The following is a 115,343-nucleotide window of genomic DNA, read 5'->3' as shown; positions in this document are numbered from 1 at the left end:
GATGCGGTAATATGGGCAGTGCCATCGCCAGGGGAATGGTCGAAGGTGATGATCTGACCCCGGATTCTATCTCATTATATGATAAGGACATAGAAAAAGCCGAAAAGCTCGCCAAGGCGATCGGCGCCTCGGTACGGGAAACTCAATCACTCGTAACAGGGTCGGATGTTGTCATTCTATCGATAAAACCGCAGGATGCTGATGAGCTTCTCACGCAGATAGCCGGCTACCTGAACGGCCAGCTGATATTGTCCGTAATGGCGGGGGTGACCATTAAGTCCATAACCGAGAAGCTCGGCAGGGAGGTTCCCGTGGCCAGGGCCATGCCTAACATGGCGGCGTTCGTTTCACAGAGTACGACCTCGGTCGCGTTCAATGAACTTGTGACCAATGCTCCGCAGATCAAAAGTATTTTTACCGGTATAGGAGATGTCGTTGAGATAGAGGAGACCCTTATGGACGCGGTGACCGCGCTCTCGGGCAGCGGACCGGCATATTTGTTTTATCTGGCTGGAGCCATGATAGAGGCCGCAGTGGAGATGGGGATCGATGGTGCGGCGGCAGAGAAGATGGTGGGCCAGACCCTCTTCGGAGCTTCTTCTCTTTTACGCACCTGCCAACAGTCGCCTCAAGAGCTTACCGAAAAAGTCGCTTCCAAGGGAGGCACTACTGAAGCGGCGCTCAAGGTTTTTGAGGCAAAACACCTGAAAAGCATAATAAAGACCGCTATCAAGCGAGCAAAAAAGCGGTCTGAGGAACTTTCAAAGGGGTAGAGATGTTCGTTTTATCAGAGATTATCAGAAGCCTGGCTTTGCTTATATCTTTGCTGTTTAACGTTGTATATTTCATCCTGATAATAAGGATCATTCTTTCGTGGGTTAATCCTGATCCCTACAACGAGATCGTTCAGATAATATACAGGATCAGCGAGCCCATACTTGCGCCTTTCCGGAGGTTGCCGCTTCAAATGGGGGCCATAGATTTTTCGCCCATACTGGCGTTCATAGTCCTCAGCGTGCTGAGGAACTTTATAGTGAACCTACTTTACAGCATAGCATACAGAATGGGGTGATCGCTTGCGGCTCGAGGTAAAGGTTTTTCCGAAGTCACAAAGGGAAGAACTTGTTGAAAAGGACGGAATGCTCAAAGCTTATGTAAAGGCCGCTCCGGACAAGGGTAAGGCCAATAAAGCTCTGGTGAACCTTGTAGCTAGGGAGTACAAGGTCAAAAAAAGTGATGTTACCATAGTTGCGGGGCAGACCAGCCGTAAAAAAATACTGGAGGTATCGGGATCATGAATAGGATCGGGATAATCGGTGGCAGTTCCCTCTATCAGATCGAAGGTCTTGACGTTAAAGAAAGGAAGACCCTCTCCACCCCTTTCGGGGAGCCATCCGATGAGTTCGTTGTAGGAAACTTGGCCGGCCGTGAGGTTGTGTTCCTGCCGAGGCACCAGAGGACCCACAGCCTTTTGCCCACCGAGATCAATTACAGGGCTAACATTTTCGCCATGAAGATGCTGGGTGTGGACAGGATAATATCCGTTTCAGCTGTGGGCAGCCTACAGGAAGAGGTCAAGCCTCTGGACATACTTCTGGTCGACCAGTTCATAGACAGGACCAACCAGGGAAGGTCCACTACTTTCTTTGGTGATGGGATAGTGGCTCATGTTGCTTTCGCTCAGCCTGTCTGCATGGAGCTCAAGGACCTGATCTATGAAGCCAACAAGTCCCTTGATGTCAAGATACATGACGGGGGCACCTACATAAACATGGAAGGGCCGGCTTTTTCCACCAAGGCCGAGTCGTATCTGTATAAAAGCTGGGGAGCCGATGTCATAGGCATGACCAACATTCAGGAAGCCAGGCTGGCGAGGGAAGCGGGCATATGCTATTCGACCATAGCGATGGTCACCGACTATGACTGTTGGCACCTGAGCCCGGAGGTAGAGACCGTATCGGTGGACGTGATACTCGAGAACCTGAGCAAGAACGCTGCTAATTCCAAGAAGATGCTGCTTGAGACCATCAAAAAGATGCCGGTGGAGAGAACATGCACCTGCGGGGAGGCTTTGCGCAAAGCTATAGTTACTGCAAGGGACGCCGTGCCGGCCGGCACCCTGGAAAAACTCAAACCCATACTTGAAGGTTTTATATAAAGATGAGCAAGGAAAAGACCAAGAATTACAAGGAAACGCTGAATCTTCCCAAGACCTCCTTTCCGATGAAGGCGAGTCTGCCCACGAGGGAACCGGAGATCCTGAAAAAATGGCAGGAATCGGCGATATACAGCAGGATATTGGATAGCCGCAGTGATGCGGCCAGGTCATTCATCCTTCATGACGGTCCTCCCTATGCCAACGGGCACATACACATGGGCCATGTTCTTAACAAGATGCTCAAGGACATATGCGTTAAGTATTACACCATGCAGGGCTTCAGGGCCCCGTATATCCCGGGGTGGGATTGTCACGGTCTGCCTGTTGAACACCAGCTTTTCAAGGAACTGAACATCTCGAAGCATGATATCGATCAGGTTAAATTCCGCAAGAAAGCTTATAAGTATGCTATGAAGTTCGTTTCCATTCAGTCCAAGGAGTTTGAAAGGCTAGGTGTTTTCGGTGACTGGCAGAACCCGTATCTTACCCTGACGAAGGACTACGAAGCCGACATATTGGCCAGTCTGGCCGAACTCTACCGAAAAGGTTACATCTACAAGGACCTTAAACCAGTTAACTGGTGCAAGGAATGTGAAACAGCCCTGGCTGAAGCTGAGGTCGAATACGAAGAGAAGACCTCACCTTCGATATACGTTAAGTTCAAGGCGGCTGAAGAGATCGCCGGCAGACCGGTTTACTTTGTCATATGGACAACCACGCCCTGGACACTGCTGGCGAACGTGGCAGTGGCCTTGCACCCCGATTTCACCTATGCTTTCGTGCAAGTTGCAGGGCAGGTATGGGTCATGGACGAGGACAGGGCCGAACACCTGATGAAAAAGGCCGGCGTGGGATCATACAGGATAATTGACAGGCAAAAGGGCCGTGAGGTCATCCAGAACTTCGAGCCTCTTGAGCATCCTTTCATGGAGAGGGAGTCCGTTCTGGTTCCTGCCGATTATGTCACCAAGGAGGATGGTACAGGATGCGTCCATACCGCTCCCGGTCACGGGCAGGAGGACTATTTGACAGGTAAAAAGCATGGCCTTCCTGTTATCATGCCTGTTGACGACAGGGGCAGGTTCAGGGAAGAGGCCGGGGACTTTGCCGGAGAAGACGTAATAAAAGCCAATAAGGGTATAATCGAAAAGATGCGCCGTGAAGGCTCTCTTATCTACTCCGAAGAAGTGAGGCATTCTTATCCGCATTGTTGGAGATGTAAAAAACCGATAATATTCCGTGCTACCGAACAGTGGTTCATGAGCATAGACCATGACCGGCTGCGTGACAGGATGGCGAGAGCTATAAAGCAGAACGTGCATTGGATACCTCCTGCCGGCGAAGAACGCATCGGCGCGATGGTGAAGATGAGGCCTGACTGGTGCCTCTCCCGTCAGAGGTACTGGGGCGTGCCAATACCGGCGTTCAAATGCGAGAAGTGCGGAGAAGCTTTCACAAGTGCTGAAGTAATACAGAAAGTGTCCGATCTGACGCGGGAGGCCGGAGCTGACGTCTGGTTCGAAAAAAGCCTGGATGAGCTTTTGCCTGAAGACACAAAGTGCGGATGCGGCAGTGATAAGTTCAAAAAAGAGGATAATATCCTGGACGTGTGGTTCGACTCCGGCGTGAGTCACAAGGCCGTTATTGACGCGCGGGCGGAGCTCTCTTATCCTGCTGACCTTTATCTGGAAGGGTCTGACCAGCACAGAGGCTGGTTCCAGGCGGCTTTAATTACGGCTATGGCCACCAAAGGCGAACCGCCCTACAGGAAAGTGCTTACCCACGGGTTCGTTGTTGACGGGGAGGGTAAAAAGATGTCAAAATCGGTCGGCAATGTCATAAGCCCCGATGAAGTGATGAAAAAATACGGTGCGGATATACTACGTTTGTGGGTCGCCTCCAGCGACTACGTGGGGGATATCAAGCTTTCCGGTGAGATCCTCGAGAGGCTGGCTGACGGATACAGGAAAATAAGGAACACATTTCGATTTCTGCTAAGTAATCTTTATGACTTCGATCCGGAGACTGATCGAGTGCCGCTGGATAAGATGGAGGAGACCGACAGGTGGATGCTGTCCTCGCTTTACGGGCTTACCGAAAAAGTTACCCGCCATTACGATAACTGGGAATTCTACAGGGTGTACAGGGCCGTTTATGATTTCTGTGTATATGAGGTCAGCGCTTTTTATCTTGACGTAATGAAAGATCTGTTGTATATACTTTCACCGGATGATTCTGCTAGAAGGTCGGCCCAGACCGTAATGTACAGTCTACTGCATACCCTGGTGCGTATCGTCGCGCCCATACTGTCATTCACCGCCGAGGAGGTCTGGTCGCATTTACAGCTCAAGGGAAAGGCTGAGAGCGTTCATATGTCCTACTGGCCGGACATCGAAAAAGAGATGCCCGGATGGGAGGATAAACAGCTGGACGCCAAATGGGAGCAGAAACTCAGGATAAGGGACCACATCATGAAATCCCTTGAAGTGAAGCGCGAGCAGGGTCTTATAGGAAGCTCTTTAGAGGCAAAGGTTACGCTTTATTCCAAGGATGGTCGCGAGCAGAGTCTTTTAGAGGAGGAGCAGCACCTTCTTTCCGGTCTTTTCAAGGTTTCCCAGACTAGGGTTTCCGAAAAGGACGAAGAGGGCATGGAGGACGTTCCGGGGACGGACCTGAGAGTTAAAGTAGAAAGAGCATCGGGACAAAAGTGCCAGAGATGCTGGAATTACAGTGAAAACGTCGGGAAGAACAAAGAACACCCTGATCTGTGCCAAAGGTGTTATAATGTAATCTCGGAAAGGAGTGACAATGGCTAAGAAGAAAAGCAAGGGCAAAAAGACCAAGCCATTTACCAAGAAAGAGCTGGAATCGATAAGGAAACAACTAGTCAAAGAGAAAGCCAAAATACTGGAAGAGATAATCAGTCTACAGGGGGATTCTGTAAAGAAATCGCTTAAAGATGCTTCCGGGGACCTTTCCGGTTATTCTTTTCATATGGCGGATATGGCGACCGATCTTTATGACAGAGAGTTTTCTCTTGAGCTGGCCGAAGCTGAAAGGGACAGGCTTTATGAGTTGGACGATGCCATTAAGCGCATAGATGAAGGCGAATATGGCGAATGCAGTTCTTGCGGAGCCAAGATCTCGAAGCAGCGTCTTAAATTCATGCCCATGGCGGAACTTTGCATAACATGCCAGGAAGAAAAAGAAAAGAACGAAAAGTAGTATTGTTGCTATACGCTTTTGTTTTTCTTGTTCTAGTGCTTGATCAGGCATCTAAATATGTTGTCCTGGCGCTTCTTGAACGAGGAGAAAGCGTTCCGGTAGTCAGCGGCCTTTTCCATATTACCCTCATACATAATACAGGGGCCGCTTTCGGAATGATGAAGGCTCATCCCCGTATTTTTGTAGTGATATCGATCCTTGCGGTCCTGTTCATAAATTACATCCTTATTAAAAAGCTTTCCGGACTTAATCCAAGAGAAAGAATTGCTTTATGCCTTTTGCTCGGCGGGACACTCGGTAACCTTGCCGACAGGATCCGCTTGGGTTATGTGACAGACTTCCTGGATTTCCGGGTCTGGCCCGTTTTCAATCTGGCGGACAGCTTTATTACCGCGGGTGCTGTATTAATCGCCTGGTCGCTGCTGGCCGGGGTTAGGAGAAGTCTTGCATAGGGTATTATTCACGATAGGCCCCTTTACTTTGTATTCGTATGGATTTATGGTGGCTTTGGGTTTTCTCCTGTCAACCTTGCTTATACTCAGGAACTCCCGAAATTTCGGTATCTCCAGGGAGGATGTTCTGGATGCCGTTATCGCCGTACTCGCCGCAGGCATAATCGGGGGCAGGCTTCTTTTCGTGGGCATAAACTTCGAATATTTCTTACGTCATCCTGTAAGGATAATTTTTATACACGAAGGAGGTCTTGCCATACAGGGAGCTATAGTTGCGGCGGCCTTGACGGGCTTTTTCGTGGCAAAGCACAAGAGGCTCTCTTTCTGGAGGGGGGCAGACCTGATCTCACCGTATATAGCCTTAGCCCAGGCGCTTGGGCGCATCGGGTGTTTCCTTAACGGGTGCTGTTACGGACGCGTCGCGACCGAGGGATTCTGGGCGGTGACCTTTCCCGGTGAAGAGGTTTCCAGGTTGCCTGTCCAGATATATTCGAGCGCAGGCCTGCTCTTTATATTCATTTTACTTTTACTTTTGCGGAAAAAACGCCCCTTTGACGGCTATCTCTTCGCTCTTTACCTTTTACTGTATTCTTTCTTCAGGTTCTTTATGGACTTTTTGCGGGGCGATGAACTGGTCGGATGGGGGATGCTTACGCTGTCACAATTAATCAGTATCGGTATGTTCGCGGCCGGAGGCGCCATTTTGCTTTTTCTCTGGCGGTCTTCTAAAAGAACCGAAACAACAGATCCTAGTCATAATGAATGAACAGGCGAATTTCACGGTAAGTCCCGAGAACTCCGGGGGCAGGATCGATAAATATATAGCCGACCGCCTGGGGCGGGATTATTCACGAACTTATGTAAGATACCTGATGGATAATGGCTTTGTGCTGGTTAACGGCAAGAGCGTCAAACCCCGGTATACTCCCAAGGCGGGGGATAAGGTTTCGTTGACCCTGGCGCCTCTGCCCAAGGATGAAGCGATGGAGCCAGAGGATATCCCCCTTGATATAGTTCATGAGGACGAGGATATTATCGTGGTGAATAAACCCCCCGGTATGGTCGTACACCCGGCTGCGGGTAACTGGCATGGGACACTTGTCAACGCGCTTCTTTTTCATTGCGGCAAGCTGGCAGAGACGGACGACCAGTTGCGACCGGGGATAGTGCACAGGCTCGATAAAGATACTTCGGGAATAATCGTTGCCGTTAAGAACGACCGGGCCAAACGTTCCCTTACCAAACAATTCCAGAACAGGACCGTAAAGAAAAAGTACATAGCCCTTGTAAAGGGATACGTTGAGATGGATAATGGTCTTGTGGATGAGCCGATAGGCCGGCATCCCACTCACAGGCTGAAGATGGCCGCAGGCGTGGATAACGGCAAACCGGCCAGAACAGTATATCATGTTATCAAAAGGTACGGCTCTTTCACTCAGCTTGAGGTCAGACCCGAGACAGGAAGGATGCACCAGATACGGGTGCACATGAAACATATCGGATATCCCGTCCTGGGTGACCGCCTATACGGCAACGATCGCAGTTTCTGGAGACAGGCGCTGCACGCCGAGATGATAGCGTTTACTCATCCTGGCACAGGCGAACATGTAGAATACCATGCGCCGTTTCCTGATGACATCAAACTCTTCATCGAAAAAGAAGGGGAAGACGGATAAAATGGACTGGAAGATAAAAACCGCTGATAAAGGTTTGAACGGGCAGCTGTCCGTTCCGGCTGATAAGAGCATTTCGCACAGATCCGTTATGCTTGGTTCGATCTGCCGGGGTGAATGCGCGATAAGTAATTTCCTGTTCTCCGGGGATTGCCTGAGCACTTTGGGAGCTTTCCGGGCGCTTGGTGCGGATATATCGACCCACGGCGATACCGTAACAATTAAAGGACGTGGTCTCAGGGGCTTGAAGGCCCCGGCAGGTGAGCTTGACCTGGGTAATTCCGGGACTACCATGCGCATAATCTCGGGCATATTGGCCGGACAACCGTTCCAGACGGTACTTACCGGTGACGAATCTCTTTCAAAAAGGCCCATGGACAGGGTAATGGAACCACTGTCGATGATGGGTGCCGAAATAGAGCCTCTTGAAGGAGGAGAACACGCTCCTTTCAGGATAACCGGAAGAGTGCCGCTGAAGGCGATCGAATATAAAACCCCCATGGCGAGCGCTCAGGTCAAGTCATGTGTGCTTGCTGCGGGTCTGTATGCCGAGGGCAGGACGAGCGTTACCGAACCTTTCCAGTCGCGCGACCACACCGAAAGGATGATGGAATACTTCTGCGCCGATATCAGTAGAAAGGGGTTAACCACGGAAATACGGGGTTTAGACGAACTTGTTCCGAGGGATCTGGTCATTCCGGGGGACATATCCAGCGCCTCTTTTTTCATAGTGGGTGCTCTTATTGTAGAGGGGTCACGTCTTGTGATACGTAATGTTGGCATGAATCCTACCCGCACAGGTATCGTTGATGTCCTTAAAAGAATGGGGGCGGATCTTAAGGTTCTTGATGTCAATAAAGAGATCGAGCCTGCCGGGGATATCGAGGTCAGGTCTTCTTCGCTGAAAGGAACGGTGGTGGAGGAGAGGGAGATACCTCTGCTTATAGATGAAATACCGATACTCGCTCTTGCGGCCGCGCGGGCGCAAGGCGATACTCTTATAAAAGGTACGGGTGAGCTTAAGGTCAAGGAGACCGACAGGGTCAGGAGCGTTACCGAGAACCTTTCACGCCTGGGAATAAGCATCGAAGAGAAAGAGGATTCTCTCGTGATTCATGGCCGATCCGGCGCGAATATTTCTGCTGCAGAGCTTGACAGTTTCGGAGACCACCGTATAGCGATGAGCTGCGCAATAGCCGGTCTTGTTTCCGATGGGGAGTGTCTCATCCGCAATACTTCCTGCGCGGATATCTCTTATCCTAACTTTTTGAGGGACCTTCAGACGCTCGCAGGGTAAGACCGCATAAACAGTAGGCTTGTATATTTTTAGTATATACTAAAAATATTAACAGCGTGCAATATCCATCCTAACCGGTAAAATGAAATAAAATTTGACATCGCATATCTAATCTGATACTATTCATATAGTTATATATATATTACAGGCGGACAAAGCTAACTATCCAGGGGACGGTTATTATGAATCAACAGATCAGTAAGTATTTTGATGCATTGCTGGGTATGTTCTCCAGCGATATGGGGATAGACCTGGGAACTGCCTCCACGCTTGTTTACCTTAAGAACGAGGGAATAGTTCTTTGTGAGCCGTCGGTCGTGGCCATCGAAGCAGGCACTTCTAATGTCCTGGCTGTTGGTGAAGAAGCCAAACGTATGCTCGGAAGGACCCCCGGTAATATCGTTGCCATACGGCCCATGAGAGACGGAGTTATCGCTGATTTCGAGATCACCGAGAGCATGCTGAGATATTTTATTAAAAAGGTGCACAACTCCCGCACTCTGGTCCGTCCCCGCATAGTTGTGGCGGTTCCTTCAGGCATTACCGAAGTCGAGAAAAGAGCAGTCAAGGACTCGGCCCTTCATGCCGGAGCAAGAGAGGTTTTCATGCTGGAGGAACCCGTTGCCGCTTCTATAGGAGTGGGTCTTCCTATCCAGGAGCCTTCAGGTAACATGATAATAGATATCGGCGGCGGTACGACCGAAATGGCGGTTATATCTCTGGCCGGGGTCGTTTTCTCGAAATCCATCCGTATCGGCGGGGATGAAATGGATGAAGCTCTTATAAATTACCTCAAAAGGACCTACAACCTGATGGTGGGAGAAAGAACCGCCGAGGAGATCAAGATCAGGATCGGATCGGGGTATCCCATGGAAGAAGAAATGACCATGGATGTACGCGGACGTGATCTTGTCGCCGGCTTACCGAAGATGATAACCATAACCAGCGAAGAGGTGAGGGAAGCCCTTTCAGAGCCTATAGCCCAGATAGTCGAGGCGGTACGTATCACTCTTGAGAGGACACCGCCCGAACTGTCGGCCGATCTTATCGAAAAAGGTCTGATCCTGGCCGGTGGAGGAGCTCTTCTCAGGGGTCTGGATAAGCTTATCGCTGAAGAAACGGGACTTCCGGTGCACCTTGCCGACGATCCTTTAACTGCGGTCGCTTTGGGTACGGGCAAGGTCCTGAGCGAGCTGAGGTATCTTAAAAGGCTTACTGTTGCGCCCAGACTGCAAAAATAAGCAATAACTATTCGATGTGCAAAGACTTTTCAAAGAAAAACGTACCTGGTTTCTTGTTACAGCACTCCTTCTAGCGGTAGCACTATATCACTTTGTCCCCTCTATTCCCCGCGGGATAAAAAAGATCACGCTTGGAATACTTTCCGCTCCGGCGAACGCCATCAATATAATTGGAGACAGATTACGTTCCCGTAACGACCTTGAGCAGGAAAACAGACTTTTGCGCAAGGAGGTCGCCGAACTTTCCCTCAGGATAGACCGTTTGGAAGAGCTAAAGAAGGAGAACGAGCGTTTTCGCGCCCTGCTCGAATTCAAGGCAGACATAGGTTTCAATACCGTTTCCGCGGAGGTCATCGCGCGCAATCCTACCGATTGGGAAAGCTCTTTCATCATCAACAAAGGCACCAGGGACGGTCTCCGCAAGAACATGGCCGTTTGTTCTTCGGAGGGCCTGCTGGGTAAAACCGTGGAAGTTCAGAACTCGATAAGTTCGGTCATGCTCATCACTCACCCGGGATTCAGGGCCGGCGGCACACTCAAGGATTCACGGATCAACGGTGTGATAGCCGGGGGCGGGAAGGGTAAGGTCAGGATGCTGTATATCCCTGCAGATGCTGATGTCGAAACCGGTGAGATCGCAATAACATCCGGGTTCAGTCATGTTTTTCCGGAAGGGATAACCGTTGGTGAAGTGGTCAGTGTCGAAAAGAGCGGAACCGGGCTGTATAAATACGCCATACTTAAACCTTCTGCGGAGGCTAGCGTCCAGGAAGAAGTTCTCTGCATTGAATGAACCGGTACGGTGTTCCGGTAGCATACTAATGGAAAAAAGAACGAAACAGAGGCTATATCTTTACGCTGTTCTTCTGGTGGCGGTGCTCCTTCAGGTCCGCTATACCGGTACTCTAATATGGTTCCCGGACCTTATTCTTCTTGTGGTCGTTTACACGGGCATTTTTTGGGGTGCGAGGGAGGCTTTTTCCATCGGGTTATTTGCGGGTCTGGTCAGGGGATGTTTTTCGCCGTATACTTTCGGATTGGATCTGGTGCTTTTTCCTGTTATCGGGGCTCTGGTGTCCGGATTGGCGAGGATGTTCTACCGGCAGAATCCCGCGACACAGCTGCTTACCGCTGCTGTGGCTGCCCTGTCCGTGATATTGGCCCATACTTTCTATCTTAACGCGGTAACCGCAAACCCTATACGAATACGGCATGTGATCCACGGGAGCCAATGGGCTCTTATCAGCACCATATTCCTGGCGCCGTTATTGTTCATACTTCTCCAGGCCTGGCTAGGACTGGAAGAATAAACAGAGGTTCTGTGTTCATGAGAATCAAGATCTACGCTTTTCTTCTTGCTGTATCTTTCCTGCTGCTTATAGGGGGGCTGGGGTACATACAGATTACCAAGCATGCCAAGTTCAAGGTGATGTCCGAGGAGAACAGGCTGAAAGTCGTACCCCTGATGGCGCCGCGTGGGGCGATCCTCGACAGGAAGGGCGAATATCTGGCAAAAGATGTCCTGAGCTTTGATCTTTCGATCATATACAGTCAGGTCAAGAATATCAATTCCACCGCTCGGGCCATTGCGTCGATCCTGGGGACTTCAGAGGAAGAGGTGGCCGTAAGGATCAAGCAGGGAAGATGGAGGCCATATTCACCTGTCATGATAGCCGAGGACATAGGCATAGAAAAAGCGATATATTTTGAGGAGATTTCCGTGGACCAGCCGGGGATACTTATAGATGTATCTTCAAAGCGCAAATATGCCAATAGTGAGGTTGCGGCAAATGTCGTAGGTTATCTGGGGCTGATAAACCGCTCCGAGTTCGACCGGTTAAAGCATTACGGTTACAGGGTGAACGACCTGGTGGGCAGGGGCGGCATCGAAAAGACATATGATGATTATCTGAGGGGCACCCATGGAGGTAAGCAGGTAGAAGTAGATCATCGCGGCAGGGAGATAATGGTGCTGGGGCTTAAAGAACCGGTCCCCGGAAAGGACCTGTACCTGACGATCGATCTTGAGCTACAGAAGTATTGTGACAGCATACTCGAAGGAAAGAGAGGTTCTATTCTTGCCATGGATCCCGAAACCGGCGCGATCCTGGCTATGGCCAGTGCTCCTTCGTTCGATCCTGAGATATTCATCGATGCCAGAAGAAAAAGAGCGGAAGTCGCGGAAGTGCTTAATGACGCCGAATACCCGCTTCTGAACAGGGCTATCAGCGGTGTTTATCCGCCGGGGTCTGTCTTTAAAACTGTACTGGCAACTGCCGGGCTAGAGACGGGTGTAGTAACCGCTCATACCGTTTTTAATTGCACTGGCAGTATGAGGCTTGGCCGGAGGGCCTTCCATTGTTGGAGGGAAAGCGGTCACGGCGACCAGAATCTGGAAGAAGCGATCAAGAATTCATGTAATGTGTATTTCTGGAGACTGGGAAGCCATCTGGGGGTTGACAACATCGCCGAATATGCCGGCATGTTCGGTGTGGGGCGTGCGACGGGAGTGGATCTTCCCGCGGAAGCGGACGGACTTCTGCCGAGCAGGGAGTGGAAAAGGAAAAAGTATGATGAGCCGTGGTATAAGGGGGAGACGCTGAACTATTCCGTTGGGCAGGGATATGTGCTCTGTTCCCCGCTGCAGGTGTGCCGTATAATGTCCGTTTTCGCTAATGGCGGTTATCTGGTCAGGCCCTATATCGCTGAAAGCGTTGAGGGTGTTTCTCTTAACAAGCCCGAGAGGACCCGGCTGGATATATCAGAAGATACATTGGAGCATATCAGGGAAGGCCTAAGGAAGGTTGTTAACGACCGCAGGGGAACGGGCATGAAAGCCCGACTCTCGGAGGTTGTGGTGGCGGGCAAGACCGGTACGGCACAGACCTCCAGAAATAAGAACCACGGCTGGTTCGCAGGGTTCGCGCCTTTTGACGGGCCGAAACTGACGATTGTGGTTTTTGACGAGTATGGCGGCAAGGGAGGTTACTTTGCCGCGGGAACCGCAGGAAAAATATTTAAAAAGGCTGAAGAGCTGGGGCTTCTGGGCCCTTAAAGGGGAGGGTATGTTAAAAGAGGTAAGGGGACAGGTCGATCACGTATTGCTTTTCGCCGTGCTGGCGATAATAACCATAGGGATCGTTTTTATTTACAGCGCTACCTGGGATCCGGTCTCTTCCGTCGGTCTCAGGACGCTCGTGATCAAACAGATGATATGGGTGGCCGGGGGATTGCTGCTGGTATTCCTTATAACCAATATCGATTACATGAGGCTTGTCAACTATGCGTATCTTGCATACGTCATCAACCTGCTGGCGCTTGTTTTTCTTCTTTTCTTCGGCGGGGAACGTTACGGCGCCAGACGCTGGATAGATCTGGGGCCACTATCGATCCAGCCTTCTGAATTCATGAAAGTGACCGTGATAATGGTCCTGGCGGCCTTTCTCGGAGAGAGGCGCGAGAACGCCGGTTCATTCGGCAATTTTGCCGGTTCTATCGTACTGATATTCCCCGCGGCGGTGCTGATTTTCCTGCAACCCGATCTGGGAACCGCATTCGTTCTCGTCCCGATACTTTTTACGATGCTCTTCATCTGCGGGGAGAACGTCAAATATATAGTGTCCAGCATAATCCTAGGCCTGGCGAGCCTGCCTTTTTTCTGGCTGCTTCTTAAGGACTACCAGAAGGACCGCCTGATGGTTTTCATAAACCCTGACATAGACCCTCTCGGGGCGGGTTATACGATCATACAGTCGAAGATAGCGATAGGTTCGGGGGGGCTCTTCGGTAAAGGATGGCTGAACGGTACACAGAGCCATCTTAAGTTCCTGCCCGAGAGGCATACGGATTTTATCTTTTCCGTAGTAGGCGAAGAATGGGGCTTTGCTGGCGCCGTACTTTTGGTGGGGCTGTATGCTGTGGTCATTGCCAGAGGTATCAGGATAATCGCCGGTTCTGCTGATATATACGCCAGGGCATTGGCCGCAGGTGTGGTGACCCTTCTTGCGTTCCAGGTCTTCGTGAACATTTCCATGACCATCGGCATGATGCCGGTCGTGGGACTGCCCCTGCCGTTCGTGAGTTACGGCGGGTCTAACACGGTGGCATCTCTTATATGCGTGGGTTTTCTGTTGAGTATAAGCCGCAGGGCAAGCTGAGGGGATATTGAACTATGGATGAAAAGATCAGGGAAATCTTGACCAGGGTGCAGAAGCCGGGCAGGTACGCCGGAGGTGAGACCAACATCATCCTTAAAGAACACACCCCCCAGAAGGTCTCTGTTGCTCTTGCCTACCCCGATATTTATGAAGTGGGGATGAGTTACCTGGGTCTGCGTATACTCTATCATTTGCTCAACGAACGGGATGATGTCGTCTGCGAGAGGGTCTTCGCCCCTTGGGGTGATATGGAGGACCAGATGCGCGTCGAAGGAGTTAAGCTTTATGGTCTTGAAACCAAACGGCCCCTGGACAGCTTCGATATTATCGGTTTCAGCGTGGTGTATGAACTTACGTATACGAACATCCTCAATATGCTTGACCTGGCAGGTGTGCCTCTGCGCTCAAAAGAAAGAAAGGGCTCCGACCCGCTTGTTATAGCCGGTGGCGCATGCTGCTACAATCCCGAACCGCTCAGTGAGTTTATCGATGCTTTTGTCATAGGTGACGGAGAAGAGGTTTTCCCGGAACTGGTGGAAACCTGCAGGCTTCTCAAGGAAAAGGCAGCGGGGAGGGAGCAGGTGCTGAGGGAGTTATCCCGCATTGAAGGCGTATACGTACCGTCGCTCTACCGGGCAAGATATGCGAACGGTTGGTTCTCCTCGATCGAGCCTGTAGACCCGGAAGTGCCTGAGAGGGTCAGCAGGATACTTGTTGAAGACCTTGAGAACGCGTATTACCCACGCAAACAGATCGTGCCGCTTATCAGGATCGTGCATGATCGTATAGCTGTTGAGATCATGAGGGGATGTCCCAACAAGTGCCGATTCTGTCAGGCCAGCGCGGTGAACCGCCCGGTAAGATTGAGGACCCCGGAAAAGATCAGAGAGATATGCCTTGAAACCTACCGGGAAACAGGCTATGAGAACATAGCCCTTTTATCACTTTCAAGCGTGAACTATCCGTATTTAACCGAACTGGTCCGTGACCTCAACCGCAGCTTCAGCGACAAGGGCGTGGGTGTATCCATACCTTCGCTGCGGGTGGACGAGGCCTTTTACGGGATACCCGAGATGCTTTCGGTGATAAAAAAGGGATCTCTCACTTTCGCGCCGGAGACCGCCAGCGAGGTCATAAGAGAATCCATAGACAAGAACATTGACATCAATGTTCTTTGCAGGTCGGCACTTTTAGCCTACAAACACGGGTGGAGGAAGTTGAAACTGTATTTCATGGTGGGGTTCCCCGGCCAGACCGAAGAAGCGGAGGGGATACTCGAGATGGCGGGCAAACTTTCCGGGCTCAAGAAGAAGGTCTCCAAGAGGGCCGCGGAAATCCGCCTCAGCATCAATCCTTTCGTTCCCAAACCACACACTCCCTTTCAATGGGTCGGGATGAAGGGCATGGATGAGCTGGCTTCTCTTGAAGCCGATCTCAGGTCGCATTCCCGCGGAAAGGTCAAGGTCGATTTCCATGACATCGGCCAGGCTGTTATTGAAGCCTGTATGGCAAGGGGGGACAGGCGCATAGCGGAAGTGATATTTACCGCGTGGGAGAAGGGCGCTAAGATGGACGGATGGCGGGAATATTTCGATCATAAGCTTTGGCAGAGCTCTTTTTCAGAGAACGGCCTATCTGTGGAAGAATATGCCCGGAAAAATTATTCACTGGAAGATGAATTGCCGTGGGGGCATATAGGCAATGCCGGTGATGAAAAACTCCTGAGAGAGGAGTTTAAACTCAGCGGTATCGCCCTGAAAAATCCTTCTTGAACGGTGCGAATGCTTTTATTGAGTAATTTTGACTTTGCCATATATATGGTGTATTATTATTAAAGCCATATCAGGACACACCCTTTATTTTGAATATATAACGGGAGGTTTCTATGAGCTTTCTAAAGTCGCTTTCCATGGAAAGGAAAAGCTTGCGATATAAACTTATGATCGCTTTTTCCCTTATGTCGATCATTCCTCTTCTGGTTATAGTTTATTTCGTGACCAACTATATTTTCCCCAACATCGACAATCTGCTCGAGGTCACCGTGGTAGTGCTCCTGACGCTCTGGCTTTCCTGGCTGGGGTATCTTCTGATAAGGCAGATAATAAATCCCGTTATAGACCTGGCTCTGGAGACCAAACTCATAGCTGAGGGCAGGTTCGGTTCAAAGGTCGCCCTGGAGAGGGAGGACGAACTGGGGGACATAGCTTCGGCGGTCAATACCATGACCACCAAAATACGCAATTACATCGGAGAACTTCAGGATTACAGTAAAAAGACCGCCGCACTGAACATCCAGATACACAAAAAGGTCATTACTCTTACGAACCTGATGCAGCTGGGGGACCTAATTAGCGCCGGTTCCGGGTTTGATGACATCGCGAAGTTCTCCACTGAACGTATTTCAGATGAGCTGGAGGGAGCTTTCTGCGCAATTATCATACGCCAGAAGTCCGGCAACTATATCATGAAAGCATATAACAACAATACCGGTAAGGACATACCCCTGGGTGATCTGGAGAATAAACTGCCCTCTTTCGAGAAATATTTCGCCAAGAACGAGTATATCGCCATAGACGCGAAACCTCCCCAGAAGTCGTGGCTGATAGAGCTGAAGAAGAATATTCCCCTGGAGAACGTTCTTCTTTATCCCATGAGGCTTGAACAGAAGAACGTGGGGGTCATCCTGCTGGGTAATTTCAGCCGGGGTTATGAATTCACCGACGAGATCGTGGGCATCGTCCGTGCCTATGAAAAAGAGCTCATACTCGCCTACCACAGCACGCGCGTCTTTGAGCGGGTTAAAAGCCTTGAAGTGGTGGATACGCTCACCGGGCTTTATTCACGGGGATATCTGGAAGAACGCCTGCAGGATGAGATCAACAGGGCTGTTTTTTACCAGAGACCATGTTCGCTGCTTGTGATCACTATAGATAACTTCGAGAAATATTCCGATCATTACGGTGTCCCCAAAGCGAAACAGGTGCTTAAGATGGTGGCGCACATGCTCAGCACCATAATGTCCCCCGTTGGCAAAGGCGCGAGGTTCGATTACGATGAGTTCGGTGTGCTGCTTCCGGAGAAGAATAAGCGAGAGAGCATCGCCGTGGCGGAGGATATCAGAGAGAGAATAGAGAACATGGAGATATCCGCCGATCCGTATGACAAGATTACAGTAAGTATTGGCGTCGGCGAAAACCCCATAGATGGCACCAATGCCAAGGAGATAATAGCCAAAGCTTATCACAATCTAGAACGGGCCAAAGAGGAAGGCCATAACAGGGTAGTGGGGGAATAAGCCATGGGAATAGATATAAACAAATTGCTGGTGGATATGGTGGAGAACCGTGCTTCGGACCTGCACATTAACGCTAATTCTCCCATACTGTATCGTATAGACGGCGAACTGGTCAAGGCGACGGAGAAGACCCTTACTCCCACCGAAGCCCAGGAAGTTACCTACAGCCTTTTGAGGAAATCTCAGATAGAGCGCTTTGAAAGAGAAAAAGAACTGGATTTTTCCTTTCAGATCGAGGATGTCGCAAGATACAGGGGCAACGCGTTCTTTCAGCGGGGCCACGTTGGTTGCGCAATACGGGTCATACCTTTTGAGATCTGGACCCTGGAGGAATGCGGGCTCCCGGTCAAGCTCGTTCAGAAGTTCTGCAAGGCCGAAAAGGGTCTTGTTCTTGTGACCGGTGCCACCGGAAGCGGCAAATCCACCACCCTGGCGTCAATGGTGGATGAGATCAATTCCAAGCGCAAATGCCATATCGTTACCGTGGAGGACCCCATAGAGTTCGTGCATGAGAACAAAAAGTCCCTTGTCGACCAGAGGCAGCTTCCCGAGGATACATACTCTTTCGGCAACGCGTTGAGACATGTGTTGAGACAGGATCCCGACGTTATACTTATAGGCGAGCTGCGTGATCTGGACACGATACAGCAGGCGATGATAATAGCCGATACCGGACATCTGGTGCTGGGTACTTTGCACACTTCTGACAGTGTGCAGACAATAAACCGCATCGTAGACGTTTTTCCGTCACACCAGCAGGCCCAGATACGGTCTCAGCTTTCATTCGTGCTTCTGGGAATATTGTCCCAGCAGCTTTTAACGCGCAAGGATTCTTCGGGGATGATACTCGCTACCGAGATACTGGTCGCGACCCCAGCTGTCAGAAGCATGATCCGCGAAGGGAAAGAACACCAGATACAATCGATCATACAGACTTCCCAGAAGACAGGCATGAAGACGATGAACCAGGCTCTGGCTGAGCTTTATGCGCAGGGCAAGATCACCTATGATGAGGCTCTGTCCAAATCCATGGACGTTGAGGAACTGGTCAAGCTCATCGGGGCTTCGGGAGAAGCAGGTTAGATATAAATAAACCGGAAAGAGACGCAAGTGGCGACCAGGAAACGCATTGGCGAAAAACTTGGAGAGATACTCGTTCGAAGCGGTGCCCTGGGGCAGGAACAGCTCCAGAGGGCGCTGGACTTCCAGAGGAGCGAAGGCGGTCTTCTGGGCGAGATCCTCGTAAAGCTCGGTTACGTCAACGAAAGAGCTATCGTCCAGGCCCTTACCGAGCAGTACGGTTTTCCTTACCTGCCTCTTGAGTGCTATGAGTTCGATCAGGAAGAGACCGCTAAGATGGTTCCCGAGAACGTTGCCAGACAGTACAGCCTGGTACCCGTAGACATAGTAGGGGATATGCTGACGGTCGCGATGTCCAACCCGCTTAATGAGAATGCCATTGAAGACGTAGAGATGATCACCAAAAAGCGGGTCCAGGTGTTCATAAGTACCGTTACTTCCATACACGACGCCATTAACAGGCTGTATAAGAAAGAGACCGGTTAAAAGGCTCGCACATGACTTTATCTCTGACCAAAAAGATTTATGACCTGTTGATCGCCAAAGGTCTTGTGGCCCAGGAGGACCTTGATAAGGCGAAAAAGATCGCCAGTGAACAGGGCGGCAACCTCAGCGACATACTTGTCAAGATGAACGTTGTCTCAAAGGACGATCTTCTGACCACTCTGAGCGAAGGCCTGGGGTTCCCCCTGATAAACCTGTCAAGGATGCGCATAAACGAGGATACCCTTAAGATCATTCCCAAAAAGATACAACTTTCCTACAAGATGCTCCCGATTTCCAGAGTGGGTAAGCTCCTTACAGTCGCGATGGTAGATCCGCTGAATATCTTTGCGCTTGATGACGTGAAGGCCATTACCAATCTGGATATCAGCACTGTCATAGCCGAGGACAGCGACATGGAAGAAGCCCTTAACAGGTATTACGGCGTGTCCGCCGACGAAGAAATAAGCCAGATCGTCGAAGATATAGAAAGCACCAAGATGGAGATGGTTTCAGAAGAAGGCGAGAAGGTCTCTGCCGGAGAGCTTTTACAGATAACCGAAGATGCTCCGGTCGTCAAGCTGGCGAACCTTATCCTGACGCAGGCGATCAAGGAGCGGGCGAGTGATATACTCATTGAACCGATGGAGGCCAATTCAAGGGTCAGATACCGCGTGGACGGGATATTGAGAGAGGCGCAGCTTGCTCCCAAGAAATTCCACAGCGCTCTGATATCACGCATCAAGGTCATGTCCAACCTGAACATCGCCGAACGTAGGATGCCCCAGGACGGCAGGTTCAAGCTAAAGATAGAAGACCGGCGCATAGATTTCAGGGTATCCATAATACCTTCCAGTATCGGGGAAAAAGCCGCCCTCAGGATACTCGACAAGGAACAGGCGATGATCGACATCGACAGGCTCGGGTTCAAGAAGAGGGACAGGGAAAAGATACGCCATGCCAGTGAACAGCCTCACGGGATGATACTCGTATGCGGACCCACCGGTTGCGGGAAGACAACAACGCTATATTCCATATTGAAGCACGTGGATTCACCCGGAAGCAATCTGGTGACGGTGGAGGATCCGGTGGAATATGAATTGCACGGCATCAATCAGGTATCCGTTAACGAGGATGTAGGACTTACATTTGCGGGATGCCTGCGTTCGATACTGAGACAGGACCCCGATGTCATAATGGTCGGTGAGATCAGGGATTTTGAGACGGTGGATACCGCTATTAAATCCGCTTTGACCGGACACCTTGTGTTGAGCACGGTACATACCAATACCGCCGCCGGCAGTGTCGTAAGGCTTGTGAACATGGGGGTTGAGCCCTTCCTCATAGCGTCTTCGGTCATATTGATAGCCGCTCAGAGGCTTCTGAGGAGGTTGTGCCCGGAGTGCAAGGAATCACTTGCTCCTTCCGAGGATATCATTGAGCAGTACGGCCTTTATGACAAGGACGGAAAACCCGTCAAGAAGATATACCGTCCCAAAGGCTGCAAGTGGTGCGCGAACACAGGCTACAAGGGCAGGGTCGGTATAGTCGAATGCATGGAGATATCACCTGCTATCAAAGACCTTCTCTTCAAAAAAGCGGAAGACTTCGAGATACAGAAGGTCGCTGTAAAAGAAGGCATGACGACGCTTCGCCGTAACGGTGTTGAGAATGTTATTGACGGAGTGACCTCCCTTGAAGAGGTGCTGCGTATTACGGTCTAAATATGGAATAGAAGGATTCAGATGTCTGCACAGCTAACCATACGCGAGAAAATAATCGACGCTTTGAAGGAGAGCGGTCTCATAGAACAGAAGAAGCTTGACTCGCTCATCAAAGAGAGCGGTCAGGGAGGGGAAAGGGATATCGTCAAGAAACTCATTAGCGGAGAGATCATCGATGAAGACCATCTTCTGCCGCTTTTAAGTCAAGCGCTGGGAATACCGTCTATCGATATGTCCAGGGTCAATCTGGACAAGGAATCGATGAGCCTTATCCCCGAAAAAGTGATGAGGCGACACGGTTTCATACCGATCTCCCGTATAGGTAAACAGCTCACCCTGGCGGTTTCTGATCCCACGGATATTCTTGCCATAGATGACGTAAAGGTGCTTACCAAATGTGATGTCGAGATAGTACTCGCTTCAAGAAAGGACCTGCAAGAAGCGCTTAAATCTTATTACGGAGAGGCCGAGGAGGACTTCTCGGAGATAATCAAGGAAGAGGAAGCCGGGACGGATGTCGAGCTCGTGGGGGATATCGACAGTTTTGACGTTCAGGAGATCACCAAAAAGAGTGAGGCGGCCCCTATAGTCAAGATAGTGGGGCTTATTATCAGTGAAGCCATCAAGAAAAGGGCGAGTGACATACATATCGAACCGCTCGAAAGGTCCCTCCGGGTAAGGTACCGCATAGACGGGGTGCTGCACGAGGAGTTCGATCTTCCCAAAAAGAACCAGAATGCCATAATAGCGCGTCTCAAGATAATGTCCAAAATGGATATAACCGAGACCAGGGTGCCACAGGACGGCAGGTTCAGGATACAGCTTGAAGGGAAGGAAATAGACTTCCGGGTTTCCGTTCTTCCCCTGACAAGCGGCAATAAGATCGTCCTGAGGGCGCTTGACAAGAGCAACCTTTCGCTGGGGCTTGATACCCTTGGCTTTTTGCCCGGCCCCCTTGCGGATTTCAAGGAAGCGATATCCCGCCCCTTCGGTATAATACTCGTTACCGGTCCCACCGGAAGCGGTAAGTCCACGACGCTTTATTCGATACTTAATGAATTGAACGTTCCCGAACGCAACATCGTAACCATAGAGGACCCCGTCGAATATCAGGTGCAGGGACTTACGCAGATGGCGACACACGAAGATATAGGGCTTGATTTCGCCACAGGCCTGAGATCCATGCTCAGGCAGAGTCCGGATGTCATCATGGTCGGTGAGATAAGGGATTTTGAAACGGCGGATATCGCCATAAAAGCTTCCCTGACAGGGCAGCTGGTTTTCAGCACACTACATACCAACGACGCGGTGGGAGCGATAACTCGTCTTGAGAATATGGGGGTGGAACCCTTCCTCATATCTTCCAGCCTTATCATGACCTGCGCTCAGAGGCTTATGAGGAGGATATGCCCCAACTGCAAGGTCGCCGCCGACATTCCCAAGGAAGTAATAGAGGATATTCGCGAGAAATATCCGGAGGCCAGGGAAGTGGATACTTTTTATAAGGGCAAGGGATGCGGCAAATGCAACCACACCGGATACAGGGGCCGTATGGGTACCCTTGAAACTGTTCTTGTAGATGATACCATACGGGATATGATACACAAGAAGCGCTCCGAAGAGGAAATAAAGGAGCATTTGCGTTCAAAGGGAGTGAAGGCCTTAAGGGGTAACGCCATGATTAAGTTCATAAGAGGCGACACCACTCTTGAAGAGGTATTGAGAATAACATGATCGCTGTGGGTGGAAGGATATAGATGCCGAAATTTGCCTATGTAGCTAAAGATAAAGAGGGCCATACGATAAAAGGAGATGTTGAAGCTCCGGATAAAAAACAGGCCCTTGGTATATTGAGAAAGAAAGAGTTTCTGATACTCAAGCTTGAGCCCCTCAGAGAGAGGGCAAAATTCTTTTCCTTGAGTTTCCGCAGGGGGGTCAAGGTCACCGGGGACGAACTTGCCGGGTTTGCCAGACAGATGGCGACTTTGATAGAGTCGGGCATACCGGTCGTTACCGCCATAGATATTCTCGGAGAGCAGTCCCAGAACGAGGGTTTTCGCCAAACGCTCAGGGCGGTAAGGGATTCGGTGAATACCGGTCTTAGCCTTTCCGACGCGATGAAAAAACATCCCGGGGTCTTTCCGCCGCTCTTAGTGAGCATGATACGGGCCGGGGAGACCAGCGGTATGCTCGACGTGGTTCTTGACAGGGTAGCCACATATATGGAAAAAACGAACGCCCTGCAGAAAAAGATAAAATCCGCCCTCATCTATCCGGCGGTCATCGTTCTGATGGCGGTCGTCATAACCCTTGTCATGATACTCAAGGTGATCCCGGTGTTCAAGGATATCTTCGCCGGGTTCGGCGCGGAACTGCCCGGTCCCACACAGTTCCTTATAGACCTGAGCGATTTTGTAAGGGGCAATGTAGTGCTCTTTCTTATCATAGTCGTCAGTGTGGTCATTGTCATCAAGTGGTATTTCAGTACGCCTAAGGGGCATATGTTGATGGACAAGCTGAAGCTCAGGCTTCCTATAATAGGGAGTCTCTTCCGCCAGGTCGCTATTAGTAAGTTCACCCGCACACTGAGTACGCTATTAAAGAGCGGCGTTCCGATACTCGGAGCTCTGGATATCGTTGGTGAAACCTCAGGCAACGTGGTCGTCGAGAATGCCGTCGGCAAGGTAAGGGACAGCGTCAGGGAAGGGGAGAACATAGCTCCTCCCATGGAAAGAAGCGGCATTTTCCCCACAATGGTGACCAGAATGGTCTCGGTCGGCGAGAAAAGCGGCGAACTGGAGAAGATGCTTACCAAGATAGCCGATTCATATGACGAGCAGGTGGATACCGCGGTCGACGGTCTTACCAGTTTGCTCGAACCATTAATAATAGCTTTTCTGGGTATTGTTATTGGCGGGATCGTCTTCTGTATGTTCCTTCCTATATTCAAGATCTCGCAGATAGTGAATATGTGATTGCTGATAGAGATTTAACCGTCCCTTAACACAATATTAATGATTAGAGTGTATAATTAGAATAGGATAATAAAGCTCTTTAAAAAGCCGGGAAAGCTATTTTTCGTATAACTAAATATTTATATTTAAACAACTTGCTGGGGTTGCTTTCAGTAAGTATGAAGGGTATACTTATACTAGAGGAGATATACTCCTCTCAAACCTGATCTTTGAAAGGAGGTGAGAACGATGAAGCTGAGACGATTAATGGGTAAAGGTGGTTTTACGCTTGTTGAAATCATGATCGTTGTAGCAATAATAGGTTTATTGGCGGCGGTAGCCATCCCCAATTTCGTGAAGGCGAGAGAGAACGCACAGAAGAATGCCTGTATAGCCAACCTGAAGCAGATAGAAGGCGCTAAAACGCTTTGGGCGCTCGACAGCAATGCCGGCAGTACGGCTACTCCTACGTGGACTAATCTTGTGAGTGACTATATCAAGACCACGCCTTCATGTCCTGCGGGTGGTACTTATTCGATAAACGACGTGTCCAGTAACCCGACTTGTACGGAAAACGGACATACTTTACCAACTACAAGTTGATCTTAAGGTTCAACACAGCGTGAAGAACAAAGGGGCAGCCAAAGCATGGTTGCCCCTTTGCTTTTTGAAACACGTGCGCACCGCGTTAATGGGCATATGCCTTGCCCGGTCTCACTTTTGCAAGATAAGCTTTCGGCTAATTTATATTTTTGAAAGATTTTGTAATTTATAACTATGAAGGTATACTCTATCTAAGTATATCACTTCAGTTATATGAGGTTTTAACATGTTTACTTCAGGTAAGGTAACAGGAACTAGGGGCTTTACTCTAGTGGAGATACTGATCGTGATAGCGGTCATAGGTCTTATATCCGCGGTGGCTTTTCCGCAGTTCATCAAGGCCAGGACCACCGCGGGAAAGAATATCTGTATATCGAATCTAAAGAAGATCGGTGAAAGCAAGGAGATATGGGCAGTTTGGGAGGGTGGTGGCAGCGCGGATACCCCAAGCTGGTCTGACCTTGTCCCCGATTATCTGAAAAAAACCCCTGTTTGTCCCCTGGGAGGGACTTATTCAATTAACCGGGTGGACACAGATCCTACATGTACTATAGAGGGTCACGAGATCACTTCCTAAGCGGAGAAAAGGTGTATCCGAGATGAATCCGAAAAATTATTTATCACCACGGATCCAGCAGAATATTCTTGTAGGGCTTGTCCTTTTTTCGGCGGTCTTGGTATGTTATTCGGCCGTTGTTAATGCTGGATTCGTCTGGGACGATGAATTCCTGATCGAGAGAAACCCTCTTTTGAGGGCGCCGTTGTGGGCAATGCAGATGTTCAGCCAGGACATCGTTAATTCCGGCTTCACTTACACCAATTACTACAGGCCCTTGCAGATGCTCAGCTATGCTTTTGATTACCGCATCGGAGGCCTGGACCCGGCGGTATTTCATGTTACCAACATCATCCTGCATTTTCTCAACAGCCTTGTTGCATTCTGCCTTGTGCAGAACCTCACCGGCAGAAGGCCGGTAGCGCTGCTGACCGGTTTCATTTTCGCTGTTAATCCCCTCCAGGTGGGAAGTGTCTCATATATCTCGGGCAGGGCGGACCTTCTTTTCTTTCTTTTCGGTTTTCTTTCCCTGTGGTCATTTGCGGTTTTCAGACGTAGAAAAGATCATGTCTATCTTGTAGCCGCCGCGTTTTTCCTGTGTGCGTCGTTCTTTAGCAAGGAAGCGGCTTTAGCGTTCCCTTTCTTATGTTTATTCATGGACCTGGTCTTTTTCAGGAGAGAATACGGCTTCAACCCCTTATATCATGTTCCTAACTTCACTGTTATGGGCGCATGGGCCCTTATCCACCGTGCGGTTTCGGGCGGGGGGTATGGTTTCCTCTTCACCGGATGGGAAAATATCGCCGAGGGGGCACTAAATGCGCTCAAGATAGGGGCGGACCTTCTGGTTCTGGGCATAATACCTTATTCCCTGGGGATGAGGCGCTCACTTTTACGGGCTGGTGAGTACTGGCCCCTGGCGCTTATACTGCTGGCTGCCGCTAGCGCGGCGCTACTTTTGCTGAGGGACAGGCGGCGGATACTGGTTTTCTCTGCGGGTTTTTCCGTGATCGCGCTTATTCCTTTTCTAGTAGCATCAGGCCCCTTTAATGTTTACGCCGAGCATTGGATGTACGTCCCGGGTTTCGGTATTTTTCTTTTTATTTCCTCTGTGGCCGTACGGCTTTATTCTTCGGCGAGGGTTTTGGGAAAAACACTTATATTTCTGCTTCTTTATGCTGTTTTTGTTCTTTATCCCGCGAGAACACTCATGCAGAACCGCTACTGGATAGATGATGCCTCATTAAGCGAGCAGGTTCTGGACCGTTCGGGGCGGGATCTTACGGCGCTCCATTATAAAGCTGTCTCTCTTCTTGAAAGCGGCAAGAAGATCAAGTCCCTGGATGCCATTAGAAACATCACTCAGGATCACTTCGAAAACGCCAGGGCCTGGTATCTGCGGGGGAGACTTTTCCTTGCGGCGGGTCGGATCGAAGAAGCTGAAACTGATTTCGGAAAAGCGCTTGAACTGCATCCGGATTATGATAACGCTTATTTCGGGCTTGCCTTAGCTTCTCTTGCCGAGAACAGGGAAAAAGAGGGCATGGAGTATATCAGCCGGACGCTCCAGATAAACCCGAAGCATCCGGAAGCTATCAGGTTCCTGACCATGGCTTTTTCCAGGTCAGGCGATCCGGAAAAAGCTCTTAGAGTCGCTGAAATGGCACGGGACACCTATCCTTATGATTACCGGATACAGATGAGCCTGGCCAGAGCATATACCCGTCTCGGAAAGTTGCAGGAAGCGGCGATGGTGTATCTGGATGTGGTGAAATTATATCCGGCAGAACCGGCGCCTTACTATGAACTGGGTTATATATTTTACAAAAGTGGGCTGAATGAGGATGCTTTGAACTGGCTGAAGAAAGCGGTTATGGCCGATGCGGATTACAAGCCGGCAAAGGAGCTTATCAGGAAAATATACACCGGCCAAAACGTATAGTCCTCCGGCAGTTTTTCCATCGTAACTCGCCCTGGATCACCCAAGTTATAAATACCCTTAAGCTTGACTTTATCAACACCGTATGATAACCTTTCTTTAAATAAATATATATATAATTCATGGGCCTATATCTTGTATATTATGGGCTGGAATGTTTTATATATTGTATCTCACAGGGGTAGAGCGCTACCTATTCCAAAAAATGATAAAATTCGGAATCAAAGTAGAAGAAACGGTCGGGCTTGATATAGGCAGTTATGCTATAAAAGCTGTTTCTGTCAAAAAAGAGGGCGAGAACAATATTCTGACCGCTTACAACATCAAGAAGATACCTTTCGGCGCAAAAGAATCAGACACCAAACAGCTCATCGCGGAAACCTTCGACGAAATAGACCTGCATCCGGAAGAAGTCAATCTGGGTTTTTCCGGACCCAGCGTGATAGTAAGATTCATAGATCTTCCCAAAATGAACAAGGAACAACTTGCCAGCGCGCTTAATTTCGAGGCTGAGAAGTATATACCGTTCAATGTCAATGAAGTGGTAATGGATTTTATCATGCTCGGTGATTCTCCCGAAGCTGGCAAGATGAGGGTTCTCCTTGCAGCAGCAAAAAAAGACCTGGTTGAATCCAAGGTAAGACTTCTGGAAGAACTGGGTATGCATATAAATATACTGGATATAGACTCTCTTGCCATGTTCAACGCTTTCATGGCCTCGAACCCGGTGGAGGAGACCGGAAGCGCTTTTTTTCATTCCGGTCATTCCCAGACGGATATGTTAATAACCGTTGGGAAGGAGCCCTGTTTCATGAGACAGGTCCAGATAGGCGGAAGAGATATATATAAAGCGATTTCCAAGGACATGGATATCCCGGCAGAGAAAGCCGAAGAGTTGCTTCTTGGTCCCGAAGCGGGGGATCGTGAAGCCGTCGAGCGGGCCGCGCAGTCCATCCTTGACGACATAGTGAGGGAGATGCAGCTTTCTTTCGGGTATTTTGAGAACAGGTACGGCGCCTCTGTGAGCAATGTTTATTGTTCCGGGGGCATGATGTTCCAGGAGAACATAGTAAAATACCTTGCCAGCAAGACAGGATTTGAACTTAAAACGTGGAACCCGGTCGAAGGGATGCAATTAGCCGACCATATACTCAAGGAAGATGTGGACAGAGTGGCATCCCAGCTTGCCGTAAGTATCGGGCTTGCGCTGAGGAGCTGATCCCGGGGTTACTTTTAGCTTTCCGAGAATAATATGATAGAACTCAACCTGCTGCCAAAAGAACTGCAGAAAAAGCGAAAAAAACGCAAGGCCGCCCAGATGCCCAAGGTTCCTCTGGTGCCGATATCCGTCGGGGTCATCGCGGTGCTTTTAATGACGCATGTGGTTTTGATCATGCTTGTGAGAAATAACAGTAGATTGTCCGTTACCTTGAAGGAAAAGTGGGCGGACATGAAGCCGCAGCGAGATAAAACGGCAAATATAGCCAAGGAAATAAACAGGCTGGACAAAAGGGTTTCGGCCATACGGAAAATAACAAAGCCCGATCTGGACTGGGCGCAGTTGCTGGATGGGCTTAATCAGGCCGTTATATCCAATATCTGGTTATCAGAGTTCAAGGTGGCGACCACGGGTAGACGGCATTTTGAATCCGTGGGCGATCAGCCCGTTTCCCTGGACCTTACCGGATATTCCCTGGGTAAGAGCGAAATCGCCATGTCAACGGTCGGCAGGTTCATGGAAAGCCTTAAAGATGAGAAGGACTTTTTCAGGTTCTTTGACGAAATAGAGCTTCAGAACATTAGGAACGCCATGATGGCCGGGGAAGAGGTCATGTTGTTCAAGCTCATCTGCAGGTTCAAGGCCAAAGAGACTCAGGAGAAAAAGCAACCGGAAAACACCGGAAGAAGACGGCGGAGATAATGAACATAAATAGTATTCTCGAACGGGCCAGGAAATACGCCAATATAGAGCAGATAAAAGAGTTCCTCAGTGACGAGACCATGAGGAGCTATATGATCACCGGAGTGGCTGCTGTTTTTATCGCTTTGTATCTCTCGTTCGCCGTTATACCCAAATTCACTGAGTTGTCAAGAACCTCACGGGTGGTGAACGACCTGAACGACAAGATAGATCTGGTCAGCAGCCGTGTGAGGCGTCTTAACCAGACCACGAAAAGGCTGGAGGCGCTACGCGAAGAGCAGGCCAGTTATGCCGAGCAGCTCCCGGTCGAAAAAGACATCCCGAAACTGCTTGAAGGGCTGGCCAGTATGGCAAAATCATCCAAGGTAAAGATACTCAGCATAACTCCTTCAGAACTCAGGGCAGATACAAAGGTTCCTGGATCCGAGAAATACTACAAGGAAATGCCGATAAGGATCACCGCCAAAAGCGGTTATCATCAGCTTGGACATTTTGTCAGTAATCTTGAAAGAGGCAAGAGGCTGATCATCATAAAAGACCTCAGCATAAGGAATAGTTCCGGTACTCCCAGGATGCATGATGTCAGGATAGTGCTTAATGCTTATGTTTCAGTTGAAGAAGAAGAAAAATAATATCGCCTGTATTTTGGCATCTTCCATAATGCTTTCCGCTTTGGCGGCAGTCATACTTATGGGTGAAGTATATTCCCATGCTGAGCCGGGGGGGTTCGAGTATGAGTCACACGGCCGGAGGGACCCTTTCATTCCGCTTGTTGGGGTTGAGACGGCTAGAGGAAGGGTTGAGGGCCTTACGGGCATAATGTCCATTGATGATGTTTCCCTTCAGGGGATACTGGTGGGTCCCGACGGGTCGAAAATGGTCATTATAAACGGGGAGATGATCAAGGAAGGTGCCATGATAGGCTCTCTTTTGGTGGAAGACATCGGTAAGAACCGTGTCAGGATCAAGATAGAGGATCAGGTTTTCGAACTTGAGCTTTATGAACAGCCATAGATGTATTGATATTGCGGTAACGTATTTTGCGAACTTAAGGAGGTCTGATGGGAACTGGGAAAATAAACGTTTTTAGGAAAGCCATTGCTGTTTTTCTTTCGCTTTTCTTTGCTTTTGCAGGAAGCAGCATGGATTGTTTCGCGCAGATGGAAATGGCGCCCGCGGATGCCGCCGGAGCTTCGGCGGTAAAACAGCCCTTACCCGCCACGGGCAACGTAACCGTCAATTTCAAGGACGTGGACATAAAGACGGTCCTTCATTACCTTTCCGAGGTGAGCGGTGTGGATATAGTGCCTTCCCCGGGGGTTGATGCAAGCGTGACCATGCGTCTTAGGGATAAACCCTGGGAGGTCGCTCTTGACATCGTGACCCGCAATTACGGCTATGTTTATTCAAGTGACCAGGAGCAGGGGATAATCCGCGTAATGCCGAAGAGCCAGCTGAGGGACGAAGAGCCTATAACCGAGGTAGTTCCCCTGAACCACATGATAAGGGAAATAGAACTCTCAAAAGAGGAAGAGGGCGAGGAAGTGGTGGCCCAGGCCAAACAGGAGAGCATCCTTCAGTTAATGATGGCCATCAATTCGATTCTCGACGTCAAAAAGGGTGAAAGGGCGACCTACATATCAGGATCCAATTCGGTGGTCATCACCGCCATACCGGCCCGCATCACCGAGGTTAAGAACATGATAGCCAAGATAGACAAAAAGACCCCCCAGATAATCCTCGACTGTAAGGTCATTGAGATCAGGCTTAACGATGACGAGAGGTTCGGGATAGACTGGAACGCCGTGATCTCCGCCGCAGGTGCAGCAAGGCCTGTGACTTTCCCGTTCACGGGAGCCGGAGTGATCCCCTGGTTCGGGGAAGGGGCCCAGAGGCATTTCTATCCCGGTACGGGATTTACAGATGCCGATGCTACGACCAGGACAACGGATTTCCCCATGATCGATAAGACTGTGTTCGATCCGCTGGCCTTGACTTACGGTACGAACAGCCTTTTTACCTACGGAACGCTTGATTTCAGCCAGTTCACGGCGACACTGAGCCTTATCGAGGACAGGACGGACGCGGAAGTGCTGTCGGCTCCGCGAATAACGACCCTGAACAACCAGAAAGCCAACATAAAGGTCGTTGAGAAGATAATGCTGCAGAAGACGCAGGAGACGACACAGACTGCGGGTATAGTCACCGTCGAGTTCGAGAAAGAATCAGAAGCACGTGAGGTAGGTGTTCTCCTTACGGTCATACCGCATGTCAACGAAGAAGGGGATATATCGGTCAACCTTCTTCCCGAAGTGTCCAACAGGCTGGGAGCGAACGGTTTCGAGACGGTGCAGGTAGGCGCGAACCTGAACGCCATTGCCCTTACATTCAGTTCCAGGGAAGCGAACACTATCGTAAGGGTCAGGGACGGTGAGACCATTTTCCTCGGGGGACTTATACGCGAGAACGTGACGATGGTTGAGAATAAATTCCCGATTCTGGGCGACCTTCTCGGCGGTATACCCATACTGGGCAATACGTTCAAATATGAGGCGGAGGACGTGGAGAAGACCGAAATAGTGTTCTTTATAACCGTGCATCTTGTAAAGGATGGTATAGACAGTATCAAGTCGTCACAGACGGAGACTTTCTATAACAAGTTCATAGTGAAGGGTGAAGGTGTGGGTTCCGGCGCAACTCAGAAAAAAGGCGAAAGCAATATATTGAAGCGGGAAGAGTTGGAAGAGACCACCGAAACGGTCGAGGTATATATTGACCCGGCCGCAGATAAACCTAAGAAAGGATATAAACCTTTTCTGGATTTCAGGAAGAAAGCCAGTGGGTTGAACAGTAAACAATAGTGGGCCTAAGTGGGCAGATACGGGCGCGAGAGTGTTCGAGAAGAGTTTTTACTATCCTCAAATCCGTCCTGTATTTCCCACCGGGTCCTTCGCTTCGGACATGAAGCATGGCAAATCCCGATACTGTAAAATACGAAGCTGTATACTCAAAAAAAGGGGACAGCGTTTTCATTTCACATCTCGATGTCATGACCCTTTTCAGGAGGGCCATACGAAGGGTATCTTTGCCGTTCGTTCTCACGAAGGGGTTTACGCCCAGAGTGAGGATAAGCATGCCCGAGGCCCTCAAGCTCGGAAAGGAAAGCGATAACGAAAAGATGGCCTTCTGGCTGGAGGAAGAAAGGGAGCCCGGGGTTCTTATGGATGAGGTGAATTCCCAGTTACCCGAGGGCATCAGGATACGCGGGATAAAGAGAATCTGATCCGTGACTATCGGTCGCGGGCAACAAGAATGAGACAGGAGTAAATAACATGGGAAGAAGAAAGAGGCGCAAAAGCCAGAAAAAGACAGGAAAGGAAATATTCATCAACGTAACTCCCGTTGAAAAACGCGCGGCGATCGTTGAGGACGGAGAGCTGGTCGACTTTTTCATGGAGAGGGAGGAGCTGGAGCATTATGCCGGAAGCATATTCAAGGGCAGGGTCACCGCGATCGTTCCGGGTATCGAAGCCGCGTTCGTGGATATTGGCATGGACAAGAACGGTTTTCTGCATGTGAGTGATGTCGTGGATAAGGAGTCGATCCTTAAAGAGATATTACAGGATGAGGACGAACCCAAGATGAAGTCGAGGAAGAAGGGCCGCACACACAGGATAGAAGATATTCTGAAGGTCGGGGATGAAAGGATGGTGCAGGTCGTCAAGGAGGCCATCGGCACAAAAGGTCCACGTCTTACGACGTATATCAGCCTTCCGGGCAGGTATACTGTTCTCACTCCACATGATTCGAACATAGGCATATCACGCCGTATAAGCGACCGTGGTGAAAGAAAGCGGATACGCGAGGTCCTCAACAAGGTCAAGTTCCTCGAAGGTATGGGTTGTATCGTGCGGACAGTAGCCGAGGGCAGGTCTGAAGAGGAGCTGGTTAGCGAACTTAAATACTTGATCAACCTCTGGAAGAAGGTCAAGTCGCGCGCTGAGAAGCAGAAGGCGCCGGTAATGGTCTATGAAGAATACGGTATAGTCCTGCGCATGATAAGGGATATATTCACTGAAGATGTCACGCAGCTTGTCGTCGATTCCAAGGAAGAATACGGGAGGATAACCAAGTTCCTCAAATCGTACATGCCTGCGCTCAAGAAGAAAGTTAAACTTTACAAGGGCCGCACTCCGCTGTTCCAGAAATACAATTTGGAGAAACAGCTGGACCAGATCTTCGAGAGGAAGGTTGAGCTTAAAAGCGGCGGGTACCTTATCATAGAACAGACCGAAGGAGTTGTGGTTATTGATGTCAATACCGGCAGCTATGTTGGCAAGAAAAGCCTTGAGGAGACGGCCTACAGGACTAATTTGGAAGCGGCCGAATCCATTCCCAGACAACTCATGTTAAGGGATAAAGGCGGCATTATCATAATTGATTTTATCGACATGGATAAAAGAGAGCACAGGGACAAGGTCTTCCACGTTCTTCAGGACAACCTCAGCGACGACAAGGCCCGGATCAACTTAAGGAGCATATCCCAGTTCGGCGTAGTCGAGATGACAAGACAAAGAATGCGTAAAAGCATAGAAAGCGCCTCTTATGTTGAGTGCCCCTATTGCGGGGGCAAAGGTGTTGTCAAGAGCGTTCAGACAATTGCCATAGAAACCGTGCGCAAAATAGAGAGGGTGCTCGCCGAGAGCAGCAAAAGAAGAAAACATGTCGTTGCCGTTACCCATCCGGATATACACGAGGTTCTTGTCAAGGATCAAGCGAAAATGCTCAGTGACATTCAGCGCAGGAACAAATGCAGGGTAGAGATCCGGGAGGACAGTTCATTCCACATAGAGGACGTGATAGTGGAGGAACGTTAGGTTTCTCTTTATCCAGTTTTCTGTTTCAGAAAAATTAATTGAATCTTAACCCCTCCTTAACAAGTATTAAATACGACAGGTATATCATTAAAGTAAAGGTATAAGAAACCCAGGAGGCGATCATGAACGGCATGCTCAATAGTTCCAGAGGCATGACGCTTATAGAAGTGGTCATATCCATAGCCCTGGTGGCTCTGGTGGTCGTTTCCCTGTTCGCTGCGGTAACCCAGACGTCGGTCTTTTCCCAGAGGATAGACAGGGTGTATACAGCTTCATATCTTGCACAGAGACGGATAGACATGGTCAAACGTCTGGAGTTTGACCAGTTGGGATTCGCAGAAGAGACGGATGTGCGCGTAGATGCCGACGGTAACCTGGCTTCGGACGGACATTATGTCAGGACGACCGAGGTTACCGAGAATTATAGCGGCAATGCGTTCCTTGCAAAGGTCAAAGTGACGGTTCAAAGAGCAAAGGTCTACATGGACGGCAGTATTACTGACGATGCCGGACAGATAAGTTACATAGGCCAGCCCGTAGTTATGGAAACTTTGTTCGCGGATATGGAATGAGGTTTTTTCGCGGAAAAATCCAGTGAGGCGTGTAATGATGAAACGATTTCGCGACAAAAAAGGGTTCACGGTGATCGAGGTGCTTTTCGTAACAGCACTTTCTGTTATGGTCATAGGCGCTATACTTTCTGCGTGGATATTTACCAGCAGGGCTTGGATGAGCGAAGCTCAGCAGACGGGCATGCGGATGAACATGATGCAGGCGCTTGAGACGATGAAGCACGACGTGAGATTATCCAGCCTTACGTACATGGTGTTCTACCCCTCCGGAGCCAGTCCCTATACAGCGGTGAGCATGCCAGCGGCAGAGACTGACAATAACGGTTTTTATTCATTGAACGCCAACGGGAACATTGACTGGGACAAGACCATAATTTACCACCTTTACTCCGAAGGTGGCGGGACCGCGACATTGCGCCGCACGGTCCTTTATAACAGAGATAATACGCTCACCGACGAAGAGAGATATACCCAACTCGCGGGCGTGGTCACTACCGGTGCTGGAACCGGCAGCTACAGCACCGATACCGGATTCCTGCCCAATGTTAATACCTTCGAGATCTCTTCCGTTTCACCCGTAGTGGATTTTTATGACGCTTCAGCTACCCCGGTCAGGGCCGGAAAGGTGGTTTTCGGATGGGCCAAACTGGATTCGGGAGATCACACCATCAGGTTCGAAGTTACCGGCAAGAACGATCTTTCCGGAGGCTATGATATCGGGATAGATAATATCATGATCGAGCCGGCGGGGGCATCTCGCGAGTTCGAGTATTATGATTCCTCTTATGCGCCAATGGGCAGCATCACCGTGGCTGCAGGTTCTGCCAATCTTGTCACTGACGGAGCATGGAGCAACAACAATTATCTGGAGTTGTCGGCCGGCGGAGTGGGTTCCTATGTCGAGATACAGGACTATTATGATCTTTTGAGGGAATCGGCTTTCGATAACGCCTCGCTGGACAACACTGAAACCACAGGTGACAGGGTGAGGATAGCTCTGGATATACCCCAGGAGGATGAAGAGGGGGACATCACCTGGTACGCTTATGCCGAAGCCGGGGATTCCCAGCAGGAGGGCAGGAACGGTGCGATGCCCGGCGGAGTGACCCCGCCGGTAGCCATAAGAACGGTTGTTTTCCGTGACAGCATCGATGAAAAAGCGGACCTGATCCGGGTCAAATTCAAGTCAGGGTCAAGTGATGCCCTCAACATACACAGCGCTTATATAACTAAAAGGGACGGAAGTTTCGGATCGGACGGGCAGGCCAACCGGAATACCTCGGGACTCGATGTTGAAGAGTTCCACCGTCACCAGCAGCTCTTTTTTAAAGACGATACCGGTTCACCCGTTCCTGATGTGAGTATCCCGGCGGATTCTGAAGTGTGGAGCGTGTGGACGGCCTATCCGTTGAGGACCGACAGCGATTATTTTATCTCGATGAATATACAGGACGCCGGCTCAACGACGACCAAGTACTGGGAAGGGACATCCGGTGTCACGCGCACCTATTATCTGCCTGGCTCATCTTATTCCACCATGGCCGGAGTGCCTGACTGGAGCGGAGAGTCCCCCTCCACAGACAAGAACATTTATATTACCACGAATATCGATACGTGGGACTCATCCGGCAGCGTAGAATCGCATATTTTCGATACTTCCCTGAGCACGCCGATCTATAATCAGGTAAAATGGTCCGAGGACAGCCCAACGGGTACGGAAATAACACTGAAAGCGCGTTCGGATTCGGACGAATACATGGCAGGCGCCACCGACTGGGAAAGCGTGACCGGTTCCACTTCCAATCCCGGAGGATTATCGATCGGAACTGGCAGATACGTGCAGTTCCTTGCCGAGCTTGCCAGTGATCCCTACTGGGAAGTCTCTTCAACGGAGAAGACCTATGAGGAGTATGTTGATGATCAGGTGGACAACTATGCGGTGACGGATTTTCCGGCAGTAAGCGGTACCCCGTATGTTACGGGCGTCTATTCGGTATGGATCGACGATGTTGAAATAGACTGGCCGGGAAGAGAGCGCATCTGTAATGTAACCGGGTACATAGCCAGGAAGAATAATTACGGCCAGGCGAAGATAATAGTTGACGGGGAAGAGCTCGTCAAGATATTGAGCGTGCATGTGGCGACGGAGGACGAGGTGCAGGGCAGGACCATATCCGCTGAGAATTATATAGAAGTACAGCCAAGGAATACGGGCAAATGATCCCGGGAGGCTAAAGATGTATATAAATGGCACCAGGAACATAATGAAAGGGCTCCTCAGGAGCAATACTGGCAGTGTGCTGCCGATAGTTCTTATATTTATAGCGCTCATAGCCCTTAATACCATATCCCTGTCCACCGTTCTACAGCGGGACGTAAGACTTATCCGGAGGATCAAGGACGTGGAGCAGGCCCGGCACATAGCCGAAGCCGGCATTAATCACGCTCTTGCCGATATAAAGGCGAACGGTTTTACCGCAAGGAGTAATTTCACCGGTTCCATGGATACCGGTTCCTACAGCGTTACATATACCCAGTCTGGCGGCAGGCATCTTGTGACATCGGTGGGCACCGTCTCGGGCGTCTCCGATACGGTATCAGCTGAGATAAAGGATAATACGCCTACCGCTTTGAACTTCTTTTCAGCGTCGGGTAACGATATACGCATAAATTCCCTTGTTGCCGGCGCCCGCATCGTGGGGGACATACACGCCAATAACAACGTTTATCTTAAGTCCGGTCCACTTATCGCTTATTTGTACATAACCGGAAGGGTTTCAGCTACCGATACTGTCAAAGAAGGAACTCGTTACGATCAGGGATCATGGGATATCTGGGATAACCATGTTGTTATTAACGGCGATTCCAACGATACCGCCACCGTTTACGAGGACGAAGACAGGGTAACGTTCCCGACTTTTGATTTCACGAAATACCAGCAGCTCGCTGAAGATTCGGGGGACTATTACGACACCGACCAGGAATTCGACGGGGTGAGCCTTTCCCCCGGCAACGGTGTCGTGTTCGTTGACGGGAATGTGGATTTCCGAGGCAACTGTACCCTTAACGGGGGGCTTGTGGCGGACAGGATAAGGATCATAGGTACTTTGACGGTAAATAAGTCCGGGACAAGGAATGTTTTGATGGCCAGAAACGGTAACGTGGGTATATTCGGGCGTCTTTACACCGAAGAAGCTCTTGTATACGCCTCTCAGGATATTATCTCGCTCGAGTTGCTTGCTGATATTGATATAAACGGGATAATGATGGCAAGAAGAGATATCGTGATGTGGAATTTCATCACACTTATCGATTATACCTATGCTTATGTCTCCCCGAGCGATATGTTGGGTGAGGACGGAGAAGCGGTTTTCGAGGTTGTCAGCTTTAACCAGTGATCCAGTTTCCCCTTGACAATAATATCCCCATTTGATAGTATTATTCTAATTATATGGGGGTTTTATTATCTTTCCCCATATAACATTTTATTAATAAAGAACTTATGCAAGTTCGAAACTGAGGAGATACAGGATGTACGCTGTCATAGAACTTAAAGGTTCACAGATAAAAGTTGAAAAGGATACGGTTTTCACGGTAAATCGCATTGAGCCCCGTAAATCGAAAACACTGAAAGTTGATAAGGTACTTTTCGGTAAGAAGGGGAATTCCTACAAGATAGGAAGTCCTTATGTCAAAGGAGCCCATGTTGAATGTGAGATTCTGGGCGATAAAAGGGGCAGGAAGATAAAGGTTTTCAAGTACAGGGACCGGAAAAGTTCCCAGTCGAAAAAGGGGCACCGCCAGGACATTACCGAGCTCAAGGTCAAAGACATACACTTTGAGGACTGAAACCTGGCTCGATCATAATTCAGGGAGAATATCATGGCACATAAAAAAGGACAGGGATCTTCAAGAAACGGGCGCGATTCAAACGCGCAGAGACTTGGTGTTAAAAGGTTTGGCGGTCAGGTCGTAAAGGCCGGAGGTATAATTATCAGGCAGAGGGGCACCCGCTATAAACCTGGCGTGAACGTTGCCAAGGGCAAAGATGATACTCTTTTTGCCAAATGCGCTGGGAAGATCAAGTTCTCCGGTTCCCGGATCGTTAATGTAGTCCCCAGTTAAAGATGCTCATAGATCAAGCAAAGATCTATGTTACCGCCGGTAAGGGCGGTGACGGCTGCAACAGTCTTTACAAGGATATTTTCCACCGTAAGGGTATACCCGACGGTGGTGACGGCGGCTCCGGCGGAGACGTGATCTTCAAGAGCGACACAAACCTTAACACCCTTCTCGATTTCAAATACAACCAGCATTACCGTGCCGATAACGGCAGGAATGGCGGATCCAACCGGAAACACGGCAAAAGAGGGGATGACCGGCTCGTGAAAGTACCAGTAGGCACCATTATCAGGGACGCCGAAACCGACCTGGTCATCAGGGACCTCTCGGCCCCCGATGAAAAGGTTGTGGTCGCCAGAGGCGGCGAGGGGGGCAAAGGAAGCGCCAAACTCGCAGAACCTACCCGGGGTGAAGAGGGAGAGTCCCGAACGCTTTTTCTGGAGCTTAAACTTATCGCTGATGCCGGCATTATCGGCCTGCCCAATGCCGGTAAATCCACGATCGTCTCACGCATTTCAAAAGCACACACGAAGATAGCACCTTACCCGTTCACCACGAAAAGCCCTAAACTTGGAATGGTGAGTATGGACGAGGATTCTTTTGTTGTCGCCGATATGCCCGGATTGATCGAGGGCGCGCATCAGGGAAGGGGGCTGGGCGACAGGTTCCTCAGGCATATTGAGAGGACCTGCGTCCTCGTGCACGTCATTGACATGGCCCCGCTGGACGGGTCGGATCCTGCGGATAACTTTTTTAATCTGGAAAAGGAACTCAAGCTCTACGGGCAAGAAGTTTACGGTAAACCCCGCTTGATCGCTGCAAACAAAATGGATATGCCGGGGGCCGGGGAGAATCTTGAAAAGTTCACCGAATGCGTGAAATCAAAAGTGTGGCCGGTCTCGGCGCTAAGCGGCCAGGGAATAAAGGAGCTCATAGCAGCCATTTACAAAAAGGTGAAAGATGTCAAAGAAGAAGGCGAAGAGGATAACGGTAAAGATAGGGACCAGGGTCCTGACCGACAAGAACAACAGAATTGACAGGGATGTTATAAAGAACCTTTCCCGGCAGATGGCCTCTCTTATGGATAAGGGAATCGAGGTCGTGCTGGTCTCATCAGGCGCGATAGGCGCCGGGTTGGGGCTTTTGGACCTTAAAAAAAAGGGAAGGTCTCTTTCCGAACTGCAGGCCATCGCGAGTGTGGGACAGAACCACCTTATGGACATTTATAATGAGCACCTCGGTAAAAAGGGATATGTCGCCGGACAGATACTTCTCACGCGCGAAGACTTCAATGACCGTAAGAGGTTCCTTAACATAAGGTATACGCTGAACACTCTGCTTAAATACCGCGCGATACCCATAATCAACGAGAATGATTCCATATCGACCGATGAGATCAAGTTCGGGGATAACGATCGCATATCGAGCCTGGTGGCGGACCTTGCTTCTTCTGATATGCTGGTGATCCTTACGGATGTGGAAGGTCTTTATGACCAGAAAGGGAAGCTCATCAGGCACGTTGATCTGGTTACCGGCAAAATAAAGGCTCTTTGCAGGGGCAAGGGATGTGAGGAAAGTGCCGGAGGGATGATATCGAAACTTGATTCGGTCAGGAATGCGGCCCAGGCCGGGATAGAAGGGGTTATCGCAAGAGGTCGTGAGAAGGACGTGCTCTTGAGGGTGGCTGATGGCGAGGATGTCGGCACCAGGTTCGATGCGCACGAAAAACCCCTCAGGGCGCGGAAGAGATGGATTGCGTTCGGCAGGAAACCGCGGGGTAAAGTCATGGTTGACGAGGGCGCGGAGAAAGCCCTCATAGAGAGGAACAAAAGCCTTCTACCCAGCGGGGTGGTCGCCGTCAAGGGCAATTTCGCTGACGGAGATGTTGTAGAAGTAGTGGGAAAGACCGACAGGGTCATAGCGCGCGGACTTTCGAATTACACTTCCGAGGAAATGAAAAAGATCATGGGGAAAAAATCCCAAAGCATCGAAGAGGAGCTGGGATACAAGGACTATGATGAGGTTATTCATCGCGATAACCTGGTCATATTCGAGGAGTCCTGATGCTTATCCGGTCATGTTCCGGTGAAAGAGGCATTAAATGCGGGGCATATACGAAAAAGGTTTTAATGGCAATAATGCCGCGATATCCAAGAAGGCAGCCGTTAATATTTACCAGAAGTTCAGTATAGCGTTCGCCCTCATGAGCGTTATCCCGCTGCTGGCCCTGTTCTATCTGATCACCGGTGAGCTGGGGTCCGTGAACGTGCTTATCGGCAATATCGGTCTTATACTGGCTCTGGCTCTTTTGATATCCCTTCTTGGACTCGTAGAACTGCGGAAAGCCTACCAGGAGAACCTGGTTGACCGGCGGGAGGTCTACAGGTCGGCTAAGATGAGTTCGTTGGGAAGGCTGATAGCCGAGGTGGCGCATGAAGTGAACAATCCTCTTCAGGCTATCCTGGGACGGGCCAGGCTTTCTCTGCTGGAAGGGGGGCACGATAGAGCGACGGAGCAGAATCTCAGGATCATTATCGATGAGTGCAATAAAGCAAAAGAGGTTACACATAAACTGCTCATGTTCTCGGCTCCCAGGAAGAACACCGTGAAGAAGACAGACGTGAACGAAACGGTTGAGACCGCAGTAAAGGTCTTTCGTAACGAATTCCACCGGGAGGACATAAAGATACTGGAGAGATACTCGAAAAAGTTGCCGGAACTTATGATGGATAAATACGAGATCTGTGACGTGGTGGTCCATCTTCTGAAGAATTCGGTTGATGCCATGCCCGCAGGTGGCATCATAAAGGTTGATACGAGAAAAGAGAACGGATACGTGAGGATAGACGTAGCGGACACGGGCGAGGGAATACCCGAGGAGGACATTGAAAAGCTGTTCGACCCGTTCTTCACCAGCAAAGGAGGCGGCAAAGGGGTGGGGCTGTCTGTCTGTTACGGTATAGTTAAAGCGCATGACGGGGACCTGAAGTACAGCAGCATTACAGGCAGAGGCACCATGGCCAGCCTCTTTCTTCCATTGAGGGGTTGAAAACGAGGAAGGGAAAAATGGATCACACGAAGACCATGAAGAGTATAACCGAAAAGGCGCGCAAAGCATCCGCGGTGCTGGGCGTAATGCCCGCCGGATCCAAGAACCGCGTGCTTGTTTCGATGGCAGAAAGCATACACTCCGCCAGGGACAGGATAAAAAAAGCCAATGAGGCCGACCTTGCCGGCGCTGAACAAAAAGGAAAAAGCAAGGCGTTCATTGACCGGCTTGAACTTACCGATAAGCGGCTGGAGGGTATGTCCCGGATGTTAGAGGACGTGGCCGGACTTACTGACCCGGTAGGCACCGTTCTTGAGCAGGTAAAGCGACCCAATGGTCTCATCATCGAGAAAGTACGCGTTCCGATCGGCGTAATAGGCATAATCTACGAGTCCAGACCTAACGTTACTTCCGACTGTATAGCACTGTGCCTTAAATCGGGCAATTCCGTTATACTCAGGGGCGGCAGTGACGCGATAAATACAAACAAGGCTATATACGAGGCCATGGCGACCGCTGCCAGGCAGGAGGGGCTCGACGAGGGGGCTTTCATCCTCGTTGAGGATACTTCACGGGATCTTGTCGATGCCATGCTCAAAGCGACTGGCGGGATAGATCTTATCATGCCCCGTGGAGGCGAATCTCTTATCAATGAGGTCGTCGAAAAAAGCAGGATACCTGTGATAAAGCATTACAAGGGGATATGCCACATATATGTAGACCGGGAAGCGGATCTCGAGATGGCCGAGCGGATATGCTTGAACGCGAAGGTCCAGAGGCCGGGGGTTTGTAATGCGATGGAGACCATGCTCGTCCACGAAGGCATAGCGGATGGGTTCCTGGACTCGATCTGGCGTAAGATGAAGGGCGAGAACGTGAAGTTCAAAGGGTGCGCCAGGACCAGGCAGATACTGCCGGATGAGATCGAGGAGGCTACAGAGGCGGATTATGCCACCGAATGGCTGGATCTTATCCTTAACGTGAAGGTGGTAGCTTCCCCGGAAGAGGCCATGGAACATATCAAAAGATTCGGCTCCGGTCATTCCGATGCCATCGTGACCGAAGATAAGGGCGTCGCGGAAAAATTCCTGAGAGAGGTCGATTCGGCGGCGGTTTATGTCAATGCTTCAACCAGGTTCACCGACGGGGGTGAGTTCGGCAAGGGTGCGGAGATCGGCATATCCACCGACCGGCTTCACGCGCGAGGCCCGATGGGGCTCGAAGAACTTTGTACGTATAAATATATCGTAAGAGGAAGCGGCCAGATAAGGTCCTGATAGGGAGGGATAATGAAGATAGGATTGCTCGGAGGCACTTTCAATCCCATACACACCGGACATCTGATACTCGCCCAGGAATGTTGGTCGCAGCTTGTGCTCGATAAGGTGATATTCGTTCCCGCTTTCATGCCCCCGCACAAGCAGATGGAAAAAGATGTCTCGGCCGCGGACAGACTGAACATGCTGCGAATGGCCCTTGAGGAGGACGACCGATTCGAGATATCTACCTACGAAGTTGACAAGGAAGGCGTCTCCTATTCGATAGACACGGTAAGGTACATGAAGAAGAAATATCCCGATGGCGATATCTTTTTCCTGACAGGCGCCGATTCGGCAGAGAGCCTCTCCATGTGGAAGGAGATCGAAGCCTTGCTCGAGGAGAGCACTTTCGTCATAGCTTCAAGACCCGGATGGGGAGATAACAGCCCCTACGAAAAAAAGATCAAGCGGATAATAATCCCCTCGATCGAGATATCGTCCAGCGACATACGGCAGAGGATCGGGCAGAGGAGCCCCATCGATTATCTTACCCCAAGGCAGGTCGTCAGGTATATCCGCAACAAGGGGCTTTACCGGTAGGAGCTTTCTGAGTTTATAGTGTATTTTGTTCTTATCTTGAACTTTGGGTATGAGTATGATACACTTTACCTATCATGCTCGTTCATTATTAAAATCGTTCAAGGAGGTTTTCCATGGCAGAAGGTTATTGTGTAAAATGTAAGGCCAAGAAGGAAATGAAGGACGCCAAAGAGGTAACCATGAAGAACGGTAGGAAAGCCGTAAAGGGCAAATGCCCCGATTGCGGTACCGGCATGTACAGGATATTGGGAAAATAAATTTTGAATGCTTTCCAGATCGCCCCGACAGGCGGCTTTCAGAGTATATTCATTCGTTAAGTGAAGAAACTAACACCTTTGTCTAAAGCCAGGTTAATTGCGCGCATAGCAGCTGAGAAAAAAGGGGAGAACATCGTGATCATGGACATGAGGCGTGTGTCCATGATGTGTGATTGGTTTGTCCTTGTCAGCGCGGGGTCTTCCAGGCGGATCAACACCATTGCTAATACCCTCCAGAGGGAACTGTCCAAGAAGAAGATCTCCGCCACGCGCGTTGAAGGCAAGCAGAACCAGTACTGGGTCTTGCTTGATTTTAGTGATGTGGTGGTCCATATTTTCCATGAACAGATAAGGGATTTTTACGGACTTGAAAGACTGTGGTCCGATGCTCCAATAGAACGGTTTAACAACAAATGCTTGGTAAAGACCTCTCCAGAAGAATAGCCGAAGCTCTTTTTAAGGCATGCCGGAATTATTTCCAGAAAAACCTACCAGATAAAGATTTCCCGGAAGAAACGGATGTTGCCCTCCAGCTTACACGTGATATTAAGCATGGTGATCTCACTTCCAATGTAGCCATGCGCCTGGCTTCCCGGGCGGGCATGAACCCTGCCCAGCTGGGCAAGGGGATAATTGGCGAGTTCGAACAGCAGAGCCGGAAAGACGGCATATCAGAATTTATCGGTGAAGTGGCGCTTGCCGGAGGGTTCATAAATCTCCGCTTTTCGGAAGACTATTTCCACAAACTCCTTGTCAATATCGAACAGCAGAGGGAAGACTTCGGAAGAAGCGACGAGGGGCATGGCCAGCACGTCAACCTTGAATTCGTAAGCGCCAATCCCACCGGACCCCTGACAATAGCCCACGGCCGCCAAGCTGCGATAGGCGACGCGCTTTCCAGGATACTCCGTTTCATGGGGTATCAAGTAACAAATGAATACTATCTGAACGATTACGGCAGGCAGATACGCCTTCTCGGGGAATCCGTCAAGGTTCGCTACCGGAACCTGTGCGGCAGGCAAGAGGATATGCCTGAGGACGGTTATATGGGTGATTACATCATCGATATCGCCAGAGAGATAAAGGAGCAAAAGGGCGAGGCCATGCTCGGAGATGATCGGCAGACTGACCGGTTCTTCCAGGATCACGCGGTAAAATACATGATGGGCCTTATCGAGAAGGACCTTGAGGATTTCGGAGTGAGCTTTGATACATGGACCAGCCAGGCCGGGATAGAAGAGCGTAAAGAGGTCGAACAGGCCCTTTCGCTCCTTGAGGAAAAAGGATATATATATGACAGTGAGGGGGCCAGATGGTTCGCTTCAAGCCGGCTGGGCGATGACAAGGACAGGGTCGTTGTCAAAAGTGACGGCTCTTATACGTACCTGGCACCCGACATAGCGTATCACATGGATAAATACAGCCGTGGCTACACAAAGCTCATAGATCTATTGGGCCCTGATCACCACGGATACATAAAACGCATGAAAGCGGCCGTTCAGGCTCTGGGGCATGACAGATCCAGCCTGGACATACTGATAGTCCAGCTTGTCACCCTCTTGAGGGGCGGCGAGGCCGTTTCGATGTCGACCCGCAAGGGCGAATTCATAAGCCTGCGGGAGATACTCCAGGAGATAGGAAAGGACGTTACGCGTTTTTTCTTTCTTTCCAGGCGGCTTGACAGCCATCTCGATTTTGATATTGAGCTGGCTAAAAAGGAATCGGCGGATAACCCCGTCTTCTATATGCAGTACGCGCACGCGAGGATCTGCAGCATAAAGAAACATCGTGAAGAGAAACTGCCGGAGCTGTCCTTCGAGAGCACTCAATTGGAACTGCTTAAGGAAAAGCAGGAAAGGGCTCTCATGCGCAAGCTCGGCGAGTTTCCGTTCGCGGTCAAGGCGAGCTGCGAGGCGCTTGAGCCGAACCGCCTGATAGTTTATCTCAACGAGCTGGCGCGCAGTTTCCATTCTTTTTATACCGAGTGCCGTGTGGTCTCCGATGACGAAGAGCTTTCCAAGGCGAGGTTAATACTCGTTGAATGCGTCCAGATAGTCCTTGCTAACGGGCTCGGTCTTCTGGATATCGCTCTTCCTGAGAAGATGTGAGGAACTTAATTATTCCCTGGCCTTTCTAAACGGAACCATTTTATATGTTCGATTCCCTTAAATTCTACGTCAATGAAACTGTCGATCCTGGGGAAGTGGTGCGTCTTTTGGACAACTACGGCTATACCCGATGCCGGAAGGTGTCCACTGAGGGGGACTACAGCGCCGTGGGGGAGATATTCGTCATATACCCGGTAACCTTCGAGTATCCGGTGAGGGTAGACCTTACCGAAGGCAAGGTGAGGTCCATTAAAAGCGTGGACCTTGTCTCATTCAAGACCATCACCGAGCACAAGGGTGTCATAATACTTCCCGTGGGCGTACTCAGGAAGACAAGGGTGAAAAAGGAGCCCATAGAGATGGCCGAACAGCCCATCGATTCCTTCGTGGATATCGAACCGGGTGATTTCGTGGTTCACATCGATTACGGGATAGGCAAATATCTGGGCATGCAGCGGATGAGGCGCGACGGCAAGTTCCGGGACTATTTCGTTCTGGAATACCGCGACGGTGACAAGCTTTACGTAAAGAACAGCGAACTCCACAAGCTTCAGAGGTATATTTCCTTTCACCGCCGACCGCCGAGGCTTAACCTCTTAAGGGGCAAGGGCTGGGCCGCTGCCAAGAAAAAGGCCACAAGGGGCGCCGCCAGGAGGGCAAAGGACCTTTTGAACCTGCAGGCGAAAAGGGAAAGCGCAACCGGATACGTATTCAGCAAGGATACCGACTGGCAGCAGGAAGTGGAGGAAGCTTTCCCCTATAAAGAGACGCCCGACCAGCTTAAAGCCACCAGGGACGTCAAACGCGACATGGAAAGCCCCAGGCCCATGGACCGTCTTTTATGCGGTGATGTCGGCTACGGTAAGACTGAGGTCGCTTTCAGGGCTGCTTTCAAGGCTGTAATGGACAACAAGCAGGTCGCATTCCTTGTTCCCACCACCATCCTTGCCGAGCAGCACATGAACACTTTTTCAAGAAGATGCAAAGGTTACCCGGTCAATATAGAGATGCTCAACCGGTTCAGGACCCAGGCGGAACAGACGCGTATCGTCAATAACCTCAGCGAGGGCAGGATAGATGTTATCATCGGCACTCACAGGCTTCTTTCGCCGGATGTCAAGTTCAAGGACCTGGGTCTTCTTATAATCGACGAAGAACAGAGGTTCGGCGTAAAGCACAAGGATAAGATAAAACGCATGAGGGTCGATGTTGACATACTCACTCTCACGGCGACCCCGATACCCAGAACGCTGTATCTTGCGCTCATGGGCGGCAAGGATATCTCTGTTATCGAAACTCCGCCTCTTGAGAGGATACCTGTGGAGACCGAAGTGGTAAGTTACGACAAGAAGATCATACGCGACGCGCTTAAAAGGGAGCTGAAAAGAGGAGGGCAGGCCTATTACGTGCATAACAGGGTGGATACGGTAGATAAGGTAGCTTCCGATGTCAGCAGGCTGGTTCCCGAGGCCGAACTTGTCGTGGCCCATGGACAGATGAGCTCCCGTACTCTCGAGCAGACTATGCTCAAATTCATAAAAGGTGAAATAGACGTTCTGGTGTGTACCACTATCATCGAATCGGGAATTGATATACCGAACGCCAATACCATGATAATCGATAATGCCGACAAGTTCGGTCTGGCAGACCTTTACCAGCTGAAAGGCCGCATCGGCCGGTTCGATCGCAAGGCTTACGCTTATCTTGTCGTCAAAGACCTTTCTACCTTGACCCACGAAGTGCAGACAAGGCTCAACGCCATAAAGAAATATCAGCAGCTCGGTTCGGGCTTCAAGATAGCCATGAGGGATTTGGAAATGAGAGGAGCTGGGAACATCCTGGGCGTCGAGCAGAGCGGGTTCATAGACCAGGTGGGATTTGACCTTTACTGCCGGCTGCTCAAGGAGGAGATAACGCATCTGAAGAACAAGGGATATACCTACGAACCCGGAGGTGCCGGTTAAATCTGCTTGAAGGCTTAACCTTATTCTGATATCATAATCAATGTAACTGACCGGGTAAAACCATAATTATGCTTATAAATAAATATTCCATATCCATATCGGCGGTTCTTTTGTCGTGTTTAGCGTTTTGTTTCTCAGGATGCACCGGTGGGTCCGAAAAGGGGACTGTAATAGCCAGTATAGGTTCCTCTGAAATAACCCTTGATGATCTCAACGAAAGGATATCCAACCTTCCGCCAAGATACCGCCAGATAGTACAAAAACGCAAAGATGAGTTCCTTGAAGAGATAATCAATGACAAGCTGTTGTACCAGGAAGCGGTCAGATCGGGACTTGCCAAGGAGAAGGACGTCCAGGAAGTCATTCAACGGGCCAAAGAGAAGATACTCATAGCAAGGCTCCTGAAAGATCGAGTAGAAGACCCGATAGAGGTCACAGATGAAGAGATACTGGAATTCTACAACACCAATAATGACAAATACATGACTCCGGAGATAATGAGAGTATCACACATACTCGTTCCATCCGAGGCTGAAGCCGAAGCGATACGCGCTCGTATAGCTTCGGGTGAGGATTTCGAGGCTATCGCCAGGGCCAAATCGGTGGACCCTACAGCCCAGAGAGGAGGCGATATCGGTTATTTCCCCAAGGGACAGTTGATGCCGAAGTTCGAACAGGCCTGCGCAGAGCTGGATGTTGGCGAGGTGAGCGGGGTGGTAAAGACAAAGCTGGGGTACCACATAATAAAGCTCACCGACAGGAAACCGCCCGAACTAAGGCCGCTTGACCAGGTGAAGGATGATATTATCTCAAAGTTGAGAACTATCGAGAAGCAGCAGAGATTCAATGAACTAATGACCGAGCTCAGGGAGAAGACCAGCATAAAGATTAACGAGGAGGCCCTGGCCGGTGATTACACGACAGAAGGCGACGTACGAACAGAATAAAACCTATTAAAGGAGGACGTTATGCAATTGGCTGAACTGTTAAAATATCTGAGAACAGCCGTTTTCGGCATATTCGCCGTCGCGCTTTGCGCTACTGCCGATGCGGTGGTCGATAAGGTCATCGTTGTTGTCAACGATGAAGTAGTAACACAAAGGGAGTTCGACAGGATGTTCATCCCGGTCAAGCGCAGTTACGAAGCTAATTTTAAGGGCGCGGAACTCGAGAGGCGCGTAGAAGCCGCGCGCAAGGGACTTCTTGAGCAGCTCATCAACTCAAAACTCGCTGTCAGCCTTGCGAAAAAAGACAAGATCAAAGTGGACGAGGATGAAGTCCAGGACCGCATAGATACAGTCAAGGAATATTACGCCTCTGAAGAAGAGTTTCTTCAGGCTCTTGACGATAAAGGGACTAATCTTACCGAGTTCAAGAAAGAGATCCGCGACCAAATGCTTGCCCAGAAACTCGTTGAAAAAGAGGTCGCCTCGAAGATAGTGATAACTCCCGGGGACCTTCAGGAGCTTTATACAAAGAACAGGGACAAGCTCATAGCGCCTGAAGCGGCTAAAGTGAGAAGTATAATGATACGCAAAAAGGATGTTGCCGGTGACGAGTCAGGCAGGCAGAAGATGAAAGGTATCATAGAGCAGCTTGATGAAGGTAAGGATTTCGCTGATATGGCCAAAGAGGTCTCAGAAGGACCTTATGCGCAGAACGGTGGCGATATGGGATATGTTCCAAAGGGACAGACCCTGCCGGAGATAGACGAAGCCATCTTTTCCCTTGGGGAGAACGAAAGGTCCAGAATGATCGAAAGCCCGGTGGGATATCACGTTTTCCTTGTTGAGGAAGTAAGAGAATCCCGTCCGCTCGAGTTCGATGAAGTAAGCGATTTCCTAAGGCAGCAGCTTTACGGCAAGAGGTTCCAGGAAGAGCTTGTAAAATGGCTCGAAGAAAAACGAAAAGATGCTTATATCTCCTACAAATAAGCCCCAGATATTCATTACCATGGGGGATCCCTCGGGCATCGGACCTGAGGTCATAGCAAAATCAATGGCAAGCCCTGCTCTCAAAGGGCTTGCTGTTTTTATAGTGTTCGGTGACATGGATGTCATGGCGCGGGCCGCTGAGACGTTCGGTAGAGGCTCGTTCAGATTAAGAAAACTGGAAAACACCGAAAGCCAGGCCGATCCGGACGAAGAGGCCGTCAACATAATAGATCCGGGTCCGCCTCTGGCCAATTCGCGATATGGTCAACCGACGAGGGGGGGAGCCGAAAAAACCCTCAGCTGTCTGGATGCGGCAGTGGATATTATGAGAAGAAGTTCCGCCGAGACCCCGAAGGCGCTGGTGACAGCCCCGGTCAACAAGGAAAAGATCGCCGAAATACATCCCGGTTTCGTGGGGCATACCGAGCATCTTCAGAAGGCTTACGGGTCCGCTCTGGTTACCATGGTGCTGGTCGGTGAAACCCTGCGGGTGGTACCCGTAACAAGACATATACCACTCAGGGAAGTGGCGTCAGCGCTTTCAGTCGACCTTATCGCCGACACCTTGGAGCAGGTCGCATCGAACAGACGCATGATCACTGGCGGCGAGGATGCAAAGATCGCTGTTGCAGCTCTGAACCCGCACTGCGGGGAAGGTGGCAAGATAGGCACCGAAGAGATAGACGTGATCGCGCCCGCTGTTGAGAGGGCCCGTAAATTTTACGAGAATATCGAAGGCCCCGTATCGGCTGACGTGGTTTTTTATAAAGCGCTGCAGAAAAAAGTCGATATCGTCGTATCAATGTACCATGACCAGGGTCTTTCCCCTTTTAAGATGGTTGATTTTGATAACGGGGTCAACATGACGCTGGGTCTGGGGCACGTGAGAACTTCACCGGACCACGGGACCGCGTTCGACATAGCCGGCAAGGATCAGGCCAGTTCTTCTTCAATGGAACAGGCGATCCGGCTCGCAGTCCGCGCGATAAGTACCGCCTAGAGCATTTTCCCGGAAAAATGGACCTTAAAGAATTAAGACAGATATGGAGAGAACACCGTTTCGATCCCAAAAGATCCCTCGGGCAGAACTTTCTCATTGATAATAACGTGAAAGAGAAGATCCTTAACAGCCTGTCCCTGGTGGAAAACTCGACCGTCATAGAGATAGGCCCGGGTTTCGGTATCATGACCTTCGAGCTGGCTGGTATGTGCGGTCGGCTCATAGCCGTGGAAAAGGACTCGAAAATATGCGATATAATGAAAGAGCTTTTCGATGAGAAGGATAATATCGCTGTCATTAACGCGGACGTCCTTGAGACGGACCTGTGCGCTCTGGCGGGCAAGGCCGGGAAGGTGACCGTTTACGGCAATATCCCGTACTATATTTCCACGCCCATCGTGCAAAAATTGATAGAGAGCAGAATCTGCGTGGGAAATGCTTATCTGGTCACGCAGGAGGAACTCGCTAACAGGATGGTAGCATCTCCCGGTTCGAAGGAGTACGGTTCCTTAAGCTGTTTTGTTCAGTTTTATGCCAGGTGCAAGAAACTGTTCAGGATCAATAAAAACTGTTTTTTTCCCAGGCCCAAGGTCAATTCAAGTTTACTTTCTTTCACAATGCTTGAAGAGCCCAGCGTCCGGGTAAATGATTCGGTGCTTATGTTCCGAATAATACGCAAAGCCTTCTCCCAGAGGAGGAAAAAAGCAGTGAATTCACTTTCCAGCGGTCCATTTCTCCCGGTCGAAAGAAGCACATGGCAGGAGGCGTTTGTCTCTTGCGGGATCGATCCGGCAAGCCGCGCGGAGGTTATCTCCCTCGAAGATTACGCCAGGTTATCTGATCTAGTAGGGACTTTATTATAGCACATACGTTATATTGACTTTTATATATTAATATGATAGGGTAGGGTCAATATGGATAAAAAGGTCAGTAAAAAAAGGATCACCGAGCAGACCGTCCGTTATGTGGCGGCTCTTTCCAGGATCGAGCTTGATGAGGCGGAAACGGCCAGTTACAAGGACCAGCTTTCGGATATCATAGGTTATATCGAACAGCTTGGCGAAGTTGATACTGACAACACTTTGCCCACGACCCATGTTCTCCCTTCGATGAAGAACGTTTTTCGTGAAGATGAGCTGAAAGAATCCCTTTCTCCGGATGAATTCCTGGGTAATGCTCCGGAAAAACACGGGAACTTTTTCAAGGTGCCTCGTATAATACAAAGTTCATAAGATGCAGGACATCCTATCCAGTTTCGAACATTACCATAAGTGGCTGAGGGAACACGAAGAGCCTGTCGCTGAAACGGCGGGTTTTCTTACTGACAGGATAAGGCAGATCGAACCGGACATACACGCTTTTATCCGACTGGACAAGGAGAGGATCGTGTGCAGGGGCCGTTCGCTTGATGAGAGGTCTCAAGGAGGTGCTCTGTGGGCCGTGCCGGTAGCTATCAAGGATAATATATGCATAAAAGGCGAGCTTACCACGTGTGCTTCACACATTTTGGATGGTTTCAGGCCGCCGTACAATGCTACGGTCATCGAAAAACTGCTTGCTGAGAACGCGTTACTCTTTCCCGGGGCGAACATGGATGAGTTCGCTTTCGGTTCTTCCTGCGAAACATCCTTTTACGGCCCTACCAGAAACCCTTGGGACCTTTCCAGGATACCCGGCGGTTCCAGCGGCGGATCCGCAGCATCTGTTGCCAGTGGCGAAGTGGCCGCTGCGCTGGGATCTGATACGGGCGGTTCGATAAGGCAACCGGCCGCGATGTGTGGTGTGGTGGGGTTCAAACCGACCTACGGGCGCGTCTCCCGTTACGGGCTTATAGCTTTCGCTTCCAGCCTGGACCAGATAGGTCCGATAACCCGAAACATCTCTGATTGCGCTAGGATGCTAGAAGTAATATCCGGTTATGACGCGAATGACTCCACTTCCGTTGATAGTCCTGTTCCCAAGTATACTGAAAGTCTGGGCAAACAGATAAAAGGCATGACTATCGGTCTGCCGGAAGAGTACATGGGAGAAGGCATCGACGAAGATGTCCGACGGAGCGTTACCGAGTCTGTGGATGTCTTGAAGAGGCTCGGCGCCAAAATAATCGATATTTCACTGCCCCATACCAAATACGCCGTTAGCTGTTATTATATAATCGCCCCAGCCGAAGCCAGTTCCAACCTCGCACGGTTCGACGGGGTCCATTACGGCTATAGAAGCCCGAAGTCGGATGACCTGATAGATATGTATGTCAACTCAAGGAGTGAAGGCTTCGGGAAAGAGGCGAAAAGAAGGATACTTCTTGGGACATATTCTCTCAGCAGCGGTTATTACGACGCGTATTATCTTAAAGCTCAGAAGGTGCGCACGAAATTATCCCAGGATTTCGACAGGGCGTTCTCCGAATGTGATTGCATCGTTACTCCTACGGCGCCTAACACGGCGTTCAAGATAGGCGAACGCATGGATGATCCCCTCATGATGTATTTATCAGATGTATTTACTATCCCGGCGAATCTTGCCGGATTGCCCGCGGTTTCCGTTCCCTGCGGCCAAGATCGGAACGGTATGCCCGTTGGTCTTCAGTTGATGGCCCGGCCCTTTGACGAGGAAGCCTTGATAAAGGTTGCACATGCTTTTGAAAGCGAAACAGCGTATCACAAGATGTTCTCAGGAGGTTGCGGATAGATATGTCGGATATTTACGAAACAGTTATAGGGCTTGAAGTCCATGTTCAGCTTTCCACAAGGACCAAGGCTTTTTGCGGTTGTAGCACGGCTTTCGGGGCCGAGGCCAACACGCAGGTCTGCCCGGTTTGTCTGGGGCTTCCCGGTGTGCTGCCCGTTTATAATAAAAAAGCCTTTGAATACGCCTTGAAGGTAGCCATGGCGCTTGAATGCGATATCCAGAAGACCGTCAAGTTCGACCGAAAGAATTATTACTATCCGGACCTTCCGAAGAACTATCAGATAAGCCAGTATGACATGCCTCTTGCGTATAACGGCAAGATAACCATAGAGGACGAAGAGGAAGGCTCTATTGATATAGGCATAACACGGGCTCATCTGGAAGAGGACGCGGGAAAGCTCATGCATGATGAACAGCAGGCTTTCAGCTATGTTGACCTTAACCGGACCGGGACACCTCTTCTCGAGATCGTTTCAGAGCCGGACATAAGAAGTCCGGAGCAGGCCTATGAGTACCTGAAAGCGCTGAAACAGACCATCAAGTATCTGGATGTATCCGACTGCAACATGGAAGAGGGAAGTCTGAGATGTGATGCCAACGTATCTCTTCGCAGGAAAGGCTCCGAGAAGTTCGGCAGCAAGGTGGAGATAAAGAACCTTAATTCCTTCAAGGCTGTCAGGGACGCCCTGGTATTCGAACAGTTGCGACAGGAAGAAGCCCTCGAGGAGCAAGAGAAGGTGATCCAGCAGACCCGGCTGTGGAACGAACAGAAGAACGTTACCGAGCCGATGAGGACGAAAGAAGAAGCCCAGGATTACCGGTATTTCCCGGACCCGGACCTGGTTCCTTTTGAAGTAGCTCCCGAGGTGTTGGAGCGGGTGCGACAGTCCATGCCGGAACTGCCCCGACGCAGGAAAGAACGCTTCGTTAACCAGTACAGGCTTTCCGAAAAGGATGTGGAAGTGCTCACTTCCGAGAAACCTCTCGCGGATTTTTATGAAGCTGTTGTCTCAGAATATAATGACCCTCAGGCGGTCTGCAACTGGGTCAAGGGCGAGATAATGATGCATATCAAGGACCGCCCCAAGGGCATAGAGGACCTTGGCTTGAAGCCAGGACACCTGGCGAGTATCATAGAAATGTCCAAAAAGGGCAAGATAAGCGGACTGGCCGCAAAGGAAGTCCTTCGCGAGAACCTGGATAGCGGCAAGGACCCTGAAATGATCGTGAAGGAAAAGGGGCTAGAACAGGTTTCCGATAAGGGTGAACTTGAAAGTATCGTGGTGAAGGTCATTGAACAGAACGAGAAATCGGTCAATGATTATAGAGGCGGCAAGGAGAACGCTTTAAGTTATCTGGTGGGGCAGGTGATGCGCCAGACAAAAGGCAAAGCTAACCCCAAGCTGGCCGGAGAAATGCTCAGGAAAAAGATCACTGGATAATTCCTAAGGATCGGAGAACCCATGAAATCAAAATTCGTATTAGTGTTAACTGTATTAGTGGTCGCCTTCTCTGCGGTTTCCCAATTGAGGGCCGCTGAGGATGATGCGGGTCTGTTGGACGATACCAAGGAGCTTTTCAAGCAGATCCAGCTTTTCGCCGATTCGATCACGCTGATAAGCACCGATTATGTCGAACCCGTCAAAGCCAAAGACCTTGTTTACGGTGCCATAAGGGGCATGATGGACACATTAGACGGGTACAGCCAGTTCCTTGATCCGGAAAGTTTTCAGGAGATCACCGAAGAGACAAAAGGCGAATTCGCCGGTATCGGCATTGAAGTGGGCGTGAGGGAGAATATCCTGACGGTTATAGCGCCTATTGAAGATACCCCTGCGGCCAAGGCGGGCATGGAGGCTGGTGACAAGATAGTCAAGATCGACGGTAAGATAACCCGGGACATGACACTCGATGAGGCGGTGGAACTTCTCCGGGGCAAGCCCGGGACCGAGGTGGTCATAACCGTTATCCGGGAGCGCACCGAAGAAGTGCTTGACTTCAAGATCAAAAGGGATATTATCAAGCTCAAAAGCATATCCCAGAGCAGGATCATAGAGGAGGATATCGCCTACATGAAGATAGAGGAATTCCAGGAACGTACCGCCCGGGACCTCCGCGGCAACATAAAACGGTTGCGCGAAGAAGGGGCCAGGAGCCTCATAATAGACGTCAGGAACAATCCGGGAGGTCTTCTGAACGCTTCGGTCGAATCGGCGGACGAATTCCTTCCCTCGGGCGCACTGATAGTTTATACCGAAGGCAGGGATCCGGAGAAGAGGACGGAGTTCAAGTCGAAAAAGAGATCTGATTTTGATGATCTTGAGCTTGTGGTCATTGTAAACAAGGGCTCTGCCAGCGCTTCGGAGATATTCGCCGGCGCTATAAAAGACAATAAAAGGGGCCTGGTGCTGGGAGAGATGACCTTTGGTAAGGGGTCGGTCCAGACCGTGATACCGCTAAAAGACAAATCCGCTCTTCGCCTTACCACTTCGGCGTATTTTTCCCCTTCTGGCAAATCCATAAGAGAGAAGGGTATTGAACCGGATATTTATGTCAAAAGAGAATATCCGGATAAGAAAAAACAGGATAAAAAGCCCGAGCAGGAGAAGGTCGAGCGCTTGTTCAGCAAGGTCAAAAGCGAAGAGGGGCCTGACGAGGAGAAGGCTGAGGAAGAAGATAAGACCGATGAGAAGAAAATCGATCCGCTGCTGCTTGAGGATAACCAGTTGCACGCGGCGGTCAACATACTCAAGGGCATGGGCATCTTTGAAAGTTACAAAACATCCGGCAGATCAGACGCCGATCAGAACGAACAGAGCGAAGAGTGATCGCTTTTACAGAAGCGTTCGTTCCTGATATTTTTCCAGGACAGGGGAGAATATGTATCGAAAGGTTCTATTTATAGCAGCGGCAGCGCTGATCTCAATAGCGATATTCGTCACCGTATTCAATATGGTGAAGAGGCGCTTTGTGCGGCCTCAGGCCACTCATCCCGGGAAAGCGTATGTATACGAGGGGCGGGAAGATCTTCCTGCTGTGGCTCTTGTTCTGGATGACTTCGGCTACACGAAAAGAAATCTCAATGGAGTAAGGGAACTGGGAATCCCTTTGACGCTTGCGGTTCTGCCTAATACCCCGTATTCGGCCGCAGTGTGTTCCTTTGCCGAAGCCAACGGCATGGAGGTCATCTTGCATATGCCTATGGAGCCGGAAAGTGACGCTGTAGCCCTGGAGAAGGATACTTTGTCATCCGAAATGGAACCGGAGGAAGTGACCGGCATCATTGAAAAGGCTTTCAAGTCTGTCCCTTCCGCCAGGGGGATGAACAATCACATGGGTTCAAAGGCTACAAGGGACAGCAGTTTCATGCGGGTGGTCCTTTCCGACCTCAAAGACCGGGATATGTTCTTTTTGGACAGCAGAACCTGCCGGGGTGGGGTGTCCGAAGACATAGCGTTACAACTCGAACTGCCTTATCTGAAAAGAGACGTCTTTATCGACAATGAGCTGGAGCGGGAAAAGATAAAAAAACAGCTGGCAAGGATAGAGAAAATGGCCTTGGGCGGGTCGAATGTCGTGGCTATAGGTCATGACCGGACCATGACCATCGAAGTTCTCGATGAAGTGGTCCCGCAAATGCGAAAAAATGGTATTAGATTCGTGACACTTTCAGAGATGATGGAGGAGAATGCTGGTTCTGGGCATTGAGACTTCTTGCGACGAGACTGGAGCGGCCCTGGTGGAGGACGGAAAGGTCCTTTCGAATGAGGTGTCTTCAAGCGTACACCTGCATTCAAGGTACGGCGGGGTAATACCTGAGATAGCTTCAAGGTTCCATACTGAATATATCTATAAGGTCACTGAGAAGGCCTTAAGCGATTCTGGCAGGGCTATCGGGGATATCGACCTGGTTGCCGTTACCCAGGGGCCGGGGCTGCCCGGTTCCCTGCTCGTGGGCATATCTTTTGCGAAAGCCCTGAGCTTTGCTTTGGATATTCCCCTCATCGGGGTGGATCATCTCCAGGCGCACATGCTGTCATGTTTTCTGGGGTATGGTCAGGGAGTTATGGAAGAATCGATATACCCTTTTGTGGGGATGGTGGTCTCGGGCGGTCATACAAGCATCTATTACTGTGAAGGCCTTGAGGATTACACCGTACTTGGAAGGACCAGGGACGACGCAGTAGGAGAAGCTTTTGATAAGGTCGCGAAGGTCATGGACCTGGGGTATCCAGGCGGTCCTGTGGTCGAAAAAAGAGCTCGGGGAGCGGACCCCAAAAAAGCGATACTCTTTCCCAGGGCTCTTATGAAGGATGAGAATGACCTTGATTTCAGCTTCAGCGGAATAAAGACAGCGGTAATGTATTACTGGCGCGATTGCGATAGATCCGATAAAGAAAAGGACAGGATCTGTTATTCTTTCCAGGAAGCAGTGGTGGATGTTATTGTGGAAAAGCTCGGCAGGGCGATAAGGTCTACCGGCGCCGGGAAAGTCGCCGTAGGTGGCGGTGTTGTGAACAACCACGTTCTGCGGGAGAAGCTTATCGGGCGATGTCGTGAGGAAGACGCGGAGTTATTCCTTCCGCAAAGACAGTATTGCGCCGATAACGCCGCGATGATAGCGGCTTTGGGGGAAGCATTGTTCAGTGATGGGCAACGGGCGGACCTTTTTCTTAATGCCACGCCCGGAAGATCTTAGTTGGAGGAGGAAGTATGATGTCGAACCTTGATATATTGATCAGGCTGATAGTTTCGGTAGTATTGAGCGGTTTGGTCGGAATAGAACGGGAGATTCACGGGCGTGCGGCGGGTCTTCGCACGCATATACTGGTGAGTGTCGGTTCTACGCTTTTTATGATATGCTCGATTCTGGTGGCGGATAACTACAGTGATGTAGGAACTGTTGATCCTGCGAGAATAGCGGCCAATGTCGTAACCGGCATAGGTTTTCTCGGAGCGGGAGCGATCATCCGTTACGGCGCGTCGATAAGGGGGCTTACCACCGCCGCGAGCATATGGGCTATAGCGGCGATCGGTCTGGCGGCGGGGGCCGGGCTCTACATGGCTGCGTTGATAACGACCCTGGTAGTAATTATGGTTCTTATACTTTCGAGGCTTGAGGAGAGAATGGAGCTGAAGCAACCGGGTAAACGTCTTTTCGTCAGGCTGCAGATGGAAAGTGATACTCAGGAAAAGGATATCAGGAAAGTCGTGGATGCTTTCGAGGGCAGGGCCAAGAGGTGCAAGACCAAGATACTGGAAGAGGAAAAATGCAAAGTGTTGATCCTGGACGTTCTGGTGGAAAGAGCATATTACAGGGATATAGCCGCTGAGATATCGCTTCTTCCCGGGGTGGAAGAGGTGGTGTGGAAATAGCAAAGTTTACAGGAAGCGCCGCTACGGGTATAATATATTTGATAAAACAAAGACAAGGAGGCAGGTAATGAGAAAGAAAAAACATGATTCTAAACAGCAGTCGGAGGAAAAAGTGCTCGATGTGCATGCCGGTATGCAGGGCACATTGAGGTTCGATGATCCGGTAAATCTCCGCATCAACGGTAAGTTCGAAGGCACACTGGATACCAAGGGCATGCTAATGGTAGGCCAGAAAGCCGACATCAAGGCAAATATAACCGGGGAAAGTGTTTCCATAGCCGGCAATGTCATCGGTAACATCAAGGCCCTTAAGTCGCTGAAACTTGAAGCCACCGCAAAACTCGACGGTGATATCGACACGCCCCTTTTATCCATCCAGGAAGGTGCCATACTCAACGGCAACCTGAGCATGGGCAGGACCTCTTCGCAGAGCAGTTCTTCCCGCGGGGACTGGATGAACATCAACCAGCTTGCCAAATATCTTGAAGTTGATGTGAATAAGGTCAATGAATGGGCCAATAGCGGCATGCTTCCGGCTGCCAAGGAGGGAAGCGACTGGGTGTTCGACAAGTCGAAAGTGGACCAGTGGATCTCTGAAGGGAAAGTAAAGGTGTAATATGCCCGAAAAGATGATGACCTTGCGTGAGCTGTCCGATTACCTTGGCGTCAGCGAGGAGAAGATAACTTCTCTTGTTGAGATGCAGGTTATAACCGCATACAAGATAGGCGGTGAACTTCTGCGTTTCAGGAAAGACCAGATAGACGCGATACAGTCTGAGATCTATTCCAGGGTTAAGGATGCCGATCGAATAAAGGTAAGCGATGCCAGGAGGAGCGCCAAGGAGCGTGCCAGAGGCATCGACAGGGCTGCTTTTAACGTAACATTAGGTGATCGTCTTTCTGATTTCTTGTATTTCAACGATTTCTACATATTCTCAGGTGTTCTTATCGTCATACTGCTGGCGATCATATTCTTGGGTTGATAAGCGCTGATCCAGTCGGATGGAGTTCTCGGGACGTTAGGATTACCATCCTACCTTTGTAGTAGCATGAACCGAAAAGATAAATGAAGTATAGACTGATCCTACCGGTAGCTCTTGTCTTGATGGCCGTGTTCTTTTGTGTTCTGTGCTTTTCCGATACGGTCATTCTTAAAAATGGCAAAAAGCTCAAAGGTCTTATAATCAGCGAGTATAAGGACCGGATAATATTGTCGACCGCTGAAGGGGAAAGATCGATTATGAAATCCTCTATCCGTTCGGCGGTTTACAGCGAGGAGAAAAAGGCTCTTTTGCAGAAGGCAAGGAACCAGTTCAAGAGAAGACAGTATCTTGGAGCCTATTATTCGTACAAACAGGTCCTTGAGCTTGATCCTGATCTGCGTGAAGCACGGGAAAAGACCGAATACCTGAGGAATCTTCTTGAAACTCGTACCCGAGAGCAGGTAGAGCAGGGTTTAGAGCGCAAGAACGAACATGCCGGCACCGGTGAGTATCTTTCCGTTGCCGAAAGGCTTCTAAATGAACTCGGGCTGGTGCTCTCTGGCGGGAAGAGTTTCGTCGTGGTGCGGCAGGTCCGGTCCGACGCTCCAGGGCAGATCAGCTCCAGCGTGAAAAAAGGCGACAGGATCGTTTCGGTCTGGTCGGATAATACCGGGCATATGGACGCCAGGGAGGTCGGCCAGATGCTTCTTTTGCCCGGAGAGGTTAAGATGACAGTGGAACGGGAGGTAGCATTGCGCCTTAATTCCTCAAGAGCGCTCTTTGCCAGGGACAAAAAGATAACTGGAGCGACCTTCCGTCTGGAAAAAAGGGGTATCGTGGTTTCTTCGGTAGTTGACGGAGGTCCGTTTGACAAAGCCGGTATCAATAAGGGGGACCTTATTTACAGCATAGACGGAGAGAGGACCAGATACATGCCTTTTAAGCGTTTCTATCAGACCATCAGAGATAATCAGAAAAAGCGGATAAGCGTTACCGTAAGACGCCAGATCGAGTTCTGGCACGAGAGCGCTGGAGAGTGAGCGCGATCTTGTCCGGGAAAGGGGAGTAAGCCAGATGTCTACGATAAGGAAAAGAACTAGGCTGTTTATAGCACGGAGGTTCCAGATAAGGTATATCAGCCTTATACTTGTTTTTATGTTTTCTACGGCCATCGTCACCGGGTATATGGTATATGTTACTACCTGGGTTATGTTCGGGGAGAAGCTCGCAGCGGTTTATCCTCAGGGTCTTCTGCTTGATATCGTCAAGAAGGTCAACATGGTCTTGCTCCTCCGGCTGCTTTTGCTGACCCCTCTGGTCATTCTCATAGGACTTATCCTTTCCAACAGGATAGCCGGTCCCATTTACAGGATTAAGAGGTTTCTCAGGCATATCGCCGCCGGGAATTACGGAGAGAGCTTAAAGCTCAGGGAGAAGGACGAGCTGCAGGATGTCGCCGATTCTATAAATCACCTTGTTTCCAGGCTATCCTCAGAGCAGAAAAGGCGCCGCGAAAGAGTGAACAAGCTTAAAAGCCGCACGGGAGAACTTAAAAATCTACTTGTTTCCGGCGAGTGCGATAAAGAAAGGATCCTGGCCCAGCTTGATCAGATAAGCGAAGAGCTCGACAGGTTCCAGTAAGGTCTGCTTAAAATTATTTGCTTGACATAAATATGTTTATATATATAATATTCATAGCCACTTAAAGACTCACCAAAGGGGTTCCCTGATATTGACCCAGAACATCAACTGCTAGATAAATAGAATAAAAGAAATATAGCACGCCATCCTTATATTAATTTATTTTATATACCCGACCCTATTAAATCTTTTAGAATGAACAAGAAAAGCAAAAATATTTACCTTATAGACGGTACTTCGCTGTGTTACAGGGCTTTCTATGCCATACAGCAGCTTAGCACGTCCAAAGGCATGCCTACTAACGCCATATACGGTTTCGTGAACATGTTCAACAAACTTATAAAAGACAATCAGCCCGATATGCTGGCGGTGGTCTTCGACCTGGCGGCCCCTACTGTCAGGCATGAAAAATACGAGGAATACAAGATCCACAGGAAGCCAACGCCCGAGGAACTTATTGACCAGATCCCCAGGATAAAGGAACTGGTAAAGGCCTATAATGTGCCGGTATGCGAACTTGAGGGCTATGAAGCAGATGACATAATCGCCACCCTGGCAGAGAAAGCGAAGAAGAAGGGGCTGGATGTTACTATAGTCACCAGCGACAAGGACGCTCTCCAGCTGGTCGACGGAAAAGTGAAGGTGCTCAGCCCGCATACCTCGGGCGAGAAGGTCTATGATGCGGATAAAGTAAAGGAAAAATACGGGGTGGATCCCGGTGGCATGGTCGAATTCATGGCGTTAACGGGTGACACAAGCGACAATATACCCGGGGTCAAGGGTATAGGAAAGGTGACTGCCGCAAAACTGATTAAGCAATACGGCACTGTAGATGATATCTACACGAACCTGGAGGAGGTTTCATCCAAGTCGGTTAAGAGGAAACTTGAACAGGGCAGGGAGATGGCACAATTGAGCCGGGAGCTGGTCGAGTTGGACAGGGAAGTTCCGATAGAGTTCGACTTCGGTGAAGCCGAACTGGGAGAACCGAATGCGGAGCGGCTGGAGGAATTATTCAGGGAGTTTGAGTTCGAGAAGCTGCTCAGACAGATCAGTCCCAGGGAGGCCGTTGAGGGGAAATATTCCACGGTTGACGCAGAGAAAAAGGTCAGGGAACTCTTTTCGGGGATCTCAGGTAAAAAGCGTGTTTCCTTCAGCCTTCTACGCGGAGGGGAAGGTGGTGCTCTTCATGGCCTTGCCGCTTCATCCCGGGAGGGAGAGTCTTTTTTTATCCCCTTTTCGCACAATAAAGGCAGGGTTTTCGGTGCGGTGAAAGAAATCCTTGAGGACGAAACTATCCAAAAGATCGGATATGACCTTAAGGAAGACCTCTTAATTCTCAGACAAAACGGAATAAAGATGCGGGGTATGTCTTTCGATGTGATGCTGGCAGAATATCTCAGTGAACCCTCAAGGCCTAATTATGCGCTCCGGGCGATGGCCGAGAGGCATCTTGGCTACGATCTATCCCGGGGTGAAGGCAAGTTCGATGATACCGGTCAGGCCACCCTGGATCTCGCTGGCGAAGCCGGCAGCCGCCTCTGCTGCGAACAGAGCGATATCATATACAGGCTGTTCAAGATACTCGATCCCGTTCTCAGGAAGAAAAAGCTCAATTCCTTGTTCAACGAGGTTGAGATGCCGCTCATAAAAGTGCTTGCCGATATGGAACAGACCGGGGTTGCTATAGACGTCGAGTATCTCAAGCAGAGATCGAAAGCTCTGGGAAAAAAACTGGATGAACTGACCTCGAGGATACATGAACTGGCGGGAGAGAAGTTCAATATAAATTCGCCTAAGCAGCTACAGGTCATCCTTTACGAGAAGCTTTCGCTGCCTGTCATCAAGAGGACCAAAACAGGTGCTTCCACGGACGAGGGGGTCTTACGCAGGCTCGCTAAGCAGCATGAGCTTCCCGCTGAACTACTTGAGTACCGGGAACTGAATAAACTTAAGACGGCCTATTATGATTCCATCCTGGGTCTCGTCGATAAAAAAACGCACAGGCTGCACGCACGGTTCAACCAGGCCGTAACGGCAACCGGAAGGCTCTCATCCAGTGAACCTAACCTGCAGAATATTCCCATCAAGACCGTCATGGGCAAGGAGATACGCCGGGCATTCAAGCCATCCAGGGGAAAACTCCTCCTTGCGGCGGACTATTCACAGGTGGAACTCAGAATACTCGCTCATCTATCCGGGGATAAGAATCTGATAAAGGCTTTCAGCAGGGAGGAAGACGTTCACAGGTACACCGCCTCTCTCATTTTCGACTGTTCCGCCTCCGATGTCACCGGCAAGATGAGAGCTGTTGCTAAAACGGTCAATTTCGGCATAGTTTACGGGATGAGCCCTTTCGGTCTTGCCAAGGACCTTGGCATACGGCTGGATGAAGCGGAAAGGTTCATTGATTCCTATTTCAGCAGGTACAGCGGGGTTAAGAAGTTCATAGACAGCACCATCTCGGATGCCGGAGAGAAGGGATATGTCACGACCTTGCTCAATAGGAGGCGCTATATCCCTGAGATAAACAGCGATAACGACCGGGTCCGCGGTTTTGCCGAACGGACTGCGGTCAATACCCCCGTACAGGGGTCGGCCGCCGATCTTATCAAACTGGCCATGATAGAGACCCACAAAGCTTTTGACGGAAGCGGGGTTAACATGCTCATCCAGGTCCACGACGAGCTGGTGTTCGAGGTCCCCGATAAAGATATAGAGGAGGTCGCCAGACAGGTCAAAACTTTCATGGAGGGGGTAATTGATCTTAAGGTTCCCCTTGTGGTGGATATGGAAAAAGGCCCCAACTGGTTCGATATGAAGGAGATCGAGGTCTGATGGAAAAGAAGGTAATCGGTGTAACAGGCGGTCTGGCAACAGGCAAGACGACCGTTGCTCAGATGTTCGCCGCAAAAGGTGCCGAGATCGTGGATGCCGATGAGATCGCCCATGATCTTCTGGAGAAGGATGAGGATATCAAGTTCAAGGTCGTGGGTATGTTCGGCAGTGATATACTTATCGATGGCAAGATCGATCGCAGGAAACTGGGCAAAAAAGTTTTCCGGGACAGGACTAAGCTGAACGCCCTCTGCGGCATAATGCATCCGGTCATTATCTTCCGTATTAGGGAACTTGTGAAAAGGTCTCCGAGCGATGTTGTCGTGGTCGATGCGCCGCTACTTATCGAATCCGGTCTTGATGAATTCGTGGACAAGGTGGTGGTCGTGACCGCTGATGAGCGGACACAGGTAAAAAGGGCTACTGATCGGGGGATGTCTGAGGAAGAAGCCAAAAGAATCATGGATTGCCAGATGGCTCTTTCGGAAAAGACCAGATTCGCCGATTATATCATAGATAACAGCACTAAAATCAAAGACATAAAAGAAGGAGTGGAAAGGATATGGCAAGAAACTTGAAAAAAGACGACAATAAAGGTCATCAGGAGAAAAAAGTGCCCATGACACGGCGCAAGCGAGGGGACAAGGAACTCGATATAGTACAGCTTAAGAACATGAAGATATCGGAGCTTGCTGAACTCGCTAAACAGCTTAATATCAACGGCATAAGCGGGATGAAGAAGCATGACCTTATTTTTAAGGTCCTGCAGGCCAAGGTCGAGAAGAACGGTTACGCTTTCGGTGAAGGTGTTCTTGAGGTGCTCGAAGACGGGTTCGGCTTTCTGAGGAGTCCGGATTACAACTACCTTCCCTGTCCCGATGATATTTACGTTTCCCCTTCGCAGATCAGGAGATTCAACCTGAAGACGGGCGATACCGTAAGCGGACAGATAAGACCACCGAAGGAAGGGGAAAGATATTTCGCCCTTCTTAAGGTGGAGGCTGTGAATTTTGAGAACCCGGAAGTCGCCAAGAATAAGATATTGTTCTCGAACCTGACGCCACTTTATCCCGATGAGAGGTTCGTTCTTGAGACCGAGCCCAAGGAGATCTCCATGCGTATAATGGACCTGTTGACGCCGGTGGGGAAAGGCCAGAGAGGTATGATCGTTGCTCCTCCATACAGCGGAAAGACGGTGTTCCTTCAGAAGTTCGCCAACAGCATAACGAACAATTATCCTGAAGCGAAGCTCCTGATCCTTCTGATAGATGAACGTCCCGAGGAAGTCACCGACATGCAGCGTTCAGTTAACGCAGAGGTGGTGGCTTCTACCTTCGATGAACAGGCGCAGAGGCACATACAGGTAGCGGAGATGCTTCTTGAAAAAGCTAAACGTCTGGTGGAACATAAATACGACGTGGTAATACTGCTTGACTCGATCACCCGCCTGGCTAGGGCTTACAATGCTGTTATGCCGCATTCGGGCAAGATACTTTCCGGTGGTGTCGACGCCAACGCTCTTCACAAGCCCAAAAGGTTCTTCGGGGCGGCCCGTAATGTTGAAGAGGGGGGCAGCCTTACGATCATATCGACAGCTTTGGTCGACACCGGAAGTCGTATGGACGAGGTTATCTTCGAAGAGTTCAAGGGCACCGGCAACATGGAAATTCAGCTGGACCGTGGACTTTTCCAAAGAAGGATATATCCGGCGATAGATATCAAAAGGTCGAACACCAGGAAAGAGGAGCTTCTGGTCGAAGAGGATGAACTTAAAAAGATCTGGCTCATGCGAAAAGCCCTCAGCGATCTTGATTCGATCGAAGCGATGCAGCTTCTGATCGACAGGCTGAAAAAGTCAAAGACCAACGAAGAATTTCTCCAGAACATGGGTAAGGCGTAGTAGCTTTCGCCCCAGGACTGTGCCGGAGAGTGCCCTTGCTCGAGAAAGGGCACTTAAGGTCTTATCGATAAAGCATTTAGGCTAACAGCCTTATTTTCAGCATTTAATACTTGATATTTATCTGAATTTTAGTAAAATAATCATTCCTTATGTAACTGTAATAAAATATTATATTTATAAAGGGGGTTAGAAGTGAAGAAAGGTATACATCCGGAATATAAGGAAGCGACTATAGTATGTGCTTGCGGAAATACAGTGCATACCCGTTCGACCAAAAAAAACATACATGTCGAGATCTGCTCAAAATGTCATCCGTTCTATACGGGTAAGCAGAAACTCGTCGACTCGGCCGGAAGGGTTGAAAGGTTCCAGAAACGGTATGGCAGCAAAAAAGAATCGCCTAAAGCGCCCGAGAAGAAAAACAACGAACAACAAAGCGCTGAGTCGCAGGAAGATAGATCTTAACCTGGTTAATAGCTTGTCGTGTGTTAAACGGGATAGCGTGTAACGTGCCGGATCAGTTCCGAGGGTTATACGCTTTCTTCGTAAATAAAACAGTTTTAGGTTCTTATGGAAAAAGTGTTCGATCAGCTGAAAAAAAAGAAAGAGGAATACCAAAAGCTCGAGAAAGAGCTTTCTTCTCCTGAACTGCTTTCGGACAGGGAGAAGTACCGCCTGAAGGCGAAAAAATATTCCGATCTTAAGGACCTGGTGGCCGGGTACGATAAGTACAGAACTCTTGTCCGAGAAAAAGAGGCTCTCCAGAAAATGATCGAGGAAGAAGGTGAGGGCAGCGAATATTCCTTGCTGGCCAGCAAGGAACTCGAAGAAATACAATCTGCTATCGACAGTGAAAGAAAACAGCTTGAGGATATGCTCCTTTCAGAGGACAGCGAAGATTACAAGCGTAATGTTATAATGGAGATCAGGGCAGGTACGGGTGGCGTTGAAGCAAGCCTTTTTGCCGCTGATCTTTACAAGATGTACTGCAAATACGCCGCCGGTAAGGAGTGGAAAATAGCACTTATCAGCGCAAGCGAGTCGGAAATGGGCGGGATAAAAGAGATCATCTTTTCCGTCGAAGGGTATAACGTTTTCAAATACATGAGGTTCGAAATGGGCACCCACAGGGTGCAGCGCGTTCCTGAGACAGAAGCCAGCGGGCGTATTCATACATCGGCGGCTACCGTCGCGGTTCTTCCCGAAGCGGAGGACGTTGAGGTGGATATTAAGGCCCAGGACCTTAAGATAGATGTTTATCGTTCCACCGGCGCCGGGGGGCAGCACGTGAACACTACCGATTCGGCAGTGCGGATAACCCATCTGCCGACGGGATTAGTGGTAAGCTGCCAGGATGAACGCAGCCAGCATAAAAACAAAGCTAAAGCGATGAAGGTATTGAAGGCACGCATCCTGGAGAAGAAGCAGGAGGACCAGAGAAAGGAAATATCCGAACAGCGGAAAAAACAGGTGGGTAGCGGTGACCGTTCCCAGAAGATCAGGACATACAATTTCCCGGAGAACAGGGTTACTGACCACAGAGTGAACCTGACAGTATATAATCTTGCGAACATACTGGAAGGGGATCTCGATTGCATTATAGAACCGCTTACGGAAGAGGACCGCAAACTCAGGCTGGGAGCGGCGTAGGAAGTGATGATTGATTACAGTGAAACCGTCCCCGTGCAGTATGAAAAGCGCAGGACCAGATTCATGGGCATGGATATCATTGTCGATGAAAGGGTTCTTATCCCGCGGCCGGAGACGGAACTATTGGTTGATGTTGCGGTCAACTTCTGCCGGCAGAAGCGCACCGGTGAACATTATCTACTTGATATGTGCACGGGTAGCGGCGCAGTCGCGCTGGGGATAGCCGATATGCTCGAAGGGGTGAGGATCACCGCAAGTGATATCAGCTCAGATGCGATAAGTGTAGCCGGTGAAAACCGCAGGGTCTTTGGGATGGAGGAAAGGATACTTCTTGTTGTCTCGGATCTATTTGATGCTTTCGGAAGGGAATACGAGGCCGCTTTCGACTGTATAGTTTCAAATCCGCCGTACGTGTCCGATAAGGACTACGCGGATTTGGATGCCTGGGTCAAGGCCGAACCGAAAGTCGCTCTTTACGCGGGCACCGAGGGCATGGATTACCTGAACCGGATAATTCCCGAAAGTGAAAAATACCTTTCACCGGGAGGATTGCTCGCGGTGGAGGTCGGTTACGACCAGGCGGAGAAGGTCAAGGACCTTTTTAAAAGATGCGGTTATGTTTCTGTGAGTTCGTTCAGGGATTTTAACGGGTACGAACGGGTTATCGCGGGGAATAAGGATGGATAAACTGGTCATAAAAGGCGGCAGGCCGCTTTCAGGCAATGTACGTATAAGCGGGGCCAAGAACGCGTGCCTTCCGATCCTTGCGGCGACACTCATGACGGACGAGGAATGTAAGGTCGCCAATTCTCCCGACCTTAAGGATGTTTCCACCATGGTGGATATCCTTGGTGCTTTGGGGCGGGAAGCTGTGCGGGAGAAAGATTGCATAACCGTCAAAAGCGGGCAGGTTAAAAGCGTCACCGCCGCATATGAACTGGTAAGCACCATGAGAGCGTCCATAACCGTCCTGGGGCCACTGCTGGCCAGGTATGGAGAGGCAAAGGTCTCCTTCCCGGGAGGTTGCGTGATCGGCCCGAGGCCTATAGACCTTCATCTTAAGGGATTGAGAGCTCTTGGCGCTGATATACGTATAGAAGGCGGGTATATAGTCGCCCGGGCCAGGAAACTAAAAGGCGCCAAAATATATCTTGGGGGCCACTTCGGTTCAAGTGTACTGGCAACGGCCAATACCATCATGGCAGCGGTGCTTGCCGAGGGTGAAACGGTCATAGAGGACGCGGCCTGCGAGCCGGAACTGGGAGACTTGGTCGATTTTTTAATAGAGATGGGGGCGGATATACGAGGTAAAGGAACCCCAACGATAAAGGTCCGGGGGGTCAAGGGTCTAGGAGGCGTTCACCATTCGGTGATACCCGACAGGATCGAAACGGGTACCTACATGATAAGCGCCGTGCTCACCGGGGGAAGGCTTTTCCTGGAGGGGGCGAGGTCAGAACATAACCTTGCGCTCATTGATAAGCTCGAAGATTGCGGGGGAAAGATAAAAGAACGCGAAGGGGGCATCGAAGCCCAGCGTTCTTCGGGAAAGATACACGCGACTGATATAACCACTTTGACCTATCCCGGATTTCCAACGGATTTACAGGCGCAGATGATGAGCCTCACCACTATAAGCGATGGTATCAGCGTGATAACCGAAAAGATATACCCGGAAAGGTTCATTCATATAAGTGAACTTAACAGGATGGGCGCGGATATACTGCTGGAAGGATCTACCGCCATAATTAAAGGCGTCAGGAAGCTCAGCGGGGCGCCGGTCATGGCCTCCGATCTGAGGGCTTCGGCCGCGCTGGTCCTTGCCGGGCTTATCGCTGAAGGGACGACCGAAGTTTCGAGGGTGTACCATCTTGACAGGGGATATGAGAATATTGAAAAGAAGCTCTCCAACGTGGGAGCCAGCATTAAAAGAGTCAAAGAATAGACGTATATCAGTATAAAAGGAGGAAATAAGAATGGCAGTGGTACTGAGATTAAAGAAATTCGGCAGCAAGAAGAAGCCTTTTTACAGGATCGTTGCGATGACCAAATCGACCAAACGTGACGGTAGGTCACTGGAAGAGCTGGGTTTCTACGATCCGAAAAAAGGAGCTAATGAAATAGCCCTTGACCGTGAAAGGGTCGAGTACTGGCTCAATAACGGCGCAAAACCGTCCGAAACGGTCAAGAGTATCCTGAAAAGGCTTGAAATATAGCACCATAACCGGTGGATGTTCTTTTTATAATTTTATGAAGATCGATATTTTGACGCTATTTCCAGATATGTTCGGCGGGGTCTTCGGCGAATCCATGATCAAGATAGCCCGTCAAAAGGGTCTTGTGGAGATAAATATCCACAATCTGAGAAAATGGACCGAGGATCGCCACAGGACGGCAGATGACAAACCTTATGGCGGCGGGCCGGGAATGGTCATGAAGGTGGAGCCGGTATACAAGGCTTTGGAGGAACTGAAGTCAGTTCCTGGAGATGATTTGCCCATGACCGTGCTGATAACCCCTCAGGGGGAGCTTTTCAGGCAGCCGGTTGCCAAGGCGCTAAGCAAAGCCGAGCATATTATCTTTGTCTGCGGGCATTATGAAGGCGTTGATGAAAGGATCCGCTCTCTGGTCGATATGGAACTGTCCATCGGAGATTATATACTGACCTGCGGAGAGCTCCCGGCGATGGTTATCTGTGATTCGATTATACGCCTTATTCCCGGGGTTCTTGGGGATGAGGAGTGCCTGAGGGATGAATCATTCGAGGAGGGTCTTTTGGAATACCCGCAGTATACGAGGCCGTCTGAATTCATGGACATGCGTGTTCCGGAGGTGCTTTTGAGCGGAGACCCGAAAAAGATAGGGCAGTGGCGCAGGGAGAAGGCGATCGAAAGGACGCGCCAGAGAAGGCCTGATCTCATGGAAGAGATCAAGTGAGATGGTGATAATTATAAGGAGGAGAAAATGAAGAAACAGATAGAGGCGCTTGAGAAAAAATACGCGAAGGAGGATCTGCCGCAGTTCGATATAGGCGATACCGTAGATGTTCATTTCAGCATCAAAGAAGGCGATAAAAGGCGTATACAGGTCTTCGGCGGGATAGTTATCGCGGAAAAGGGCCGTGGAATAGCCAAAACCTTCACGGTCAGGCGCATATCCTACGGTGAAGGTGTCGAGCGCGTATTTCCGCTCAATTCACCGCTCATCGACAAGATAGAGGTCAAGAAAAGAGGTAAGGTAAGGCGAGCCAAACTGTATTACCTGAGAGCAAAAAAAGGAAAGAAAGCTACGAAGGTAAAGGGTAAAGTTGCCAAGAAAAAAGAAGAAAAATAAAGAGCACCCCCTGGAGTATGAAAAAAAGGCCTCAGCAGAAGGGCACCGGAGGATCGCCGGTATTGACGAGGCCGGAAGGGGACCTTTGGCGGGACCGGTGGTCGCGGCGGCCGCGGTTGTCCGTGATACGTGTTTCGTCGAGCGTATAGACGATTCAAAGAAACTAACCGAACGCGCCCGAGAACGGGCGTTTATTGACATTTTGAAAAGGTGCGATGTGGGCATCGGATCGGTCGGAGTAGAAGAAATAGACAGGCTGAATATTTATAATGCCACGCTTCTTGCCATGAAAAGAGCCGTAGAAGAGCTTGAAGAGGCTCCGGATTACCTGCTTATCGACGGTAACATGCAGATACACGTGCCACAGCCGCGCACTTGTCTTATCAGGGGAGAACAGCTCAGTCTTTCGGTGGCCTGCGCTTCTATAGTCGCGAAGGTTTTCAGGGACAGACTGATGCTGGAAGAGGACAAGAAATACCCCCATTACGGCTTCAGGAAGAACAAGGGGTACGGGACAAAACAACACCTGGCTGCCATAAAAGAACACGGATTATCCCCCATACACAGGGAGACGTTTGGTCCGTTCGGCAGCCGCAGAAAGGACCCCGCTAAAAAACGGCCCGTCGGGCTTGATGATTTCAGTTACAGCACGTAAAGGTCTCTTTTCCGGCAGGTGAGTCCGGGAAAAGCCAATCAGGAAGGGAGTGAAGGTCATGGGCTATAGATATGATGTTAAAGCGGCCGGTGAAGTGAAACTCAAGAAAATCGAGGAGGTAGCGAAAAAAACCGGCATTATCTCCAAGTACTTGACAGGATACGGCAAGTACATAGCTAAAGTTTCCGCGGAGATGCTTGAAGGTGCTCTGAAGAAACGCAAGGACGGGAAGCTAGTCCTGGTCACTTCAATAACGCCTACGCATCTGGGCGAGGGTAAGACCGTTAACACGATAGGTCTTTCCATGGCGCTGAACAAGTTGGGAAAGAAATCCATAGCCTGTCTGCGGCAGCCTTCACTTGGCCCTATATTCGGCATAAAAGGCGGAGCCACCGGTGGCGGGTATTCACAGGTTCTGCCTCAGGAATCGATCAATTTTCATCTTACGGGTGATACTGCTGCAGTTACCAACGCCCAGAATCTTTGCGCCGCATTCCTTGACAACAGTCTTTTCTGGGGGAACCCGCTTGAAGTCGACAAGAACACGATCACTCTGAAAAGAGCCATGGACCTTAATGACAGGGCTTTGCGCAATATAGCGATAGGCGGGGGCGGCAAGCTCCACGGGGTCAGCAGGAAAACGGGAGTGGACATCACGCCCGCAGGGGAATGCATGGCTATTCTCTCTTTGGCAGAGAACTTGAAAGACCTGCGTTCCAGGCTCGGAGACCTTGTCGTCGGTTTTACCAAGAGCGGGAAACCCGTGAGCGCCGAGAACCTCAAAGCCGCGGGCGCTATGACTGCCCTCATGAAAGAAGCCCTCAGCCCGAACCTTATGCAGACAAGCGAACATACTCCCTGTTTTGTGCATACGGGGGCGTTCGCTAACGTATCACATGGATCCAGTTCAGTAATAGCCGACAAGATGGCCATGAAATTGTCGGAGTACACCGTAGTGGAAAGCGGGTTCGGGGTGGATCTCGGAGCGGAAAAGTTCATTGACATAAAGTGCCGTCAGGCGAAATATAGTCCGGACGTGGTCGTGATCAATTGTTCGGTCAGGGCCCTAAAGGTGCACAGCGGTGATTATTCGTTTAAGGGAACTACCATGCCGGCAGACCTTAAAAAAGAGAATCTTTCAGCTGTCGACAGAGGCTGTTCTAATCTCGAGAAACAGGTGGAAAACCTAAGGATGTTCGGAGTGCCGATAGTAGTTTGCATCAATAAATTCGATTCGGACTCTAAAAAAGAGATCGACGTTGTGGTCAAACGTGCCGAAGCCCTTGGAGTGGATGGTATTGCCGTGAGTGAGGTCTACAGGGAAGGAAGTAAAGGGGGCATGGAACTGGCGAGGGAAGTAATAAAGGCTTCAAAGGAGAGATCAAAGCTGAGGTTCCTGTACCCGGTGGACATGAGCCTTTTGAGCAAGATAGAAAGGGTGGCTAAATCCATGTACGGTGCGAGTGAGGTTAAATATTCCGAACAGGCGGAAGAATCCATAAAACGGCTGGAAAAATCCAGGCTCGACCAACTTCCGGTGTGCATGGCTAAAACCCATCTTTCGCTTTCGAACAATCCCAAGAAGAAAGGTCGCCCCAGAGGGTTCAAGTTAGGCGTGGAGGACATAATGCTCTCGGCGGGTGCCGGTTATATAGTGGTCAAATGCGAGGGCGTGAATACTATGCCGGGTTTACCCAAGGTCCCAAGGGGCACCGACATAGATGTCGATGTCAAGACCGGTGAAGTGAAAGGATTGTTCTGATGAAAGAAGGCGGCTATCTTAAGTCCACTATCCAGGATTATCTGGAGAAGCTCTCAGGACGGGTAAAGGTTCCCGGCGGGGGCAGTTCTGCCGCACTTACCGCTGCCGTCGGTGCCGGTCTGAATCTCATGGTCATCAACTACAGCGATAAGGAACAGCAGGGCGATACCGAAGGCATGGACGCGGCCAGGCAAAGGCAGCAGGAGAGCCTGGACAGGCTTTCCGAAATGGTGGATAAGGACTGCGAGGTTTTTGCTGAGCTGATGGCTAAACTTTCAGCGAAGCAGGACGCTCAGAGCGAGTTCGCCGCGGCAGCCAAAGTGCCCATGGATATATGCAGGGAAGCGCATATATCCATGGATATTTCTTCGTATCTTTCGGATAATGGCAACCCAAGGCTCATTTCCGACGTAGGCTGCTCCGCACAGTTCCTGAAGTCCGCGTTCTACGCGGCACAGATCAACGTGCGTGTCAACCTGAAGTACATAACGGATATAGCTTTCTGTGAGAATGCTGAAAAAGCGCTTGCTACCATGCGCAAGGATATCGATACTCTTTGCGCCAAGATCGACCGCCAGGTGAACGATAAGATCAACCCGGAGGGGATATAGCAATGGGAAAGATCATTGACGGCAGGCAGATAGCGCTGGCTATCAACGATAAGGTCCGCAGGGGTATTCAGCATATCCAAGATGTATCGGGAAGACCGCCTAAACTTGTTTCGATACTTCTGGGCACGAGGAGTGATGCCCAAATATACGTGAATATGCAGAAGAAATCCGCCGCGCAGGTGGGGATTGATTTTGATTCACGCGTTCTGGAAGAGTCGACCACGTCCGAACAGCTTCTTGACCAGATACGCCGTCTTAACGAAAATAATGCTGTCAGTGCCATCATAGTCCAGAAACCGCTTCCCGAAGGCATTCAGCATGACAGTATAGTAGCCAGTATGTTGGCTGAGAAGGATGCCGAGGGCATACACCCTCTTAACCTGGGAAAGATATTGCGCAAGGAAGCGGACATCGTTCCATGCACACCAGGAGCTGTAATGAAGATCCTCAATATGCAGGGGGTGGACCTCTATGGCAAGGAGGTCGTGATCATAGGGCATTCCGCCATAGTCGGCAAACCCCTGAGCATGATGATGCTGAACGAGATGGCCACTGTCACTGTCTGTCATATAGGCACATATGAAAAAGGCGATATAAAGGCTCATGCCAGGAAAGCGGATGTTCTCGTTGTCGCGGTCGGTAAGGCGCAGATGGTAAAAAGCGACTGGATCAAGGAAGGCTGCGCGGTCATCGATGTCGGTATAAACAGGACTGACAAGGGCATAGTAGGAGATGTTGATTTCGAAGACGTAAAAGATAAAGCTTCTTTCATAACGCCGGTGCCAGGAGGTGTGGGCCCGGTTACCGTATCCATCCTCATGCGGAATGTGTTCAGGGCGTATAGACGCCAGAACAGCTGAACAGGAAAGGACAGGCCTAACGAATGGGCAGGATATCACTGGAACTCGTACCCAGGAGCGAAGAACTTTTTACGGAAGAACTCAGAACTGTCAGGGAAAGGTTCCCCTGCGTGGAGACTCTGAACATCCCCGATATCCTCAAGTTCGATGTAAGGATACCCGAGGCATGCAAAGTCGCGGTGCCTTTTTTCCCGCATATAATACCGCATATACGTGCCGTTTCAATAAATAAAGAGGAGCCTTTCCCTTACAGGCGGCTATTTTCCGAGTATGGCATCACCGAGGTCCTCGTGATCCTGGGGGACAACCCGGATATCGTTTCAAAGAGCGAAAACCCCTGCACGTCGATAGAGCTTATAAAGAAACTCAAGGAGGAGGTTCCGGAACTTAAGGTATACGCTGGCATCGATCAGTGGAGAACGACCTTTTCGGAAGAAATGGAATATGTCGAACAGAAAAGGAATGCGGGTGCCGACGGTTTTTTTACTCAGCCGTTCTTTGACCTGGATCTATTGGAACAGTGGTCCAGGGAGCTTGAGGATACACATGTTTTCTGGGGGCTCGCTCCCGTAATAAGGGAATCATCCAAGAAATACTGGGAAACAAAGAACAAGGTAGTTTTTCCGGAAAAATTCGTCTGTTCCATGAAGTGGAACCAGACCTTTGCCAGAGAGGTGCTTAACCGGACCACAGCGAAAACCTCTCATGTATATCTGTGTCCGATAACTGTGGATTTCGTGGATTACCTGACGGGGATATTTTAATATGAGCAAAGAGCGCATTACGGTACTTGATTTCAGGCGCAAGAAGGAGAACGGGGAGAAGATCACCATGCTCACCGCCTATGATTATCCCATGGCCAGCATTCTGGACTCGGCGGGTATAGATGCGGTACTGGTGGGGGATTCGCTGGCGATGGTGGTGCTGGGACAGGAGGATACTCTGGGTGTTGGCATGGATGAGATGGTACATCACGCCAAAGCGGTCAGCCGGGGGGTAAAACGTTCCTTTCTTATAGGGGATATGCCCTTTATGTCGTACCAGCCTTCTGACAGGGATGCGGTGAAGAACGCCGGCAGGTTCGTCCAAGAGGCCGGCTGCCAGGCCGTTAAGCTCGAGGGCGGCAGTGAGGTCCTGCCGCGTGTTAAGGCTATAACCGAGGCGGGCATCCCCGTACTGGGCCATATAGGTCTTACCCCTCAGAGCGTTAACAAGATCGGCGGCTATAAGGTGCAGGGCAGGTTCCAGCAGGAAGCCGAAAAACTTACTGAAGACGCGACATTACTGGAAAAGGCCGGATGTTTCGCTCTTATTCTTGAATGTGTACCGGAAAAACTCGCCGGTGAGATCACCTCAAAACTGAAGATACCCACCATTGGCATAGGCGCTGGAAAACTGTGTGATGGTCAGGTTCTTGTCACCTACGATATGGTCGGTTATTTTGACAAGTTCGTGCCCAAGTTCGTTAGAAGGTACGCCGAAATAAGCAAGACAATAAAAAAAGCCGTCCTTTCTTTCAAAAAACAGACCGAAGAGGGAAGTTTCCCCTCGCAGGAAGAGTCTTTCTGAGAAACATCGGGCGTTATCGTTATGAAACCTTATCTGGAAACCTGGGAAAAAATATTCGGTATAAAGCGAACAAGGCGCATTTTCATAGCCGCTACCCGGCAGAACGTGGGCAAGACCACTGTCTCGCTGGGTCTATTGGCAACTCTCCGAAAACATTCAAAGAAGGTGGGCTTCATTAAGCCGGTCGGGCAGCGTTATCTCGTTGAAAAAGGGGACAAAGTGGACGAGGATTCGGTCCTCATGGATCGCATTTTCAATCTTGGTTCCCAGCTCAAGGATATGTCGCCCGTTGCCGTCGAGAAAGGATATACTGAGAAGTTCCTTGACGGGAGGATCCAGGATAACTCCGGTGAAACCATAAAAGAGGCTTTTTCCAGGATCTCCGAAGGCAAAGACATAGTGATCATTGAAGGCACAGGCCATGCTGGGGTAGGTTCGGTATTCGATCTTTCAAATGCCGCCGTGGCGAAAATGCTCGATTCGCAGGTGATACTGGTGGCTCCCGGGGGTATAGGCAATCCCATAGACGAGATCATGCTCAACAGGTCACTTTTCGATAATATGGGTGTTAAGCTCGCCGGGGTGGTTATAAACAAGGTTCTTCCCCATAAATACGACAAGATAAACACTTACGTAAGAAAAGGCCTGGAAAGGCTGGGCATACCAGTTCTCGGCGTTCTTCCTTATGTTGAACTTTTGGACATACCGACTATGCGGGATTTCAAAGAGGAGCTTGACATGCATGTGCTCTGCGGCGAAAAATACCTCGGCAGACAGATGCGCAAGGTCCTCGTAGGTGCGATGGAGGTCAGGGAGGCGGCTCAGTACATCGAGGATGATTCGCTTGTCATAACCCCGGGTAACCGGGCAGATCTCATCAATCTTCTTATAAAGATACATACAGGCCGTTTTAAGGCCCCGAGAAGGATAGCGGGACTGGTCCTTTCCGGAGGGATGACCCCCAGACGCAGGATATACAACGCCCTTAGAAGTACCGATATCCCGACGCTTACATGTCGGCATGACACTTACGACGTTGCTTCGAGGATACATGACCTGACGGTGAAGATAAAATCGAGGGACGAGAACAAGGTCAAACTCGCTATCGACATGATAGAAAAATATGTTTACGTCGAAAGGGTCTTCAAGAGCATAATCTAGCCGTATAAATTCATGAGATCTACCAAGATACATACGATCATTGCCGCTTCTATCGCCTTGGCGATGTTCTCGGGTTGCTCCAGACCAACAAGTGCAAGCGGATACTCCCGCGTGGAGCCGCTTTTGGGCACATTCGTGCAGATCAAGATACAACAGGCCGTCGTGCCCGAGAAAAAGCTGGAAGAAGCTGCTCAAGGAGCTATGCGTCTTGCGCGATCGCTTGAAGAAAAGTACAGCTCTTTCGATCCGGAAAGTGAAGTCAATGAGCTCAATAGCGCTCGGCAGAAACGTGTTTCACCTCAGCTGTTCCAGCTTATCTCCGAGGCTCAGAGGATAGGCGCCCTGACAGGGGGTCAGTTCGATATAACCGTCTCCCCAGTACTTAAGGCGGACGGTTTTTACCGTAACATGCCGAAAGAGATCCTTGATCAGATACCCGATGATTATACGGGTGTCGGATGGGATAATATCGTGATAGACCAGGCAGCCGGTACGGTCAAGTTGCTTAACGGAGCTTGGATAGATCTCTCGGGTATCGCAAAAGGATATATTGTCGACAGGATGGTTGAATATCTCCGTGGCAGAGGTCTCCGGGCGGTAATGGTGAACGCCGGAGGCGATCTCTACTGCGGCAGTAGAGAAGACGCAGGCCCCTGGAAAATAGGGGTAAGAAGCCCCAAAGGACGGACTATGGCCGTAACGCTACAGGTGGAGAATTCGGCGGTCGCAACCAGCGGCGATTATGAGAACGTTGTTCTTGAAGGGAGGACCGGCAAAGTGCTCTCTCATCTAATAGACCCTCACAGTGACCGGGCCCTGGACGAAAAATATTCCAGCGTTACGGTCATAGCTCCAACCTGCATGGAGGCGGACGCTTTATCGACCGGGATGATGGTCATGGGCCCTGAGCGGGCAGTGAAGCTGGCTGAGAGGCTTGAGGGTATCGAGATCATAACCGTTAGTGCTCCGGAAGGCCGGCAGAAGGTTAAGTCTTCCGAGGGAGCGGAAAAATACATGATGTGGAGATGATAAGGATGAAGATACTGGTCGCTATGTCAGGAGGGGTCGATTCGAGCGTTGCAGCTCTTAAACTGAAGAGCGAAGGGCATGATCTCATTGGTGCGACCATCCAGACCTGGCCAAAGGAAGAATGCGACGCCGAAGGTGAAAAGCTGTGTTGCTCGGAGTCAGCCGTTCGTTACGCGCGCAGCGTCGCGGAGGACCTGGACATCCCGTATCACGTGATAGATCTCTCAAGGGAGTTCGCCGAGATCGTTAAGGATTATTTCGCGGAAGAATATTCCAGGGGCAGAACGCCGAACCCCTGTATTTACTGTAACAGCAGGATAAAGTTCGGACTGCTTCTTAAGAAGGCCCGCCAGATGGGCGCCGAGAAAATAGCGACCGGTCATTATGCCCGCATACTTAAGGGGCCTGGCGGCTGTATGCTCTCCGAAGCCAGGGATAAATGGCGCGATCAATCCTATTTTTTGTATGATATTTCCCAAAAAGAACTTTCAAGCGTGTTGTTCCCCCTGGGGGAGATGGCCAGGGAAGAGGTTAAGGAAATGGCCGTCGGGCGGAACTTTATGTCGGCTTGGCGCAAGTCAAGCCAGGATGTATGCTTTGCAACGGCCCAGAGCGATTACAGGGATTATCTCAGTAAGCTGGGGATAGAGGCGTTCAAAGAGGGCGACATACTTGACACCTCGGGCAAGGTCATCGGCCGGCATAAGGGGGTCGCCGCATATACAGTTGGACAACGCAGAGGTCTTGGACTTGCCATGCCGCAACCAGTGTATGTGCTCAAAATAGACGCGGATAACAACACGATAACCGTTGGCGAGAAAGAACACGCCATGAATTCCAGGATACGTGTTGCAGGGTTTAACTGGCTTATCATGGAGAAGCTCAAGGGGAAGATGCGTTTTCAGACAAAGATAAGATATAACAGCAAGAAAGAGGCCGCGAGTGTAATTCCGTGGGGGGACGATGAAGCGGTAGTTGAGTTCGACAGACCCCAGTTCGCTCCCACGCCTGGACAGGCGGCGGTATTCTATGACGATGAGGTGGTTGCCGGTGGCGGCTGGATAGAGGAAGCGCTTATGTGAACAGCTCTCGTTGACAAAGGCCGTTCTTTACAATATAATGGATTTTCACTTTTCAGGGTCCGATGGCGGGGTAGCTCAGTTGGTTAGAGCGCACGGCTCATACCCGTGTTGTCGGCGGTTCGAATCCGCCCCCCGCTACCAGATCGCCAGAACGGCATTATCTGCCGCGCAAATCCTTATATGTTCCCCCTGTCATTTCAGTATGGTATCATAAGCTGATTTGTCATATAATTATATATTCTTTAATTTGCATCACCTTGAAAGGTGAAACATATGATAAAGAAACTCCTAATTGCAAGCATTGCTTTTTCATTTCTGTTCTTGGCGCATCCGGCGGCCGAAGCATTATATCGCGGCGGTTCGGGGCAGTTGTGCCATGTTCCGCAGCCGAGGCTTTTTGAACCAAGTTCGGATAAGGTCGACCTGCGGGGCATTGAAACGATGCAGTTCCAGTGGAGTCCACACGTCGGCGACCGGATCAAGCGAGAGTATTATGACTTCAGGATATACAAAGGGTACGATATGCTGGCTTCCGGTTTGATATACAAAGAGCGTTTACGCGACAGCAAGTACGAGCATGGGGTGCCTTCGGATCTTTTCGAGAACGGCACCGTATATACATGGGCGCTTAGACAGGTTTACAGACACGCTGGCAAAAGCACCAGAAGTATACGTTCGTTCAGGGTAATCAAGTAAATCAGGGAAGGAGTTGTTATGGATAATTTCAGATCACCCGACGACCTTTTCAAGGACGAGGCTAAAAAAGTGAAACAGATGGGTAAGGACTACCTCAAGTATCTTCCGGCTGGTATTGCTGTTCTGATAGCGATCTTTGCGCTCCAGAGCGGCATTTATTCTATAGGACCTGACGAGGTCGGGGTCGTCCAGAGGTTCGGCGGTTATGTCCGGACCACAGAGCCGGGATTGCAAGTCAAGTTGCCCTTCGGTATCGAAAAGGCCACACCTATAAAGGTCAAGAAGATCTTCAAGGAGGAATTCGGCTTCAGGACTGCGCGGTCCGGAGTGCGAAGTGTTTATGCCGCGCGTAAGTTCCCCGAAGAGTCGCTTATGCTTACAGGGGATCTTAACATACTGGACGTGAGGTGGATCGTTCAGTTCCGCGTCAATGATCCTGTGGAACTGATGTTCCGCACAAAAAAGCCCGTGGGTAATGTCAGGGTCATGTCTGAAGTGGTAATGCGCAGGCTGGTGGGGGACTATACGGTTGATGAGGTCCTCACTACTAAACGTCAGGAGATCGACCATAAGGCGGAACTGGACCTGCAGGAGCTCATGGATAAATATCAGACGGGGATCAGTATAGTCACTGTCAAGCTGCTGGATGTGAACCCTCCTGACAGGGTGAAACCCGCTTTCAACGAGGTGAACGAAGCCAAGCAGGAGCGGGAGAGAATGATCAACGAAGCCTGGGAAGAATACAACAAGGCGGTGCCTCGCGCCAAAGGTGAAGCGCTCAGAACGATCAGGCAGGCTGAAGGGTACCAGCTTGATAAGATCAACCGGGCCGAAGGCGAATCGGAAAGATTCCTGGTCACTTGGGAAGAGTATAAAAAGGCACCGGAGATAACCAAGAAAAGGCTGTACCTTGAGACGATGTCCAGGGTCTTGCCTCAGGCTGAGACCAAATACATCACTGATCCTCAGCAGAATTCTATTCTTCCGCTGTTGAGGCTTGGCGAGAAAGGGGGCGAGCAATGATAAAAAAAGCGGCTAACATTATAATGGGGGTGGCCATTCTGGCGGCTATTGCGTTCCTTACGGGAACTGTATATGTAGTAGATGAGACCCAGCAGGTCGTCATAACCCAGTTCGGAAGGCCTGTGGGTGAGCCTGTTACCAGGGCCGGACTTCATTTTAAGGTCCCGTTCATACAGATCGCGCATTCTTTTGATAAAAGGTTGCTCAACTGGGACGGTGATCCTAACCAGATACCCACCCGGGACAAGAAATACATCTGGGTGGATACCACGGCACGCTGGAAGATCAAGAACGCGTTGATGTTTCTGCAATCAGTGGGGACTGAGCGCGGCGCGCATGGAAGGCTGGACGATATCATCAATTCCGCTACCAGAGACGTGATAACCAGCCATCCTCTCGTGGAGACCATCAGGGATTCCAATCGGATACTTGATACGGAAACCCCCGCGGAGATAACCGCCATCGCCGAAGAGGCCCTTGAAAGGATAACCATGGGCCGTACGGCGCTGGAAAACGACATTCTCAAAAGAGCACAGGAATTAATGCCCCAGTACGGTATTGAGCTGGTCGATGTAAGGATAAAAAGGCTCAATTATGTTGAGGAAGTGCGACAAAAAGTCTATGAAAGGATGATATCAGAAAGGAAGCGTGCTGCGGAACAGTACCGGTCCGAAGGTATGGGAAAGAGCGCCGAGATAAGGGGACAGAAGGAAAAGGAGCTTAAGCGAATATCCTCGGAGGCTTACAAGACAGCCCAGGGCATCCGTGGTAAGGCCGATGCTGAAGCCATAAAGATATATGCAGATTCCTACAGCAAGGACCCCGGGTTCTATTCGTTCCTCAAGACGCTTGAGACTTATAATAATACAGTTGACGGTAATACTACCGTTATACTTTCCACGGAAGGGGATTATTACAAATACCTTAAAAGAATGGGGGAGTGAGGCCCTTTCCTTCGTTGTTCAATGGAACGGGAATACGGAATATGACAAAAAGAACCGAGCATAATCTCAAACTCGGCATAAGAGGGGCTTACGAAAATCTGAAACACGCTTATGATGAGATAAAAGAGGCTAATATGGAGATGATCTTCCGTATGGCCGTCGTGGCCGAGTCCAGGGATGTTTCGACCGGGGTGCATCTTGTGCGCATAGCCGATTACAGCGCCATCATCGCAGAGGAGATGGGGCTTTCGGAAAAAGAAGTGGATACTATACGCCACGCCAGTCCCTTGCATGACATCGGCAAGATAACTCTGCCCGATTCTATCCTGAAGAAAAAAGGGAAGCTTACCTCAGAGGAAAGATACATAATGATGAAACACCCCGAAGCCGGGGCCAGGATATTCGCAAACTCAAAGACCCCTATAATGCGTGCCTGCGAGCTTGTGGCCCTGACGCATCATGAGAGGTTCGACGGCAAGGGGTATCCGCGCGGCCTCAAAGGTGAACAGATACCTCTATACGGAAGAATAGTCAGTCTCGCTGATTGTTTTGACGCTTTTACTTCCAAGCGTTCCTACAAGAAGGCTTTCGGGTTCGATAAATCGGTATCGATGGTCCTGGAAAGGGCGGGTACCCATTTTGATCCGGCGGTCGTTATGGCGTTCATGCGCAACAAGGAAAAGATCAAAAGGACCTGGGAAGCTAACAGGGATATTGAACAGTTTTTGATGGACGCGGGGCTTTCCCATGAGGCCCCGCCGCATATTGCAATCCGAAAAGGGGGGTAGAACTATGGCAAAAAAACAGATCAAGTTGAGGAAGGTCCCGAAGTCACAGCTAAAGATTTTCAAGATCAAGAACCGTAAGGGCTTCGCCGGGATATGCAAGAACAACCTTACCGAGGGAAGTACCAGGAACCAGGTCGTCGACAGGATGAACAAGGCCCTTAAACGCATGGGGTATACTCTCTGATATATGGCGAACGCGATTATTTCAATTTCTGTATTTGTTGTCGTTATAGTCATCCATGAACTGGCGCACGGCTACGTGGCATACAGGCTTGGCGATACGACCGCGAGGGATGCGGGCAGACTCACTCTTAATCCCCTGGCCCATGCAGACCCGATAGGGACGGTCCTGCTACCGGCGTTACTTATTATTTCGAGAGCGCCGGTGGTTTTCGGATGGGCCAAACCGGTTCCCGTGAACCCGAATAATTTCAATGACCCCAGGAAGGGCATGCTTCTTACAAGTTGCGCGGGTCCTGCGTCCAACTTGATCCTTGCGGTTTTTTTCGCGGTGATCTTCAGGGCAGGTATTTTCCCGCCAGGTTCTTTGCCGGGGCTGTTCCTTCTTTACGGGGTCCTGATCAGTCTGGTTCTGGGCATTTTCAACCTCATACCTATACCGCCGCTCGATGGCGGCGGTATAGTTGCCGCCATATTGCCACGGGAGGCGGCCAGGAAATACGAGAAACTGGACCGGTACGGGTTCATAATATTGATCGGTCTTTTGTATCTTGGTCTGTTTGATAGAGTGATACTGCCTCTGGTCGGTGTTTTGACAAAAATGCTTTTAAGTTGAGCGCAACTTCGGAGAAGATGATGGACAGACTGCATATAAGTCTCATAGGGTTCGCCGCGGGCATATGCACGACGCTTTCATTCGTGCCTCAGGTGGTGAAGATCTTAAGGACGAAACGCGCCAGGGATATTTCCCTGTACATGTATATTATTCTTACGCTGGGAATATTCCTATGGCTTGTTTACGGTATATTGATAGGTGAGTTCCCGATAGTCCTGGCCAACGGGATAACGCTGTGCTTTTGCCTAATGGTGCTTGTATCAAAAGCGGTCTACAGCCGCGGGGATAAAGGGTTAAATGAAGATAGTGCTGACCGGAGCGACCGGGTTTATAGGAAGTAATCTCCTCAGGGCTCTTGCGGAGAAGGGACATGATGTAGTATCTCTGGTAAGGAGTACTAGTGATGTTTCCCTTCTGGAGAAGATGAAAGTCCCTTACGAGGTCACTGATATACTTAACGCCGACCTTCTCGAGGAGCTATTGAAGAAAATATCCCCTCAGGCCGTCTATCATTGCGCAGCAGCCGTAATGGACCGGGATGAGGATAGTTTGCATCGTGTTAATATCGAAAGCACCCGGAACATCTGCCGGGCCTGTTACGCGAACCATATAGGAAAACTCATATATCTTAGTTCTGTCGCCGTTATCAGCGGTAACGAGCAGGTACCCTTAAGGGATGAGATGCCCTATAAGGCAAGCAATCCTTACGGAAGGTCCAAGATCGAAGCAGAACGCACTGTCATGCAGTTCCGGGAAAAAGGGCTTTCCGTCTGCGTCGTCCGGCCCTGCATGGTTTACGGTCACGGAGAGCCTCACGCTTTAGACAGGATACTGGCCGGAGTGCGGAAGCGCCAGATCCCTCTCGTGGATGTCAAGGGGATGGACTCAAAGCTTCATCTGGTGCATGTGGGCAATCTCGTGCAGTTATTGCTTCTTACCCTTGAAAAAGAAGAAGCCCTGGAAGGCTCTTTCATCGTCGCCGACAAGCAGGTAATTACATTGCGTAAATTCCTTGAGATCTGTTACCGGGAAATGGGGATGGAGCCCCCGGTAGTACCCGCGTGGCTTTTCCGGTTGCTCAGCGTATTTCCTCCGGTGAAAAGGAGGGCGGAAAGGATCTTCAAGGACAGGGTATATGATATCAGCCGGGCCCGGGAGATACTCGGATATGAACCGGAAATATCAACCAAAGAAGGTTTGCGGGAAGTTGTCAGCCAGTGGCGAAAGGAACAGGAAGCGTCTGAAAATGTCTAAGATTACTTTGACCTTGTTGGGCACGACTGCGGGTGTACCTACCAAGCAAAGAGCTCATTCGGCAGTTCATCTGCGTTACAGTGACGCGGAAGAGTTCTGTTGTCTTTTTGATTGCGGTGAAGGCACTCAGCGACAGATACTCTTTGCCGGTCTCAATATGATGAAACTCGATCATATTTTTATCACGCACTGGCACGGTGACCATTGTCTCGGTCTTCCGGGAGTTATAGATACAATGGGGTTCGAGGGGCGTCAGCGACCTTTAACCGTTCACGCGCCGCAGGCGAAGAAGAATGTGAGCAAGTACAGGCAATTGAGCGTTTCCATGGCTAAATTCCGGGTGCTCTCGCAGAATGTCAACCCTCGTGGCAAAAAAACGCAGACGATCTACGAAACGGACAGGTTTCGCGTTGTTTCGGTGCCGGTCAAGCACAGCATTCCCGCAGTAGCGTATGCTTTCATCGAAAAGGAAAAGACTGTCATAGATATTAGAAAAGCTATGCAGCTTGGTCTTCCCGAAGAGGGGCCCGTCTACAAGGAGCTCAAAGAGAAGAAAGAGGTGTCTATCGGAGGCCGGCGCGTTCTTCTTGAAGATGTATCCCACAGGCAGAAGGGGAAGAAAGTGGTCTTCTCCGGCGACACCGAATTGTGCGATTCTCTGCGCCAACTGGTGGAGGGGGCGGACCTTTTGGTCCAGGACTGCACGTATTTTGATGATGTAGGACCGGATAAACCCTATATGCACGCTTCACTGCCCGAGGTGGTGGAAATGGTCCGGCAGGGCGGTGTCGGCAAAACAGTTCTGACACATATAAGCCGAAAGTATCAGGACCAGCAAAGGCTCGAGAAACTGGTGGAGAAGTATCCGGAAATGATCGTTGCAGAGGACCTCATGGAGGTATCTGTTTAAAAAAAAGAAGGAGTGGTTGCCTCTCTTTTTTGTAAAAATCTTCAGCTTAACAGCTTCCCGTCAGAGGACCACTCCTTGGAATAAGTATGCCATAGCGTAAAGAAAAAAGCAAAAATATCGGACTGGGGCTTATATGAAGATATTGTTACATATCTGTTGCGGAGTATGCGCAGGCGCGGTCGCAGAAAAGCTGATGATAGAAGGCCACAGGGTAACCGGGTATTTTTATAATCCGAACATTCATCCGGTTGACGAATACCAAAGAAGGCTCGAGGCATCCAGGAAAGTCGCAACCGAGCTCGGGTTTGATCTGGTGGAAGGCCCCTACGACAGACAGAAATGGTTCGAACTTGTAAAGGGCCTGGAATACGCCCCCGAAGGAGGGGACCGCTGCAGAATCTGTTACAGGATTAGACTTGAGCAAACATACAAATATATGCGTGAAAAGATCTTCGGCGCCTTTACCACTACGCTCAGCGTCAGTCCCCACAAGGATGCTGCGGTCATTAACTCGATAGGGCGTGAAATAGGCGGCGAAAAATTCATTAACGCGGATTTCAAGAAAAAAGGCGGGTTTCTCAGGGCGACAGAGATGTCCAGAGAGATGGGGCTTTACAGGCAGGACTACTGCGGGTGCGTTTACAGCCAGGAAGAGGCTCTTAGGAGAAGGCGAAAATGAACAAAAGAACCGTTACGAAGGCTACGTTCCTGAAACGGGTTAAGGACACCATCAAGCATTATTACATGTTCCGTGAAAACGACAGGGTGCTCGTAGCCGTCTCCGGAGGAGCCGATTCGGTGTGTCTTTTGAACGTTCTGGAATCCGTTAAGAGGTCCCTGGGCATAGACACGGTTATAGCGAACATGGACCATTGCCTGAGAGGGAAAGAATCTGCGAGGGATTCGGATTACGTGAGAAAGCTGTCCCTTCAGCTTGGTCTTCCTTTCGAACATAAAAAAGTCGATGTCAGCTCTTCCGTGAAGAAAGGCGCCTCTCTGGAAGAGAGAGCGCGTGATGAAAGATACAGGTTCTTCCGGGAGGCCGCCAGGAGGAGCGGGTGCAATGTTATCGCCACAGGTCACACCATGGACGACCAGGCCGAAACGGTCATTATGAGGGTGATCTACGGTGCCTCCCCGGTGTCGCTTTCGGGAATACCGCCTGTAAGGGAGGAAAAGGGCCTTAAGCTGGTCAGGCCGTTGATACGGGTTTCGCGTGAACAGATACTGGATTTTCTCGAGAAGAACGGGGTCGGATTTGTCGAGGACAGTTCGAACAGTGATGTTATGTTCCTTCGTAACAAGATGCGCCTTGAAGTTCTTCCTTTCCTTGAGAAGTACAATCCCAGGGTCAAGAGATCTTTGGTGAACCTTTCGGATGCGGTAAGGGAAGACCTTGAATATCTACAGCAGCAGAGCAGAAAGGCCATGGAAGGCTCCAGGAACCGAACGAGGATATCCATAAAGGATATAATACTTCAGCCGAAGGCTTTGCGCAGAGAGGTCTTCAAGCAACTTTTCACGAATGCCGGGGGGAACGTCAAAAAACTCTCATACCGTCACTGGATGCTCATGGACAGGTTTCTCAGGGAAAGTGAAAAAGGAAGATCCCTGGATTTTCCCGGCGACATACGTGTTACGAAAAAGGGCTCGGACCTCGTTTTCGACAAGAGGTGAGGGGCCGGGGATAAGCTTCCTGTCAGCAAGTGTTCCCGCGGGCGTTGACCGGTCACTTCTAGTGTGTTACAATTAGCATGACTGAGAGAAGATATTATAAATAATAAATAATATAACTGAAACGGCAGGAGAATGGATAAAAAAATAGGACCATCAAAAAAAGGCACCGGAAAGAATAGAAAGCCAACCCCTGAACCGCCACAGAGCAGCAAGAACCTGCTCGTGTGGATAATCATAATAGTAGGCCTTTTTTATATTTTCCAGTGGGTTTTCTCTTCCATGGAGGAGACTTCCAGGGAAATGACCTACAAGGAATTCTACGAGACAGTCCAGACGAACGAACAGACAGGGACCATCGTATCCGCGGTCATGGTAAAGGATAGTATTTCCGGCAAGCTCAGTGACGGAAGGCAATTTAACGTCAATATTCCCGATGAGGATCCTGAACTGTTGCAACTTTTAAGGAAAAACGTTCCGGAGTTCGACGTCAGACCTCCGCAGACTTTCCTCGCGAATCTTTTTTATTCGCTCGGGCCCATGCTCATATTCATTCTCTTTCTCTGGTTCTTCATATACAGAGGCGCCTCGGCCGGAGGCGGGAAGATGCTTTCTTTCGGCAAGTCCCGCGCGAAGCTGGCAACCAAGGACAAAATGAACGTCACTTTTGATGATGTCGCCGGGATAGAGGAGGCCAAGGAGGAGCTAAGGGAAGTGATAGAATTCTTAAAAGCCCCCCGTAAATTCCAGAAGCTCGGGGGGAAGATGCCCAAGGGGGTGCTTCTTATGGGACCTCCCGGTACAGGCAAGACCCTGCTGGCAAAGGCCGTTGCCGGAGAAGCCGGTGTTCCTTTTTTCAGTATTTCCGGTTCTGATTTCGTGGAGATGTTCGTGGGAGTAGGTGCCTCAAGGGTAAGGGACCTTTTCGAGCAGGCAAAGAAGTCCGCCAAGATGAGCCAGAAAGGCTGCATTATTTTCATGGATGAGATCGATGCTGTAGGCAGGCAGAGGTTTTCCGGTATCGGTGGCGGGCATGACGAACGTGAACAGACTCTCAACGCTCTTCTCTCGGAGATGGACGGTTTTGATACCGGTATAGGTGTAATACTCATAGCGGCGACGAACAGACCGGATGTTCTTGACGCGGCTCTTCTGAGACCCGGCCGTTTTGACAGACAGATAGTGGTCGATCTTCCGGACATAAATGGCCGAGACGCTATTTTAAAGGTCCACGCGAAGAACATAAAGATGAAAGAGGGAGTGGAGCTTTACAAGATAGCCCGTCAGACCGCGGGTTTTTCCGGTGCGGATCTTGCCAACATCATCAATGAAGCCGCTTTGCTAGGCGCCAGAAAGAACAAGGAAGCTGTGGGGCTTGAAGATCTGCAGGAAGCTATGGAGAGGGTTATGGCCGGTCCCCAGAGGAAGTCGCGGAAAATAAGTGACGAGGAGAAAAGGATCATAGCATATCATGAGGCAGGCCATGCCATGATGTCCTTCTTCATAGAAGGCGCTGACCCCTTGCATAAGGTAACCATCGTTTCGCGCGGAATGGCCCTGGGGTATACCATGCAGCTTCCCAAGCAGGACCAGTATATCTACAGGGAGAAGCAGTTCATAGGCAAGATCGCAGGCATGCTCGGGGGCAGGGCAAGTGAGGAGGTCGCTTTCGGTGAGATCTCTACCGGGGCTCAGGATGATATTCGCAAAGCCACAGAGCTCGCCCGGAACATGGTCACTCAGTACGGTATGAGCCAGAGGCTTGGGCATCTTACAGTGGGCAAACGCCACCAGCAGATCTTTCTGGGCAGGGATATTGCCGAAGAGAGAAATTACAGTGAGGATACCGCAAGGGTCATAGATGAGGAAGTGAAGAACATCGTCGACCATTGTTACGAAATAGCCAAGTCGAAACTTCTGGACAACAAAGACAAGCTTGATATATTGGCCAACAAGCTCATTGAAAAAGAGACGCTGGACGAAAGTGAAGTCAAGACGATCATTGGGTTCGATGTTGAAGAGAAAGCCGCCAGAGCGGAGGAAAAGCCGGAAAAGGCATGAAACTCGGCAGGTACACTATACCCATAGGCCAACGCACTTGCATAATGGGCATATTGAACATTACGCCTGACAGTTTCAGCGACGGAGGAAAATATGCCGAACCTGAACGCGCAGTGGATAAAGGGCTCGAGATGGCTGCCAACGGGGCTGATATTATCGATATAGGCGGGGAATCGTCCAGGCCCGGAGCCGAGGCTGTAACAGCCTCTGAAGAAGCGGACAGGATCCTTCCTGTCGTAGAAAAGCTCTCTTCTGAAGCCGGTGTACCGTTGTCCGTGGATACCTGCAAGAGTGAGGTCGCTAGGCAGGCTCTCTCTGCCGGGGCAGTTATGGTGAACGACATAAGGGCTTTGCGGGGGGATAAGCGTATGGCCTCAATAGTGGCTCAGTTCGGGGCGGGCGTGGCCCTTATGCACATGAAAGGCGAGCCCGGGAACATGCAGATGGATCCGCGGTATGGGGATCTCATAAAAGAAATATCGGATCATCTAGCCGGTTCGATAAAAATTGCCGAGGATTCCGGGATAGACCCGGAGATGATAATTGTCGATCCCGGAATAGGTTTTGGTAAGACGCTTCAACACAATCTCAGGATCCTTAAGGATCTCGAAAAGCTGAAAGGTTTGGGAAAACCATTACTGGTGGGAACTTCAAGGAAATCTTTTATCGGCAAAGTGACCTCCAAAGAAGTTACCGGCAGAGAATTCGGTACTGCCGCAAGTGTAGCGGTTGCGATAATGAACGGAGCCGATATGGTTCGGGTACATGATGTTCCCCAGATGAGGGACGTCGCAAGGGTGGTCGACGCGATCAAAACGGGTGTATGAATTATGGTATTCATGTCATGGGAAATAGTTCTTGAGGTACTGATACTTTGGGGAGTTTATTACATGGTGTATCTCTTGTTAAAGGGCACTGCCGCCGAGCAGGTTCTCAAGGGACTCATCATAATATCTTTCGTGGTGCTTTTGAGCAAGGGGCTTAATCTTGTTATCATAAACTGGCTCCTGACGAGACTCCTTGCGATCTCGGTGATAGCCTTTCTTATTATTTTTCAGCCAGAGATACGGCGTGGGCTCGCCAGGATCGGCAGGTTCGGGATCTTTTCAGGGGAAAAAGAGACCCTGAGTGAGATAGCCAAGGCTGCCGTGGTCCTCTCGAAAAAAAAGACCGGTGCGCTTATCGCCATTGAAAGGGAAATAGGGCTGCGCCGTTATGTAGAAAGTGGGGTAACGATCGATTCTACGGTGACGAGCGAACTTATCAATACGATCTTTGATCCAAGCACGCCACTGCACGACGGGGGTGTCATTGTTTCAGAGCAGCGCATAGAGGCCGCAGCCTGCCTTTTTCCACTCACGCAAAACCCAGAAGTTCCAAAAACCATGGGCACCAGGCACAGAGCGGCCCTGGGGCTCAGCGAAGATACCGATTCGGTCATAATAGTGGTAAGCGAAGAGACCGGGGGCATTTCCATCGCGGTAGGCGGCAAAATGACCAGGGATATTGAATCGAAGAGTCTCAGTAGGGTCCTGGAGAGGGTATATGTGCCGAAAGAACGAAAAAGATCCGTTCCAGCTATCATAAGAAGAATTATGCAAAAGAAGAAGATGATCGGAGACAATGCATGAGATGGGGAAAGATCATTCTGAATAATTTCTGGGCCAAGCTTATTGCGCTGGCATTAGCTGTAGCGACATGGTTCTACGTCTTCGATGTCGTCAATACCGATACTTATATCCAGAAAGAGGAGACTTCCGAAGAGATCTTTTCCAGATTCAATTTCGTGGTAAAGCAGGTCCCTGTAAAACCTGTGTTCTGGGGAAAATCCCCACAGGGATACAGGGTCGTCTTTGATAAGGTTAAAGTCGAGCCCGCAAGAGTATCTATTTTTGGCCCCAGTGAAGTGATAGAGTCGGTGGATGAGCTAAGGACGGAGAAGATAAACCTTGGTGAGTATACCCGAAGCGCAAGGTTGCAGCTCGGACTGAGGTCGGATGTCAAGTTCCTGCAGTTCGATGATGAAGTCGTTGACGTTTATCTTCCGGTGGAATCCGCAGGTGAGGAGCAGAAATAGATGACTAAACTCGGCGTCAATATCGATCACGTGGCCACTATCAGGGAAGCCAGAAAAACCTTCGAGCCAGATCCCGTGGAAGCCGTTTACGAATGCGAGAAGGCAGGGTGCGACGGTATAGTCTGCCATTTACGTAAGGACAGGCGCCATATAAACGATACTGATCTTGAAAGGATAAAAGACGCTGTTACCACGCGACTCAATCTTGAGATGTCCGTTGATAGTGAGATACTGGATATAGCCTGCCGGATAAAACCAGACCAGGCCACGATCGTTCCCGAGAACAGGCAGGAAATAACAACTGAAGGCGGATTGGATGTTGTGGGTAATATGAAAAGGGTTAAAGAGGTCGTGGGCGCTCTGCAAAGATCAGGCATCACGGTAAGCCTTTTCATTGACCCTGAGGTCTCCCAGGTGGATGCCGCTGTGGATAGCGGTGTGAAGATGGTCGAGTTCCATATTGGAGGGTATGCCGAGCAATTCCATTCCGGAGGTGATCATAAAGGCGAGCTGAACGTTCTGGAGAAGGTATCATCTTACGCGAGGGGCAAGGACATAACCGTCTGCGCCGGGCACGGCCTTACTTATCAGAATGTTGAGCCGATAGCGGCCATTGACGGGATGTACGAGCTTAATATAGGCCATTCGATAATTTCCAGGTCGGTGTTCGTCGGTTTGGCCGAAGCGGTCAGGATGATGAAAGAATCAATACGATGAACGTTCAGGGCATAGGCATAGACGCGATCGAGATCGAAAGGTTCCAGAATGCGGTCAACAAACACGGGGAACCGTTCCTTGAGCGGATATTCACCGACAAAGAGCTTAAGCATGCCGTCGGTAAGAACAGAAAAGGCTATTACATGCACATGGCCGGCAAGTTCGCGGCCAAGGAAGCCGTTAAAAAGGCGCTTCCTGACGGAGCCCGCATAGGCCTGAACTGGGCGGAAATAGAGATACTCAATGCCGAAGACGGGAAACCCTACGCCGTTCTGCACGGCCAGGCAAAGGAATTGATGAATAAATATGAACTGTCGCGGGTTTTTGTCAGTATTTCCCATACTCACGAGCTTGCGACCTCAAACGCGATGGTGGTGAAAAATGGTACGTGAACACATAGATAAGATTCCTTCCAGGCGCAAGGATTCGCATAAAGGCGATTATGGTAAGGTCCTTGTACTTGCTGGCTCTAGAGGGATGACCGGTGCGGCTTTTCTTTGCTCGCAGGGGGCGCTTCATTCGGGAAGCGGGTTGGTAATTAATGGCATACCAGAATCTCTGAACCCGGTGATGGAAGTCAAACTTACCGAGGTCATGACCTTGCCTCTGCATGAAACTCCGGAGCAGGCACTTGGGCATAAGGCCAAGGCCGATATACTCGCATTTTCTAAGAAATGTGATGTTGTTGCAATGGGGCCGGGGATGGGTACCGCTGACAGCACGAAAACTCTCGTTAAGGACCTTTTGAATGAGATTGAGATACCTCTGGTGCTTGATGCTGATGGGATAAATTGTCTGGAGGGGGATATTGATATTCTAGGCAAAAGATCTTTCAGGACCGTTATTACACCTCACCCGGGGGAGCTTGCCCGCTTGACCGGTAAGACGGCCACGGACATACAGGCAAACAGGGAAGATATCACCAAAAGCATAGCTGAGGTAACTGAAACGGTTGTTGTGCTTAAGGGGTACGGGACTGTTGTCGCAAGTCCCGACGGGAAGGTGTATGTTAACCAGACAGGTAATTCAGGCATGGCCTCAGGCGGCACAGGTGATGTGCTGACGGGCATGATAGCTTCCTTTATCGGGCAGGGCATTGATGATTATTCGGCGAGCGTTTGTGCCGTTTATCTCCATGGTACGGCTGGGGATATTGCCGCAGAAGAAGTCGGGCAGTTCAGCATGACAGCTTCTGATATACTGGACCTTTTGCCGGAGGCATTTGACAGGGCCGGTATATAGGGCAAGACCCCTGAAACCTTTTCATTGATGGGGGGATGCAATGGAAGGATATGATTAATATAAACTGAAGGCAATGCCGCTTTGATAGTGGTATTGCCTTTTTTGCTGTAGAAAGTGTGACAGGAGAACATGGCTGGAAAAGAAAATAAGACAAAAAAACCAGTTCCTGCAAGAGAGAACCTAACCCCGGACATTATGTTCAGGCGATTTGCCGAAGCTGCCGGGCAAGGTTTGGGCATGGCAAATATGCAGGGCCGAGTGGTCTATGTCAACCCGGCTCTTTGCCGGATGTTCGGTGAGGAGAGTCCCGGCGACTGTTACAAAAAGCATCTGAGAGATTATTATTCGAAAGAGTCTTATGAAAATTTTGTCACAAGTGTTCGGGAAAAAGTATTAGAAAAAGGTCATTGGACCGGGGAGGCGGTCCTTCTTTCAGCGGAGGGGAGGAAGACCCCGGTAATCGAGAACATTTTCATCATAAAGGACGCAGAAGGTAATCCTGAATATTATGCGAATGTGATCACGGATATTACCGAACTCAAGCAGAAGGAGCAAGAGATACAGAATCTTGCGAAGTTCCTTTCGGAAGACCCCAGTCCGGTCCTGCGCGTGGACAGCCAGGGGAGAATATTATACGCCAATGAATCTTCGGAAGGACTACTGAAAAGCTGGAAAACCGCGACAGGCAAAACAGTGCCGGATGAATGGATCGAAATAATAAAAGATGCTTTAAGGACCGGGGAGAACAGTCTGGAGGAGTCGCGTTCGAACAGTCGTTTCTTCTCCGTTCATGTAGCGCCGATCACCGATTCGGATTATGTCAATCTTTACGCGCATGATATCACGCGGCGTAAATTGATAGAGAACGAGCTCAAGGACAGTGAAAGGTTCCTGCAATCGGTCTTTGACGGTATACAGGACGGAATAAGCATATTGGACAAGGATCTTAACGTGGTGAAAACGAATTTATGGATCGAACGGATGCATGAGTATGCCATTCCGATCGTAGGCAAGAAGTGTTATGAGGTTTATCAGCAGAGAAGCGATGTGTGTCCCTGGTGCCCTTCGGTTAAAACCTTCCAGACCGGACAGATGGAATCGGCCGTGGTCCCTTACCCCTCTGAGGAAAACCCCGAGGGCTGGATGCTTCTTTCCTCGTATCCTTTCAGGAATGCTCAAGGTGAAATGGTGGGTATTATTGAGCATATCAAGGACATAACCGACCTGAAAATGGCTGAATTCGAACTTGAAGCATATCGCCAGCATTTAGAGGAACTGGTCGAAGAAAGGACCAGAGAACTTGGCGAAGCCAACAAGGAGCTTGAAGCTTTCAGTTATTCTGTATCACATGATCTGAGAGCTCCTTTAAGGAGCATGGACGGGTTCAGCCGCATTCTCCTGGAAGATTACTCTGAGAAGTTGGACCAAAAGGGGGCGGATCATTTGCGGCGCATACGCAGTTCATGCCAGCACATGGGACGGCTCATTGACGACATCCTTACGCTGTCGAAGGTTACCCGGCAGGATCTCAACCGCAGGACGGTAAATCTCAGCGATATCGCGGCGGATCTGGTGGAGGACCTTAAAACCCGTTATTCGGGAAAGAATATAGATTTTCTAATAGCCCCTGGTCTTAAAGTGAGAGCGGACCAAAGATTGATGCGCATCGTTATGGAAAATCTTCTGGAGAACGCCTGTAAATTTTCAGAACGCAAAAAGCAAGCCCGTGTTGAAGTGGGATCAGTTGATATCGGCGGGGAAAAAGCTGTCTTTGTCAGGGATAATGGCGTCGGTTTCAATATGGCCTATGCTGACAGGATATTCGGCCCTTTCCAGAGGGTTCATTCGCAGAAGGATTTTCCGGGCACGGGAATAGGTTTGGCTACTGTAAAGCGAATAATCAGCCGACATGGCGGTCGTGTCTGGGCGGACAGCAGGCCAAGCAGGGGAGCGACATTTTATTTTACCATATCCGATAAATCAGCAACTTGTGCGGAAGGATCTTTAGACCATACCAGTTAAGGGTAAGGCAGATCTTATTGCTTTGTCAGGGAACATAGAACGAGAAAGAGGTTCACTGCACATACAAACGGAAGATCTATGCACAGGAGTATGAGATGGCAAAAAAAATACGGGTTCTAATGGTGGAAGACTCGGCTGACGACGCTCTCATGGTCGAACATGAACTGCAAAAGGGAGGATTCCTTCCGGAGGTAAAAAGGGTGGAAACTCGCGAACAGATGTCGCGCGCGCTCGACGAAGGGCAGTGGGATATAATCATCGCTGATTACAAATTGCCGGAATTCAGCGGTGAGGACGCGCTGGAACTGTTGAAGGAGAAAGCGATAGACCTGCCTTTCATAGTGGTATCCGGAACCATAGGTGAAGAAATAGCGGTCAAGATGTTGAAGAATGGCGCCAGCGATTACATGGTCAAGGGCAAACTGGCACGCCTTTATCCAGCCGTAGAACGGGAGATGGAAGAATCCCGAATGCGCGGATCGAGGAGGAGGACCGAGAAAGAGCTCGATAATGCAAATAAGTTCATGAAAGATATACTGCAGAGCATATCGGATGGTTTTATGGTCCTTGACGAGAGAATGGTAGTTCTTTACTTCAATAAAGCGGCACAGGAAATGCTGGGAAGAAAGAAGGAAGAGGTTGTCGGAAAGAATTTACTGGAAGCTTTTCCCGAGGCGAAGAATTCCGTCTTCGAAGAAAAATACAAATGGGCGCTGCAGAATAAACAGCCGTTATTCTTTGAAACTTATTTCGGGGTGGAACCGTATTGCGACTGGTTCGATGTCAGGGTCTATCCGAGCCAGAGAGGTATTTCTGTTTATTTCCGGGTGATCACCGAACAAAAAAAGACGGAAAGAGCGCTGAAGGAAAGCGAGGAAAAATACAGGATGTTCTTTGAGAGCGCTGCGGACCTTATCGCAATAGTCGACCCTAAAGGCAAATTTCTTGATCTCAATAGGAAGTTCGAGGAAGAAAGCAAATACAGCAGACAGGAGATGATGGGCAAGAACGTATTTACCAGCGGCATTATTTCGAAGTCGTCCGTACCGAAGACAATGGCAGCGATGAACAAGGTGTTAAGAAAAGGAGAGTCTCCCATTGTCGAGGTGGAAGGTGTGACCAAGGATGGAAATCTGGTGCCGTACGAGCTTAGGGGCATTCCGTTGAAAAAAGAGGGGAAGATCATAGCCGTTCAAGCCATTTTGAGGAACCTGACTTACAGGAAAAAACTGAAGACCACCCAGAGATTCGCCCAGATAGGCGAAATGATGGCGGATATGGCGCATGAGATAAAGAATCCTCTACAGGTGATATCGGGAAGAGCGCAGATAGCCCTGATGGAAGAGCCGGGCAACGAAGAGATAAAAGGCGCGTTGGAGATAATCCATGATCAGGCCCAAAGGGCTAATGAGCTTATGCACAAGTTCCTGTATTTTTCCAAACCGAGCAAGGGTGATTACAAGCAGGTGAATATCAATGAGAGCATCGATTATGTTCTGAGTCTGGTGGAGCACCCGTTTTCCCTGAAGAACATTAAGATAGAAAAAGATTATGTTTCTTCTCCGATCCTGGTGGAGGCGGATGAGAAAAGTCTGCACGAGGTCTTTCTGAATTTAATTAACAATTCAGCTGATGCCATGCCTGAAGGTGGGAGGCTTAAGGTCAAGACCGACGTGCAGGACAACATGTTTCGCATTAAGATAGAGGATACCGGTAGCGGAATAGACGAGGAGCATATGAAGAAGCTATTCGATCCATTCTTTACCACAAAAGAAAAGGGGACCGGACTGGGCCTGCCTTTATGTTACAATATAGTAAAGGCCCACGGCGGGGAGCTTTCATTCTCCAGCGAAAAAGGCGAGGGCACCACTGCCACCATACTCCTTCCATTGAAAAAGAGTTAGATTTTCCCCGTCATTCGGACTTATTCCGTGTAAATAGGGTGTTGAATAAATAACATATTGTGATATACTTATCACATTGAACGGACACTGTATTTGTTTAATGCCGGCGTAGCTCAGGGGTAGAGCAGGGGTTTTGTAAACCTCTGGTCGGGGGTTCGAATCCCTCCGCCGGCTCCATTTTCCAAGTACAAAGCTCTTTACAAATAGAGAATAATAATATAGAATACGCCTTTAGTGCGTTGTTCTATTATAAATCAGGGGAGATGCCGGAGTGGTCAATCGGAGCAGACTGTAAATCTGTCGGCTTTAGCCTACGGAGGTTCAAATCCTCCTCTCCCCACCACTATATAAAAAGCCACCTGCATTTGGTGGCTTTTTTCTTGAATCGCCTTATCTGCCTCTTTTTACTTAAACTATTATATTTTCTGCTATTTAAGAAGATTTTAACTTTATTTTAACAATCCCTATGTATAATTTAAGAGAAAGTAAAGGGAGGGTATTTATGGGTAGTTGCCCCTTAGTGAAAAAGAAGATTCTTGTCATTGATGACGAGGAAGGCTTTACCGAAATGGTGAAAGAAGCTCTTGAGCAGACCGGACAGTATAAGGTGGATATAGAGAATAATGCAGCAAGGGTGCTTGACACCGTCAGAAAAGTCCAGCCGGACTTGATATTGCTGGATGTTCTCCTTCCGTATATGGATGGACCACATATCGCTGAGCTGATCAGGCGGGATAATTCTTCGGGGGATATTCCAATTGTTTACGTATCGGGTTTATTTGATTTCGTTGCCGAAGATGAGAAGCCGGGTCTTATGCTTTTATCCAAGCCTTTACAGGTAAAAAAACTTATCAGGTGTGTGGAGAAAAACATTTAGAATGTTCTCGCTTCGATTAGGGAACACCCACGAGCTTGCCGTATGCCTTGTCCCTTTTATAGTGTCTTTCCACATAAGCCCTTGTAAAGTCCGTTCCATCAGAGTAAAATCATATATATGAAATCTTTTATATGTATAATATTGGCACTTTGTGCAGCCGTGTCCATTCCGGTATCGGTATGCGGTCAGAAGCCCGCACATCAACCGGACGTGGAAGCTATCAGGTATCAGCTGCACATAGTAACGGATGTTAACGAATATCTGGATGACCTCTTTCTGGAATTCAGTGAAGGGTATATTCATCCGGACAAAGCTCTCGCAAAGGTAAATCTCCTGAAGCACGAGTATAATAAACTGGTGGAGCCGGTGCCCGAGGAGGGCATAAAGCTGCATGAACTTATGAATAAGCTTCTTGCCCGGATAGAATATTATTTTATCCATTACAAGAGAACAGACAGGGAGAACCCTCAGATCAACTTGCAGATAGCAAGGGCCAGGTTCGATTTTAATCGGGAGGAAGAAAGGTTGAGATATCTTTATGGTACACCCGCTGGGCGACCTTTTCAGCCATGAAGATCTGGAGCGAATAAATGGGCATAGCCGATATTCTGAATGATCTCTTCAGGCGTTTTAAAGAACAGAACTTTCTCGACAGGGTCTATCAGGTCATTGTCCTTGTGTGGATAATCACCTGCAGCGCGTGGGCTATCAGTCATTTTTTGTATTATCTTAACCTGTGCCGGGCTTCCTATGAGATCTACGTATCCGGCAGTGCGACCGTAACGATGCTTTTGATCGGTATCGAGACCTTGATAGCATGGGTCTTTCTGGTCGTAATTCCCGTAAAATTAGTACCTGTGATCTGGTTTGTCTGCCTGAAGCTCGGCGAATATCTCCGGGCGAGGACCTGAAATCAAGGAGGGATGTATGGATTTTACCACTTTCAAGAAGATAATCTACAGGGAAGGCTATATAATCGTATCTTTTTTTCTTATGTGGTTTATCCTCAATCTGTTAGTGACTCTGCACGTCAAGCCTACATATTCCTTTCATAGGACGGTGGATATTCTGGTGGTGGCGCTTTACGCTGGCTATTGGTTCGGGAGGTTCGTCAGCTGGCTTATAAAAAAGAACAGGCAGATCAAGCCGTATTGATGCGGAGGAAAGGGCGGCAAATATGAGGAAAATTCTTGCGGTGACTGCGGTCATATTCGCGGTAACAACGCTCGGTGCAAACGCGGACCAGTGGGACGATTTGGTAAAGGAAGCCCTGAAGCAAAGACCTTCGCAGCAGAAACGCAAAACAAGGTCCGGTAAAAGATTGCTTCGTGAGAAAAGGGAAAGGATCGCTCAGATAGACGCCAAGGTCCCTGACCTCATCAAAAAAGGGGATTATCAAAAAGCCGAAGAACTGTTCAAGGAGGCATTACGACTGACCATCGAGCTGTATCACCCGGATCACCTCAGGGTAGCCGAAAGGTTCCTGCTTCTGGGAATTCTCTACATGGAGGCCAGGATGCCCGCAAAAGCGGAAGAAGTCCTTTTGTGGTCCCTCAAAATAGGCGAGCCCATACTTGGGGAGGGTGATTACCGTCTTGGCAATGTTTACCTTTTTCTGGCACGGGCGTATTTTGACCAGAACAAGTACGAATTGGCGGCTGAACAGGCTACTCTTTATCTTATGATCTGCAAGGCGTATTTCGGGGATGATAACCCCCGTACGGTAGCGGCAAGGGACTTTCTGGGTGATATTTACGCCGAGCAGCAGAAGAAAAAATAACGTATTTGCAAATATGCTATTGAGCGTGTATATTTTGAGTATTATAATATAATACGTTTACTAAAATGTAAGGAGGAAAAATGAAAAAGATAGCAGTATTAGCGATTATTGTCGTTTTCGCTCTCGGCACTGTTTCAGCTTTTGCCGGAGAGGGGCAGAAGGGCAAACCCATGAGCAAATCCTATGACGATGGTACGTTCCAGGCAGCTGCCGAACATATTTCGCATTGGGGCAAGTCCCAGGAGATAGTAAAAGACGAGTCTTTACGTGATAAGGAAGCTGAACTGGAAAAAAGAAGAAAAGGCAAAAACGCCATTGGTATCATCTAACTGCGCCAGGGATTCGATCACATGACAGGGAGTTGCCTCAAGCGACTCCCTGTCTTTTTTCAAGAGAGAAAACGTCCTGCTGAAAGGATAATATGCGGAAGATCCCCCATGTATTCCCTTCCTGGGTAATAAACTTCTTCTTTTTGCTCGGTCTTGTTTGTGCATTTGCGTTCAGGTCGATCATAGTGTTGGAACACCTGAGACCGGACCTGGTCAGGCCGGTATGGTATTTAGCGGTTCTCGGGTATGTACTTTTCTTTCTTTACAGATATTCGATCGCGCGAAAACGCAGAAAAACTGTTACAGAGTACGATCTTATAAACAAAATAAGGAATGGCGAGCGCCTCGGTCAACAGGAGCGGGAAGCGGCCGTGTATTCTCTTTCATCTATCGTTAGGTCCAGGGAAATATTCAATTATCTTGTTATATCGATACTGTCGGTGCTCGCGATAGGTGCGGATTTATTATTGACGCTTATGGGCAGATAGGATACGGATAAAAGGTTGCCATCGGCATGTTCCATGCTTTAGGGGGCAGTTATTTAAGCTGCATCAATACAACTATATATAATATTAATATCGCATTACTTGCAAGGTTTATGGCCAGAAGGTATATTATAAGCGATTCCATGAAGAAGGCTTCTATTATATATTTGGCTTGTCTTTTTATCTTTTTGCCGGGGTGTACAAGGTCGGGTTCCCGGGAAGGCGATGCTAAGACGGATCTTATCGGCGAAATGGCCGGTGAAACGCAACTCCGGTCGTACAAAAAGACCAAAGATAAGGTGCTTGATATACAGCAACGATCAAGGGAAAGGGCTCAATGGGAGGAATGAATGCCGGGATTGCAGGTTTTCTTTTCCTAGGTTTATTCTTTGCGGCCACATGCGCGGCACAGACCGATAGCGAGATAGATCACGCGGTCAAGGAAGTGGACAGGCCGGTTCGTGAACAGGTTCAGGAAGAATTAATGGAGATCGAACACCGAAAGCGTGGTCCGGGGGCTAGCTATACCGCATCCGGAACTGGACTTATCGAATATGATGCGACCACGGGCGCCTTAAGGCCAATGCCGTCCGGTCGCGCCGATTGAACGGGAGGCAGCGACATGACCTGGAGAAGATGTTACATAGTATATATTATGGTGATATTCGTGCTGATAGCGATCTTTGCCCCGCATTTTGCATACGCTGAGGAACTTGAGGCTATCAAGCTTTCCGCGCCCCGTTTCGACCGGGGGATGCTGCTTATGGACGCGCTAAAGGAGCGCAAAAGCACAAGGTCTTTCAGTGGAAAAGAGATTCCCGTTGACGTGCTCTCGGATCTTTTGTGGGCGGCTTGGGGGATAAACCGGCCCGAAGAGGGAAAGAGGACAGCGCCTTCGGCCATGAACCTGCAGGAAATAGATATTTACCTGGCCATGCGGGATGGCGTGTACCTTTACAGGCCCGGGCAAAATCTTCTTGAACCGGTCCTGGCCCGTGATATAAGAGAATCTACAGGGGTGCAGGAATTCACTCAAAAAGCGCCCGTGAACCTTATATATGTCGCTGATCTTTCAAGGATGCCCACGGATAAAAGCGGCAAGAGTTTTTTTTCGGCGATCGATACTGGCTACATCAGCCAGAATGTCTACCTTTTCTGTGCTTCTGAAGGTCTGGCCACGGTGGCCATCGCATGGGTGGATAAAGAATCACTGGAAGAACTCATGGGACTGAGAAAAGATCAGAAGGTGATATTGACCCAGCCGGTAGGATATCCGGAATAAAACGTTTCTGCGGGCAGTTGAAGCGGGGGTGCGATGAAAATAGAGACAAAAATAATTCTTATATCCATAGCTGCGGGCCTTTCAATGTGGGTCCTGGACGCTGTTGTGGATTATCTTTTCTTTTTCAGGGGAACTTTCTGGCAGTCCATGGCGACCATGGTAGCTCCTCACGATGCTTACCTGCGTGTCGTTATCATGATCGTGTTCCCTCTTTTCGGTATCATTATAGCCAAGGTCGTCGGTAAACTCCGGAGGCTCGAGGAAGCTCTTGAAGCAAGCGAAAGGGCTTTGCGTGACATAGTCGATTTCGATAACGTGGTGCTTACCACTCTGCCTTTCGGTATACAGGTCGTAGATGAACAGGGGAATATGCTTTTTATGAATAAGACCATGGAAGAATGGGCGGGCCGCCCCCGTCTGGGGAGTAAATGCTGGGAGATGATAAGGGATGATCAGGAAAAATGTCCCGAGTGTCCTCTGGGAAGTGATATCAAATACGGCAAGCCCGAATGTCTTACTGCGGAAAATGTCTTCGGCAGGAAAAAAGTGCGCATTATTTATACGGGTATGTTCTATAACGGCACAGAGGCCATGCTCGAGGTGTTCCTTGATCTGGATGAATACGAAAGATGCCGTCTTCCGGAAATAAGCGAGGAACGCATAGCGCAGATAAAAAAAGCTGTAGAATCGCAGAGGCAAAGAAAAGAAAAAGAAGAGCAGGTCTGATCTAAATGGCAAGAGCGCTGACGATAGATATTGAGGGGATTGGAAGGGTTTTATTGGAGAAAAGCAAGAGGTCCAAATACCTGAATATTTTCGTTATGCCCTTCAAGGGAGTGCGAGTAGCGATACCATACGGTATCTCTTTTGACGAGGCCGAAGGATATGTGCGGTCCAAAGTCGATTGGATAAAAAAACATATCGCCAGGATCAAGAAGGTGGAGGCCGAATATTTCTCAGTTGCGAAGGAAGTCTCGGTAATTGATGAGAGGGAGGCCAGGATAGGATTAGCGCAAAGAGTTAAGGAGCTTGCATCCAGACATGGATTCTCGTACGGTAAATTGTATATAAGGTGTCAGAGGACAAGGTGGGGAAGCTGTTCTCACAACAATAATTTGTCACTTAATATTAAACTGATGTCAATTCCCCGGGAGCTTTGCGAGTACGTGATCCTGCATGAGCTTATGCACACGCGCATAAAGAATCACGGTAAAAGGTTCTGGGCGCAGCTTGACAGGATCGTGGACGGGGCGAAGTCTCTGGATAAACAGCTTAGAAGATATAACCTTGAACTTTTGTGAATGGGGGTGCCATGAAAGAGATAATTATTTCTGTAGTAATTGGTGTGAGCGTGGTAACGGCTTCGCTGGTCATCGGGATTAATCTTCCCGGCCGATACAGGGTCGTAATAAATAGCACTTTCGGCGCAGTGAAATACGACAGCGTGACCGGAAGAACATGGAGATTGGGCAAGACCCAGATAGTTGAGATAAAGGATTATGGAAGGGTTTTTGAGGAACCCGAGAGCGGAGGGGATTAATATGCGTTCGATCACGGTTTTGGTGATGGCGGGAAGCCTGTTATTCGGCGCCCTGGCTTTATCCGGTTGTGATGCTGAAGAGCTGACCGTAAGGTACGTGGTTGCCAGGTATCTTGGCGCCACCATCAACGGCAGGCATGAGGAAGCTTACAGGTACATTTCAAGTAAAGACAAGCAAATCAAGAGTCTTGAGCAGACCGTACCCGAACAGAGATGGGAGAAAGGAACATTAAAGAGCTATCTTCTTCGGTACACACGATATACCATAGGGAATATTAATATTGAAGGGGATAATGCGAGCGTAAGCTTTACAATTACTTCACCGGATTACAGGCTGATAAGCATGGACATACCCCAGTTCGATCTGACGAAGGCCCCCAGAGAGGGTGAATACGGCAAACGCATGGTCAAATTGCTGAAGGATACTTACGGAGGAGATCTCCCGCAGATTGTCAGAAGCCAGCGGATCGACCTCGTCAAAGAAGACGGGACTTGGAGGGTTTTTCTTAACTGGGAAGAAGAAAGGGAAAAGGAAGCTCAGCAGAAGGAGGAAATGGAAAAGCTCTTGCTGGAGGAGAGCAAAAAGCATAAGGAGCGCCAGGCCAGGGAGGAGGCCCTCCGTGAAAAGGTTGAAAAAGACAAACAGCGGTTATTAGAAGAACAGAAGCAATTAAGGCAGACAGGTTCCGATGAGCTGTAATTTAAAGATATTATGTCTTGGTGTGTTGTTGTGCTTTCTTGCTTCCGGTGCAGAGGGACTAAAAGATAAGCACATGACCAAGTACGGGTTCGCGAGGGAATTCATAAGCGGCCTGAGCTTAATCAAGAAAATCAGGGAAATAGACAAACTTGGTGAGTTACCAGCTGATCTTCCCGGGAAAAAGGCCGCGATCGAAGATTACATTGCGGATATCAGACGGGCAAGGGCTGATCTGCTCGAGATGCGCACGGCGCTGGCACCTTACGAGAATTCGTCTGATGAGCAGGTGCGAAAGGCATCTGTTTTGGCATTAAAGAGCTACGACAGCTATATAAGGGCATTGAGCGATATACTGCGCGAGCAAAGCCTGATTTGGCAGATACGTCTTACGGGTCAGGAGATGGCGCGGGTGATCGGCCGAATAAGGGATGAATATCCCCGGATCGATATGGCTATGAAAATCTTAAGGGATTCTTCAATGCTCGTTTCCCTGGCTATGCTGGAGGCCGAGGCTGACCAGGCGGGTAAGCTAACATATCTGGGTATAACTTCCGAGCAGAGAAGGGAGCTCATAAATTATCTGGAAAAGATCTATGGCAAGGATTTGTCTGGTGATATACGTGAAAGCGATCCAGTGATATACCAGTGCGGGGCGATACTTCTTAAGGGACTTACCGGTATACACCTGTCATCAGACGAGAGGGAGCATGTTAACTGATCCCATGAATTGAACTTATTTCGAACAGCTCGATCAGGAGAAAGGGCGGTGTGTAATGAAAAAAATATGGATATATGTTCTTGTCGGATTGCTTGCGGTCGTTCTGGCGTTATCGGCTACCAAGGACAACATTCTCAAGTTCTCGCTGGAAAGGGGAGTTACCGGCGTAACAGGTCTTAAGCTAAGCATAAGTGATTTCAAGGTAGGCCTTATCAAGACCATGATAGATATCCGTGGTCTGAGGCTTTATAATCCAAGAGGTTTCAAGGATAGGATAATGCTGGACATGCCGAAGATATACGTGGACTACGATCTTCTCGCTTTTTTCAAGGGCAGGGTACATCTTAGCCAGGTCAATATAGAACTCAGGGAATTCATAGTTGAGAAGAACAGCAGGGGAGAGCTCAATCTGGATTCGCTGAAGATGGCGCAGGATAAGGGAGAGCAAAAGAAGGCTCCCGAAAGCAAAGAGGATATCCAGCTCCAGATAGATAACCTCAGGCTCAAGGTGGGCAAGGTTATATACAAGGATTATTCCAAACAGGAACAGCCTCAGGTCCAGGAGTTCGACGTCAATATAGATGAGACCTACAATGACATAACCGATCTGGAATCCGTGATCAGTCTGATCATGGTCAAAGCGCTTGCAAAGACCACGGTTTCAAGACTTGCGAATTTCGAGCTGAACAAGCTCACCGATAATATCACGGACAAGTTACTTTCATCTTCGAAACTGTTTTCGCCAGAGAAAGCCGGGAAAATAGGCGGGACTCTGAAGAAGCTCGAGGGCTCTTTGTTCGGCGGTGATGAATAGGAGCAAAGGGAACTGACATGAGGAAAATATTGCTCATCGGGGTCTTAGTGGTGCTGGTGAATTTATCTTTACGGGCTTGGTCCCAGTTTGCTGAGATTGACATCGGCAATCTTCCGGATGGAACATATAGCGCAGAAGAGGCCGATTACGATGAATCCGTGATCAGGGTGAAGGTGACCGTTACCAGCGGAAGAATAACGGACATAAAGATAGTTGAATCCCGCGTAGATCCCCATGTTGAACTCGCAAAGGCAGTTATCGATAGAGTCATAGGACTTCAGACAGTTAATGTCGACGCGGTGACGGGAGCGACATTTACCAGTGCGGCCATATTGAAAGCCGTTGAAAAAGCACTTCTAAAGGCGATGGAACAAGAAGTTCAACTATAGACTGCTGGATGTGCGGTTAATGGATCACGCAGCATAGGCGAGTTAGACCTTGACAACGGCACAAGAAAGTGTATATTATTCAGTTAAACATGAACGGAGCGAGCGTAGCACAATGGTAGTGCAGAAGCCTTCCAAGCTTCCTACGTGGGTTCGATTCCCATCGCTCGCTCCATTTTTTATGTAAAGCAGTTATATTCTTTCCAATAGAGTCAAATCCCAGTATTCTCTTAAATATAGTATCTGCAAATAGTTACACATAAGTTAAAAAAACAAAACCTAGATAACTCTTTGTTGCGCTGATGCCGGCTTTATATTATAATGAAGATACTTTTTATTTAACTAACATATCATAGTTATAATAATAATGAATTCCTTTAAAGTGAAACATAGATCATGGTTCAAAAGCATCGCTGTGGCAGTGGTTTGTCTACTCACTGTACATGGCCTGACGTGGGCGCATCCGGGCTTTGTCCGGGATCATCAAGGAACTCCTGCTTTGCAGGTCCAGTCTATTTTCAAGCCTATACTGGATGTGACCGGTCATCAGTATGACACACAGATAAGGGTAGAGCTTGCTTGTATACTCACTATGGCCCTGAAAAATGAAGTTCCTGCTTTTCAGGACATCAATTCAGAACTAGACAAATGGCTTAGCGATGTTGCTGGGGTAAACAAAAAGAGGCTGCTCGATGTCGTTTCCAATCCGATAAAGAAGCAAGGGAAAACGATCATAGAAGTAAGGTTGTTCGATGAACTTCATATGCAGAGAAAGTTCCGGATCGTTTCAAGCTGTAAGTCCATAACAGATATTCAACATGATGAGAGCAAGATCGATATTGAGATCATCACTCAAGACCAGCGGGGTTACGAGAGAGAAGGGTCTTTTGGGTATCGCGAGGGAGGCAGAGAAGGTCTTGAGAACGAAGAGAAAGCCCGGGAAGAAGCAGCTGTGTCAGGAGAAAGCCAGCTACGATCCAGGGACGATCAAATGTATCCATCTGTTGTCGCACACCTCAAGGAACTTTTCGGTGGTAATCTTAATGGTAAAAAAGTCTTGGAGCTTGGGGCAGGGTCAAGCCCCGGGAACATACTTGCGCTTAAGAGTGAAGGCGCGCAGGTGGACGCGGTCGACATAGATGAAACGTCCCTTAAAAGACTGAGAACGTTACTACTTAAGGCGGGTGCCGATGATGTGAAACTTATTGAGATGGATTTTAACGGAATCTTTCAGCTAGAGAGTGAACAATATGATGCGATAATCTTCAGGAACATTCTTGACTTCGTTCCCGATGGGATCGACCATCTCGGTCATGCAGAACAGGATATACGCGTCAGGGCGCACGCTCATTTTAAGGCACGTAAATTCTTCTTTTCAGAATGCGCGAGAGTGCTCAAGGATGGAGGGGTCGTGGTCGCCGAAGATGTTGCTGAGCCTGCGTATGATTATGAAAGCACCGTCCTGAGTGATATGCTCAGGACATTCCATGATATTGCGGATATAGGAAAAGCGGCGCAGGAAGCGGGATTCCGGATCGTTGTCAGGAACAGGTCGTTCGATGACACGCTGCTCATCCTCTTGCATGAGAGACCTTCGATAAAAAAAGGCGCGGTAAGCGTGACATCTTCACAGATCGAAGGATACAGTGGCACTGAATATCCTTATAACGAAACCTATCCCAGGCAGCTTATCAAGATCATGAGCTCTCGGGAAAACACAGACGGTATGGTCGTTGCCGAGCTGGGGTGCGGTCAGGGGCAACTCGCCAGATGGGTCAGTGGTAAGGGGTTTCCGGTGATCGGACTGGATATAAACCCCGCGAACATAAAAGTCGCGGAACAGAACACTATAGATGAGGGTATGCAGCTTGTTCGGGGGCGCTCCGCATGGGAAAAAGTGAAAAAACTTTCATCCGCCGACCATCCCGCGAATGCTTTCCAGCAGTGTGACCTGGCTCACGGCATTCCACTTCCTGACGGGTCCGTTGACGCTATTATTCTGCACAGGACCCTCAGCCAGATCATAAAGAATCAGGACCGCGAGTATCTGCTAGAAGAGATAGAAAGGGTGCTTAAACCCGGTGGATATGTCTCTTATCTGGATTTCAGCGATCTTTACCCACAGGGGCTTGATGGACGTTACGATTTTCAAAAAGAGGTTATAAGACGCCTTCTCAGAGACGGTCTTTTGCCTTCGGTCCTTCGGGGTTTTATGGGCGATGCGCAGATAACACCTGTTCTGGTTTATCAGCATTTGCAGGGGCCCACGAAGAACGAATCCGAGTATGCCGATCCGCAAGAGCTATACACGGATATAAAGAGCGGACGCGTAAAGGTGGTCTTCATCGGCATCCATGAGCGGGACAGATCCGTCAAAGCTCGCTTCACCAGGCTGGGGTTCAGCGGTTTTACCGCACAGGAGGTCTTTATCAAGCGTAAGGAGAACCGGTATGCGCGATTAGGCGGATTCGTCGCCCAAAAGCCTCCAGGTATTTCCGCGGTCCCTGAAATAGGCAAAAAGGCTCGAGTAGAGATGGTTTCTCCAGATAAGACGATGGCAAGGGTCATAGATTCTCATGGAGACCGGCATAAGGTGGAACTCAGCGGTGGAGGCCAACTGGACCTGAGGGTTTTGAGCGAGTCGCTCAAGGGGCTAGCCGAGATAGCCGGCAAACCGGAGAATTACAGCGACATTGTCGGACCGATGCTTTCGGCTGTAACAGCTTCGGATGTTACCGTGCATATTTTCCGGTCGCTTGTCGAGGACCTGTTCGCGTTCTGTTCACCCGAAAATAAGATGATGGCGTTCTATAAGGATATCCCGGGCGATCCCGTGGCCCAGTTCCACGAGATAGGTGAATATCTCATAAGTACGGGTATGATGCAGCTAAATATGGTCGATGGATGCCTGGAAATAGTGCTGCCAGGAAGAGATCCGGCTACCCTTGTCCCTTCCATTGATACCATGGAATTCATTACAGGTGAGGCATGGGGTGAATCCTGGCAGGAAGAACCACATTATCTTTTGCGTGTTCTTCAAAAGGAGCTGTTTGGTACGTTCGACACGAAGTTCAGTGAGTACATACAAACTCACCAGCAGCAGATGCAGTTGTCGCAGACGGCAGAGGAGACGTCTGAGAGACCGGCTTCATCCAAGGAGGATACGACCGTTGTTATCGGTAGCAGGAAGATGCCTTTTAAAGGGCCAGAATCAGAGACCCGCAAGCGGTCCACGAGAAGGGAAAGCTCACGCTATGTTGCTTTTGATCAGGACGAAGCAAAGGGGGCGAAGAGGGGTCCGATGGACACTAACACGCTTGAAAGTCTTTTCAGGCGTGGTCTTATGATGTACGGCGATAAAATGTATTTCAATGCGAACCCCGGATTAAAGTTCGACGATAAAGGCAACATACGGATGAACGTTGAGGCCAGGGTGATAAAAGGGGATCTTATTGAGGTTTCCCGGGATCTAAGCGACGGGAATGTTGAAACGATACAGCAGATCTTCTATCAGATAGCTGAGATTAAGCTCAGGGCTAGGAAAGCCGTTGAAAAAGGGCAGGACGCGTACAAGGAAGTTCTCATGGAACAGGCCGAGGATCTGCGGCTAGAAGTGAACAAGGTACTGAAAGACCATAATATAGACTATCAAATGGAAAAATATAAACCCGGGGACACTGGGATAATGCTTTCAGAGGATATCCAGCAGCTTCTTGAGGAACGTACCGAGAAACTCATAGTTGCCTCCAACATCACCAGACTTGAAGAGAGGGTAGCCATGCTCAAGAGGGAGCAGCGCACCGTTATTTTCAAAGACGGTGTCCCGGTCGAACCCGGCGTGCCTTTCCGTGTGACGGTAAGTTCCGGCGGTTCGATCGAATACAGAAAGGACAAGCCCGGTGACCCGGTAGAGCTGATCCTTGATCCTGAAAGCGACACTCTTGAGGTAGCAGGTGACGACGCCCACAAATATGTCATGAATGCTGTGCTTGAATATAACTCCCGTCACGGAAAGGGTCGCAGCAAAGGTTCGCGCATCGTGCATACCGAAGGAATGAGCATCAGCCGCAAGAGCGACTATTACAGTCCTATCTCGTTGATTGACGATGTCCCGGTGAATATAAGTGACCCTGGACAGTCCGAGGAACTCGCAAAGGGTATGGCCCTTCTTGGCAGAATGGAAGAGAATGGCGTAACAGTAGGCGGCAGGAAAATTCAGCTGATGATAGATCGAAGAACCGGTCTTTCCGGGGTCGTAGTGCAGATAGTCTTGGAGAAAGTCCTGGAAGATTGCGGGGGGCGGATAGACATGATGCCTGAGAGGATGACCATTGCCATGTTAGACCGGTCGCCTTACCTGTTCGAAGACGGCTTGTCCAATGGTTTTATCGGCATCAATAGGTTCGTGCTGGCGCTAAAGGATGAGAACATCAGGACGAGACTTCTGTTAACTGGATTATATCATGAGCTCTCGCATGAGATGACCGGACGCAATGACGGTGACTTCGAGAAGGAACAGCTGAGCAGGGATGTTGAATATTGCACAGGGATCATGGGGGCGGACAAGCAGCAGCTCATCAGGCTGCATGACAGTCTGACAATTGTTCTTGACCAGGACAGCGGTTTTCTGGAGGAGTTAGGCCGGGCTGCTGATCCTCATGCCATACAGGTATTCCAGTCGGAGCTGGATCGTGCTTTTATCGATCTGTGGATATCGCTTCACGAGGTCGAGCGCGTCATACCCGAGGCGCTGAGCGGCATAACGAATGAACTTATTATGAATCTGAGAGAGGCTAAAAAACTCGTTAAATTCAACCTTCCGCGTTACCGCAGGGAAACTATCGAAAAGGCCTTACAGCTTGTGGATTTCATCAGCAGCGAGTTCGAGGAGGGGTTCAGGTTGGCTCAGAGAAGCTCGGGCCAGCAGGCCTTCGAGAAGAAGATCGATTCAGTGCGCGGTTCATTCTTTGCAACGATCGATACCTTGAACGGTATGTTGGATGAAGAGAGGCCTCAGGGATTAGAGGAAGGATCTCCCGGGATAGGCAGACGGGCTAAAGTAGTCCGCATAGAAAACGATCGACGCGTCGCTATTGTCATCGGAACCGACCGGAAAGAGCGTAAGGTGGAACTTGAGCTTCAGGACGCGGGTTTTCTGCTTGAGTTGAAAGAGCGCGTGAATGTCATGCAGAACTTACCAGAAAACAGCCAGGCCGGGTTTGAAGCGATCATCCGCCTGTTCGAAGCCACTTCACCGGATATCGGCGTATTCGAGGAGACAGTGGAAGACCTTTTCGCTTTCGCAAAACCCAATGATAATATTATCGCTTTTCACCGATATCTGGCAGACAATCCGCCGGCAGTGGTACATGAAATAATGGAATATCTGGTAAAAATGGGCGAGTTGAAAATACGGTATACAGGGCGCCTGGCAGAGCTAACCAACCGCGTGGGGCTTTGCGGATTCCTCAACGAGGTTTTAGGGTGGACAGGGCTTTTCGAAGGAGAGGCTCAGCTTTTAACAGCAGAAGGCGCTGTTCTGTGCTCGGTAAAACTGAGAAAAGATGCTCTTTCAATCGCGCATAAAGACACCAGCGATCCACATTACATGATACGTGCTTTTCTGAGAGCCGTATTAGGGGATGCGGACAGGGACCTGACCGAAAAGATAAAGTCGTATTACCGGGCTAACATGGAGAATATCCTGGATGAGTACCCGCAAACAAATTTCGAGGGTTACAAGTTGTTGGGAGTGGATACGCAAAGAGGGCTTGCCGATGAAATGCGGCAGTTAACCGGGGTGGGCTTTCTTGCTTGTGCGGAAGGGGTATATTCGCCTTTACAGGATAACAGGCTCGGTCTGCATTTTGCCAGAGCCGTTGCGGTAAAGGTCAAGGATGTCGCTCTCGGATTGAAGGAAGATGCGAGGGATGATATTCGCATACTGGTTGTCGGATCCGGTACGGGTATAGATGCTATGGCGGCCTCCCACCATGCGAGAAAAATCGGGTTCGGAAAAGTGCATGTCGATGCCATTGACATTAATTCTCGGGGGATCGATAATCTCCGGAAAAATCTTCATCTCGCCGGAGAAGAATACCAGTCAACCATCTTCCCAAGGCTCGTTAAGCAGGGGAGCGAATTCGAGAACCTTCAGGATTCATATGATCTTATCCTGTTCAACGCGCCCGATGCGGTGAGCTTTGAAGACGCCTCCGAAGAAGTAATCCAGAGAACTGACCACGCGATAAAGATGGACGAGGGGGTTTTTAGAAGTATCATGCGGAAGATCGGAACTCGTCTTTCCGCCCAAGGGGCGGCTCTGGTATCGAATCATTCCACTGTGTACGAAAAACAAGATATCTTCCCGGATAACCTGTCAGTTGTCGCCGAGACGTTCGGGGGAGGGGCGATATTGGGAGGGGAGTATTTTGGCCGGGTTTTATTCCACATGACACCGGTAAACAAACCTGTTCCTGAGGTATTTCTCAGGGGGCTGATCGGAGCTCGGTTCGAAAGGCGCCTGACCCAGCTCAATGGCGGTGTGATGCCCAGAATATTATCCGTCAGGGCCGATTCGGAGCATATCGCAAGCGCACTTCTTCACGAGCGCCTGAGGTACGCTGACAGTAAGGATTATGTGGTCCTGCAGCTAAAAGTGAGCTATCCGGACAGGGACGTGTACAGGATAATAGTGGATAAGCCTTCATTTTTACTCAACGATATCGATTTCATCGTGAGACGGGATGTTGTTATGCTAAACCGGTTCGATTTGGTGTTCGACTTTGCCGTGTACCCTGATCTTGATACGGTCTTCGTGCATAATATTTCTTCAGGCAGCACGGTCGGTGGTGAAAGTTTTTCGAGACTGAGAGGCAAGGGCGTGATGTCCGAACTGTTCACGAATTTCGCAAACGAGATAAAGGACAAATATCCTGGGTGGCATGTCTCCTCCTATTTATTGGATAAATCCGGCGCATTGCAGCATTTGTTTGGGAAACACTTCCGAATGATTGAAGCTGATCACGAGAGGGAGGGATTTATCGGGCTCATAAAGCAGTTTTCCGTGATAGCCGGAGTTGAGGATGCGGAAAAGATATTCGTAGGCGAAGCGGTCGATGCGTACCGGGAATTCGATCAAGAGCAGGAGACAGTCAAACCTGGCGAGGACAAAGGAAAAGCTGATGATCCGGAAAGACGGCAAAGGCTCTTGGAGGCTAAAATGAACAAGTCCAGCCGAATAAGCCTAAGACTTCTGCGGATCGTCAAAGAATGTTTAGCAGGTGCCGATCAGCTATCACGCCTGACTGAGGTAGATATTGTTGTAGACCTTGCGCTGATCCCTGAGGAAGATCTCCAGGAGAGCGCGGAGACATGGTCTTATCTTATACGTTCATGCGACCAGATGAGGGGCGTCAATTTTATCTTCGAGAAGAAGTTAAGAACGACCAGGGAAGAGCTTCCTCTGGATCTGGCGGGCCAGATGGAACAAGCTGCGGAAGCGGAAGATTTCATCGACCGTCTTGAACAGTATTTGGGTAAAGGCCTGATGGCGAGAGTAAATCGACCGAGGAGAGAGAGCGCGATCGAGATACCGATCCTTTCAAAAAGAATGCTCGAATGGGAGAGGGATTGTGATATTGATCTCCGGCATAATCAGTATCCTGTAGCGCTTATCGGTCCGGGTATTACAGAAAGCGGAGAAACGGCACTTCATAATTTCGGCGCGGCTCTTGCGATAGGGCTTTGCAAGGTCGGACTTGTTGTCGCTAAAATGAGCGATGAAGCTAAAGGCCCGGAAGAGGAAAAGGATTATCCGCGCGTAAGAAAAAAGATGCTTGATGAACTCAAGAAGTTGTATTCGCTTTTTAGAAAGGATATTATTCTTACTGAGAAGACGGTCAATAATATGGTCCATCCGGTTTCGGCAGTCAGGATGAACCTGGCCATAACACTGGCGCTTCCGCCGATTACGAGGATGATACTTACAGAGCTCAAGCTGCAGCACGACAAACTTCAGTTATTTCTCATTGCTGCCTAAGATAAAAGGAGTTCCGCTTGGCCGGCCCGCGCAGAGCGGGCCGGGAACTCCTTTTGTGGGAAATTGCGCAATTATCCTGCAGTTATTATCTTTTCCTATGTTGATGAGGCATTGAATATCTCAAATATTTCGGGCTAAGTCGGCAAAAAATCTAACGTTAATGAAAATTTTTTCATTTTCTTCTTGACATAAATACCTTATTTGATAAAATCAATATTCCAACATCTCGTTTATAGAGATATATTATTGTAATAACTTCACCTGTTAAGCTGACATAAGTCAAGCTAGTGGTGGAGTTTAGTGCAATTTTGAGGTGTGCAATTCTAAAATATTTTATCAACGCCCTTGTAGCTCAGCCGGTAGAGCACATCCATGGTAAGGATGGGGTCGGCGGTTCGATTCCGCCCGAGGGCTCCAGCAACAGGTTCTCGCAAGGTGCGAGAAGGTAAGAAAATATAAAAGTTGTGAAGGACAAACGTTTTTACGGAGTTGCCAAACATATCCTAATTTAAGGAGGGAATGATGGCCAAGGAAAAATTTGAACGAACAAAACCGCATTTGAACATCGGCACGATAGGTCACGTTGATCACGGGAAGACTACCCTTACGGCGGCGATAACGATGTATCTGGCGAACAAGGGGCAG

117 protein-coding genes and 5 tRNA genes (1 of these 122 running past the window's edge) are annotated in these 115,343 nt (G+C 49.6%); all 122 read left to right on the top strand.

Translation table 11 applies throughout. From position 1 onward, the window contains the following. On the top strand, nucleotides 1-773 hold the 3' portion of the coding sequence (proC, locus tag GF409_03125) for a pyrroline-5-carboxylate reductase (protein ID MBD3426206.1). It extends 28 nt beyond the left edge of the window; 773 of the gene's 801 nt are visible here — the last part of the coding sequence; its start codon lies beyond the left edge, outside the window; its stop codon occupies nucleotides 771-773. Nucleotides 774-775: 2 nt separating this feature from the next. Beyond that, complete coding sequence (locus GF409_03120) at nucleotides 776-1,072, top strand: YggT family protein (GenBank protein ID MBD3426205.1); 297 nt, start codon at nucleotides 776-778, stop codon at nucleotides 1,070-1,072. Between the two features lie 4 nt (nucleotides 1,073-1,076). Further along, entirely contained in the window at nucleotides 1,077-1,298 is a 222-nt protein-coding gene (locus GF409_03115; GenBank protein MBD3426204.1) for a DUF167 domain-containing protein, read from the top strand. Continuing rightward, nucleotides 1,295-2,158 (top strand): S-methyl-5'-thioadenosine phosphorylase, encoded by an 864-nt coding sequence (mtnP, locus tag GF409_03110; protein ID MBD3426203.1) that lies wholly within the window; start codon nucleotides 1,295-1,297, stop codon nucleotides 2,156-2,158. Before GF409_03115 ends, mtnP begins: the two co-directional genes overlap by 4 nt. Before the next feature lie 2 nt (nucleotides 2,159-2,160). Further along, nucleotides 2,161-4,974: an isoleucine--tRNA ligase gene (gene ileS, locus GF409_03105; protein MBD3426202.1), complete on the top strand. Its 2,814-nt coding sequence runs from the start codon at nucleotides 2,161-2,163 to the stop codon at nucleotides 4,972-4,974. After that, entirely contained in the window at nucleotides 4,967-5,383 is a 417-nt protein-coding gene (locus GF409_03100; protein ID MBD3426201.1) for a hypothetical protein, read from the top strand. The genes ileS and GF409_03100 overlap by 8 nt, the downstream gene beginning before the upstream one ends. A gap of 2 nt (nucleotides 5,384-5,385) precedes the next feature. Then, the gene (gene lspA, locus GF409_03095; GenBank protein ID MBD3426200.1) at nucleotides 5,386-5,835 is read left to right on the top strand and encodes a signal peptidase II; all 450 of its coding nucleotides are present in this window, start codon (nucleotides 5,386-5,388) and stop codon (nucleotides 5,833-5,835) included. Then, complete coding sequence (gene lgt, locus GF409_03090) at nucleotides 5,828-6,601, top strand: prolipoprotein diacylglyceryl transferase (protein ID MBD3426199.1); 774 nt, start codon at nucleotides 5,828-5,830, stop codon at nucleotides 6,599-6,601. Before lspA ends, lgt begins: the two co-directional genes overlap by 8 nt. Then, nucleotides 6,594-7,511 carry an RluA family pseudouridine synthase gene (locus GF409_03085; protein MBD3426198.1) on the top strand — a complete coding sequence of 306 codons (918 nt, stop codon included), beginning with the start codon at nucleotides 6,594-6,596 and terminating at the stop codon, nucleotides 7,509-7,511. The genes lgt and GF409_03085 overlap by 8 nt, the downstream gene beginning before the upstream one ends. 1 nt (nucleotide 7,512) lies before the next feature. Beyond that, nucleotides 7,513-8,805, top strand: a complete 1,293-nt coding sequence (gene aroA, locus GF409_03080; protein MBD3426197.1) for a 3-phosphoshikimate 1-carboxyvinyltransferase — start codon at nucleotides 7,513-7,515, stop codon at nucleotides 8,803-8,805. A gap of 224 nt (nucleotides 8,806-9,029) precedes the next feature. Next, nucleotides 9,030-10,046 carry an MreB/Mrl family cell shape determining protein gene (locus tag GF409_03075; GenBank protein MBD3426196.1) on the top strand — a complete coding sequence of 339 codons (1,017 nt, stop codon included), beginning with the start codon at nucleotides 9,030-9,032 and terminating at the stop codon, nucleotides 10,044-10,046. 16 nt (nucleotides 10,047-10,062) lie between these two features. Next, nucleotides 10,063-10,839 carry a rod shape-determining protein MreC gene (mreC, locus tag GF409_03070; protein ID MBD3426195.1) on the top strand — a complete coding sequence of 259 codons (777 nt, stop codon included), beginning with the start codon at nucleotides 10,063-10,065 and terminating at the stop codon, nucleotides 10,837-10,839. Between the two features lie 28 nt (nucleotides 10,840-10,867). Beyond that, nucleotides 10,868-11,356: a hypothetical protein gene (locus GF409_03065; GenBank protein ID MBD3426194.1), complete on the top strand. Its 489-nt coding sequence runs from the start codon at nucleotides 10,868-10,870 to the stop codon at nucleotides 11,354-11,356. Continuing rightward, complete coding sequence (mrdA, locus tag GF409_03060) at nucleotides 11,278-13,101, top strand: penicillin-binding protein 2 (protein MBD3426193.1); 1,824 nt, start codon at nucleotides 11,278-11,280, stop codon at nucleotides 13,099-13,101. Before GF409_03065 ends, mrdA begins: the two co-directional genes overlap by 79 nt. Further along, nucleotides 13,016-14,203, top strand: coding sequence for a rod shape-determining protein RodA (rodA, locus tag GF409_03055; protein ID MBD3426192.1), 1,188 nt, complete (start codon nucleotides 13,016-13,018; stop codon nucleotides 14,201-14,203). Before mrdA ends, rodA begins: the two co-directional genes overlap by 86 nt. A gap of 14 nt (nucleotides 14,204-14,217) precedes the next feature. Then, a complete protein-coding gene (locus tag GF409_03050; GenBank protein MBD3426191.1) occupies nucleotides 14,218-15,975 on the top strand; it encodes a TIGR03960 family B12-binding radical SAM protein in 1,758 nt (585 codons plus the stop codon). Nucleotides 15,976-16,088: 113 nt separating this feature from the next. Beyond that, nucleotides 16,089-17,498 carry a diguanylate cyclase gene (locus GF409_03045; GenBank protein MBD3426190.1) on the top strand — a complete coding sequence of 470 codons (1,410 nt, stop codon included), beginning with the start codon at nucleotides 16,089-16,091 and terminating at the stop codon, nucleotides 17,496-17,498. Between the two features lie 3 nt (nucleotides 17,499-17,501). After that, the gene (locus tag GF409_03040) at nucleotides 17,502-18,581 is read left to right on the top strand and encodes a PilT/PilU family type 4a pilus ATPase (protein ID MBD3426189.1); all 1,080 of its coding nucleotides are present in this window, start codon (nucleotides 17,502-17,504) and stop codon (nucleotides 18,579-18,581) included. A gap of 6 nt (nucleotides 18,582-18,587) precedes the next feature. Next, nucleotides 18,588-19,064, top strand: coding sequence for a hypothetical protein (locus GF409_03035; protein ID MBD3426188.1), 477 nt, complete (start codon nucleotides 18,588-18,590; stop codon nucleotides 19,062-19,064). A gap of 11 nt (nucleotides 19,065-19,075) precedes the next feature. After that, a complete protein-coding gene (locus GF409_03030) occupies nucleotides 19,076-20,785 on the top strand; it encodes a type II secretion system protein GspE (protein ID MBD3426187.1) in 1,710 nt (569 codons plus the stop codon). Nucleotides 20,786-20,806: 21 nt separating this feature from the next. Continuing rightward, a complete protein-coding gene (locus GF409_03025; GenBank protein ID MBD3426186.1) occupies nucleotides 20,807-22,519 on the top strand; it encodes a type II secretion system protein GspE in 1,713 nt (570 codons plus the stop codon). Nucleotides 22,520-22,542: 23 nt separating this feature from the next. Beyond that, nucleotides 22,543-23,760, top strand: coding sequence for a type II secretion system F family protein (locus GF409_03020; protein MBD3426185.1), 1,218 nt, complete (start codon nucleotides 22,543-22,545; stop codon nucleotides 23,758-23,760). 228 nt (nucleotides 23,761-23,988) lie between these two features. Next, nucleotides 23,989-24,342, top strand: coding sequence for a prepilin-type N-terminal cleavage/methylation domain-containing protein (locus tag GF409_03015; GenBank protein MBD3426184.1), 354 nt, complete (start codon nucleotides 23,989-23,991; stop codon nucleotides 24,340-24,342). Nucleotides 24,343-24,568: 226 nt separating this feature from the next. After that, the gene (locus GF409_03010; GenBank protein ID MBD3426183.1) at nucleotides 24,569-24,919 is read left to right on the top strand and encodes a prepilin-type N-terminal cleavage/methylation domain-containing protein; all 351 of its coding nucleotides are present in this window, start codon (nucleotides 24,569-24,571) and stop codon (nucleotides 24,917-24,919) included. A 22-nt stretch (nucleotides 24,920-24,941) separates the two neighbouring features. Next, a complete protein-coding gene (locus GF409_03005) occupies nucleotides 24,942-26,840 on the top strand; it encodes a tetratricopeptide repeat protein (protein ID MBD3426182.1) in 1,899 nt (632 codons plus the stop codon). 151 nt (nucleotides 26,841-26,991) lie between these two features. Then, nucleotides 26,992-28,056, top strand: a complete 1,065-nt coding sequence (gene pilM, locus GF409_03000; protein MBD3426181.1) for a type IV pilus assembly protein PilM — start codon at nucleotides 26,992-26,994, stop codon at nucleotides 28,054-28,056. Nucleotides 28,057-28,089: 33 nt separating this feature from the next. After that, nucleotides 28,090-28,758, top strand: a complete 669-nt coding sequence (locus GF409_02995) for a hypothetical protein (protein ID MBD3426180.1) — start codon at nucleotides 28,090-28,092, stop codon at nucleotides 28,756-28,758. Next, nucleotides 28,758-29,390: a type 4a pilus biogenesis protein PilO gene (gene pilO, locus GF409_02990; protein ID MBD3426179.1), complete on the top strand. Its 633-nt coding sequence runs from the start codon at nucleotides 28,758-28,760 to the stop codon at nucleotides 29,388-29,390. The genes GF409_02995 and pilO overlap by 1 nt, the downstream gene beginning before the upstream one ends. Then, entirely contained in the window at nucleotides 29,371-29,772 is a 402-nt protein-coding gene (locus GF409_02985) for a hypothetical protein (GenBank protein MBD3426178.1), read from the top strand. The genes pilO and GF409_02985 overlap by 20 nt, the downstream gene beginning before the upstream one ends. A 47-nt stretch (nucleotides 29,773-29,819) precedes the next feature. Continuing rightward, nucleotides 29,820-31,619 (top strand): hypothetical protein, encoded by a 1,800-nt coding sequence (locus GF409_02980; protein MBD3426177.1) that lies wholly within the window; start codon nucleotides 29,820-29,822, stop codon nucleotides 31,617-31,619. Between the two features lie 107 nt (nucleotides 31,620-31,726). Next, nucleotides 31,727-32,041: a DUF2344 domain-containing protein gene (locus GF409_02975; GenBank protein MBD3426176.1), complete on the top strand. Its 315-nt coding sequence runs from the start codon at nucleotides 31,727-31,729 to the stop codon at nucleotides 32,039-32,041. A 49-nt stretch (nucleotides 32,042-32,090) separates the two neighbouring features. Beyond that, a complete protein-coding gene (locus GF409_02970; protein MBD3426175.1) occupies nucleotides 32,091-33,635 on the top strand; it encodes an Rne/Rng family ribonuclease in 1,545 nt (514 codons plus the stop codon). A gap of 122 nt (nucleotides 33,636-33,757) precedes the next feature. Next, complete coding sequence (locus GF409_02965) at nucleotides 33,758-34,207, top strand: hypothetical protein (GenBank protein MBD3426174.1); 450 nt, start codon at nucleotides 33,758-33,760, stop codon at nucleotides 34,205-34,207. Nucleotides 34,208-34,241: 34 nt separating this feature from the next. Next, nucleotides 34,242-36,428 (top strand): hypothetical protein, encoded by a 2,187-nt coding sequence (locus GF409_02960; protein MBD3426173.1) that lies wholly within the window; start codon nucleotides 34,242-34,244, stop codon nucleotides 36,426-36,428. A 16-nt stretch (nucleotides 36,429-36,444) separates the two neighbouring features. After that, nucleotides 36,445-37,605 carry a hypothetical protein gene (locus tag GF409_02955; protein ID MBD3426172.1) on the top strand — a complete coding sequence of 387 codons (1,161 nt, stop codon included), beginning with the start codon at nucleotides 36,445-36,447 and terminating at the stop codon, nucleotides 37,603-37,605. A gap of 133 nt (nucleotides 37,606-37,738) precedes the next feature. Beyond that, nucleotides 37,739-38,056, top strand: coding sequence for a 50S ribosomal protein L21 (gene rplU, locus GF409_02950; GenBank protein ID MBD3426171.1), 318 nt, complete (start codon nucleotides 37,739-37,741; stop codon nucleotides 38,054-38,056). Nucleotides 38,057-38,089: 33 nt separating this feature from the next. After that, nucleotides 38,090-38,332: a 50S ribosomal protein L27 gene (gene rpmA, locus GF409_02945; GenBank protein MBD3426170.1), complete on the top strand. Its 243-nt coding sequence runs from the start codon at nucleotides 38,090-38,092 to the stop codon at nucleotides 38,330-38,332. A gap of 2 nt (nucleotides 38,333-38,334) precedes the next feature. Beyond that, entirely contained in the window at nucleotides 38,335-39,366 is a 1,032-nt protein-coding gene (gene obgE / locus GF409_02940) for a GTPase ObgE (protein MBD3426169.1), read from the top strand. After that, entirely contained in the window at nucleotides 39,290-40,393 is a 1,104-nt protein-coding gene (gene proB / locus GF409_02935) for a glutamate 5-kinase (protein MBD3426168.1), read from the top strand. Before obgE ends, proB begins: the two co-directional genes overlap by 77 nt. 37 nt (nucleotides 40,394-40,430) lie before the next feature. Continuing rightward, nucleotides 40,431-41,378: a hypothetical protein gene (locus GF409_02930; protein ID MBD3426167.1), complete on the top strand. Its 948-nt coding sequence runs from the start codon at nucleotides 40,431-40,433 to the stop codon at nucleotides 41,376-41,378. 17 nt (nucleotides 41,379-41,395) lie between these two features. Further along, nucleotides 41,396-42,655, top strand: a complete 1,260-nt coding sequence (locus GF409_02925) for a glutamate-5-semialdehyde dehydrogenase (GenBank protein ID MBD3426166.1) — start codon at nucleotides 41,396-41,398, stop codon at nucleotides 42,653-42,655. A 12-nt stretch (nucleotides 42,656-42,667) separates the two neighbouring features. Beyond that, nucleotides 42,668-43,237: a nicotinate-nucleotide adenylyltransferase gene (locus GF409_02920; protein MBD3426165.1), complete on the top strand. Its 570-nt coding sequence runs from the start codon at nucleotides 42,668-42,670 to the stop codon at nucleotides 43,235-43,237. A 317-nt stretch (nucleotides 43,238-43,554) separates the two neighbouring features. Then, nucleotides 43,555-43,938, top strand: a complete 384-nt coding sequence (gene rsfS / locus GF409_02915) for a ribosome silencing factor (protein ID MBD3426164.1) — start codon at nucleotides 43,555-43,557, stop codon at nucleotides 43,936-43,938. Continuing rightward, entirely contained in the window at nucleotides 43,908-45,602 is a 1,695-nt protein-coding gene (locus GF409_02910; protein MBD3426163.1) for an arginine--tRNA ligase, read from the top strand. The genes rsfS and GF409_02910 overlap by 31 nt, the downstream gene beginning before the upstream one ends. A 44-nt stretch (nucleotides 45,603-45,646) precedes the next feature. Next, complete coding sequence (gene mfd, locus GF409_02905; protein ID MBD3426162.1) at nucleotides 45,647-47,566, top strand: transcription-repair coupling factor; 1,920 nt, start codon at nucleotides 45,647-45,649, stop codon at nucleotides 47,564-47,566. A 68-nt stretch (nucleotides 47,567-47,634) separates the two neighbouring features. After that, nucleotides 47,635-48,513 (top strand): hypothetical protein, encoded by an 879-nt coding sequence (locus tag GF409_02900; GenBank protein ID MBD3426161.1) that lies wholly within the window; start codon nucleotides 47,635-47,637, stop codon nucleotides 48,511-48,513. A 21-nt stretch (nucleotides 48,514-48,534) separates the two neighbouring features. Continuing rightward, on the top strand, nucleotides 48,535-49,500 hold the full coding sequence (locus GF409_02895; protein MBD3426160.1) for a hypothetical protein: 966 nt from the start codon (nucleotides 48,535-48,537) through the stop codon (nucleotides 49,498-49,500). Beyond that, entirely contained in the window at nucleotides 49,478-50,500 is a 1,023-nt protein-coding gene (gene pdxA, locus GF409_02890) for a 4-hydroxythreonine-4-phosphate dehydrogenase PdxA (GenBank protein MBD3426159.1), read from the top strand. Before GF409_02895 ends, pdxA begins: the two co-directional genes overlap by 23 nt. Nucleotides 50,501-50,517: 17 nt before the next feature. Continuing rightward, a complete protein-coding gene (gene rsmA / locus GF409_02885) occupies nucleotides 50,518-51,363 on the top strand; it encodes a ribosomal RNA small subunit methyltransferase A (GenBank protein MBD3426158.1) in 846 nt (281 codons plus the stop codon). A gap of 51 nt (nucleotides 51,364-51,414) precedes the next feature. Further along, on the top strand, nucleotides 51,415-51,732 hold the full coding sequence (gene gatC / locus GF409_02880) for an Asp-tRNA(Asn)/Glu-tRNA(Gln) amidotransferase subunit GatC (GenBank protein MBD3426157.1): 318 nt from the start codon (nucleotides 51,415-51,417) through the stop codon (nucleotides 51,730-51,732). Nucleotide 51,733: 1 nt separating this feature from the next. Continuing rightward, nucleotides 51,734-53,188, top strand: a complete 1,455-nt coding sequence (gatA, locus tag GF409_02875) for an Asp-tRNA(Asn)/Glu-tRNA(Gln) amidotransferase subunit GatA (protein ID MBD3426156.1) — start codon at nucleotides 51,734-51,736, stop codon at nucleotides 53,186-53,188. 2 nt (nucleotides 53,189-53,190) lie between these two features. Further along, the gene (gene gatB, locus GF409_02870) at nucleotides 53,191-54,630 is read left to right on the top strand and encodes an Asp-tRNA(Asn)/Glu-tRNA(Gln) amidotransferase subunit GatB (GenBank protein ID MBD3426155.1); all 1,440 of its coding nucleotides are present in this window, start codon (nucleotides 53,191-53,193) and stop codon (nucleotides 54,628-54,630) included. Nucleotides 54,631-54,651: 21 nt separating this feature from the next. Continuing rightward, the gene (locus GF409_02865) at nucleotides 54,652-56,016 is read left to right on the top strand and encodes a PDZ domain-containing protein (GenBank protein MBD3426154.1); all 1,365 of its coding nucleotides are present in this window, start codon (nucleotides 54,652-54,654) and stop codon (nucleotides 56,014-56,016) included. A 52-nt stretch (nucleotides 56,017-56,068) separates the two neighbouring features. Further along, a complete protein-coding gene (locus GF409_02860) occupies nucleotides 56,069-56,896 on the top strand; it encodes a hypothetical protein (protein MBD3426153.1) in 828 nt (275 codons plus the stop codon). Further along, entirely contained in the window at nucleotides 56,877-57,887 is a 1,011-nt protein-coding gene (tsaD, locus tag GF409_02855; GenBank protein ID MBD3426152.1) for a tRNA (adenosine(37)-N6)-threonylcarbamoyltransferase complex transferase subunit TsaD, read from the top strand. Before GF409_02860 ends, tsaD begins: the two co-directional genes overlap by 20 nt. A gap of 14 nt (nucleotides 57,888-57,901) precedes the next feature. Further along, entirely contained in the window at nucleotides 57,902-58,564 is a 663-nt protein-coding gene (locus tag GF409_02850; GenBank protein ID MBD3426151.1) for a hypothetical protein, read from the top strand. A 67-nt stretch (nucleotides 58,565-58,631) separates the two neighbouring features. After that, complete coding sequence (locus GF409_02845; protein MBD3426150.1) at nucleotides 58,632-59,180, top strand: helix-turn-helix domain-containing protein; 549 nt, start codon at nucleotides 58,632-58,634, stop codon at nucleotides 59,178-59,180. A gap of 1 nt (nucleotide 59,181) precedes the next feature. Beyond that, the gene (locus GF409_02840; GenBank protein ID MBD3426149.1) at nucleotides 59,182-59,547 is read left to right on the top strand and encodes a helix-turn-helix domain-containing protein; all 366 of its coding nucleotides are present in this window, start codon (nucleotides 59,182-59,184) and stop codon (nucleotides 59,545-59,547) included. A gap of 83 nt (nucleotides 59,548-59,630) precedes the next feature. Continuing rightward, complete coding sequence (locus GF409_02835; protein ID MBD3426148.1) at nucleotides 59,631-60,587, top strand: PDZ domain-containing protein; 957 nt, start codon at nucleotides 59,631-59,633, stop codon at nucleotides 60,585-60,587. 34 nt (nucleotides 60,588-60,621) lie between these two features. Then, nucleotides 60,622-61,188, top strand: a complete 567-nt coding sequence (locus tag GF409_02830; protein ID MBD3426147.1) for a HAMP domain-containing protein — start codon at nucleotides 60,622-60,624, stop codon at nucleotides 61,186-61,188. Between the two features lie 195 nt (nucleotides 61,189-61,383). After that, a complete protein-coding gene (gene polA, locus GF409_02825; GenBank protein ID MBD3426146.1) occupies nucleotides 61,384-64,026 on the top strand; it encodes a DNA polymerase I in 2,643 nt (880 codons plus the stop codon). Then, complete coding sequence (locus tag GF409_02820) at nucleotides 64,026-64,604, top strand: dephospho-CoA kinase (protein ID MBD3426145.1); 579 nt, start codon at nucleotides 64,026-64,028, stop codon at nucleotides 64,602-64,604. The genes polA and GF409_02820 overlap by 1 nt, the downstream gene beginning before the upstream one ends. Next, nucleotides 64,589-65,926 (top strand): transcription termination factor Rho, encoded by a 1,338-nt coding sequence (gene rho / locus GF409_02815; protein MBD3426144.1) that lies wholly within the window; start codon nucleotides 64,589-64,591, stop codon nucleotides 65,924-65,926. Before GF409_02820 ends, rho begins: the two co-directional genes overlap by 16 nt. 192 nt (nucleotides 65,927-66,118) lie before the next feature. After that, the gene (gene rpmE / locus GF409_02810; protein MBD3426143.1) at nucleotides 66,119-66,391 is read left to right on the top strand and encodes a 50S ribosomal protein L31; all 273 of its coding nucleotides are present in this window, start codon (nucleotides 66,119-66,121) and stop codon (nucleotides 66,389-66,391) included. 105 nt (nucleotides 66,392-66,496) lie between these two features. Then, nucleotides 66,497-67,576 carry a peptide chain release factor 1 gene (prfA, locus tag GF409_02805; protein MBD3426142.1) on the top strand — a complete coding sequence of 360 codons (1,080 nt, stop codon included), beginning with the start codon at nucleotides 66,497-66,499 and terminating at the stop codon, nucleotides 67,574-67,576. A 6-nt stretch (nucleotides 67,577-67,582) separates the two neighbouring features. Next, nucleotides 67,583-68,263, top strand: a complete 681-nt coding sequence (prmC, locus tag GF409_02800; GenBank protein MBD3426141.1) for a peptide chain release factor N(5)-glutamine methyltransferase — start codon at nucleotides 67,583-67,585, stop codon at nucleotides 68,261-68,263. After that, a complete protein-coding gene (murA, locus tag GF409_02795; protein ID MBD3426140.1) occupies nucleotides 68,256-69,521 on the top strand; it encodes a UDP-N-acetylglucosamine 1-carboxyvinyltransferase in 1,266 nt (421 codons plus the stop codon). The genes prmC and murA overlap by 8 nt, the downstream gene beginning before the upstream one ends. Nucleotides 69,522-69,552: 31 nt before the next feature. Then, nucleotides 69,553-69,792, top strand: a complete 240-nt coding sequence (rpsP, locus tag GF409_02790; GenBank protein MBD3426139.1) for a 30S ribosomal protein S16 — start codon at nucleotides 69,553-69,555, stop codon at nucleotides 69,790-69,792. Nucleotides 69,793-69,826: 34 nt separating this feature from the next. Beyond that, nucleotides 69,827-70,513, top strand: coding sequence for a tRNA (guanosine(37)-N1)-methyltransferase TrmD (trmD, locus tag GF409_02785; GenBank protein ID MBD3426138.1), 687 nt, complete (start codon nucleotides 69,827-69,829; stop codon nucleotides 70,511-70,513). Nucleotides 70,514-70,540: 27 nt separating this feature from the next. Further along, nucleotides 70,541-70,909, top strand: coding sequence for a 50S ribosomal protein L19 (rplS, locus tag GF409_02780; protein MBD3426137.1), 369 nt, complete (start codon nucleotides 70,541-70,543; stop codon nucleotides 70,907-70,909). Next, nucleotides 70,884-71,564, top strand: a complete 681-nt coding sequence (locus GF409_02775; GenBank protein ID MBD3426136.1) for a ribonuclease HII — start codon at nucleotides 70,884-70,886, stop codon at nucleotides 71,562-71,564. The genes rplS and GF409_02775 overlap by 26 nt, the downstream gene beginning before the upstream one ends. A gap of 58 nt (nucleotides 71,565-71,622) precedes the next feature. Beyond that, a complete protein-coding gene (locus GF409_02770) occupies nucleotides 71,623-73,326 on the top strand; it encodes a formate--tetrahydrofolate ligase (GenBank protein MBD3426135.1) in 1,704 nt (567 codons plus the stop codon). Beyond that, the gene (locus tag GF409_02765; protein MBD3426134.1) at nucleotides 73,326-73,937 is read left to right on the top strand and encodes a hypothetical protein; all 612 of its coding nucleotides are present in this window, start codon (nucleotides 73,326-73,328) and stop codon (nucleotides 73,935-73,937) included. The genes GF409_02770 and GF409_02765 overlap by 1 nt, the downstream gene beginning before the upstream one ends. Nucleotides 73,938-73,939: 2 nt before the next feature. Continuing rightward, nucleotides 73,940-74,797: a bifunctional methylenetetrahydrofolate dehydrogenase/methenyltetrahydrofolate cyclohydrolase gene (locus tag GF409_02760; GenBank protein MBD3426133.1), complete on the top strand. Its 858-nt coding sequence runs from the start codon at nucleotides 73,940-73,942 to the stop codon at nucleotides 74,795-74,797. A gap of 23 nt (nucleotides 74,798-74,820) precedes the next feature. Further along, a complete protein-coding gene (locus GF409_02755) occupies nucleotides 74,821-75,561 on the top strand; it encodes a methylenetetrahydrofolate reductase (GenBank protein MBD3426132.1) in 741 nt (246 codons plus the stop codon). Nucleotide 75,562: 1 nt separating this feature from the next. Further along, complete coding sequence (gene panB, locus GF409_02750) at nucleotides 75,563-76,366, top strand: 3-methyl-2-oxobutanoate hydroxymethyltransferase (protein ID MBD3426131.1); 804 nt, start codon at nucleotides 75,563-75,565, stop codon at nucleotides 76,364-76,366. A 21-nt stretch (nucleotides 76,367-76,387) separates the two neighbouring features. Then, nucleotides 76,388-77,527: an AAA family ATPase gene (locus tag GF409_02745; GenBank protein MBD3426130.1), complete on the top strand. Its 1,140-nt coding sequence runs from the start codon at nucleotides 76,388-76,390 to the stop codon at nucleotides 77,525-77,527. Nucleotides 77,528-77,539: 12 nt separating this feature from the next. Beyond that, entirely contained in the window at nucleotides 77,540-78,556 is a 1,017-nt protein-coding gene (locus GF409_02740) for a hypothetical protein (protein MBD3426129.1), read from the top strand. Then, nucleotides 78,547-79,638 (top strand): tRNA 2-thiouridine(34) synthase MnmA, encoded by a 1,092-nt coding sequence (mnmA, locus tag GF409_02735; protein MBD3426128.1) that lies wholly within the window; start codon nucleotides 78,547-78,549, stop codon nucleotides 79,636-79,638. The genes GF409_02740 and mnmA overlap by 10 nt, the downstream gene beginning before the upstream one ends. A 64-nt stretch (nucleotides 79,639-79,702) precedes the next feature. Further along, nucleotides 79,703-79,779: transfer RNA gene (locus GF409_02730), tRNA-Met, on the top strand. A gap of 132 nt (nucleotides 79,780-79,911) precedes the next feature. Next, nucleotides 79,912-80,334 carry a hypothetical protein gene (locus GF409_02725; protein ID MBD3426127.1) on the top strand — a complete coding sequence of 141 codons (423 nt, stop codon included), beginning with the start codon at nucleotides 79,912-79,914 and terminating at the stop codon, nucleotides 80,332-80,334. Nucleotides 80,335-80,352: 18 nt separating this feature from the next. Continuing rightward, nucleotides 80,353-81,357, top strand: a complete 1,005-nt coding sequence (hflK, locus tag GF409_02720; protein MBD3426126.1) for an FtsH protease activity modulator HflK — start codon at nucleotides 80,353-80,355, stop codon at nucleotides 81,355-81,357. Beyond that, on the top strand, nucleotides 81,357-82,301 hold the full coding sequence (gene hflC, locus GF409_02715; GenBank protein MBD3426125.1) for a protease modulator HflC: 945 nt from the start codon (nucleotides 81,357-81,359) through the stop codon (nucleotides 82,299-82,301). Before hflK ends, hflC begins: the two co-directional genes overlap by 1 nt. Nucleotides 82,302-82,342: 41 nt before the next feature. After that, nucleotides 82,343-83,089 (top strand): HD domain-containing protein, encoded by a 747-nt coding sequence (locus tag GF409_02710; GenBank protein MBD3426124.1) that lies wholly within the window; start codon nucleotides 82,343-82,345, stop codon nucleotides 83,087-83,089. Between the two features lie 4 nt (nucleotides 83,090-83,093). Beyond that, on the top strand, nucleotides 83,094-83,273 hold the full coding sequence (locus GF409_02705) for a hypothetical protein (protein ID MBD3426123.1): 180 nt from the start codon (nucleotides 83,094-83,096) through the stop codon (nucleotides 83,271-83,273). Nucleotides 83,274-83,276: 3 nt separating this feature from the next. Further along, a complete protein-coding gene (locus GF409_02700; GenBank protein MBD3426122.1) occupies nucleotides 83,277-83,885 on the top strand; it encodes a site-2 protease family protein in 609 nt (202 codons plus the stop codon). A 20-nt stretch (nucleotides 83,886-83,905) separates the two neighbouring features. Next, on the top strand, nucleotides 83,906-84,226 hold the full coding sequence (locus GF409_02695) for a hypothetical protein (protein ID MBD3426121.1): 321 nt from the start codon (nucleotides 83,906-83,908) through the stop codon (nucleotides 84,224-84,226). Continuing rightward, a complete protein-coding gene (locus GF409_02690; protein ID MBD3426120.1) occupies nucleotides 84,183-85,139 on the top strand; it encodes an NAD-dependent epimerase/dehydratase family protein in 957 nt (318 codons plus the stop codon). The genes GF409_02695 and GF409_02690 overlap by 44 nt, the downstream gene beginning before the upstream one ends. Continuing rightward, nucleotides 85,021-86,049 (top strand): ribonuclease Z, encoded by a 1,029-nt coding sequence (locus GF409_02685; GenBank protein MBD3426119.1) that lies wholly within the window; start codon nucleotides 85,021-85,023, stop codon nucleotides 86,047-86,049. The genes GF409_02690 and GF409_02685 overlap by 119 nt, the downstream gene beginning before the upstream one ends. A gap of 133 nt (nucleotides 86,050-86,182) precedes the next feature. After that, nucleotides 86,183-86,728 carry a recombinase gene (locus tag GF409_02680; GenBank protein ID MBD3426118.1) on the top strand — a complete coding sequence of 182 codons (546 nt, stop codon included), beginning with the start codon at nucleotides 86,183-86,185 and terminating at the stop codon, nucleotides 86,726-86,728. Beyond that, nucleotides 86,725-87,726, top strand: a complete 1,002-nt coding sequence (gene tilS / locus GF409_02675) for a tRNA lysidine(34) synthetase TilS (GenBank protein ID MBD3426117.1) — start codon at nucleotides 86,725-86,727, stop codon at nucleotides 87,724-87,726. The genes GF409_02680 and tilS overlap by 4 nt, the downstream gene beginning before the upstream one ends. A 132-nt stretch (nucleotides 87,727-87,858) precedes the next feature. Beyond that, nucleotides 87,859-89,784 carry an ATP-dependent zinc metalloprotease FtsH gene (gene hflB / locus GF409_02670; GenBank protein ID MBD3426116.1) on the top strand — a complete coding sequence of 642 codons (1,926 nt, stop codon included), beginning with the start codon at nucleotides 87,859-87,861 and terminating at the stop codon, nucleotides 89,782-89,784. Further along, a complete protein-coding gene (folP, locus tag GF409_02665) occupies nucleotides 89,781-90,611 on the top strand; it encodes a dihydropteroate synthase (GenBank protein MBD3426115.1) in 831 nt (276 codons plus the stop codon). The genes hflB and folP overlap by 4 nt, the downstream gene beginning before the upstream one ends. A 3-nt stretch (nucleotides 90,612-90,614) precedes the next feature. Further along, nucleotides 90,615-91,415 (top strand): TIGR00159 family protein, encoded by an 801-nt coding sequence (locus GF409_02660; protein MBD3426114.1) that lies wholly within the window; start codon nucleotides 90,615-90,617, stop codon nucleotides 91,413-91,415. Continuing rightward, nucleotides 91,412-91,861, top strand: coding sequence for a hypothetical protein (locus GF409_02655; GenBank protein ID MBD3426113.1), 450 nt, complete (start codon nucleotides 91,412-91,414; stop codon nucleotides 91,859-91,861). Before GF409_02660 ends, GF409_02655 begins: the two co-directional genes overlap by 4 nt. After that, a complete protein-coding gene (locus tag GF409_02650) occupies nucleotides 91,862-92,578 on the top strand; it encodes a pyridoxine 5'-phosphate synthase (protein MBD3426112.1) in 717 nt (238 codons plus the stop codon). After that, on the top strand, nucleotides 92,575-92,970 hold the full coding sequence (acpS, locus tag GF409_02645; GenBank protein ID MBD3426111.1) for a holo-[acyl-carrier-protein] synthase: 396 nt from the start codon (nucleotides 92,575-92,577) through the stop codon (nucleotides 92,968-92,970). The genes GF409_02650 and acpS overlap by 4 nt, the downstream gene beginning before the upstream one ends. Continuing rightward, the gene (locus GF409_02640) at nucleotides 92,960-93,820 is read left to right on the top strand and encodes an NAD(P)H-hydrate dehydratase (protein MBD3426110.1); all 861 of its coding nucleotides are present in this window, start codon (nucleotides 92,960-92,962) and stop codon (nucleotides 93,818-93,820) included. Before acpS ends, GF409_02640 begins: the two co-directional genes overlap by 11 nt. Before the next feature lie 129 nt (nucleotides 93,821-93,949). Continuing rightward, entirely contained in the window at nucleotides 93,950-95,842 is a 1,893-nt protein-coding gene (locus tag GF409_02635) for a PAS domain-containing protein (protein MBD3426109.1), read from the top strand. A gap of 95 nt (nucleotides 95,843-95,937) precedes the next feature. Next, nucleotides 95,938-97,746 carry a PAS domain S-box protein gene (locus tag GF409_02630; GenBank protein ID MBD3426108.1) on the top strand — a complete coding sequence of 603 codons (1,809 nt, stop codon included), beginning with the start codon at nucleotides 95,938-95,940 and terminating at the stop codon, nucleotides 97,744-97,746. 102 nt (nucleotides 97,747-97,848) lie between these two features. Then, nucleotides 97,849-97,923 (top strand) — tRNA-Thr (locus GF409_02625). 80 nt (nucleotides 97,924-98,003) lie between these two features. Continuing rightward, a tRNA-Tyr gene (locus GF409_02620) sits at nucleotides 98,004-98,089 on the top strand. 123 nt (nucleotides 98,090-98,212) lie between these two features. Beyond that, the gene (locus GF409_02615; protein MBD3426107.1) at nucleotides 98,213-98,623 is read left to right on the top strand and encodes a response regulator; all 411 of its coding nucleotides are present in this window, start codon (nucleotides 98,213-98,215) and stop codon (nucleotides 98,621-98,623) included. Nucleotides 98,624-98,833: 210 nt separating this feature from the next. Beyond that, nucleotides 98,834-99,196 carry a hypothetical protein gene (locus GF409_02610; protein ID MBD3426106.1) on the top strand — a complete coding sequence of 121 codons (363 nt, stop codon included), beginning with the start codon at nucleotides 98,834-98,836 and terminating at the stop codon, nucleotides 99,194-99,196. A gap of 17 nt (nucleotides 99,197-99,213) precedes the next feature. Then, nucleotides 99,214-99,534: a hypothetical protein gene (locus GF409_02605; GenBank protein ID MBD3426105.1), complete on the top strand. Its 321-nt coding sequence runs from the start codon at nucleotides 99,214-99,216 to the stop codon at nucleotides 99,532-99,534. A 16-nt stretch (nucleotides 99,535-99,550) separates the two neighbouring features. Then, the gene (locus GF409_02600) at nucleotides 99,551-99,778 is read left to right on the top strand and encodes a hypothetical protein (protein ID MBD3426104.1); all 228 of its coding nucleotides are present in this window, start codon (nucleotides 99,551-99,553) and stop codon (nucleotides 99,776-99,778) included. Nucleotides 99,779-99,800: 22 nt separating this feature from the next. After that, nucleotides 99,801-100,403 carry a tetratricopeptide repeat protein gene (locus tag GF409_02595; protein ID MBD3426103.1) on the top strand — a complete coding sequence of 201 codons (603 nt, stop codon included), beginning with the start codon at nucleotides 99,801-99,803 and terminating at the stop codon, nucleotides 100,401-100,403. Between the two features lie 80 nt (nucleotides 100,404-100,483). Beyond that, the gene (locus GF409_02590) at nucleotides 100,484-100,732 is read left to right on the top strand and encodes a hypothetical protein (GenBank protein ID MBD3426102.1); all 249 of its coding nucleotides are present in this window, start codon (nucleotides 100,484-100,486) and stop codon (nucleotides 100,730-100,732) included. A gap of 92 nt (nucleotides 100,733-100,824) precedes the next feature. Continuing rightward, a complete protein-coding gene (locus GF409_02585) occupies nucleotides 100,825-101,220 on the top strand; it encodes a hypothetical protein (protein ID MBD3426101.1) in 396 nt (131 codons plus the stop codon). Nucleotides 101,221-101,563: 343 nt separating this feature from the next. After that, nucleotides 101,564-101,824, top strand: a complete 261-nt coding sequence (locus GF409_02580; GenBank protein ID MBD3426100.1) for a hypothetical protein — start codon at nucleotides 101,564-101,566, stop codon at nucleotides 101,822-101,824. Nucleotides 101,825-101,860: 36 nt separating this feature from the next. Next, complete coding sequence (locus GF409_02575) at nucleotides 101,861-102,499, top strand: SagB/ThcOx family dehydrogenase (protein ID MBD3426099.1); 639 nt, start codon at nucleotides 101,861-101,863, stop codon at nucleotides 102,497-102,499. A gap of 33 nt (nucleotides 102,500-102,532) precedes the next feature. Further along, the gene (locus GF409_02570; protein MBD3426098.1) at nucleotides 102,533-103,225 is read left to right on the top strand and encodes a hypothetical protein; all 693 of its coding nucleotides are present in this window, start codon (nucleotides 102,533-102,535) and stop codon (nucleotides 103,223-103,225) included. Between the two features lie 5 nt (nucleotides 103,226-103,230). After that, nucleotides 103,231-103,800 carry a DUF45 domain-containing protein gene (locus GF409_02565; protein MBD3426097.1) on the top strand — a complete coding sequence of 190 codons (570 nt, stop codon included), beginning with the start codon at nucleotides 103,231-103,233 and terminating at the stop codon, nucleotides 103,798-103,800. Nucleotides 103,801-103,811: 11 nt separating this feature from the next. Beyond that, nucleotides 103,812-104,039: a hypothetical protein gene (locus GF409_02560; protein ID MBD3426096.1), complete on the top strand. Its 228-nt coding sequence runs from the start codon at nucleotides 103,812-103,814 to the stop codon at nucleotides 104,037-104,039. Nucleotide 104,040: 1 nt separating this feature from the next. Further along, a complete protein-coding gene (locus GF409_02555; protein ID MBD3426095.1) occupies nucleotides 104,041-104,739 on the top strand; it encodes a hypothetical protein in 699 nt (232 codons plus the stop codon). Nucleotides 104,740-104,812: 73 nt separating this feature from the next. Beyond that, the gene (locus tag GF409_02550; protein ID MBD3426094.1) at nucleotides 104,813-105,457 is read left to right on the top strand and encodes a hypothetical protein; all 645 of its coding nucleotides are present in this window, start codon (nucleotides 104,813-104,815) and stop codon (nucleotides 105,455-105,457) included. Between the two features lie 55 nt (nucleotides 105,458-105,512). Continuing rightward, entirely contained in the window at nucleotides 105,513-106,271 is a 759-nt protein-coding gene (locus tag GF409_02545; protein ID MBD3426093.1) for a hypothetical protein, read from the top strand. Nucleotides 106,272-106,288: 17 nt separating this feature from the next. Continuing rightward, nucleotides 106,289-106,660, top strand: a complete 372-nt coding sequence (locus GF409_02540) for an FMN-binding protein (GenBank protein ID MBD3426092.1) — start codon at nucleotides 106,289-106,291, stop codon at nucleotides 106,658-106,660. 98 nt (nucleotides 106,661-106,758) lie between these two features. Next, nucleotides 106,759-106,832 (top strand) — tRNA-Gly (locus tag GF409_02535). A 192-nt stretch (nucleotides 106,833-107,024) separates the two neighbouring features. Further along, complete coding sequence (locus tag GF409_02530; GenBank protein ID MBD3426091.1) at nucleotides 107,025-114,698, top strand: methyltransferase domain-containing protein; 7,674 nt, start codon at nucleotides 107,025-107,027, stop codon at nucleotides 114,696-114,698. A gap of 341 nt (nucleotides 114,699-115,039) precedes the next feature. Further along, a tRNA-Thr gene (locus GF409_02525) sits at nucleotides 115,040-115,115 on the top strand. 105 nt (nucleotides 115,116-115,220) lie between these two features. Continuing rightward, a partial coding sequence (tuf, locus tag GF409_02520; protein MBD3426090.1) for an elongation factor Tu occupies nucleotides 115,221-115,343 on the top strand: 123 nt, incomplete at its 3' end.

The organism is Candidatus Omnitrophota bacterium, from assembly GCA_014728045.1.
Classification (GTDB): Bacteria; Omnitrophota; Gorgyraeia; order Tantalellales; family Tantalellaceae; genus WJMH01.
Note: the sequence above shows the minus strand (reverse complement) of the source record. Positions and strands in the feature narration are given on the sequence as shown.

Bases quoted from the DNA above. Each gene is read 5' to 3' on its own strand.
- GF409_03120 (MBD3426205.1), top strand. From the start codon at position 776: ATGTTCGTTTTATCAGAGATTATCAGAAGCCTGGCTTTGCTTATATCT.
- mtnP (MBD3426203.1), top strand. From the start codon at position 1,295: ATGAATAGGATCGGGATAATCGGTGGCAGTTCCCTCTATCAGATCGAA.
- ileS (MBD3426202.1), top strand. From the start codon at position 2,161: ATGAGCAAGGAAAAGACCAAGAATTACAAGGAAACGCTGAATCTTCCC.
- GF409_03100 (MBD3426201.1), top strand. From the start codon at position 4,967: ATGGCTAAGAAGAAAAGCAAGGGCAAAAAGACCAAGCCATTTACCAAG.
- GF409_03085 (MBD3426198.1), top strand. From the start codon at position 6,594: ATGAATGAACAGGCGAATTTCACGGTAAGTCCCGAGAACTCCGGGGGC.
- aroA (MBD3426197.1), top strand. From the start codon at position 7,513: ATGGACTGGAAGATAAAAACCGCTGATAAAGGTTTGAACGGGCAGCTG.
- GF409_03075 (MBD3426196.1), top strand. From the start codon at position 9,030: ATGTTCTCCAGCGATATGGGGATAGACCTGGGAACTGCCTCCACGCTT.
- GF409_03065 (MBD3426194.1), top strand. From the start codon at position 10,868: ATGGAAAAAAGAACGAAACAGAGGCTATATCTTTACGCTGTTCTTCTG.
- mrdA (MBD3426193.1), top strand. From the start codon at position 11,278: ATGGGCTCTTATCAGCACCATATTCCTGGCGCCGTTATTGTTCATACT.
- rodA (MBD3426192.1), top strand. From the start codon at position 13,016: ATGGCGGCAAGGGAGGTTACTTTGCCGCGGGAACCGCAGGAAAAATAT.
- GF409_03050 (MBD3426191.1), top strand. From the start codon at position 14,218: ATGGATGAAAAGATCAGGGAAATCTTGACCAGGGTGCAGAAGCCGGGC.
- GF409_03045 (MBD3426190.1), top strand. From the start codon at position 16,089: ATGAGCTTTCTAAAGTCGCTTTCCATGGAAAGGAAAAGCTTGCGATAT.
- GF409_03040 (MBD3426189.1), top strand. From the start codon at position 17,502: ATGGGAATAGATATAAACAAATTGCTGGTGGATATGGTGGAGAACCGT.
- GF409_03030 (MBD3426187.1), top strand. From the start codon at position 19,076: ATGACTTTATCTCTGACCAAAAAGATTTATGACCTGTTGATCGCCAAA.
- GF409_03025 (MBD3426186.1), top strand. From the start codon at position 20,807: ATGTCTGCACAGCTAACCATACGCGAGAAAATAATCGACGCTTTGAAG.
- GF409_03020 (MBD3426185.1), top strand. From the start codon at position 22,543: ATGCCGAAATTTGCCTATGTAGCTAAAGATAAAGAGGGCCATACGATA.
- GF409_03015 (MBD3426184.1), top strand. From the start codon at position 23,989: ATGAAGCTGAGACGATTAATGGGTAAAGGTGGTTTTACGCTTGTTGAA.
- GF409_03010 (MBD3426183.1), top strand. From the start codon at position 24,569: ATGTTTACTTCAGGTAAGGTAACAGGAACTAGGGGCTTTACTCTAGTG.
- GF409_03005 (MBD3426182.1), top strand. From the start codon at position 24,942: ATGAATCCGAAAAATTATTTATCACCACGGATCCAGCAGAATATTCTT.
- pilM (MBD3426181.1), top strand. From the start codon at position 26,992: ATGTTTTATATATTGTATCTCACAGGGGTAGAGCGCTACCTATTCCAA.
- GF409_02995 (MBD3426180.1), top strand. From the start codon at position 28,090: ATGATAGAACTCAACCTGCTGCCAAAAGAACTGCAGAAAAAGCGAAAA.
- pilO (MBD3426179.1), top strand. From the start codon at position 28,758: ATGAACATAAATAGTATTCTCGAACGGGCCAGGAAATACGCCAATATA.
- GF409_02980 (MBD3426177.1), top strand. From the start codon at position 29,820: ATGGGAACTGGGAAAATAAACGTTTTTAGGAAAGCCATTGCTGTTTTT.
- GF409_02975 (MBD3426176.1), top strand. From the start codon at position 31,727: ATGGCAAATCCCGATACTGTAAAATACGAAGCTGTATACTCAAAAAAA.
- GF409_02970 (MBD3426175.1), top strand. From the start codon at position 32,091: ATGGGAAGAAGAAAGAGGCGCAAAAGCCAGAAAAAGACAGGAAAGGAA.
- GF409_02965 (MBD3426174.1), top strand. From the start codon at position 33,758: ATGAACGGCATGCTCAATAGTTCCAGAGGCATGACGCTTATAGAAGTG.
- GF409_02960 (MBD3426173.1), top strand. From the start codon at position 34,242: ATGATGAAACGATTTCGCGACAAAAAAGGGTTCACGGTGATCGAGGTG.
- GF409_02955 (MBD3426172.1), top strand. From the start codon at position 36,445: ATGTATATAAATGGCACCAGGAACATAATGAAAGGGCTCCTCAGGAGC.
- rplU (MBD3426171.1), top strand. From the start codon at position 37,739: ATGTACGCTGTCATAGAACTTAAAGGTTCACAGATAAAAGTTGAAAAG.
- rpmA (MBD3426170.1), top strand. From the start codon at position 38,090: ATGGCACATAAAAAAGGACAGGGATCTTCAAGAAACGGGCGCGATTCA.
- obgE (MBD3426169.1), top strand. From the start codon at position 38,335: ATGCTCATAGATCAAGCAAAGATCTATGTTACCGCCGGTAAGGGCGGT.
- proB (MBD3426168.1), top strand. From the start codon at position 39,290: ATGTCAAAGAAGAAGGCGAAGAGGATAACGGTAAAGATAGGGACCAGG.
- GF409_02930 (MBD3426167.1), top strand. From the start codon at position 40,431: ATGCGGGGCATATACGAAAAAGGTTTTAATGGCAATAATGCCGCGATA.
- GF409_02925 (MBD3426166.1), top strand. From the start codon at position 41,396: ATGGATCACACGAAGACCATGAAGAGTATAACCGAAAAGGCGCGCAAA.
- GF409_02920 (MBD3426165.1), top strand. From the start codon at position 42,668: ATGAAGATAGGATTGCTCGGAGGCACTTTCAATCCCATACACACCGGA.
- GF409_02910 (MBD3426163.1), top strand. From the start codon at position 43,908: ATGCTTGGTAAAGACCTCTCCAGAAGAATAGCCGAAGCTCTTTTTAAG.
- mfd (MBD3426162.1), top strand. From the start codon at position 45,647: ATGTTCGATTCCCTTAAATTCTACGTCAATGAAACTGTCGATCCTGGG.
- GF409_02900 (MBD3426161.1), top strand. From the start codon at position 47,635: ATGCTTATAAATAAATATTCCATATCCATATCGGCGGTTCTTTTGTCG.
- GF409_02895 (MBD3426160.1), top strand. From the start codon at position 48,535: ATGCAATTGGCTGAACTGTTAAAATATCTGAGAACAGCCGTTTTCGGC.
- pdxA (MBD3426159.1), top strand. From the start codon at position 49,478: ATGCTTATATCTCCTACAAATAAGCCCCAGATATTCATTACCATGGGG.
- rsmA (MBD3426158.1), top strand. From the start codon at position 50,518: ATGGACCTTAAAGAATTAAGACAGATATGGAGAGAACACCGTTTCGAT.
- gatC (MBD3426157.1), top strand. From the start codon at position 51,415: ATGGATAAAAAGGTCAGTAAAAAAAGGATCACCGAGCAGACCGTCCGT.
- gatA (MBD3426156.1), top strand. From the start codon at position 51,734: ATGCAGGACATCCTATCCAGTTTCGAACATTACCATAAGTGGCTGAGG.
- gatB (MBD3426155.1), top strand. From the start codon at position 53,191: ATGTCGGATATTTACGAAACAGTTATAGGGCTTGAAGTCCATGTTCAG.
- GF409_02865 (MBD3426154.1), top strand. From the start codon at position 54,652: ATGAAATCAAAATTCGTATTAGTGTTAACTGTATTAGTGGTCGCCTTC.
- GF409_02860 (MBD3426153.1), top strand. From the start codon at position 56,069: ATGTATCGAAAGGTTCTATTTATAGCAGCGGCAGCGCTGATCTCAATA.
- tsaD (MBD3426152.1), top strand. From the start codon at position 56,877: ATGCTGGTTCTGGGCATTGAGACTTCTTGCGACGAGACTGGAGCGGCC.
- GF409_02850 (MBD3426151.1), top strand. From the start codon at position 57,902: ATGATGTCGAACCTTGATATATTGATCAGGCTGATAGTTTCGGTAGTA.
- GF409_02845 (MBD3426150.1), top strand. From the start codon at position 58,632: ATGAGAAAGAAAAAACATGATTCTAAACAGCAGTCGGAGGAAAAAGTG.
- GF409_02840 (MBD3426149.1), top strand. From the start codon at position 59,182: ATGCCCGAAAAGATGATGACCTTGCGTGAGCTGTCCGATTACCTTGGC.
- GF409_02835 (MBD3426148.1), top strand. From the start codon at position 59,631: ATGAAGTATAGACTGATCCTACCGGTAGCTCTTGTCTTGATGGCCGTG.
- GF409_02830 (MBD3426147.1), top strand. From the start codon at position 60,622: ATGTCTACGATAAGGAAAAGAACTAGGCTGTTTATAGCACGGAGGTTC.
- polA (MBD3426146.1), top strand. From the start codon at position 61,384: ATGAACAAGAAAAGCAAAAATATTTACCTTATAGACGGTACTTCGCTG.
- GF409_02820 (MBD3426145.1), top strand. From the start codon at position 64,026: ATGGAAAAGAAGGTAATCGGTGTAACAGGCGGTCTGGCAACAGGCAAG.
- rho (MBD3426144.1), top strand. From the start codon at position 64,589: ATGGCAAGAAACTTGAAAAAAGACGACAATAAAGGTCATCAGGAGAAA.
- prfA (MBD3426142.1), top strand. From the start codon at position 66,497: ATGGAAAAAGTGTTCGATCAGCTGAAAAAAAAGAAAGAGGAATACCAA.
- prmC (MBD3426141.1), top strand. From the start codon at position 67,583: ATGATTGATTACAGTGAAACCGTCCCCGTGCAGTATGAAAAGCGCAGG.
- murA (MBD3426140.1), top strand. From the start codon at position 68,256: ATGGATAAACTGGTCATAAAAGGCGGCAGGCCGCTTTCAGGCAATGTA.
- rpsP (MBD3426139.1), top strand. From the start codon at position 69,553: ATGGCAGTGGTACTGAGATTAAAGAAATTCGGCAGCAAGAAGAAGCCT.
- trmD (MBD3426138.1), top strand. From the start codon at position 69,827: ATGAAGATCGATATTTTGACGCTATTTCCAGATATGTTCGGCGGGGTC.
- rplS (MBD3426137.1), top strand. From the start codon at position 70,541: ATGAAGAAACAGATAGAGGCGCTTGAGAAAAAATACGCGAAGGAGGAT.
- GF409_02770 (MBD3426135.1), top strand. From the start codon at position 71,623: ATGGGCTATAGATATGATGTTAAAGCGGCCGGTGAAGTGAAACTCAAG.
- GF409_02765 (MBD3426134.1), top strand. From the start codon at position 73,326: ATGAAAGAAGGCGGCTATCTTAAGTCCACTATCCAGGATTATCTGGAG.
- GF409_02760 (MBD3426133.1), top strand. From the start codon at position 73,940: ATGGGAAAGATCATTGACGGCAGGCAGATAGCGCTGGCTATCAACGAT.
- GF409_02755 (MBD3426132.1), top strand. From the start codon at position 74,821: ATGGGCAGGATATCACTGGAACTCGTACCCAGGAGCGAAGAACTTTTT.
- panB (MBD3426131.1), top strand. From the start codon at position 75,563: ATGAGCAAAGAGCGCATTACGGTACTTGATTTCAGGCGCAAGAAGGAG.
- GF409_02745 (MBD3426130.1), top strand. From the start codon at position 76,388: ATGAAACCTTATCTGGAAACCTGGGAAAAAATATTCGGTATAAAGCGA.
- GF409_02740 (MBD3426129.1), top strand. From the start codon at position 77,540: ATGAGATCTACCAAGATACATACGATCATTGCCGCTTCTATCGCCTTG.
- GF409_02725 (MBD3426127.1), top strand. From the start codon at position 79,912: ATGATAAAGAAACTCCTAATTGCAAGCATTGCTTTTTCATTTCTGTTC.
- hflK (MBD3426126.1), top strand. From the start codon at position 80,353: ATGGATAATTTCAGATCACCCGACGACCTTTTCAAGGACGAGGCTAAA.
- GF409_02710 (MBD3426124.1), top strand. From the start codon at position 82,343: ATGACAAAAAGAACCGAGCATAATCTCAAACTCGGCATAAGAGGGGCT.
- GF409_02705 (MBD3426123.1), top strand. From the start codon at position 83,094: ATGGCAAAAAAACAGATCAAGTTGAGGAAGGTCCCGAAGTCACAGCTA.
- GF409_02700 (MBD3426122.1), top strand. From the start codon at position 83,277: ATGGCGAACGCGATTATTTCAATTTCTGTATTTGTTGTCGTTATAGTC.
- GF409_02695 (MBD3426121.1), top strand. From the start codon at position 83,906: ATGGACAGACTGCATATAAGTCTCATAGGGTTCGCCGCGGGCATATGC.
- GF409_02690 (MBD3426120.1), top strand. From the start codon at position 84,183: ATGAAGATAGTGCTGACCGGAGCGACCGGGTTTATAGGAAGTAATCTC.
- GF409_02685 (MBD3426119.1), top strand. From the start codon at position 85,021: ATGATATCAGCCGGGCCCGGGAGATACTCGGATATGAACCGGAAATAT.
- GF409_02680 (MBD3426118.1), top strand. From the start codon at position 86,183: ATGAAGATATTGTTACATATCTGTTGCGGAGTATGCGCAGGCGCGGTC.
- tilS (MBD3426117.1), top strand. From the start codon at position 86,725: ATGAACAAAAGAACCGTTACGAAGGCTACGTTCCTGAAACGGGTTAAG.
- hflB (MBD3426116.1), top strand. From the start codon at position 87,859: ATGGATAAAAAAATAGGACCATCAAAAAAAGGCACCGGAAAGAATAGA.
- folP (MBD3426115.1), top strand. From the start codon at position 89,781: ATGAAACTCGGCAGGTACACTATACCCATAGGCCAACGCACTTGCATA.
- GF409_02660 (MBD3426114.1), top strand. From the start codon at position 90,615: ATGGTATTCATGTCATGGGAAATAGTTCTTGAGGTACTGATACTTTGG.
- GF409_02655 (MBD3426113.1), top strand. From the start codon at position 91,412: ATGAGATGGGGAAAGATCATTCTGAATAATTTCTGGGCCAAGCTTATT.
- GF409_02650 (MBD3426112.1), top strand. From the start codon at position 91,862: ATGACTAAACTCGGCGTCAATATCGATCACGTGGCCACTATCAGGGAA.
- acpS (MBD3426111.1), top strand. From the start codon at position 92,575: ATGAACGTTCAGGGCATAGGCATAGACGCGATCGAGATCGAAAGGTTC.
- GF409_02640 (MBD3426110.1), top strand. From the start codon at position 92,960: ATGGTACGTGAACACATAGATAAGATTCCTTCCAGGCGCAAGGATTCG.
- GF409_02635 (MBD3426109.1), top strand. From the start codon at position 93,950: ATGGCTGGAAAAGAAAATAAGACAAAAAAACCAGTTCCTGCAAGAGAG.
- GF409_02630 (MBD3426108.1), top strand. From the start codon at position 95,938: ATGGCAAAAAAAATACGGGTTCTAATGGTGGAAGACTCGGCTGACGAC.
- GF409_02615 (MBD3426107.1), top strand. From the start codon at position 98,213: ATGTATAATTTAAGAGAAAGTAAAGGGAGGGTATTTATGGGTAGTTGC.
- GF409_02605 (MBD3426105.1), top strand. From the start codon at position 99,214: ATGGGCATAGCCGATATTCTGAATGATCTCTTCAGGCGTTTTAAAGAA.
- GF409_02600 (MBD3426104.1), top strand. From the start codon at position 99,551: ATGGATTTTACCACTTTCAAGAAGATAATCTACAGGGAAGGCTATATA.
- GF409_02595 (MBD3426103.1), top strand. From the start codon at position 99,801: ATGAGGAAAATTCTTGCGGTGACTGCGGTCATATTCGCGGTAACAACG.
- GF409_02590 (MBD3426102.1), top strand. From the start codon at position 100,484: ATGAAAAAGATAGCAGTATTAGCGATTATTGTCGTTTTCGCTCTCGGC.
- GF409_02585 (MBD3426101.1), top strand. From the start codon at position 100,825: ATGCGGAAGATCCCCCATGTATTCCCTTCCTGGGTAATAAACTTCTTC.
- GF409_02580 (MBD3426100.1), top strand. From the start codon at position 101,564: ATGAATGCCGGGATTGCAGGTTTTCTTTTCCTAGGTTTATTCTTTGCG.
- GF409_02570 (MBD3426098.1), top strand. From the start codon at position 102,533: ATGAAAATAGAGACAAAAATAATTCTTATATCCATAGCTGCGGGCCTT.
- GF409_02565 (MBD3426097.1), top strand. From the start codon at position 103,231: ATGGCAAGAGCGCTGACGATAGATATTGAGGGGATTGGAAGGGTTTTA.
- GF409_02560 (MBD3426096.1), top strand. From the start codon at position 103,812: ATGAAAGAGATAATTATTTCTGTAGTAATTGGTGTGAGCGTGGTAACG.
- GF409_02555 (MBD3426095.1), top strand. From the start codon at position 104,041: ATGCGTTCGATCACGGTTTTGGTGATGGCGGGAAGCCTGTTATTCGGC.
- GF409_02550 (MBD3426094.1), top strand. From the start codon at position 104,813: ATGACCAAGTACGGGTTCGCGAGGGAATTCATAAGCGGCCTGAGCTTA.
- GF409_02545 (MBD3426093.1), top strand. From the start codon at position 105,513: ATGAAAAAAATATGGATATATGTTCTTGTCGGATTGCTTGCGGTCGTT.
- GF409_02540 (MBD3426092.1), top strand. From the start codon at position 106,289: ATGAGGAAAATATTGCTCATCGGGGTCTTAGTGGTGCTGGTGAATTTA.
- GF409_02530 (MBD3426091.1), top strand. From the start codon at position 107,025: ATGAATTCCTTTAAAGTGAAACATAGATCATGGTTCAAAAGCATCGCT.